Here is a 115,343-nt window from a genome sequence, read left to right as displayed (position 1 = left end):
TAGCTTATCAATTGGTAAAGCTAGTGGCTGGTGGTAAACGAAAGAAAAAGAAGGCCTACGAAAATGTGTCCGATGACCATAAATCCGATCTTTCTGATAAAATAATTATAAGGGAAAGTAAGCATTCTAATAGTTTGTTAGATGAGTTGAAAGCTGAGGTGAGCACCATTCTTATTGATCTTGCGAAAGCCAAAATTTATGAATTACTTAGAAACTTAAGCCAAAACAATCAGCATGAAGAAGAGTCAGATACAGGAGCAGCTTAAGGAAGGACTTAGCGAGCAGACTAAATATTTTGCTTTATTGATTGACCCTGATAAGGTTGACGAAATCCCGGATCTTAAGAAGCTTATACATGTTGCTATTGAAAACAAAGTCGATTTCTTTTTAGTAGGGGGTAGCCTTATTGTTGGTAATGCCCTTGGCGCTTGTATTTCTTTTATAAAGTCGCAAACAGATATACCTGTTATTCTATTTCCTGGCAATAATCAATACATAGACTTGCAGGCCGATGCTATTCTCTATCTTTCCCTCGTTTCAGGCCGTAACCCGGATTTACTTATAGGCCAACATGTATTGTCGGCTCCTATACTCAAAAGGAGCAATATTGAAGTGCTATCAACGGGTTACATGCTAATTGATGGAGGCAGAAGTACTTCGGTATCTTATATGAGCAATACAACTCCTATACCGCATGATAAGGTAGATATAGCCATGAGTACAGCCATTGCAAGTGAGTTGCTGGGGCAAAAGCTTATTTACATGGATGCCGGAAGTGGGGCAAAACAAGCTATTTCAGAGAAAATGATTGCTTCTGTAAAGCGAGCTATTGATATACCCTTAATAGTTGGTGGAGGAATTGATAATGTACAAAAAGCAAAAAGCGCCTGGAAAGCAGGCGCTGATGTAGTTGTTGTTGGCAATGCAATTGAAAAATCTCCTGATTTGCTTATTGCATTAACGGAAGCAAAAAGTCAGTTGAATAGTCAATTAAACATTCATTAAAGACTCTCTTCTTCTCATTTTACCGGCAGGTATTCCGAACATCATCTTGAATCTTCTACAGAAATAAGCTGTGTCTTTATAACCCACTTCCTGACCAATGTCCCTAATGCTTTTCTTGCTGGTTCTCAATAATGTAACAGCTTCTTCCATACGCTGATACTCAATATAATCCTGAGGATTAATGCCTGTAAGCATCTTAAAATATTGACCAACATAATCTTCAGAAACGTTAGCAACCTCAGCAAGCTTCTTATTAGACAAATCGCCACCAAGGTGCTCATTTATATAATTGAAGATATCTATTAATCGAGGATCTTTAAAATAGGTACTATTAGTAGCAAGCTGTTCAACAAAAAGTTTGTTTCTTACTATGTGTCTGAACAGCTCAATTAATAATAATTCAGTAGAGACCTTAATCATCCTATCGGCACCTGGCTCGTCCATTCTGGTTTCTCTAAAAATACCATCATGTATAGACTTAATAGTACTGTTAGTAAAGTTGAATGGAGGGATGTCTAATGACGAAAAGAAGTTAACAGAATCGAAAACCTTTGCTTCAAAAGAAATATAACTAAAACTATCACCACCTTCACTCAAAAGCTCATCGTAGTTGATAGAGTTGAAATATTCCGATTTGTTGGTGATGAAATTGTCGTTAGTAACCTTTTCAATTTGACTACCTCTTCCGTAAGTAATCTGATGTGATTTTCCACCAGGAATAAAAGCAAATTCACCCTCTTTAACTAAGAGTTTTTCCTCCCCTACTAGTATTTCTCCCTTGTTGACCAGCAATAGCTTATTCTCTACCTCATAAAGGTTAGTGACTGTTACTGGCTTCAATATTTTTATGCTCTTGGCTTTAACAAACTTAACGCCCAGAGACTCAATGATTTTATTATAATCTTCCATTTTCTAAGTTTATGAATGGATTAACTTTAAAAAGTAAAAATTATTTTAATTTGAATTGTACAAATCTAATAAGTTATAGCTTAATTTCAAACAAAATAAAAAACGCACAACCCTACGTTTGATGTAAGGTTATGCGTTTCAACGAACTTTTTAAAGTGATTATTTTAGAATACCTCGGGAGATTACCACTTTCTGTATCTCAGAAGTACCTTCATATATTTGTGTTATTTTGGCATCGCGCATGAGTCTTTCAACATGGTACTCTTTAACGTAACCATAACCGCCATGAACCTGAACAGCTTCAACCGTAACATCCATTGCAACTTGGGAAGCATATAGCTTAGCCATTGCGCTGGCTTGAGAGAAATCTTGACCTTGATCTTTCAACCATGCAGCTTTTAAACAAAGCATTCTTGCCGCTTCAATATTGGTAGCCATATCAGCTAATTTGAATGCAATAGCTTGATGTTTGTTAATTTCTTTACCAAAGGCTTTTCTCTCTTTTGAATATTTTAATGCAAGCTCATATGCTCCAGATGCAATACCCAAAGCTTGCGCTGCGATCCCTATTCTACCTCCGTTTAAAGTAGCCATAGCAAAATTAAAACCGAAACCATCTTCTCCAATTCTGTTTTCTTTAGGTACTTTAACATCAGTAAACATTAAAGAGTGCGTATCAGAACCTCTGATTCCCATTTTCTCCTCTTTCTTACCAACTTCAAAACCTTCCATACCTTTTTCAACAATGAAGGCATTAATACCTTTATGGCCTTTGTCTTTATCAGTATGAGCAATTACTAAGTAAACTGAAGCACTATTTCCGTTTGTGATCCAATTTTTGGTACCATTAATAAGATAGTGATCACCTTTATCTTCAGCAGTAGTTCTTTGCGAAGTAGCATCCGAACCAGCCTCAGGCTCTGAAAGGCAGAAGGCTCCTATTTTTTCTCCTGTTGCTAAAGGCTTAAGATATTTTTCTTTTTGCTCTTCGGAACCATATTTATCAAGTCCCCAGCATACCAAAGAGTTGTTTACCGACATACAAACAGAAGCAGAGGCATCAATTTTAGAAATCTCTTCCATGGCTAAAACATAAGAAACAGTATCCATGCCTCCGCCATTGTATTTAGGATTAACCATCATTCCCATAAAGCCTAACTCGCCCATTTTTTTCACTTGCTCGGCAGGGAATATTTCTTTAGTGTCTCTTTCTATAACGCCAGGCAACAAGTCGTTTTGAGCAAAATCTCTTGCGGCAGCCTGAACAGCTAATTGTTCTTCTGTGAGTTGAAAATTCATTCTTTTTAAAGGTTTTTTATTTTTAAAAGAGCAACAGGATGTTCCTCTTTTGGTTTATAAAATGTTTGCCAAATATAGCAAAAATCCATTAATCATCACCGCCCATAAAGAGCATAACGTAGTAAAGTAATGTTACTAATGAAGCCAAAGCAGCAACAACATATGTCATGGCAGCCCACTTTAAAGCATCTTTGGCCATGTCGTGTTCTTGGTTAGTAGCAATGCCTGATGTTGTCATCCATGCAAGACCTCTTTTGCTAGCGTCAAATTCAACCGGCAATGTGATTAGAGCAAATAAAGTGAAAATGGTATAGCAGCCTATTATTACCATCAACGCCAATTGGAAATTAATTAATTGTGGAAGCAAGAAGGCTCCTGCAAACATAGCAATGAAAACAATATTGATAATTCTTGCACTAACATTTTGCAAGGGAACTAAGGCAGATCTCATTTCGAGCCAGCTATAAGCTTTAGCATGTTGTACAGCGTGGCCAACCTCATGTGCAGCAACGGCAACAGCGGCTGCTGATCTACCTTCATATACATCTCTGCTTAAATTAACAGTTTTGTTTGACGGATTGTAATGATCAGTTAATTGACCCTGAACAGACATTACTTCTACATCATAAATACCGTTATCTTTCAACATTTTTTCTGCGGCCTCTTTTCCTGAAATTTGTGAGTTAAGGGCAACTTTAGAGTACTTCTTAAACTTGCTTTTCAATCTGGACTGTACTGCAAAACTGGCAATAGCGAATCCAATAAAAATGATGATTAACATTTATCTATTTTTTTATTTGATTAATAATTTGAGTGGTTGAATAGCCTTCCACTAAGTCAATAGTTTCAACTTTTCCGCCATTTTGCATTACGATGTCTGCACCAACAATGTTGCTTATATTATAGTCGCTGCCTTTTACTAAAATATCTGGTTGTAAGGCTTTTATTAAATTATAGGGTGTATCATCAGAAAAAAATGTAACTGCATCAACGAATTCCAGAGCGGCCAATAATCTGGCTCGAGCTATCTCATTGTTTACTGGCCTATTTTCGCCCTTTAGCTTTTTAACTGATAGATCGGTGTTAACTGCAATAATAAGCTTATCTCCTTTTTCAGCTGCCTTTTCGAGATAGTCTACATGGCCCAAATGAAGTATGTCGAAACAGCCATTGGTAAATACCACTTTATGGCCAGCATTTTTCCACTCTTTAATGACATTCAGTAGTTGTTCCTGATTTACAATTTTAGTGTGCGTTGGCATATATCTCTCCTGATTTTCTCTTTGGAATAACCATACTAATAAAAAAGGAAATTAACCCTAGAACCATAATTGCCACAGAATTGGTAGTATGAAGAAGCAGTGCGAAAAATATCCCATCATTTTCAGGGATTCCATAGAGTAGCAGGCCTGCACTCATTAAATAATGGAATGCGCCAATACCTCCTTGCACTGGAGTTGCCATACCTATTCCGCCTAAAACTAGCATTGTAAACCCGGCAGTAATACTTAGTCTGGCAGTTTCTTCAAGGCTAAAGATTACTACATAGGTCATCAAATAATAGAGTATCCACATAAATATTGTACTCGCTATAAACTGTGGACCTTTCTTCAATTTTCTGATTGAAAGAACACCTTCAACCAACTGTCTTAAGAAATTAGCTACTTTATTAAATAAGGCATTTTGTTTGAGCTTTGCGCTATTCCTTTTAATAAGGAAATAGGTAGCGCCAATAACAATCATTATAAATAAGAGTACAAACCAAATTGTGTTGTTAGGGCTCAAGCCTTCTGTTTTTTGGCTTATTAAACTCAAGAAAAACTCACTTAGCATGTCAAACTCAAGGCTTAATGTTATGAGTATGACTACTAATAAGCATAACACATCAATTATTCGTTCTGTAACAACGCTTCCTATACCAGTGCTAATAGGCACATTATCTGTTTTTTGTAAGATACCACACCGACTGATTTCGCCCATTCTTGGTACAATAAAATTGGCCAGGTAACCAACCATAACAGCTAAAAATGTTCTGCCGGATTTTAAGTCATATCCAAGTGGTTCAAGCAACAAATTCCATCTGTAAGCACGAACAAAATGACTCAAGAACGATAAACCAATTGATAGATAAACCCATGTTAGATCAACTTGCTTAAATCGCGCAACCATCTCAGCAAAATCGAGATCTTTATATAGGTACCAAAAGAGAAGTACAGCCACAGCTAATGAGATGGTGTACTTCAGAAAGGATTGAATGCTCTTTCTCAAGCTTAGTTAAGTTTATTGTGCTGATCAGGAAATATCAAAGATGGTTTGAATTGCTTCGCCTCTTCAAAATCCATTTGAGCGTAACTAATAATTATAATAACATCACCCACCTGGGCTCTTCTAGCGGCAGGTCCGTTCATACAAATCATACCGCTTCCTCGCTCACCCTTAATAACATAAGTTTCCAGGCGCTCTCCATTATTCACATTTACAACCTGTACTTTTTCATTTTCAATTAGGTTGGCGGCATCCATTAAATCTTCATCTATGGTGATACTTCCCACATAATGAAGCTCTGCCTGTGTGATCTTTACTCTGTGTATTTTAGACTTACAAACCTCAATTAACATAACGTGCTCATCAATTCGGCTGCAAAGTTATGAAATTAAATACATGTTATCTATTAATCTCACATTTCCTATGTAGCCTGCAATACATAGAACTGTATCTTTTGCTTTGTAGTTCGATGATTTGGGCTTTAAATCTGTATCAGAAACAATTTCTAAATATTCTAATTTTGCCGTAGATTTTTCAAAAATTGATTCTGTTTCTTTTAAAATGGTTGAGCTGCTGACGTTATCATTATTTAGAATCAATTCCTTAACCCTGTTGAGGGTGTTATAAAATATGCTCGCTTCTTGCCTATCTTCTTTGCTCAGCCTTTCATTTCTTGATGACATCGCAAGACCATGAGGTTCCCTTTCTATTGGAACGGCAATTATTTCTATAGGAAATAGAAACTCATTAACCATTTTTCGAATAATGGTTAACTGCTGAAAATCCTTCTGGCCAAAAAAGGCGAAATCAGGATTAACTATATTAAAGAGTTTGGTGACGATAATTCCAACACCGCTGAAATGCCCTGGCCTGAATGAGCCTTCCATTACATTTTCTAAATCTCCAAAATTAATATTGATGCTACTTTTAGAAGCATACATGATTTCATCCGATGGAGTAAAGAGTACATCTACATCAAAAGGCGTTATTTTTTCAATATCTTCTTTTAACGTTCTTGGGTAGGCGCTCAAATCATCAGCATTGTTAAACTGGGTTGGATTAACATAAATGCTTACTACTACAATGTCACATTTTTCTTTAGCTGCTTTTATTAAACTTAAATGACCCTGATGTAATGCACCCATTGTAGGTACAAAACCTACTGTTTTGTTGGCTCTTTTGTGTTTAGAAAGAACCTTTTGAATATTTGAAATATTATCGCTTACCAACATGAAAAATGTGCTAATTTATAAATTATCAGAACAAAACTAGCTTTTTACTAGCTTTTTTAATGTAAATAGGATTTTTTTTTGTATTTTTGTGCTTCGTTTGTGAATTAATCAAATCTTAATACTATATGTCTAACCTTCGAATTCTTTACGTAGCCAATGAAATTAACCCTTTTTTAAAGACTTCGGCAGTAGCTGACTTTGTTAGAAAATTGCCTCAAGCTATGCAGGAAAAGGGAATGGAAATCAGAATCTTGGTGCCACGTTTCGGCCTGATAAATGAAAGAAAAAACCGCTTACATGAAGTAGTTAGGTTATCAGGTATTAATATAGCAGTTGGTGAAGAAGAGAAACCATTGATTATTAAAGTGGCTTCTATACCAAATGCTAAACTTCAAGTTTATTTTATCGACAATGAAGATTATTTTCAGCGTAAATCAGTTTTCCATGATAAGGAAAATAATTTTTACCCTGACAATGATGAAAGAGCAATTTTCTTCTGTAAAGGTGCGTTAGAAACGGTGAAAAAATTAGGTTGGGCTCCTGACGTTGTGCATTGTAACGACTGGATGACGAGCTTAATTCCAATGTACCTTAAAACCACTTATAAGAACGATCCAATATTTAAAGATGCAAAATCTGTATTTACTGTGTATAATACAGAATTCTCTCATAAATTTGGGACCGATTTGCTAGACAAGGTAAAAATGCTGGACATTGAAGATAGCATGTTGTCTAACTTAGAATCGGCAGATTATAATGGTTTCATAAAGATTGGAGCCGAATATGCAGATGCAGTAATTAAAGCAGAGGATGAATTTAAAGACAATTTGGATGAACTATTCTCAACAATTGAGAAAGACAAAAAAATCGATACTATTGAAAAGGGAGACGGATTTACTGAATCTTATTTCAACTTATATAACGAGTTGGCTGGATAAGCCATTTAAATTTTCTGGGCTGGCTATTCTGCTGGCCCTATTTTTCGCATCATGTGAGGAGCCCCTTGAAGCACCATCAAGCAAGCTGGTTCCGAATGATAATAATACTAATCTAAAGTATATTGAGCTTCCTTTAGAAGCTAGTCAGGCGGCATTTGATACTTCAATTGTCAGTTCCAATAATATAAACGGTGCTGATGGAATTATATATGTTGGTCACAATTTTGATGATCAAATAGGGGATGCGTCTTTAGAGGCGTATGCGGGACTAAGTTTGCAGGCCGGGTTTTCACGGGACAGCATAACCCCTGATGCGGAATTATTAGACATAAAGTTAATTTTACGCACATCTTATCTCTATGGAACAGAATTTACTGAACTTCAAGAATTCAATGTGTTCAAGCTTAGTGATAATATCTTAGCTGGTGCTCTTCATTATAAATTAAGTGACACAATAGCCTCTTCTGAATTGGTAAGCTTACCTAATAGTAAAGTGATTGATCCTGAATACTTTTTGGCAAATGAAGATCCGGACAGTTTAGCCATACCTCTAAAAAGATCCTATGGCTTGGAGTTGATTAAATATATTTCAGATGAATCTTTTGACAGCGATGAGCTTAGAAATGCTCTGAATGGAATAAAAATTCAATTGGAGAATAGTGTGAATGCAATAGAGGGATTTGATATTTCAACTGCACAAAGTTATATTGAAGTAGCTTTTAAAGACCCGGATGAAGCCCTTAGTGATACTTTAAGGTTAAACATTATTTCTTCAAGTTTTACTAATGCTGATTTTACTCCAAAAGGTATTATGCCTTCTAATTATTCGGCAAATAGGTCTTTTGCTTTGAATGACGATTCTCAGGTTTATTTCAACAGTCTTTTGGGTATATATCCTAAAATTAAAATTGATAGCTATTTAAGTTTTATAGATAGTCTAGATTATATGATTATCGATAAAGCTGAAATAGTTTTGGGTAAGGACTTGTCTGCTGTAGATAATCTATCTGAACAGACCAATCCTCCTGCAATTATTTTTCCGTACTTTCTGAATTCAGATAGAATAGAAAAAGTTGGAGAAGACTTTTGGGGTATACAAAGAAATTTTTCATCAACTGGGGGAGTGTCAAATCAGTCGGCTGCTTCAAATTTATTAGCCCTAAACTACAGAGAAGATGAATCTATAATATCAGGAGATGTGAGTCTTTTTCTTCAAGAAGTATTTGATAACAGAGATTTTTGGGATGAAGAAAGGTCGATTCTTTTAAATGGGCAATTTATAAATAGGAACTCAGAACCTTTTGACCCGAGAGCAACTTTTACAATTGGAAATTATAACAACTTTTTAATCAATTCTGACGATATTAAGTTGAGAATATATTACACCACTTTTGAAAATTAAATTATGTGTGGAATAGTAGCATACATCGGGCATAGACAAGCCTCAGATGTTATTATAAAAGGACTAAAAAGACTTGAATATAGAGGTTACGACAGTGCAGGAATAGCACTTATGAATGGTGATCTTAATATTTATAAGAAGCAGGGCAAGGTTTCAGAGCTTGAAAAGCACCTCGAAGGTGAGAATCTTTCAAGTACTATAGGAATTGGTCATACAAGGTGGGCAACACATGGCGAGCCTAATGATGTTAATGCGCATCCTCATTTCTCAGAAAGCGGTAACCTTGCTATAATTCACAATGGCATTATCGAGAATTATTCTTCTTTAAAGGAAGAGCTCACTAATAAGGGCTATACTTTTAAAAGTGAGACTGATTCAGAGGTTTTTATCAATTTCATTGAGGATATCTATAAAAACAGCAAAGACGTAAGCTTAGAAGAAGCTGTAAGGTTGGCTTTAACAAAAGTTGTAGGAGCTTATGCCATAGTTATCATGTCAAAGGATAACCCTGAACAATTAATAGCTGCCAGAAAGGGCAGTCCTTTAGTAATCGGGGTTGGTAAAGATGAATTCTTTTTAGCTTCAGATGCTACTCCTATAGTAGAATATACCAATGAAGTAATCTATGTTAATGATTACGAAATAGCTTTAATTAAAGACGGGAAAGTGTCGGTACGAGACACAAAGGATGTTAAAATGACTCCTTATATTCAAAAAGTTGATCTTGAATTAGAGGCTATTGAAAAGGGTGGATTTGAGCATTTTATGTTGAAGGAAATTTACGAGCAGCCTAAGTCCATTAAAGATTGCTTCAGAGGACGTTTAAAAGCCAATGATGGTAAATTAGTGCTTGGAGGTATTAGAGAATATTCTAATGCTTTGATAAATGCTGAACGTATTGTCATTGTTGCTTGTGGTACCTCGTGGCATGCAGGGTTAGTAGCTGAGTATATTTTTGAAGAATTCTGCCGAATACCTGTTGAAGTAGAATACGCTTCTGAATTTAGATATCGAAACCCAGTAATTAAGGAGGGGGATATCATGTTTGCAATATCTCAATCCGGTGAAACGGCTGATACATTAGCAGCCATGGAGCTGGCAAAATCCAAAGGAGCAGTTGTGCTTGGTGTTTGTAATGTGGTTGGGTCATCAATTTCGAGAGTATCTCATGAAGGAGTTTATACACACGCTGGACCTGAAATAGGAGTGGCAAGTACTAAAGCTTTCACCGCTCAGTTAACTGTGTTGACTATGATTGCTTTGAGAGTTGCACATCGCAAAGGAACGCTTGCAGAGCAACGCTATAGAGAAATATTAGTTGATCTTGAGAATATTCCAAACAAGGTGGCCAAGGCTCTTGAAACAGATAAGCAGGTTGAAAAAATAGCTGCACTTTTCAAGGATGCTCGAAATTTCCTATATCTAGGGAGAGGGTATAACTTCCCGGTTGCACTTGAGGGTGCATTAAAACTCAAAGAAATTTCTTATATCCATGCGGAGGGTTACCCGGCTGCAGAGATGAAGCATGGGCCAATAGCCTTAATCGATGAGGAAATGCCAGTGGTATTTATAGCAACTAGAGATAGTTCATACGATAAAATCGTTTCTAATATTCAGGAAGTTAAAGCAAGAAAAGGTAAAGTAATTGCAATTGTTTCTGAGGGGGATTCATTAATTCCGGGAATGGTTGACCATACTATTGAGGTACCAGGAACTCATGAGGCGCTTATGCCAATGGTAGCAACAATTCCGCTTCAATTATTATCATATCATATTGCTGTTATGAGGGGAACCAATGTTGATCAGCCGAGGAATCTTGCTAAATCAGTTACAGTAGAATAAAAATTAGCTGTCGGTAATAGTCATGGGGCTTGTTAATAAAGTCTGGACAAAAATAATAAAGTTTGGACAATGTTAATAAAGTTTGGACAAATGTAAACTAATAACATAAAGGATGAGAGATCATCCTTTTTTATTTATAAGGTGTTATTGATTAAATGGTTTAAAAAACTCTTCGAGAGTGATCTCAAGAGCTACTGTTAAAGTAAATATTTTTTTAATTGAGGGGGTGCGCTCTCCTCTTTCTATCTTTCCTATATAATCTTCATGGACCTCTGCCAGAGCAGCTAATTGTTCTTGACTGAGGCCTTTGGATTTCCTCAATTCTATTATTCTTTGACCTATCTTTTTACTTAAATCCACATGGTAAAAGTAGATTCTCAGAAAAGTCCATAACACAGACTATTTGTGCGGAATTATTGAATTATTATTATATTTAATTTGCAAATCGTATTAACTAATGGGGCATTTAAGAAGAGTTATTGTCAAATACACTAGTCGTAAAGACAATTTGGGTTACTTTCATAGGTTTGTCTACATGCAGAACAATTATGAAACAGTCACAAAGGCATTAATCGAAATGGACTCAGGAGACTTAGAACTATATGATTTAAGAAGTGTAAAGTTTATTGATAAGCCCAATAAAAACAGCTCGGAAAAATTACCTTAATAAGAGGCTTTACTATGTAATTCATATTTACTTTAACTCAATAATTGGTAAAGTAAAGAGATATAAATAAGACGATTTATATAAAAATCTTATTCCGCTATATTTTCATTTTCATCGTTTCCAAGTTCTAAAGCCTTAACAGATTGAACAGCACTACCGGCAATACCTTTAATAGATCCATACATATCAATCGTATTTGTAACGACTTTATCAATTTGCTTTTCTCTTTGTTTCCATATTCTCTGCATTGATCTTTTCTCACTTTCTAAATCATTTTTCATCTGAGAAAAACCTTCCACTATTGCTTCAATTTGCATTCGGAATGTATTACTTGTGAGGAAATCATATAACATATGCATTTTATCACCTTTACCCTCTTGACTAGCTAAGGCAGAACTCAGTTGTATTACTGATTCTCTTATTACAGAACAAAGGCCTTTAAACTCCTCATAGTTACAAATCCAAACCCCATCTCGAATTCCCATTCTAGCCATATCAGCAGGCATTGCCTCTGTTACTAAAATACCAACATCAGCTCCTTTGTCTCTCATGTCAGCTTTAAACTTTTCTATCCATCCAGGTTGAAAGTCTTTGGTTCGTTTACTTTCATAATAAATAGAACCACAGTTTTGTCTGGTTCTGGTATTAACTATTTGAATGCAATCTCCACCACGGGCCCCCTTCTTAATTTCTTCGATACTATCTAAGGGAAACTGAGTGATAAGCCATTCTTCTATTGCCAATTCTTGAACCTCTCCTTGTAGCTGCATAGAGCCTTGCTCTTGCTTTCGCTTCATTTCTTCAGTGAGCTTCTTCTGATCTTCAAGCTGTTTTTGAAGTTCTTTGAAGCGTAATTCATTTCTTTCTTCTTCTGCCTTCCTTATTTTATCTTTCTCACTATTTAACTGCTCATTGAGCCGTTTCTGAGCTTCAGCCTCTGCTGCCTCTTTGAGTTCTTCTTTCTCCCTTTTAAGTTTTTCTATTTCAGCTTTTGTGCGGTTGAGTTCCTTTATTTGTTCAGATTTTGCATTCAACTCTTCTTGTAAAGACTTAAACTGTTCTTGATTCTCATCTAATATTTTAAGTTTTAACCTCTCTTCAGCCTCTTTTGTGCGCTCTTTTAGCTGTTTTTCAAGCCTTTCCTGAAATAATTCATTCTCTTTACTTTTCTTCTCTTCAAATTCCTGTCGTTGTTTGGATAGCTCAGCCTCTTTTAGTTGGAATTCTTGCTTGAACTTTTCTTCCACTTGATGTGCCAGAATATCTTGAACATCTATTGAAGTCCCACAATTAGGGCACTTAATTTTTTCAGTTGGGTCACTCATAATCTTTTTATTTTTTCCATAAGGAAATGATTTTATTGAAATCAACGTTTTTCCACTGCTCTTTCCAGATTTCAAAATATTCTATATCAGAAGACTTTGGCTCTGGATCGCATCTGTCAATCTTAACTAAAGAAGGCAGTGTAATTGATTCTCCAATAAGTAAGGCTTCACCTGATTGGAGGGTTGGGAGAGTTTCTGTTAAATTACCAAGAGTATCAGGTAGCAATCGCTTTACATAATTCTGATCTTCTGGGTTAGTTAGCCTCATAGATATGAAATTGTTGCACTGAGAAAAAATTGTTTCAGATATTTCAGATGGTCTTTGACTTACAATACCAAGTGTTACACCATATTTCCGACCTTCTTTGGCTATTCTTTCAATTGCTAATTTTGATGATCTATATTTTAAAAGGTCGCTTTTTGGAACATAAATATGTGCCTCTTCATACAGCAACAAAATAGGAGTTTCAGTTTTTTGACCTTTTGAAAGAAGCTTGCTGTAAAAGAAACCAAAATCGAATAAAATTCTTGAGATAAGCGATACGGTAATACTGAGTACTTCAAAGGGTATTCCACCAAGATTTATAATGGTTATGTTTGACTCTTTTGAGTTTTCGTATCCTATAAACTGCTTGACTGTTTCTTCAAATGAAATATCCCTGGATTTTTCACCAAATAGAAACTCCAATCGAGAATTCTGAAGTTTATTTTCTATCCTTTCGATAAATTTATCTAAAGTTCCATCTGCATAAGTTCCACTAGTAACGCTTTGAGATTTTGAAGAATAGAATTGCAACTTCTGTAAAAAGTATTTCTCAATTCTTTGTTGAGGCATAAGTTCAATGCCATCTTCTGGTTTAGTTGAGTCACCATTTTTATAGGTACCGCACTCGCCAACAATCATATAACGATTTGATGCTTTTGAGTTAACTGTTTCGGTTTGAATGTTGAATAGACAGTTGTAAACTTCTTGGATATCAAAATTTAAAGGTGAATCAAAGTGTATTTTATCAATACCAGAATTATGTTTCTTTTTATTTTCGGTAATTACTTTACGTAAAACAGAGGATTGGTTATAATTATTTCGATCTCCTGTATCTAAAAATAACTGTTCCAATTCATCACCATTTAACATCCAATAGGGTAAAGTTAAGTTTGTAGCATTTAAAATATTTGCTTGTGGAAAGGCTTGTTCATATTCACCATGAATATCAAAAATTATAATATGTGAATTATTTAACCCTTTATAACCACTACTCTTCGATTGAATTGCTTCTTGTAAAACCTTTGCAACTGTATGCGATTTACCTGAACCAGTAGAGCCTACAATAGCAAAGTGCTTATTGAAAAATTTATTTCCATTTACAGGTACTTTCAGATCATTAGTGGTTAGTTTGGAAAAACAAAATTGTTCGTTGGCTTCAATTCTTGTCGCGAAAATACTATCCAATTCCTCATCTGAGAGAAGAGCAATTCCGTTATTAGGTGGTAGTGGAATTCCATGTCCTCCGCGTTCAAATGTGCCTACCGATCCATCAATTTCTAATGTTCCAGTAAGCTTTACTTCTAAAACAAATGATGGCTGGTTAGATTCTGTTTCTTCGTCACCGTTATCCGTATCCTTGATGCGATAATTTTCGATTATTCCAATAACAAACTTTGTATCATTATTTTTGTAAGGAATTTTAATGTAACTGCCTAAATTAAATTGTCCGTCAAAAAGACTTGGATCAACTATCTCAATGCTAATTGAAGTAGACGAAACATTTATTATTTTGAAGTTGTCTGAATCCATTCTAAAAAAGTTTTAAAATCTGTTCTGTATTTAATCTACTGATTACTTGATAATTAGAATCACATAATAAGTGATGTACTTTACTTTCAATAAAAATCCATGAAACTGGTATACCTAATTTACTGAGATTATCAAAAGTTTCATTTGATATAATTCGTGCTTTAAATGATGTTTTCGATAGACTATTTGTTGTTTTCTTACCTAAAATTTTTTTATTAATGATAGCTGAAGATTCAAAGTGTTTTTGATTAAATAAAATAGTTTCATAACCATCATTATATGGACAATTTTGTTGTATCAAATATTTTTTAACATTCTCTACTTTTGAAAAAGGTATTACAAATGTGAGAGGCTTAATATCGTGATTTGCCTTATGATAATGTTTTTCGATTAATTGAAATATAAACGAGGGAAGATTGCAAATATCCGTTTCTTCTATTTTGCCTAAATAAACTATTGTATTTTGATTTTTAACTGGCTTTTTAAACCTTGATTTCAAAAATCTAAAATATTCCTGTTCTCCTCTATACTCTTTGTAGGAATTAAGGAAGATGATTTTTCGACCCTTATTTAGGTAATCTATCAGCTCTTTTTTTGTTACTTGCCTTCCTATTAGATTTTGGGGAGCATTTTTAACAACTTTTTTCCTTAGATAATCAATTAATATCGAATAAAAATAAATAGCATCATCTTTAGAATTTACAAAGCTTAATAATTGAAGTTTATTCAATGACGTCTCAAATTGAGCCTGAAATGTTTCAGAAAATCTTAGCTCAAAAGCACTCAAAAAGTCATTCTTATCATTATTAGTAAATCTTCCTTGTTCTTTCCCTAGAATAGTATTTAGATGTTTTAAATCTATTTTTTCAGAATACTTATTCTTATCGGAAAAATGGCAGTATAAAATGTATCTTTTTGACTTATCCTTTTGATATTCTTCTATTAATTGAATGATTGGGTTTCGTATTACTGAAGGAGTAAACTTCGTAGCTTCTTTGTATTTTATTTGCATTACAAAATCGCTATTATTTATATCCTGTATTTGTTCAAGTGATAAAACTGCATTCTCGTCAGTAGAATCTAACGCTTCAATTAATGTTTTATCAAATTGAAATTCAAATCCTTTAATAGCATAATATCCACCATCCATAATTAGTTTATTAAAGTGCCTTCCACAATTTTTATTTCATCCTCTGTCAACTCATACATCTTATAAACTAGCTGGTCTATTTCCCTCACTAAATCAATAGTGTTGATTTTGGGATCATTTCTTTTTATAGTGAGAATTTCAACAACTCTTTGATCTATCTCTTCAATGGCTTTTTCTATTACTGGAAATGTCTCAACATATGCTTTTGACATAGAGAAATAGCCACCCCTCATTTTTGACACTATTGAATCAAAAAAGAATTTGGCTACACTGGAATTGAGTTGTCCCAAAAGCGATTTGTCACTTAGTGGTATAATAAATGCTGTTTTGTTTAAATAATTACCCTGTTCAACAATGGTAAATTGATTATCCATTGAAGTTTCAGGCCAAGCGATCTTTTCCTTTTCGAACTCTTCATAATAATCACATGCTCTTAATTCCCACCAATATTGACCTTTATCATATCTGGCTATGGCTCTTTCTTTAAATTGATCAAGCCAACTCATAATAGCGGGATATTTACTATTCATTTTTTTAATTGCATCTGCTTCAGAAAGATCTCCAAACCACTTTTTGGTATCGCCATTTTTAAATAGAATTATATAATTTTTAATTTCTGGCTTTCGATACCGCTTTATGTCCCTTCCCGACAAAAAAGGCTTTATCACATCCTTGCTGGAAGGGTCTTCAGAAATAAGTCGATCCTTTATTTCTTTATTGATGACAAAGGCTTCATTAAGACCTGTTAAAACTCCCCGGAATATCTTTCCCTCAACATACTTTCCTAATGGTTTTCCCTTAGTACGGAGTTTTATGAGTAGCTTTTGGACTTTACTATCAGTTAAAGTCCATCCCTGATCTGCTAGCTCTTTGATTAACACGTTTATTTTATTTTGATTGATATAGGATTTCATAGACACATCAAAATCTAAGGAGGTGAAATTGACAGCTTGAAACTCTGAATTTGGTTTGGATTTCTTTAATGAAATAATAAGCGGATAAGTTGTGGCTTCTTCGAAAACAGGCAAATCTCCAAAGTCAAGTAACTCTTCAATTTGAAATGATTTCACAAATGATCTCAGCTTTTGTCCATATCCTGCACGCATCCATTTATTAGGAATGATGTAAGTAAAATCGCCCCCATCCTTTAAAAGATTTAAACCCAATTCTACAAAATACACATACAGATCGGCTGTTCCTGCGAAGGTGAGGAAGTTTGAGCCTAAATATTGCTTGATGTCTGATAATTCTTCTTGCCTTATATAAGGAGGGTTACCAATAATTATATCAAAACCTTTAAAATTGCCATTGTTGTCAAGCACTTCAGGAAACTCAAAACGCCACTCAAATGCATTTTCATAAATTTTGTTGTCCTTGATCTCTGCTATTTCAGTTTCAAGTTTATCTAGCTGTTGTTCAATTTTAGCTATTTCTTTTTTGCGCTTCTTTTCTTCAGCTTTTGAAACTTCGAAAAGTCCTTGTTGCTGGGTTAAATTATATAGCTCTCCACCAAGCTTAGCTTTTCGTTTAATCTTAGGGTCATTTTTACTTATTTCGGACCTGAAGTCACTTTTGATATCCGAAATAAGCCTTTCCATTTCACGCTTCTCTTCTTTGCTTTGAGCGTTTCTATAACTGTCAACGGCAAGTTTATAACTATCAATACTCCATTTGCTACTTTTTAAAGCCTTCTTAATATCAGCATCTAAATCAAATCTACTGATCAAAGAATTCCCGCATTTGATATTGATATCAATATTGGGTAGCGTTTCAAGCTCAGTTTCATTTTTGTAATAGGCGTTTTTTAGGAGCTCAATCCAAAGACGCAGTCGACAGATCTTTACTGAGTTGGGGTTGATATCTACTCCAAATAGACAGTTCTCAATAATATTTTGCTTTTCATGAAATAATGTCTCTTGAACTCTCTGACTTTCTTTGTTATTGATACTGTATTCGAACAAATCTCCATCATCATCGGTGATGACTAATTCGTCATTCTCTATCTCAAATTGATATTCCTTAAGCCTTTTACCATTTCTGTCTTGAAGAATTTTCAAGTCATTTTTAATGGCGATCATCTCATTTAATGCCGAAACCAAGAAGTGTCCGGATCCTACAGCAGGGTCACAAATCTTCAAACTATTGATGATCTCATTTGCTTCGCTTCGGTCTTCTATCTTGTCATAGAGCTCGTCAAATTCCTGGCATTCCCAGCCTTTTACTTCATTAAACTTTTGTACTACGGCTCGCCTAATAGTTTCGCGACACATGTACATAGTAATGAAGCCAGGTGTAAAGAACGATCCATCCTTATAGCCATTTATCTTTTCAAAGATCAAACCGAGTACAGAAGCGTTTATCAAGGTTTTATTTTCCTCCTGAATTTCTTCAGCACCTTCACTGCTAAAATCATAGGCTTCAAGGAATGCGAATAAGTATTGTAATGTATTGAGTTCTCCTTTAAGTTTCTTTCCTTGTTGGTCCTTTAAAACGGTACTTGAAAGGACGGGTAAAGTAAGTTCATCTCTTAGGTTACTAACGAATAGGGCATTGTGTTCCAAATCACTTGCCTCAAATAGTGAACTGTTCAAATAGGGGACTTTACTGAATTTCTCCTGAGTAGACGCTTTTCGGTCTTCGAATTTCTTAGCTAGAACCTGAAAGAATAAACTATCGAGGTCATCATAGTTATTAATCTTCTTGAAGTTAAGAAAGGCATAATCCTGATCTCCTTTATGATAGTTAATCAGTTGTGCTTCCATAAGCTTGAGAAATAGAATTCTATTCACCCAACTAATGACAAGCTCCAGTCCAACATTAAAAAGTCTTTCTTCATTGGTGGCTCCATACCGACTAGGCTTCTCTAATCGATAAATTTTGTCGTGAGCCTCTAATTGTGTAATGGCATTTTCAAGCAAAGACCCTTCATCTCGTTCACCATCTTTTTTACGTTCTATTACTTTTTTACCACCTTGTTTAGCTTCAGATAGACCTATTATATGTAAAAGCTCTGCGTAGAATTTCTTATCCAGTGAATTACTATCATTAGCGAAAGGTAGTTTTAGTAAATGCTCCGGTGAAAGAAGTTTGAAAAGGACAATAAGCTTATTATCATCCTTTTTATTTTCATTTCTTAATGGCTTTTCATATTGGCTGAGGTCAAAATAGGTATAGCTAAATTGATCTAAATTCTTTTCTATGACCGGTTGTGCAATTTCTTTGTAAAAGAAATCAGTCGTTTTGCCACTTAGGCGGCCTGCTTCAAAATCATTGAATTCTTTGAGCAATGATTTATTGTTATAGAATAGCTTTTCAAACAGCTGTGCATCGAAAATAAACCATTCATTGATATTGGTAGCAATCAGGTGTTTGAGTTCTTTATTCTCTTGTTTAACACGCTCACGGAGGTAATAAAGCACGAGCTCTTGTAGAGCCTTGGTATTAAGTTGCTTAGTAGAGAGCATTTCTGCCTTATTAGTAGGCTTTTTAGCCTCTATAATAACCCCCACATTTGTTTTGGCTTGATTACCAGTATGGATCACCAGGTCATTTCTCCCTTTTGTATTGATAAAATGGTCAGGATCATAGTAGGTCTTCTTCAGGAAGTCTATGACCAGGTTTTTATGAAACTCCTCTGATTCAGTGTCATTGGTTCTATCAATGAGCTGAATAAGGTTGGTCTTAAATATTTCTATAGATTCTCGATAGGGCTTAACTTTTAAGAATGCCTTATTGAGTGCTTTTCTAGGTTTTAAGATCTGCTCCAAATTTAACTTGGTTGAATTATTATATAGTTTAATGGTCTAATCTACCAAAAATATTACAAAGTTTAATGAATTTGTACAGAGCTGAATTGAAGATTTATATGAACGTCTTTATATTGCCGATTCAGGCTATAATAAATGAAAGGTCCTTCATATAAATCAAAAATAAAACAAAAAAGAGGCTATGGCCAGGGGGTTGAATATATCCCTTGGATCAAAGTTGGAGAGTTTTCCGGGAGAGGGAATAGTGTTAGATCTTTAGGGTTGAAGCATAAAAGGGAGCATCATTTTCATAGTAATAAAGAGGCCGAGATATTTTATATATTTGACTTAAGCCCTGAGGTAGAAGAGATTCGAGAACAATTTCCATTATTAGACTATGAATTAGCAAGAAATATTGCAGAAGAGATGGGTATTAGTTACCCATCAACAAAAAATAGTGATCCTCATATTTTAACGACTGACTTTTTTGTAATATATAAGTCAGGAACGCAAATAGCCTACACCTTTAAATACCTGAAGGAACTTAGTGATAAACCAAGAAAACTAGAGTTATTTGAGTTAGAAAGAAGGTATTGGAAGCGAAAAGGGATAGAATTTAAAATAATTACTGATAAAAATCTACCAAGTCGGAAGGAAAGATTAGCATACAAGGATTTGCATGCCTCCTGCCAAAATAATAACTATGAACTAACCTATTTTCAGAATGTATATGCTTTTCTCAATCAGAAAGCTGAGCATCAGAATATGGAATGTTTGAATTATCTATTGAGAGAATCAGATAAATTCTTTGCGTATTCTCCTGGGACCTCGCTCAGGTTAATCAAAATTTTAATAGCTAGAAGACTTATTACAACTGATTTGAATATACTCATTACGGATGAAAATAAATTATTGACAAACCTTAAGTTTAATGTAGATTATGCAACCTCTATTAGTGAATCAGATTTGGCAGCATAGTAATTCGCATTATAGAATTCTATATATTTCAAAAGATATTGATCAAGTGTTCTGGATTAATATTAATGATGAAAATAAACTCCCTGAAGCCATCAGTTATGAGTCTCTTCTAGATGAAATTAGTAATTCTCAAATCACTATTATTGAGGATAATCTAATTTACGCTGATCCATCAGACTATAAACCGGCAAGCTTAGAGAAATGGAAGAAATATTGTGAAGTTATAGATTTAATCGAAGGATGTGAGCCATTAATTTTCGTAAATAAGATCTTCAATCAAAAATGCTCTGAAATTTCTAATTCTACGAAATTCTCAAGACAATCGGTAAGACGAATAATATTAAAATACTTCAAAAAGGGGAAAAACAGACTCGGGTTGCTACCAGAATTAATTAACTCAGGAGCAAGAGGTAAAAGAGTTGATAATCCTAAAAACAAATTAGGTAGAAGAAATAAATACTCAGTACAAAATAATTTCACAATCAATGAAGGAAATCGAAGAGTAATTGAGAATGGATACAAAAAATTTTATTTAGATGTTGAACAGGCATCATTGAATACAGCCTACGAAAACTTCTTAGCTGTTATATATCCTGAATCTTTAAAGGGCAATTTTGAAAATGTTCCAAGCCTTATGCAGTTTAGACGTACTGGAGAGCTAAAGTTCAAGATAGAAAACCGGCTTCGAGCGAAAAAAGGTGATAAGATTTTTGACAAGGATATGAGAACAACCTCCGAATCGTCAAAAATAAATACTATTGGTCCAGGCTCATTATGGCAAATTGATTCTACTACAGCAGATATTGAATTAGTAAGTCAAATAGATAGAAGTATTCCAATTGGATCACCTACTTTGTATTTTGTTTCAGATGTATTTAGCCATGCGATTGTAGGTGTTTTAGTTACTTTAGATGAGCCTTCCTTCTACACTGCAGCTCAGGCATTATACAATTCAATTGTTCAAAAGGAATTAGTTATAAAGGAGGCGGGTTTGGAAGATGTAACTAACTTTTTCTTTTATCCGGAAGAATGGAATATGTACGGTTTACCAAATGCTGTGGTAGCAGATAGAGCAGAGTTACTAAAGAATAAGTCTAACAACATAATTAGGGATTTAGGAATAAGTATAGAAAATACACCGTCCTATAGAGCGGATCTAAAAGGTATAGTTGAAAATCATTTTAATGAACTACATGCAAAGTTAAGAGGTGCTGAATCTCATTTCGGTATAAAGTCAACTAACCATAGGCAAAGAGGTGTCAGGGATGCTAGACTTGACGCATGTTTAACATTGAAGGAATACTATGCTATAATAATTAGATCGATAATAGATTATAACAATACAAAACTTCAAGATAAATACCCCAAAGATGCAGACATGATAAAAGCCAAGATACAGGCAGTACCTAAAACTTTATATAATTGGGGTATTGAAAATAGATCAGGAATAATGAGAATGATTAATCTAGATCAGCTAAAGGTTAGATTTCTTCCGATCGAGAAAGGGGCTTTAACAAAGGATGGGTTTAGATTTAAGAATGGTTGGTATAACCTGCCAAGAGGTTGTTCTTTAGAGAACGAAATGATTCGTACCCAAGACAAAAGAATTTATTTTGAAGCTTATTACAATCCTCATATACTAGATGAGGTTTACATTAAATTAGAGAACGAGATTATTACAGCTAGATTAAGCGTCTCAAAAAACCCTTCTTTAGTTTCTTTAAGTTTATGGGAAAGAGAAGCACATATTGAAGATGAAAAATATAGATCTTATGAGCAAAGGGAAACAAATAGAACAGCTAACATCAATACAGCCATATTCACGAAAAATATAATTGAAAATGCCAAAAATCAACAGCCTAAAAAGAAAAGGTCTAAGAATCTAAAATCAAAAAGCATAAGAAAAAACAAGGCTAAAGAAAAAGAGATTTTAAAAACAGAGAAAAGATCACAAATTGAAAATCCTTCATATACGAATGAGTCAAAGCCTAAAAAGGAAACAAAGGTAATTTCCATCAATTCAAGACACGAAGAAAAAATCGATCCAAAGCCAAATAATAGTAAGTCGGATTTTTTTAGAAGATTAATGGAAGATGAATAGACATATTGTAGAAGCTGAGTATGAAGAATTGTTAAACCCTGATTTTAAAGGCAACCCTTTAATTGAAGCTATTGGAGTTGGATATAGTTTTGAAATTTTTAACCAGGCGCTAGTAAAAAATAGACCTCTATCTCGGAAAAATGCTTTGAAGCTTTCAGCACAAGAAAGAGAGACCTTATTAATAGGATTAAGACAAAGGTTTTTTGTTCCTAATGAAAACCATTACGCCCTCTATAGAAGTATAGTAAATAGTTTTCTTGCAGGCTATGTGAAAAGAAATCCTTTTTCAAATAATCCGACACAGCGTATCAAAAAAAGTTACAAGGATTTATTGAATTTTGAAGAAGAGTTAAGCTTAACGACTAATTCATTGGGAAGTCTGTTCATTGGTCCTTCTGGAATTGGAAAATCAACGATTATTAATAAAATTATTGGTTTATACCCTTTTGGAATAAAACATGATCTTAAAGGACTTGAACCCTTCGTACAGATTCCTTTTGTTAAGTTAGAATGTCCCAAAGGCTCCTCTATTAAAGAACTTTGCGTAGATTTTTTAGAGTATCTAGACAAATACCTTCACACGAACTATTTAAAAACTTATTTTAAAGGAAATAGAACGGGTATATATGAACTGGTCAACGCAATGGCTAAGTTAACTATCTCACACCAAATAGGGATAATCTTTGTGGATGAAATTCAAAACTTAATTAATTCACCCAGGGCTAATAAGGATGATCTTTTAACTTTTTTTACTAAGCTCAACAATACCCTAAACATACCTATAATTATTACAGGTACTCCTGAAATTACAACACTTATAGAGTCGAACTACACATTGATGCGAAGATGGTCTGGAGAGGGAGCAACAAAATGGAATCGGTTAGCAAAAGGAGAAGATTGGGAGTTATTTATTTATTCACTTTTCAAATATCAGTATACAGACGAGCTGATGCCCTATGATGAGTCTGCTAGCAATTATTTTTACGCTGTTAGTCAAGGCTTAATTGATATAGCAATTAGGCTGTTTGTAGGCGCGCAACGAGAAGCATTCGAGACTAATAAATCATGTATTTCTTACTCCATTCTTAATAAAGTAAAACGTTCGAAGTTCTGGTTAGAAGATACTGCAATTGAGGAAATTAGGAATCCAAGAAAGTATGGTGCGAATAAATTTACTGATCTAATAGATACTCAATATGGAGGTGTTTCAAATATTTCATTGGATGACAGATGTATAAACATACAAAACGAGTTGCTTAAAATAAATCCCGATCTTACGCATCTAGGAGATACAATTAAATCCTTTTTAGAAATCAATCCAGAAAAATCAGATAGTGAAATCACTGTTTTAATCCTAAAATCTTTTAATGAAACAGAGTCAAAACCTGATAGCCGTGATATACTTGAAAATTCAAAATTAGATGCTAAAGGAAAGCCTGTCTTTACGGAAGGTGATCTAAGATTATGTTATGACTCTGATGAGCTTAAACTAAAACATAATTTAGATCAAATTGGTGTTCTATTTGATCTTAAAAACTCAAACCTATTAATGAAGTAGTGTATAACGTTATTAGGCCATATAAGGACGAAGTTCTTTATAGTATAATTGCTAGATTTATCTCAAGGTATGGCACAACTGGACCAAAACAGTTGTTGTTAAATATTTTCGACACGGACAAAATTTCTTCAACACTTGATTTTCCAAGTGGACTGAATAAACTAATTAATTCAAGGATTATCTACAATGAGAATCTTCCGGGAATTATTAATAATCATACCCTATATCCATTATACCATCCTTTTTTATCTGTGAGAAAGAAAAATCTGGTTCTGGACTCCATGAAAACTAGCTCCGGAGATATACATACAAGGCTTGGTTTAAATGCAGGAAAAATAAAGGCTATCACAGGACCAAGATATTGCGTTAAATGTCTCAGAGAAGATTATGATCTGAAGAGAGAACCCTTTCTCCGAAGGTTTCATCAAATTACAGCAATTGATATATGCATAAAGCATAATATCTATTTAACCTCAAATGATAAATTTGATTATAGATACAATAAGCATAAGTTTATAGAGCCTGACTCTTTATCTATTAATGGTACGATAGTTAGTAACAGTAATAAACGGTTGTTAGCCATTTCAAGAAAAGTTGTCAGCCTATGTGAAGGCGAAAGCAAACTATTAAGAAGCTTCACCAATGACCCTTATTTTTATAATAAAGCAATTAAAGAAGTAGGCTACATCAAAGGGAAAAAGTGTGTTGATTTAGAAAAATTGTATGTTGACTTTACAACCTTTTATGGAGCAAATACTTTAAAGGCACTTCAAAGTGAAGTGAGCAGACATAGTAATTCCTGTTGGCTTAAACAGGTGGTTCGGAAAGTAAGAAAGTCAATTCACCCGATAAGACATGTTTTGTTGCTTGAATTTATACATCATAAGAGGACTATACAGTCACATTATGCTTCAGAATTAAGAAAGCCATGCAGAAACCCGGTATGTCCTGATCATGGAACAAGCAATACGACCAAAATTAATTACGGTATTGACGCTAAGACAGCAAGAGAGATTGCTTACATAAAGTGTGAATGTGGATTTATTTATACAGAAAGCTATAATAAGGAAAAGGCCAAAATAAATAGAAGGGTTAAAGAGTTTGGTCAATTATGGATAGATGAATTGATTATTCTAATGAATAAGAAATTGCCTATTAGAGCTATAGCAAGAAAACTAAATTGCGATTCCAAGACCATATTATGTCAGGCAAAAAACATTCATAATAATACACTTGAGCAAAATGATACACTGAGGCTAAAAAAGGAAAAATGGAGTAAGCTTAAAGGTGACAACCCGACTATGTCAATTTCACAATTAAGGTCTTTGAATCCTGCCCTATTCATTTATTTATATAAGGTAAATAAAGAGTGGATTATAAACCAAAAATATCCTATATCCAAAAGAAATAATAGAAAGCCAATAGATTGGAAGAAACGGGATCAAGAATGGTTATTCAACATCATAAAAGGATTGAGAAAGCTTAATAAAAAGGGGTTTAAAAATAGAATTAGCGATAACGTGCTGATACGACTATCAGGCCATGAATCCACCTTTTTAAAAAATAAAGCACGCTTACCTGCTTGTATGTCTTTTATCAAGAAGAAAGCTGAGTCTCCCCTAGAATATAGAAAAAGAAGACTTTTGCAGGTTTCGGATTCATACTCTAGAGGTTATTATGTGCCACCAAAGTGGCGTTTATACAGGGAAGCTGGAATCAGGAAGGAGTACATTTCAAAAGATATAGAGATACTAGCAGAGGAGATTCTTCAAAGATTAACTTATCAAAAAGTGGCAATATCTGGTTAGAATGGCTTTTCAAATTTATGCAGTATCAGAATGTTTTAATCAATACGGCAACTTCTTTGTAAGGTGTCATATTGTAGACACAAATACAAAAGAGGTTGGAGAAAAGATATTTCCGATAACACAAATACCTAAACTCGCCATTGGTCCTGAATACCAGGAAGATAATACAATAAAGGTGATCACTGACAAGGCGAGTACTGAGGTTCAGATCTTTGAAAATTTTAATGATGGTACATTTTGTTCCTTAGAAGACTTACCTTCCATTAGTCAATTTTTCAGTCCGACTGCTGAGGCGCTACAAAATGCAAAGTATTATTTGTTAACTGAGGCGGGCTCTACTTATGCATTTCCATGCTATGAGCTCTTTAGATCTTTTCTTGGCTTGGATAATAGATCATTGAAATTATTGTTCCAATATGATGCCATAGAGAGCTTTATCGATAATGACTATGGGGGTGTAAGGAAGACTAGAAAAGGTACTGAGCTTACCTTAGATCTAAATAGATCTTTCCCTAAAAGCCTTCTTCCTTTTAAAATGATTGAAAAGATTATTTTAGTACTTTATGAACCGACTATTAGAGGTTTTTGGAAAAGCATTCAAAGTCAATTAATAAGTGGTACTTCAAATTTTGAGAATGGCAATCCCTTTTTTAATACTCTCAATCTAAAATTTACATGCAAAAATTTGAATGAGAGCAACATTAAATTGGTGCATTATATAGGCGCAATTCAAAACAAGATTCCTTTTCCTGCTGAATACGTAACTATTAATCATCCAGATTTAAGAAGTAGAAAAAAGAGAACTAATACTAAAGAGGAAGAAGGAGAAGATGAAAAAGGAAAACAATCCTTTAAGGTGCCCATATCAAAAGATAACAAAGAAAGCGACAGGGAATCAAATGACAAATATGAAGAAGTGCAAGCACTATTTTTAGAATATGAATTCGACAAAGAAGTAAAGATTCAAAAAAACAGGTCTAAAAATGAAGAACAATCAAATGATGATAAATCTAATCCTTTTGCCATTAGGCGATTTGAAAACGGTGAACTTAGCTTAAATCAAGATAATGATAAACAAGGGGATTCCTTCTTAGCATTAAACAGGGATTATGAATCTAATAAGTTTGATCAGGCTGATATAGCACCAGGCCTGGTGTTTTTCACAAAAGTTGTTGAGTTCTTAACTAGTCGTCTTTCACTTAACTTTCAATATAAGGTGCATGAATTTAAAGATGAAAACGCCTTTCAATTTATAGGAAGCCATAAGCGAAAAGGGGTTATGGTGCAACTTCAATTAAAAAATCCAATCTATATTATTGAAGTGGATAGCTCAGATAATCGTTTTATATCTACTTTGTTGATGACTAATCTACGTAGTAAGAAGACGCAAGAGCTATTTGATCTTATCTTCTCAGAACTCGCTCAAGACCATGGAACCTGGCCACAAGATACTTTGGAGTTGTATGCTGATTATAGACTTATTAGACACCCTAGAAGAACTAAGTCCTTAACACAAACCATTGAATTCGATGGAAATTCAGCTCAAAAATATATTGAGAGATTCGCGGATAGGTTAGTGGGAGTTTTGAGTTAAATTATGCTATTTCAGCATTGATAAAGATCACGTGTGCGAAAGGACGGTGACCAATAACAGGTGTAAATATCAGAAGTTGATGCTAAATCTTGTTTAACAACAACCCCAAACCTTGGAGAAAATAAAGAATCATTTAAATGAAATAGAGTGGTTGATTGAGGATTCTTTAATCTCTTTTTCTGAGCAATTAAAGATTGAGAAATAAAAACAATGCTTAGGAGGATTAATAGCTTTTTCATATTGGCTGAAATTATAGTTTAATATATGAACTTTAATATTTCAATGCACGTTTAATTGAATGAACCTAAATTACTGAACATGGGATTAAAAACTGGACCAAAAAGAATTGCGATTTCCACAGGAAAGCCTGATAGGCGTCAAAGAGATAATAAAAATACCCCTGGAAATACTCCATCTCTAAAACCACCTAAACGCAAATAGGGTATTAGAGAATTTAAGATAAACCTCGGAGATCGAGAGTTCGATTCTCTCCTTGCACTCAATGGATTAAATATAGAAGTGCAAGTAGCCAAGTGGCAAGGCACCGAGTTGAATTCAAAGAGCCATTATTTTTAATAATATGGCCTACTAATATAGATAGCCTTCTTGTAGAAGGCTTTTTTTATTTCTATATTTCAACAATCAGAGTCAACGGCAAAACCCATCTGTAATTCTTTATTTAAACCGCATAAAGCCCTCTTTATTAAAAATAAGCAGACTGAACAGTCAGTTGGCAAAATGGTTAGAATCTGATTTTAATTACAAAGGCGGCTATAAACATAATTACATTTACTATGGGGTAACGATATCACTGATCGGATTAAGTTACTACCTGTCCTTTTTTAATTATACAAATTTGTCAGCTGAACGTATCTTCGTCATTCAGGATCCTCCATTCTTAATGTTTATCAAGGGGTTGGAAATAATTCCATTAATCATCGCTGTTTTTATTATGTCGATACCCCTGTTAATGGTTTTTAGAATAAAGCTTTCAAAGCCAGAAACAAAAAGAGATTTACTGAATTTGCTTTTTTTGAAGTCGTTATGGATTGCGCTAATAGGTTCCTTCCTATTAAAAAATATTATGTTCCTACACCCCTATTTTTTTACGGTAATACTTTTTAGCGTTTCATTTACACTATCAATCCTGGTTATTTTTTACAACAAGAATTTAATCTATTTAAATATAGTTTTATTGATGATTTACGCATTCTTCTTAGCATTAGCAGATTTTGAAGGAGCTGTTTCCAATAGAGAAACTTTTGAAATTATGTTTAAGGATAAAGAAGTCTTACTTATGGAGGAAAATGATACAGATAAATTTTACATAGCTAAGACAAGTACCAAAACACTGATTTATGATGAATGCGCCGGAAAGGTTATACCATACGACTCAAATGATTTGATCTTTCCATCGAAAATCAATCTTAAAAGATAAATTGAATCATACTTTTGTATTTTGATTATTGATCATTTATTTTAACAGTCTTATAAAATTTTCAACCAAAAGGCTTATCTCCAGAACCCACTAATAGTTTAATTTATTAGTCAAAATAGATTGATGTTGACTGACAAATATAACTTAAGGATTCTCCTCGGCGCCCTTTCTTAAATATAGTTTTCATGGAAAGAATTTCTGATATCTACCGCGACGTTATAAAAAAAAATAATAAGGGATTGTTTTTTGTCCCAGCCCCAACTGGAATGGGAAAAACTAAAGCGATAACTGAAATAGTAGATAAACTAGGTAGCAAAAAGCTAATCTATACGACATACTTTAACAAGTTAGCTAATCAGTTTTTTGAGGAAGTAAGTGAAAAAGCTGTTCACTTAAAAAGTGAAGCTGATCATTTATTTGATTTAATTAACTCAAATATATTAGAACAATGTAAAGAAAGATACTTTCAAGGTCATCCACGTTTAAACGCTAAAGTAAATAAGGTACTCAGAATCAAGCAACTTAACATCCTAGAAGACTCATCAATCTTATCGGAAGATGCTAATTGGATATTTAGATATATAAGAGATTATGTGAAACTGGACACCGAAGGTCGAAACTACCTATTTCCTCTTAGCCGATTTACTGAGGGAGAGGATAAGGTTCTGGTAGCCTCGATACAAAAGCTTTTGAAAAGTACTTATGATGGTAAGAGTCTGCATTCATTAATGACTCTTAAAGACCATATAATTGTAATTGACGAATTTGATTATACATTCAGAACAGTATTAAAGCATATAACCAATGAAAGAGAGCTGAACAATCTTTTAGTTTTTTTAGAAGATTTTATGAATTGGCACAAAAAGACAGATCATGGAATAGAAAGGCTAAAGAAAGTATATGACACCTTCAAAAAGGATCTTGATTTCAACAAAATCGAATTTCCTAAACGCCATTATTTCATAAAAGCAAAAACTAAAAATAATTTGCAGGCAGCGTTTCATTCAAATAAGGAATTCTTAAAAAAGGGTTTCTTTATTGAACAACCGAAGGATACGGATTATTTTTTGCTCAGTGAAAACAAAGATGGTATTTACTCTAATGTCTTTTTTAGAATATTTATAAGAGTATTAACGAATATACAAAGTGCTTTTAGGGTCATACTGGATAGAGAAGGGGAGAATTATTATAATTTTCTTATTAACGATATCTGGAGCTCTCATAATGACGATACGCCAGGCAGGATTTATCATTTTCTTTCATCAACTACACCTTACCTTTTTAGGGTACAAAAAAGCAGAAAAGATACAGATCTAAATCGATTTTATACTGGAACTCTAAATTTTATAGAGCAGAACAGCACAGATCTCCTTGTATCAAATAAAGTGTCAATCAACCATTCTCAATTAATATCCACTCCTGAAAACATAATTGATCAGTTATCAAGGAAAAACCTTGTTTTTGGTGTAAGTGCTACTATACAGATACCAAGGAATGTGAATCACTATGATGTCGCTGCCCTGATGAAACAGAATTATTTCATCGATTGGAGTCCTGATTACAAATCAGTTATTAAATCAAAAATATTAGAAAAGGCTGAAGAGCGTCAAACACAAATAACATTTAAATCTCTTCTAAATAACAAAACAGATACCCTCCAAAATGAGATGAAAATTATCAAACATGATGGTTTTTTAAATTCAGAAGGTGGATATGATAGCATTAATGCAATTGAAAATAGATTTGATAGGACACTTAGATTCTTAAAATATTTTCAATATGTAGTTAAAGATTCAATTTCAAAGACGCATTTAGTTTATGCTTCAACCTTTTCACAAATAAAAAACCTATTCGCCGAGGAGAATGCAGCCAGGTATACTGAAATTCATAGTAGGTGGAATGTAAAGCATTTTAAAATTCATCAAGAAATTGATGTTGAGGATAAAACGCTAAATCTATTCTTTTTCGATAAAAGTACCTCTCACCTCATGTCTGCTAAAAATAAAGACTATCAGGCAATATTTAATAATGGAAACCACGCTACAATAGTTTTGACGCAATTTGCAAGCGCTTCAAATGGAATCAACCCTGTCTGCTGGAATGGAAATAAGAAAACTGATTTTGAGGCTATTGCGATTTTAGAGAAAGACTATTTTGGATTTAGTGCTATTGAACGTAATAGTAAGGATAGATTTAAAGAACGCTCAATTAAAAAGGAGAATTTTTACTTGTTGGTAAAAATGCTTTTCAATAAAGAAATTGATTACAAAACCTACTTCTCTAACCTCAATCAAGGCTTGAATAGACTTAACTCTATGTATCTGAAATCAGATGAGTATACGCTATACATGGCTTCTCTTATTATTCAAGTACTAGGACGGCAGGATAGACAATGGAAGTACACCCCTCATTGTGAAGTAATTCTATGGGATGATGTAAGAGATGTTTATTCAACATTCCTAACAGACGAAAAGTATCAAAACCACACTTCTCTACGAGAAAGAGCTTCATTTAAGTCAGACTACTTTGAGAAACTTGATAATATTATAGCTAAAAACTCTACAGTTTCAAAAATAAAAAAAGCACTAAGCTCGGAAGATATTGGTAATAGTACGGAAGCCTTAAAACGTGAAATCGGTCTACTATTAAAAAGACTTGCCATATATAGAAATAGTTCCGAGGATGACAAAGGCGCCGAGGAGAACCCTTGGCATGAATGGATTCAATTGAGAGAAGATGCCTTGATACAAAAGCCAGTAAAGCTAGATAATGCTATTATTAAAACAAGGCTGCTAAAGGACGGATTGATCTTTAAGAAGGGTAAAGAGATTCTACCAGAACAAACTGAAGATTGTTTAAGAATAAATTATAAATATCCCTTTGAGTTAATTGTCAAAAACAAGGTAGTTAAAAACTATTTTTATAATCACGGCTATGAGGTTGAACTTAGGACAAGTCAATACGAAGAGCAGAAGATTTGGAACCCTTTGTTCTTTCAAGCAATTGTTTGTGGAGCTATAGGTGAGGAAGCCGTTAAAGCAATAATGTACTCGGAAGGCTTTGAGGTTGAACATATCAAAGATAGACAGCTTGTAGAATTAGCAGATTTTAGAATTGAAGATAATTTTATTGATGCTAAGCTTTATGGGGAAGGTTCATTAAATGAACTGTTTTTTTCAGGTAAAGACCTGCTTACCAGTGCTATTGAGAAGCTTAAAACAATCAGAAAAGTATGTCCAAGCGCTCGTTATTATATCGTTAATTATACCTATGACGAAAATATATTTTCCTATGAAACAACTGGATTCAGTCTAAACGGTAAGAAGGTCAATTTAAATGTTGCCGAGATATTTATTTGTCCAGGAATCACTAATCCTATTACAGGCGACATAATTTCAAAGAAACTTGATGAACTTAAAACCAGCTTTTACAAATGAGTGAGATTGTATTTCAAACATCCATTAAATTCGATTTAAATAAGTCTAACTTTAATTCAATTATCAAAGCTGTAAAAGTACCAAAGTTCAATGGTCCTAATAAATACTTAGATGCTCATAATTGGATTAAGAAGAATATAGAAGGGCCTTATTACTTTAATAGCTATCAAAACTTAGTATATCATACAGGTAAAGAAGGAGAAGAGAAGTCGCTAGAAGAAAATTTTCCAGATTGCATTAAGTTATTATTTAATAAATATTCTTATGATTCGATTGATAATAACTTTTTCAAAAGTAGTTATCGACCATATATCTTGGTTAAATCTTCATCTCAGGATTTTATACAAGCATTAGAATTAGATATAACCCATGATTACAAAAAGGGGAACGTAATTTTAATAGAGGATCATGCCGTTACCTTTAGAAGAGTAAGAGCAAAAGATGCTTATTACAGAGAGGAGATATATATTCCTCGAGACAGAAAAAATTTTTTCCAACTAGAGCAATTGAGATCCAAAAAGTTGATTCACGAAAATGCTTTAGTTTTTCAAAAATATTCCAACAACAAAAATAGAAGTCATATTGATTTCATTGATCCTAGATCATTTCAAAACTATGAGTCAACAAGAAGCAAACCTTTATGGAGTTTTATTCGGAATATGCTTGACTATTTTAATTCAATAGGAATCGAAGCATATCAATACAACGGTATTTTTAATAAAAAAAACACTCAAAATTATAATGTCGACTTATCAACTCTTGAGTTTGAAATTTTAGATAAAAGAATGAATAAAGCTGAAGATTTTCCAGCTAAATTAATTACCAATACCTCCAAAGCTAATTCCAAATTAATTCTATTGGATTACACCAAAGATGGCATAGAGAACATAGGAAAAAAAGACAAATATCCAGAGTATAAAAAAGACTTTAAGATCAGTCATGTACTCAATGTAAATTCAAATAATTCTGACTCTTCAGACTATTTTAACTATAATATTACAGCTGATGATCTTGTCCCAAAAATAGAGATAATTAAAACCCAGCTCTTTTTAAAAGAAATATTATTTGGAAGTAGAAGTACATCATATTTGCCGTTACTTGAAAAAGCCAGGTCTTTCAAATATATATATAAAAACGTCATTTTAGAGTTTAAAAATGATGAAATTGAAATCCAACCTTTATTGGAAAGTGATGAGTTAGATATTCTCCTCGGCGCCTATGTCGATTTTGTTGGTTTTAATGTCAAGTCAATTCCTAAAGACAGAGCTTTCCTAATAAATACGAATACTAATACACTAATTATGATTAGTCCTCTTAAAAAGAAATTTTTATATCCAGACAAAACGAATGATTTTTTGATTAGAGAGGAAGATCGTAATATCAATGAGTGGAAGATTGAAGGAAAAGAAGAATTTAACCAGTATTTAGATAATAATCTAGGGGAAAGTTTCTCCTTCGAAGATCTTTTAAAACATAAGACTCAGATTTATGAAATACTCAATATCAAAAAGAGTACATCCCTTCAAAAGATTTATAATATTCCAGGAAAGAAAAAGGGCCTTGGACTTCATCAAGGTATTTGGTTTGACAAAGAGAACATGGAATACTTTAGTGGTCTTAAGCATGCCATGAATATCAAACAGTCTAAATCTCATAAGCTAAGAAGAATAGATGTACTTTCAGGCGTATTCGACGAGGAGAAATTCTTTTCATTGATGAATGTAGATTTCATTAGATCAAGTGGTAGTCCAATACTGCCATATCCTTTCGGATTAATAAACATATTCTTAAGTGAAAGAGAGATATAATAAAATCAATTCATTCTAGGGTCAAAGCTCCTGTCAATAATGTTGCCTTACGCTAGAATTCTCCTCGACGAACCTATCTAAAATCTTTAGTGAATGAGTTATAAGCTCAGCATTTCTTTTAAAACTATTTCCTGCAATTTGTTTATTGCCGTGAAAGAAATTATTTCGTATCGTTCTCATACTATCTTTAATGGACTCTAGAGGGTTATCTGGGTAAAGAGTTATAGGTCTAAATTCTAGTTCGCCTCTTATTATTTGCAACTCCATTGGAGGGTTTTCTAAAATATATTTTACCGACTTTTTTATCTCCTCTCCATCTAAATCAATTGATTGTAATGAATGAAAAAACCCATCAATATCTGCCATTGCGATCTTATAGTTCCCTTTTTTCCTAAACCCTGACATCTTAAGGGCATATTCAAACCTAGAGTAGCAAACAATATACATAGTTGTTAAATGGAGGTAGGTATCATATGACAATACAGAATTGTAGAATTTTTCGAGAATCTTCATAGAATATTAATAGAGTCAATGGTTGAATAGTATTATTTAGAATCTTTTAAGAATAATTACTTTAATTTATATAACTTAAATAGTCGGTTAAACCGATTAATAATTTCAACCAAAATAAACAAAAAAATGAATATTCTTCCCCAAAGTCTATCAATCCATGGATTACTTCACAATCCAACCGAACAACTTATAATCCCTTCATACCAAAGAAGGTATGCTTGGGGTTACAATCAAACATGGGCTCTATTCGAAGATATTGATATGCTCCAGAACAATGATAGTCATTTATTTGGAATGCTTATTCTACATACTGGACTACATCATGGTGGAATCAATACCATTGATGTTGTAGACGGACAACAAAGAATCACGACAATAACTTTATTGCTTAATGCCCTTAGAAAACAATTTTCACATATTAACAAACCACATATATCCAATCAAATTCAAAACTTGATTTATTGTGGTAATGATTCCTCAATACCAAAACTTATTCTTGGTGAATTAGATAATAAGGACTTCAAAAATTTACTAAGGGATGAACTAGATGAAGTAAAAAATCATAATCTTCTAAATGCATATAATAATTTTGATGTTTTTATAAATGAAAGACTTGAAGAGGAAGGTGAAAGTTGGCTAGAAGATTTTTATAATAAATTAGTACACACGGCAAAAATTATTAGGCTTGATGTTCAGCAAGCACGAGATGCCTACAAGTTATTTGAAACAATTAATAATCGGGGGCTCAAACTATCTGCTACTGATATTCTTAAAAACTTTATTTTAGGCCACGCGGCGAAAATTAGTGATCACAAACTTAATGATGTAAAAGAAATTTGGAGCAACATTATAACGACACTAGACGGTATTCCGACTGATGATTTCTTTAGGCAGTATATATGCGGAGTATATACAACTAGAATAACTCAGTCTAGACTAATAGAATATTTTAAAAAAGATTATCTGTCAAAAGTAGATAAAGTTGAGCTTATTGGAGAATACGCCTATTATGCTGATTACTATTCGAATGAAGAAATTACGGATGATGATGATGAAGATGTTGACTTAGATGACAATATCAAATCCAAAGAGCTGTCGAATGATTCCAGGGTTGATATTACAATATATCTAAAAGAAATTTTAAACTGTGCAAAAACATATGCTGGGGTTTGGAACCTGTCATTTTCCGAGGATAAATTAAATAGTAAGCTCAAGGATTTGCGTGACATTAAATCCTTTCCAACCTACATTTTTCTGATGCGCTTTTTACAAACAGATAAACCTATTCAAGAAAAACTCTTAGTGCTAAATTTGATTCTCATATTAATGTTAAGAAGACATATCTGTAGAAGAAGAACAAGTGAGAATGATATAATTTTTGCTAGAATATTAAGGATTAAAGATGATAGTAACTTTATAGAAACCTTAAAAACTGAGTTTTTAAGGTATTTGCCTAATGATGATGAATTTGAGAACAATTTTCCTAAGCACGAATTTAAAAATAGCTTGAGGGACAGAGCAAAATATATCCTTAGAGAGATCAATTATAAAAAAACCGGTCAGACAGGTGAGGTGACCATTAACTCTGGTAGAGATGTTCAACTAGAACATATCATACCACAGAACATCTCAACAAAAAAATCTAAAACAGAGTTTGGAAATTGGGAGGAGTATTTAGGAGAAAAGTCTTTAGCCAAGCATAGTGACTATGTAAATAAGATTGGCAATATGACATTGATTGCCGGAGGACTGAATATTATTGCCTCAAACAATCCCTTTGAAAAGAAGAAGGTTCCTTATTCCAATTCTAACATAGAATTGACAAAGGAGATATCTTCATATCAAGACTTTAAATTTGAAACTATTGAAAATCGCGGGAAACAACTTGCAGAAATAGCAGCATCCTTGTGGACAATCGAATAGCATTAGGTTTTTATTATGGCACTAAAAGATAGAGGAAAAGTTGATTTGAATGCGGTGTATTCCCAAAAGTCTATAAACGCTTTTAACTCATTTTTTAGTTTAGAAAACAGTTTTATTGCACACCATACCGATGATAAAAATGACTATGGGATAGACTGTCAAGTTCAAATAATAAAGAATTATGAAGCAACCGGATTTGTTTTTCCAGTTCAAATAAAAAGCTCCAAATCCTTTAAGGAGCGTAATAATTGCAAAATTCTTCAGTTTAAGACTAATCGTCTACAAGTGCTCATAGAAGGGTCCTGTGGTAGTGGAATGATTATTCTTTATGACGTAAAAGAAGAAACTTTATATTTTGATTATGCTCTCGAAATAATAAAACGATTAAGAATCGAAAATGAGAAACCCTGGGAGGAACAAAAAACCGTTACGATTAAAATATCTAAGGAAAATATTTTAGACGATAAAACAATAAAAGCAATACATTCTAGACAATTAAAATTATGGACTAACCAAAGTTTATTATTTGCAAAAGACGGTTATAAAAACATAGACAAACTCTTTAGGATGGAATCTTCAAATGCAGATTCACTTAGCATTATTGAGAACACTGGTCTTGATCTGTTTAAGAAGGGTGAAATTAATATCCTTAAATATCATCTGGAGAATCTTGAGAAAAAAGACCTAAAGAAACCTAGAGTTTCCTTTGTTGCGGCAATAACTTATGTTGAACTAGGCGAAATAATAGAAGCCAACTATTTTTTCCATTACGCAGAAAAGGATAAGACAACCCTTTCCGATGAAGAAAAAGATATTTATAACCTTCAATACTATAAGTGTAAATTCTTTGAGGGCAAATATTCATTAAAAGAACTAAAAGGCGTTTTGGAAAGCTTTAGAAGTGAAGCGAGCTTAAGTTCCATAAAGGATATTATAGAAATAAATTTACTGTCAATCAAGGTGATTGAGGCAGTAGGCTCTCCAGTATTTAGTGATGATTTACTTGTTGAAATAAACGATCAAATTGACAAAGTACTTTCTAAAAATTTACTCATAGCAGATTATATTAAATTGCTATATCTAACGGAAATATTAAGTACTTTATACACCAGGAAATTGATGGAGGCTTTAGTAGATGCTAAAATAGGTGAAGAAACCGGGATTAAACTCCCATTTGATCTTAGGAGTAAATTAAATAAGGAATTAACCAACACCAATGGAAGAATTATAAAATTGATTGAGTTCATAGCTAATAGAGATACAGTCAGGGACAACAGTTATGCAATCATCTTGTTAAAATTCTTTAGAGCTAAGCATTATTTTGGAACATGTTATTCCTATTTCAATGCTCGTATAAATTGGGATAATAAGAAGGGCGCCGAGGAGATAATTAATCATGCCATTAATGATTTAATATCCTGTTATAATTATTTTATAGGAAACAGTCATGCTCCAATGGCTTATAGATCGATAGTATACATTAATGAATTATACATATTAGCTGAAAATTGGCTCAAAAAGGCACCTGTAAGTACAATAGATAAGAATAAAATAAATGTCATATTAGAACAGTTTCAAGAACAAGACTTTCATACTGAGAACCTTTCAATGGTGAGAAACTCACTAGACATGCAAAGAAAGCTATTTGAAGAAAAAATATCTCCTTTTGAGTTAATGGAAGAGTCTGATATTCAAAACATAGCTTTAGGACAATTGAAAAGACTTAATCTTCCAGAAGATCGTTTAGTGAACGTTGAAAATGAAATAAGAGATTTATATTTATTTCATAAAACCTTTAAAGGGGAATACACTATTTATTCTGATCAATATGATTTAACGCCTACTTCCTTTGTAAAACAATCTCATTTTACTGTAACTGAAAAAGGAAAATCGACCGTAATAATTGAAGGTCATGATATAAATGAAATAATTTCATTCCTGAAAATAAGGAAGGGTTAATCCGATTTTTGTTGTTTCTTATTTTCTTTTGTGAAGTTTTAATATAATCTCATTTATAATTTCATCCTCTTAACCATCTTTCCATTCAGTCAATATATTATGTGGGTGATGCCAGAAAAAGTTTTGTAAAAAAGCCTAGAATTATAACGCTGTTAAATCTTTATATAAATCCAGTAAAGTTCAATTTATCATTTAAGGAGTTATATGGCGAAGCTAATCCCTAAAAGCATTATGAATGAGAGCAATATATCATGGGATTATGGAATAATATTATTAAGCCTCAACTCATATAAATAAAATATTCAAAAAAAATTAGTGTTTATTATAATTTTGACTTATTCCTTTGTCCAAACTTTATTAACATATCGAAGACGGTTTTGTCCAGACTTTATTAACAAATCTGTCCAAACTTTATTAACATGCCCCAGTCAAAAAAAGGAACTCTATTTTTAGAGTTCCTTTTTTTATTCCTTCAAAAAGTCAACAATATAAATTCTGTATGTACCATTAAAGGATTTAGCTCTGATGAGGACTCTAAAGGAGCCTCCTGAAAATGAATAATTGCCTATTGCATATTTCTGTCCCTCGCTGGAACTTCCCTGATGCGCATATTCGAAATCCACTGGTTCATATTTCTTAAAGAAGTCCTTTAGGTAAATTTCAGCATGAACACTGGAGTAATTAGCAGATTCGCCATTGATGTTTAACTCGATGGTTTCATTAAAATATTTAGCCAATTCCCTCGAACTACCCACCTTTAGTGCAGAACGCACGTTTTTGAAAAGGGCATCATCTTGCGAAAATCCTAGGGATATAGTAAAAAGAAGTCCTAAAGTAAATATTACCCTCTTTAATGTTTTTTTCATAGTATAGAGATATTGGCAATAAGCTGCTAAAACTATGCCATTTACAAAAAGTAAACTGTTTCAGTAATCAAATTAACATAAAGAGCAGTTACTTACAAAGCCAACATTAATTATTATCTTTACTACTTATCTGTAACATCTTTACGATAACTTGATTTACTACTAACAGCAGCGTTTTAATTTAAAACAAAGACTTCAACTTAACATGCAAAAGAAAGTAATCTTAATGATATTAGATGGCTGGGGCTTGGCTACCAATAAAGAAGTTTCAGCAATTGATAAGGCAAACACACCATTTATTGATAGCCTCTACACAAAATACAAGCATAGCAAGTTAGAAGCTTCCGGGATGGCTGTGGGACTGCCAGATGGTCAAATGGGTAATTCCGAAGTAGGTCATATGAATTTAGGAGCTGGTAGGGTTGTTTATCAGGATTTAGTTAAAATTAATTTGGCAATTGAAGATGGCTCAATTAAAGAAAATGATGTACTGCAAGGAGCTTTTGAAAAAGCTAAGAAAGAAAATAAGAAACTTCATTTTATTGGTTTAGTATCCGATGGTGGTGTTCATTCTCACATCAACCATCTAAAGGGACTCATCTCTGCAGCTAATGATGAAGGTTTGAAGGATGTTTACATTCATGCCTTTACTGATGGAAGAGATACCGACCCAAATGGTGGAATAAATTATCTTAAAGATTTACAAAGTCATTGTGATGCTACTACAGGAAAAATTGCCTCAATTACAGGTCGTTATTATGCAATGGATCGAGACAACAGATGGGAAAGAGTAAAGCTCGCTTACGATGCACTTGTAAAGGGAAAAGGTAAACTAACTCAAAACTTACAAGAGGCCATTCAGCAGTCTTATTCTGAAGGAGTAACCGATGAGTTTATCAAGCCAATAATTCATACTGATGCTGAAGGCAATCCTATTGCCAAAATAGCAGATGACGATATAGTTGTTTGTTTTAACTTCCGTACAGATAGAGGAAGAGAAATTACGCAGGCTTTAACGCAAAAAGAGTTTCCTGAGCAGGATATGAAGCCGCTAAATCTTACCTATATAACCATGACAAAGTATGATGATACCTTTAAGGGAGTCGAGGTATTATTTGAAAAAGACAATTTAAAAAACACCATTGGTGAGGTACTAGAGGCTAATGGCAAGAAACAAATTAGAATAGCTGAAACTGAGAAATATCCTCATGTAACATTCTTCTTCTCAGGCGGACAGGAGAAAGAGTTTGATGGAGAAAAGAGATTGTTGTGTCCTTCTCCTAAAGTGGCAACCTACGACTTGCAGCCTGAAATGAGCGCGAAGGATATTCAGGATAAAATTATTCCTGAGCTACAAAATAAATGGCCTGATTTTGTTTGTTTAAACTTTGCTAATCCAGATATGGTAGGCCATACTGGTGTTTTTGAGGCGGCAGTAAAAGCCTGTGAAACAGTTGATAAATGTGCAGAAAATGTAATTAAAGCTGCTCTTGAAAACGATTATACAACTATTGTAATAGCAGATCACGGAAATTCTGATTTTATGATTAATGAAGATGGATCTCCAAATACTGCTCACACAACCAACTTAGTACCATGTATAATGGTTGATAAAGACTTTAGTGGATCAATAAAAGATGGTAAATTAGGAAATATAGCGCCTACGATTCTTCAATTAATGGGAATTAGCCAGCCTGATGAAATGACTTGTGAATCTTTAATTAGTTAATAAATGTCAAGATTTTTTCTGATTATCCTTGCAGCCTTTATGGTTTATGGCTGCTCAAATAATTTAAAAGAACAACCTATCAACACTTATTATAGTGTAGATAGCTTACTTAATGCTCAGTTAAAGCTGTTGACCAAAAGCGATATCAATGTAGAAAAGAAAATTGCTATTGATGGTGAACATGAGCTTGACACGGTAAGCTTTGATTCATTAGGTTGGAGTAATGAATTAGCAGTTTTCAGGATAGCGGATATCAATAAACCTAATCTGAAAGGCAGATACGAAGCAACCGAAGAAAGTGGGGAAGATCAGCGTATTTGGCACTACGTGGCTAAAAAGGAAAGCTTAGGAATAGAGTATTTACATGTTTATTTCAATGCTAATAATCAGCTTGAAAAGCTTGAAGCAAAATACAATGAAGATAATGCCCTTTATACTTCTGAACGTAATTTAACTTTGGCCTTTAACACTGATAAGCAGTTGATCCAAAGCTATGTTATTGAAGGTTCGCAAAAAATGATCATGAAAGATCCTGTTAACTTCTCAATTTCATCTAAGCTAATCGACTAGTGTTTATTTAGTGCCTGGCAAGGTTATTCCAGTAAGCTTTCTGTAAAGGTTGATAGCAAACCTATCTGTCATCCCACTTATGTAATCAATACAAATTCGTGAAATCTCATAGTAGCTTCCAGTGGCAACTATTTGCTCTTGATAAGTGTTAGGGAGCAACCTGAAAACGGTCAAATTCTTTTTGCTGCTTTCTTCAGCACCTTTTTGACCGATAGCAGCTTTAATAAAAGCTTGCATTAAACCTTCCAGTACTGTATGGCCAACCGCTTCAGTTTCCAACACTAAGTTCGATCTGTAAATTTTATCAATTGAAACATCAATAATTTCCCTGAGTACCTTTTTACAAGGAACAAGATCCATCAAAGCCTTATCGAATTCTCCCTTTAATATTTCATCTTCATTTTCAAGAAAAACATCAACACATTGTGTGATAAGCGTATTAATAGCAAGTGCTCTTAAATAAGATATTTTATCATTTTCATCCTTAGTATTTTCAAGCTTTTCAGGCATGTAGGCATCACCTAAAATAGCAGCCATTAAGTCACGTGCCTGCTCAAATGGAACCCAACCTAATCGGCAGCCATCTTCTAAATCAATAATATGATAGCAGATGTCATCGGCCGCTTCTACCAAAAATGCCAGAGGATGTCTAACCCAACTTTTCTCATCTTGGGCAAGCTGATTGAGTCCTAATGCTTTGGCTAATTCATCAAAATAATAGGCTTCGCTTTGAAAGAAACCATACTTCTTTTGACTTTTTCGCCCTTCAATTCTATGCTTCAGGCTTGACTCATGCGGATACTTACTGAATGCGGCAAGGGTGCTGTAGGTAAGTTGGATCCCTTTATTATTAGGCATGTTAAATAAGCGAAACCCTTGGGCATTACCCTCGAATGAAATCAGATCAGCCCATTCACCTTCCGTTACAGAATCCTTAATTTGATTGCCTAATTTGTTGTAGAGGAAAAATTCTGAAATGGCATCTTCACCTGAATGGCCAAAAGGGGGATTGCCTATATCATGCGCTAGGGAAGCTGCTGCCACTATGGCTCCGAAATCACTTGGTGTAAAACCATTTTCTTTTAACTCAGGATACTTTTCAATTACTGTTTCTCCCACTCTTTTACCTAATGAACGGCCAACGCTACTTACTTCTAAACTGTGCGTAAGTCTGGTATGAACAAAGTCATCTTCAGGTAAAGGAACTACCTGCGTTTTATCTTGCAACCTTCTAAATGGATGTGAAAATATGATCCTGTCATAATCTTGCTCGAAAAGCGAGCGTGAGTTACTTTGCTTTGCTGGTGATTGTTGACCTAGTCTGTTAGGGTTGAGTAGTTGAAGCCAGTTCATTTTTTCCATAAACCAAAATTAGTAGATATATGAAAGAATCTGCTAACAGACCAGTAAAATTCCTGTAAAGCCTTTGCTAAATTATTTAAGTGGTATCGTGTGGAGCCAATAAAGCCTTTATATTTGTACAGAACTAAAATTAATTGAAGATGAGAAAACTCAAGTTAATAATTGGTTTTGTGGTGGCAGCTTCATTGGCTTATGCCCAGGACTTACATTATACAGTCGATTTAAATGACAGATCAGAAGACACTTTCAAGGTAACACTAATGCTTGAAACTAAGCTTTCTGAAGAAAATGAAATATTCCAGTTTGCTGCTACAGCTCCAGGCACTTACCAAATTATGGATATGGGAAGATTTGTTAGTGATTTTAAAGCTTTCGATAAGAAGGATCGTGAAATTGCAACAGAGCAGATAGGCACCAATCAGTATAAAATCAGTGATAGCAAAAAGATAAAGAAAGTAAAAAAGATTACTTATAACATTGCTGAAACCTGGGATACGGAGGTTGAGGAGAATGTAATTTATAAAATGTGTGGTTCTTCTATTGAAGACGATAATGTTTTAATTAATGGGCAAACAGTTTTTGGTTACTTCTCAGGCATGCAGGCAGCACCAATGACCATTAAACTACAATATCCTGACGAGTGGGAAGTTGGAACAGCCCTTAAGCTTAATGAAGAAGGTGCTTATGTTGCTGAAAGCTATGACCACATTGTTGATTCTCCTATTTTATTAGGTCGTTTGACTAAGGCATCTACAGATTTGGGTGGAGCGGCAATTGATATTTACACCTACTCAAAAACCGATATGATTGCCTCTAGCGATTTGTTAGATGCAATGGAAGAAATGCTTGATGCAGCAAGAGCTTTTGTGGTTAATTTTCCTGTTGACAGATACACATTCTTATTCCATTTTGAGGACGAATCATGGGGTGCATGGGAGCACTCTTACAGCTCAGAATATATTTATGCTGAGCAGCCTTGGACACCAGATTTTGCCGCCAGTATTACTTCTACAGCGGCTCATGAGTTTTTTCACATCATAACTCCTCTAAATATTCATAGTGAAATTATAGAGCAGTTCAACTTTGTTGAGCCTACTCCATCGGAGCATTTATGGTTATATGAGGGTGTAACTGAATGGGCTTCTGATTTGATGCAGCTGAGATACGGGATGATCGATCTTGATGAAATGTTCTCCAGATTACAGGAGAAGCTTTATATCAATGCCAGATATGATTCAGCTTATAGCTTAAGTAAATTAAGTTTAACATCTTATACTGAAGAAGGTCAGAAGCAATATGGCAATATTTATATGAGAGGTGCTTTGGTAGCTGGTTTACTTGATATTAGACTTCTTGAATTATCAAATGGAGAAAGAGGCTTACGCGAAGTTGTTAATCAGTTGTCAGAAAAATATGGTGCTGATCAGGCATTTCCAGAAGATAAATTCTTTGAGGTTTTTGTAGAGATGACTTATCCTGAAATTGCTGATTTCTTTGATAAATATGTTAAGAATGCCAATCCTTTACCTATGAAGGAGTATTATGCTAAGCTTGGTATTAATTATACTGAGAAGATCGTTACCAAGAATTTGGTTCCTTCATTAGGTTATGGTTTAGCAGTGCCGAATGGTCAAATCGTTATTACCAACCCAACTGATTCATTAGCCACTTTAGGTGCAGTTGAAAATGATGTGCTATATAAAATCAATGGCACAGAAGTATCACTTCAAAATGCAAGGATGGTAATTGGCACCTTAAGCCAGCAACCAATAGGCTATGAATATTCACTTACTGTAAAACGAGGTGAAGAAGAGGTTGAAATTGCAAGCCGTATAGTAGGTAAACAAGAAACCAAAGAGCATATTTTTGAACTTGATGAAGATGCTAGCGAAGAAGCAGTTGCATTAAGAGAGAAATGGTTAACTAATCTAGATTAGTTCGTAGTAAAGAAAGTTCGAGAAGGCTATTCATTTAATGAATAGCCTTTTTTATTGATACATATCCAAAAATTAGCTTTGAATTTTTTAATACTTTCACGAGCTTATATAGGATTTTTCAAATTAAAGCATGCGCCTCCCCCCAATTTGTTATTTGCTTCTATTATGGTTAAGCTTTACACAGTTTGCCAGCGCCCAACAGACAGATAAACCTATCTTATCTATTCAACCAAATGAAAATTATCACTCTATTGGAAAGTTCATACAGTTCTATGAGGATGAGTCTAATAACTTGAAATTGGCGGATGTGCTGAAAAAGGAAGTACAGCAACAGTTTAAAAGATCAAAAGCTCAGGTTCCTGGGTTTGGTATTGAAGATGTAACCATTTGGGTAAAAATTGACCTTGAGAATACAGGCCGGGAGCAAATCAATGACTATCTAGAAATATCTTTTCCTACCCTCGATTCCGTATTTTATTTCTATAAGGATTACGAACGCAACAGGTGGAATAAACTCTTTGCTAGTGACAGAGTACCATTTAATCAGAGAGTAGTTAACCATAAAAATATTGTTTTCCCTTTAGCCATTGACGCCACTCAAAAAACCACTATTTATCTAAGAGTAAGGAATAAGGGGTCTATCATTCTGCCTATCAATGTTATGCCTCAAAGTGAGCTATTCTCGTCAGATATAGCTACAGAAATGGCATTCGGTATTTTTTATGGAATCATGCTCGTTATGTTTCTTTATAATTTGCTATTAGCCTTTACTGCCAGAAGCATTACATACATTTTTTATGTGGGTATTATAGCAGGAAATTTATTTACACTTTCTGCATTAAACGGACACGCCTTTCAATACCTGTGGTATGATAATCCGTGGTGGGCCAATCATGTAATCATTTTTGGAATAGGTCTATGGATTTTGTCTGGTAATTTGTTTGCCTCGAGCTTTCTGGATGCTAAACATGGTCGGAATTGGAATTTCAGGGCTTTTCAGATTATGCAGTTTTTTGGTATTGCCGTAATTGTGGCTGCCTTTACTTTAGATTATAAAATCAGTCTCATATATGCCAATTATGGATTGATCTTCAATTGCATTTTCCTTTTTGCTAGCGGAATAATTTTTTGGGTAAGAGGGATAAAAGTGGCTAGCTTTTTTACACTTGCCTGGGCATTGTACCTAATAGGTGTATTATTATATACTTTAAGAAATTTAGGTATTTTACCAGTTAACATTGTTACTTCTCACGTGCTGGAAATAGGAGCAGTAAGTGAGGTCGTATTACTTTCAGTTTCACTGGGTTTTAAATATAGGTTACTCGAATTAGACAAAAAAAGAGCCCAGCAAAACTCGCTTGACTTAATGACCAGAAGTCAGGAGATAATACAGCAACAAAATGAGCAGCTTGAGAAACGAATTCAGGAGCGCACGGCAGAACTCAGCCAAAAACAGGAGGAAGTAATCACGCAAAATGAGAAATTAAATGAGCAAAATGCTAAACTGAGAGAAGCACAGGAGTTAATTCAGCAGCAAAACAAACAGTTACAGGCTTATAATGATGATCTTGAGAATAAGGTAGCAAAACGAACCGAAGACTTAAAGTCTACCAATCAAGAGTTAGCTCAGAATGTACAAAAGCTTGAGCAATATGCTTATATGACAGCACATAATTTGCGTGCTCCGGTTGCTCGTCTATTAGGATTAACTCAACTAATTGAGATGGATCCTACTGCTGACTTGGAAGAGGAGTGGCTACACATCATTTCCAAGATTAAGGAAGAAGGACACAGTCTAGATGCTGTTATCAATGATTTGAATGCAATACTTGAATTAAGACAAGCCTCTGATGATGATCTTGAGAAAGTTGATTTAAATAAGAAAACCCAGCAGGTTTTTAGGATTCTTAAGAATACAATTGAGAAAAATAATGTTCAAATCGTCTGTGATTTTCAAGAATTTGTAGAGTTGAAAAGTAACCCTACTTTTATTGAAAGCATGTTATATAATTTAATATCAAATGCCATAAAATATAAGCGCCCAGAAGTTAAACCTATCATTACGCTTAAAACATCTTATAAAGCAGGACATAAGGTTATTTCTGTTTCTGATAATGGCATAGGCATTGATTTATCTAAGTTTAAATCAGACCTATTTGGAATGTATAAAAGATTTCACACCCATGTTGATGGTAAGGGATTGGGCCTTTTTCTGGTAAAAAGTCAGTTAGAAATTTTAGGGGGAAAAATAAAAGTCCAGAGTGAGTTGAATAAAGGAACTAACTTTCACCTAATCTTTCCTGCTGGTGTTTAAGACCATATCAAAGCTAAAGATACCTGAACTGATACTTATTTTAGAGCAAATACCTTCTTCATTATAATAATAGATGCTCTTATCCCCATTTGGAATATAGAAAATAAACTTCCCCTTTTCTTCTGTTGCCCCAATTTTAACAAAATCATGAAATCTCTCTGAAAATATTTCATCTCTATGTTTAGGTTGATTGAAATACATGGTGAGCATACTATTAACTAATGGGCTTTTATATTTTTGGTGCTTTTCCGGAATTGTACTTTGATAGGAGTTATTGGCCCAAAATAATTTAGCTTCTTCTTCAACCTCATCATTCTTCTTATAAATAAAATAGGCTTTATCTAAGGTGTCGTTCTTAAATATAGCCTCATAAAAATAGACAAGTTCGGTAGTTCTAAAAAGCGTATACTTTACATCGGTTACTGCCGAATAGTAAGTTTCTTTCTCGTTGACAACCTTCTTAGTTACAAGCATACTTCCTACTTGTTTGCCACTTACCAAAATGTCATACATTAATTCCTGAGCAATAGGAGAAATAAGGAGGAAAAAGTAGAGAAAGATTGTAAATGAGTATTTCAAGCTTAAATAGTTTTGATACTAAACTAATCAACTTAAAATTTATTATCGAATGTATCGGGAATTTATCCTGCCCAGCCTTCTCGGTCTAAGCTTCTGTATTGAATGGCTTCTGCCAAATGCTCAATCTTGATTTCTTCCGATCCGGCAAGATCTGCAATAGTTCTGGCAACCTTAAGTATACGATCATAAGCTCTCGCTGAAAGGCCAAGTTTTTCCATTGCATTTTTCAACAAAGCTTTACCTGCTGTGTTAATCTGACAAATTTCTTTTACCATTTGAGAAGGCATTAAGGCATTAGAGTGTATTTCTGGAGTTTGCTCAAATCTTTTCTTTTGCATTTCTCTTGCCTCAATTACTCTAGCTCTAATTTCTTCACTGCTCTCGGCCTTTCTATCGGCAGTCATCTGATCAAAAGAAACAGGAGTAACTTCAACGTGTAAGTCAATTCGGTCTAACAGAGGGCCGCTTACCTTATTAAGGTAACGCTGCACTGCCCCTGGTGGACAAACACATTCTTTCTCTGGATGATTGTAGTAACCACAAGGGCATGGATTCATGCTGGCAATGAGCATAAAATTAGCTGGGAAATCCACAGATACTTTTGCGCGTGATATGGTTACTCTGCGTTCTTCCAAAGGTTGCCTCATTACCTCCAAAACGGTACGCTTAAACTCGGGAAGTTCATCTAAAAACAATACGCCATTATGTGCCAACGAAATTTCACCAGGCTGTGGAATACCACCACCTCCAACTAATGCAACATCAGAAATTGTATGATGAGGCGCCCTATAAGGACGAGTAGCAATTAGTGAAGCGTTAGCACCAAGCCTACCTGCAACAGAATGAATCTTAGTGGTGTCTAGTGCTTCTACTAAACTAAGAGGAGGTAGAATTGAGGGAAGTCTTTTTGCCAGCATGGTTTTGCCGGCTCCCGGAGGACCAACCATTATAACGTTATGACCACCTGCTGCTGCTATCTCTAAAGCTCTTTTGATGTTTTCCTGGCCTTGCACATCTGCGAAATCGGCATCATAAGTGTTAAGGTTATAAAAGAAAACATCTCGTGTGTCTATTTCAACAGGCTTAATTGTGGAGGTACCTTCCAGATAATCGATAGCGTCTCTCAAACTTTTTACTCCAACAACTTCAAGGTTATTGACAATTGCCGCCTCTGAAGCATTTTCTTCAGGAAGAATAAACCCTTTAAAGCCTTGCTTTCGTGCCTCAATGGCTATGGGAAGCACACCTTTTATAGGCCTTAACATACCATCAAGCGCCAGCTCACCCATAATTAAATACTGCTCTAGTTCAGGTGCTTCAATCTGTTCGGATCCTTTTAAAATGCCTAAGGCAATAGGCAGATCATAGGCAGAACCTTCTTTTTTAACATCAGCCGGAGCTAAATTCACCACAACCTTTTGCCTGGGCATCCGATAGTTAGTGTGTTTTATGGCTGCATCAATTCTATGCTCACTTTCTTTTACAGCATTATCAGGTAAACCAACCATATGAAACTTGGTACCCATGCTTACATTTACCTCAATGGTAATGATACTTGCATTTACGCCATAAACAGAACTTCCATAAGATTTAGCCAGCATAGCCTAGTTGCTTTTCTATCTGAAGGATTAAAATATGAATAATTTTAATATGAATTTCCTGAATTCTATCAGCGTAGCCGTGATGTGCCACCCTGATTTCATGATCAGCTAATTCTGCCAGAGCACCACCATTTTTACCAGTTAAGGCTATGGTTTTAAGCCCTTTTTTCCTGGCAGCATGTACTGCTTCAACAACATTCTTTGAATTACCGCTGGTGCTAATGGCAAGAAGGATGTCATCTTTATTTCCTAAAGCCTCAACCCCACGGCTGAATATGTAATCAAAGCCATAATCATTACCAACACAGCTTATATGGCTTGCATCGGAAATGCAGAATGCGGCTAGTGCAGGCCTGTCTTCTCTAAATCGTCCACTTAACTCTTCAGCAAAATGCATGGCATCACAATGTGAGCCGCCATTACCACAGCTGATAATTTTGTTTCCTGTCTGAAGAGAAGCAGTTATAATTTCAGCAGCTTGAGAAATGGCTATTAAGTTTTTCTCATTATTTAAGAAGTTATCAAGCACTTGTTGTGCTTCGAGTAATTCATCCTTAATGCTGTTAATCATACTTTATCTTCTTCCTCTTTATTTGAAGATGAATCATCAGTAGAGCTTTCTGCCTTTTGCTCAGTTTCAGGAGATATATGCTCATTTTCCTTTTTATCGTAGAGCTTAGCCTTTAGCTCGTTAATCTCTTCTTGATGTTTTTTATTCAGTGTGTTAACCTTCTTCTGTCCTAGCCAATCAAAAACCATGACTGTCGCAAAAAGAAATAAACCCAAGTAAGAACCATAAAGCATAAGATCAAGCTTGTTGAACAGGTTCAATAAAAAATCGAAATTATTTCTTCCAATCGATATGACAATGATAGTTGTAAGATGGAAGATTGTTAAAGCGGCAAATACTACTATTTTAAAGGTGCGCATAGTGAGCTTGTCTGGTTTTGATTTTGGGTATTAACAAATATAGAAATTATTTGATTATTAACTCACCGACTGAATTTTAATCAGTTTTTGGTAAACACCATCTTTTTCCATCAACCTTTGATGAGTTCCTTGTTCTACGATTTCACCATCCTGTAATACATAAATTCTATCTGCTTCCTGTATAGTACTTAGCCTATGTGCAATTACGATTGAAGTTCTATTTTTCATAAGATTACCTAAAGCCTCTTGCACTAATTTTTCTGATTCAGAATCAAGGGCTGAAGTAGCCTCATCCAAGATTAGAATTTCCGGATTCTTTAAAATAGCACGGGCAATGCTTATTCGCTGTCTTTGTCCACCTGATAATTTTCCACCGCGGTCACCCACCGTTGAATCATATCCATTTTCCATTTGATCAATGAACTCATGAGCATTGGCAATTTTAGCGGCAGTCATCACTTCTTCATAGGTAGTTTCAGGTTTGCCAAATGCTATGTTATTAAATATTGTGTCATTGAATAGCAATGATTCTTGACTAACAATACCCATTTTAGAACGGAGAGAAGTTATTTCATAATTTTTGATCGATTGGCCATCTATAAAAATATCACCACTGTTAGCATCGTAAAAGCGAGGTATTAAATCAGCCAGAGTAGATTTTCCTCCACCCGAGGGACCTACTAGAGCAACCATTTCACCTTTTTTAATGGTCATATTTATATCTTTTAAAACAGGCGTTTGCTGATACCCAAAACGGAGATTCTTAACTTCAATTTTATCATTGAAACTTTTAAATTCTAAGGCATTAGGAATGTTTACTATTGCTGGTTTGGTGTCGATAATAGAGAAAATTCTTTCCGCTGAGGCTAAGCCTTTTTGCACATTGCTCAGTGCACCAGAAAGTGATTTTGCAGGAACCAGAACTTGAGAAAAGATTGCAATAAATGTGATGAAGCTTTCTGGTTCTAAGCTAGAATTTCCATCGAAAATTTCTGAACCACCAATCAATAAAATTAATGCAACTACGCCAACCCCGATAAACTCAGAAATAGGACTTGCAAGTGCAAATCTTTTTGTCATGCTGATGTTTAGACGAGCATAATTGTTTACTTGAGTTCCAAAACGACTCTTGGAGAAATCAATAGCATTAAATGCTTTAACAATACGCATACCTCCTAAAGTCTCTTCAAGTATATCAGAAATCCTACCTAAAGTTTCTTGGCTTTGATGGGCTTTTCTTTTAAGCTTTTTGGCAATAAAGGAGATGATAAAACCAGAAACAGGGATTATTAAAATTGTAATTAAGGTAAGCTTAACTGAAATGAAAAAAAGCATTGCAAAATAGCCTATTATCATAATTGGTTCTTTTATCACCGCTTTCAGACTGCTTACAACACTGGCTTCTACTTCCTGAACATCACTTGTCACTTTTGACATGATGTTACCTTTTCTTTCTTCTGTGTAATACCCAATGTGTAAAGTCATTAATCGACCAAAAAGAGTATTCCTAAGGTTTGAGATAACTTGAGCTTTTACAATTGCTGCAATTACTTCCACCAAATATTTAAATAAGTTGGAAAGAAAGATGCTGATGATCAGAACAATACATACAAATGTTAAGGCCCGCATTGGGTCATCTTGCATCATGTTAAGAAAGTAATAATCGAAGACTTCTTTTACGTAAGAAAGCTTCCATTCAAATGCAGGCATATCAACTGGTGCTACAGCCTTTTCCTTTGTCTGGAACAATACAGTTAATACAGGCTGCAGAATGGCTAAAGTAAATACGCTAAATACTGATTGTAAAATAACATACAATATGTATTGAGGGGCAAGTAGTCCTAAAGGACGAGCATATGAAAGTACGCGAAGGTATGTCTTCATTCAATTTGAAAATTCAATTAATGCAAAGGAAAAATAATAGTCTACGCCAAAGCGTGAGCAAAGATACAATTAATTGATGGCTCCTTAAAAGAGGTTGTTACTAGTAGGTAAGTTCCATCTTAAATTGAGGGAAAACCAGCTGTTGTCAGAATTATTATTCCCGAACTCACTGTTTTGCTTTCTAATGGTATAAGAAGCTGATACAAAAAGATTATAGTAAGGCTGATAAGTAATAGAGCCTTGTACCAATTTTGTTTCGTTCTTCTCACCTTGTAAGGTGGTATGCCCAAAAGCATAGGTATTTCCGGTAGCAGGATTTGTATGCCTGAAATAAGTGCCATTAGGTTTAAAAATGTCAGCACCAAAGTTAACTCCTGTTGTATCAGTACCTTGTTCACTAAGTATGGCAATTCCCTTTAGGGTGATTTTTGGACTTATTTGATACCTGAGTATACCTATTAACTCCTTAAAATTGGCACCCAAAGGATGAGCAAGTGATTGTTTGTAATTGGCGAAATTGGTAAAGTTGCTATCATGTGCATAGGTATAAGGTCGTGCCATATTAAATTCTCCTTGCAGGTCAAGATTATCTAAACCAAAAGCATCAATGTACTTTAAACCTGCTTGTACCGCATATTTATTGGCCCACCAGCCACCTTGTCGGATGTTGTCAATTAGGAATTCGTCTAATACTAGTTGTCCATAAAGTGAGAAGTGCTTGAGAAAAACAGCTCTAAAATCTGCCCCAACAATGGCATTACCAGAACTGCCATCTTGTTGCTCTAACGATCGGTAGAAGATTATAGGATTCAAATAGTTTAAATCTACGGGGTTAGAAGCACTTGCTGAGTCGCCTAGCATAACAGCCTCAAATAGCCCAATATTTATATGCTTAGTAATGTTATAGCTGAGGTGATGAAGTGCCATAAACTTTCTTGGGTATTGTCTTCTTATTCCGGAAAGTGCATTGCCCGATGCAATAACATCAGCGGTTTGCACGCCAAATAGGTTCATATAATTCAGCTTCCAGATTTTAGTCTCAGCCTTTAAATGTAAATAAGCTGGGGAGAAGTCACTCAACATCATTGACCTATAGCCATTTCCTATAAAGAACCTATCATGCCCAAACTGCAAATTGATGTTTTTAGTGGCCTGAAATGAAATATAACCCCTCGCTGTAAAGAAATCACGTGCTGTTTGGTTATCGCCATATTCTTTCCAGAAACCCACATTCGGTACAGATCGGAATTGTTGGGTATAGTCATTGATGTAGCTGGGGAAGTATATCTGATTCTCAGTGAGGTAAGTATAAAACCCTAATTTCTCATTTATAAGTCCTCTTACTTCTACTCCTCTTGTGTTGGTATATAAATTATTTTCATTGATTGACTGCTGTCCGTAAGAAAGGCCCAGAACAGGGTTAATGTGTAAATCAAATTCTGCTTGGTTTACATTTAAGAAATCAGTTTTGGTTTTATAAATGTGTTTGAGAAAAGGTTTATTCCTTTTATAGTCTACAGAATCAAGCCATTCCCAGTTATCATATTTTAGGTAGTCGTAATTAAAACTATTTCTGGGGTTGAAACCACTGGCATCAATGCTGTCTAAGAAAGCGGCTATTTCCTTTCTATTATAAGGTTTATGGCTTGCATGAAAGGCATCCGAAAACTTGCCACTTTTCACTTCGAGTCTTTCTAATAAATGGTAGTAATCATCATCAAGTGGAGCGTTTATAGCTTGTGAAAGTGCTAAAGAGGAGTATAGAACTAAAAATGTGCTTAATATGTACTTCATTCTGTGAGTTTCAAATACGAAGATAATAAGTTTGCGCTAATGGTTAGCAGATGATTTACATCGTATGATGTAAGTATTTGAAATTGTGAGGCTTAAACCTTTTGCTTAATTAAGCTTTATATTTGGAAAGATTGATCTCATCTGCTATTTTTGCAATCCCTTTGCGGAAAATGCATTTGGGCCTTTGGTTGGAAATCAAAAAAACGCTAAGAAATAATTATGAAAAAAGGAATTCACCCTGAGTACAGAGAGATTGTTTTCTGGGATACTCAAGCAGACACAAAGTTTTTAACGAAGTCAACAATGACTTCTGACGAAACTATTAAAATGGAAGATGGAAAAGAATATCCTGTTGTTAAGATAGAAGTTAGTTCTGCTTCTCACCCATTTTATACTGGAAAGAAAATATTTTTGGATACAGCTGGTCGAGTGGAGAAATTCAACCAGAAGTACAAAAAGAAGAAATAAGAATTCTTCAACTCAATATTTTAAAAGTCTCTCCGATAGTCATATCCGAGAGACTTTTTTATTTTTACGCCTATGAACTATCTATTAATTGAGCAAGCCGATTTTAGAGAAAGACTGAAGCCATTTACTTTCACCAGACCCATAGCTGAAGTTAGGGTTGGTATATTAACTATCAGAGAAAAGTGGGAGAAGCTATTGGAAGAAAGTACTTCTTATATAACATCACCATATTTATCTGCTAAGTTTCCTAAAAAATTAGCAGACCAGAATATGTTAATTAATAGCTCTGTATGCCCTACGCCTGAATTAGTTGCGGCCATCAAGATGGGGGCTTCATTAAAAAAAGGAGATATTCTTATTTGCTTTTCAGCATCTGAAAATGAAATAGATGCTTTTTCACCTTCGCAAAAATTAGAGGAAGCTGCCGAGTATGATGGTGAACTAACTTTTATCACAGATACATGGCACATATTTCAGTACAATGCCAAAGAAATAAAAGCTGATTTTGAATTGCTTACAAAAGGTAGAAAAAGTAAGACGATTGATGATCATGCTACTGTAGTTTATGGTAAAGACAATTTATTTGTGGAAGAAGGGGCCTCTATAAAAGCAGCGATTATTAATGCAGAAGATGGGCCCGTATACATAGGTAAAAATGCTCACGTGCATGAGGGAGCTATCATAAAAGGAGCTTTTGCTTTGTGTGAGGGAGCTCATGTTAATATGGGCGCAAAGGTTAAAGGCGATAGCACAGTAGGCCCTTACTGTAAAGTGGGTGGTGAAATAAGTAATACGGTTTTCTTTGGCTATTCCAACAAAGGCCATGATGGCTTTATAGGGAATTCAGTAGTTGGTGAGTGGTGTAACTTAGGAGCCGACACTAACACATCAAATCTGAAAAATAATTATGCGAATGTAAAGCTCTGGAGCTATGCTGATAAGCGTTTTAAAGATACAGGTCTTCAGTTTTGTGGATTAATGATGGGCGACCATTCAAAATGTGGTATTAACACCATGTTTAATACAGGTACCGTAGTAGGTATAAGCGCTAATATTTACGGAAGTGGTTTTCCAAGAAATTATATCCCTTCCTTCGCATGGGGCGGTGCAGCAGGCTTTACAACTTTCCAATTAAGAAAGGCTTTTGAAGTAGCTGAAAAGGTGATGGAAAGAAGAAAAGTAGACTTTGATCAAAACGAAAAAGATATTTTAACGCATCTCTTTGAAAATGATCAGGAAGAGCGTTTTTGGGAAAAGAAATAACTTAATACTTACAAAATGAAAATAGCAATAGGCGGAGATCACGCAGGTTTTGAGTACAAAGCAAAACTGATTAACTTTTTAAAGGCGGATCATCAGGTAAAAGATTTCGGTCCTTCAACTGACGATTCTGTGGATTACCCTGATCATGTTCACCCATTAGCCACAGCAGTTGGTAATGAAGAACAAGATTTAGGCATATTAATCTGCGGAAGTGCAAATGGGGTTGCGATAACAGCAAACAAACATCAAAAAATTAGAGCCGCAATAGCCTGGGAAGAAGAGTTAGCATCTTTGGCACGTGAACATAACAATGCTAATGTAATATGCCTACCAGCACGTTTTGTGAGTTATGAGAAAGCGGAGTCCATCATTAAAGCCTTCTTAGAAGCTAAATTTGAAGGAGGAAGACATGAGCGAAGAGTGAACAAAATTCCTTGTTAATTCTCATTCACTTTTAGCCTGTAATAGCGGGCCGATACTCTTTGATATTGGCTTGCTATTGTGGGCATTTTACTAAAAACATGCTCTAGCACTTCATTTTCGTCAATAATAACCTCTGGCATTTCTTTTTTGAAGGAACTGTATATTGCCGCTATATTTCGGGGGTTTTCAAAGTTTAACCAGGTCTCTTTGGCTAGCGGCCAATAATAATAAGGCGTACCCACTTTACTATCCTTATAAAGTGATTTTGAATCACCCAAAACCAATAAGCTTTTCCCTACCACTTCATTCTTAAAAATACTTTCTTCTACATTTAGCTTGTAGTAATTGTTTAAACCATTAATCACACTACCATTTAAGTAAATGTAATAATTGATGCCTATCACCAATGTGGCAAATACAAGGGCAAAGATTTCTGCCTTCATTTTATGTTTAAAAAGCAAAACGTAATGCGTTATAAAAAAAGCTACAAAGGGAACAAACAAAACTAATTGATATGGTGCCTTGTCGTTGCTCAATAGCCAACTACCCCATGCGGCCAAAAACATAATAAACATAACTTGCTGTACGCGTACCTGATAGTTTGTGAAACGAGAAGTGGAGAAAGTTCTGTAAAGTGCTAAAAGATAAAAGATAGCCGGCACAGCAATTATCATTAAAAAGGACCAAATGCTAATTAAGCTCTCATTGGTATAAGTTATTGTAAATACCAGCCAATTGTTGAGCATTTCGCTAAAGCCATCGAACCAGATAAAATAGATGGATACCGCGGCAATTGGGAGCAAAAAGCCATACACAAACAACATATACCTTCTGAAAATCAAACTGGTTAATAAGGCAAAAGAAATCAAAGTAGCTATAAAGAATATAATACTTGGCAGATAAAAAAGTACTGCCAATCCCATAAAGAACCCTGTTTTTAGAATGGTAGCATCATCAAGCTTATTTTCAATTCTTAAATAAATATTATCAAGAACTAATAAGATGAAGGTTAAACTGATGAGCACTGGCGATAGCGTGAAAAAATCAAAGAAAACCTGCATCAATAAGGCATAGATAAATGCTGGTATGTAGCTGTTTTCATTGTAAGCCTTGTTTTTATACATGATGTTGTTAAACAATGAAAACTGATAGGCAACTAATAAAACTGCTGCTAGCTGATAAGCTATTCGAGCGCCACCAAAAAGAAAGTCAAAAAAAGTATAAGTTAAAGCGGCTAAAGGAGCCATTGGTGTGAGTAAGTCTTTATAAAGTGTAACATCACTCTGGTTGAGGGTGTCTCCAATAATCATCCAATCCAGCTCGTAAATCAATGGAGTAGAGCTAATGAAGTAAGGAAGCCTCACTATTAAAATAGCAAGCAATAATATGAGTAAGCGATAAGGGTCGTTTATCCTAAAGAAACTAAGCAATAGCTTAAGAATTTTAAATTATAAATCACCAGGCATTCAGTATCTCCTGAGTGGCCAGTAATTAGTTAGCGAGTCATCTGGCAGCTGACTATTATTTGCTAAATTAGCGTATAAAGCGAAATAAGTATAAAACATCATGCATATTTGCATGCTAAAATAAAATATTATGGCTGCAGGCTCCAGACAGAAGAAATTTGCAAAACTAATTCAAAAGGATTTGGGGGAAATTTTCCAAAAACAAATGCAAAATACATTTGGAAAAACCTTCATCACGGTGGTTGATGTTGAGATGTCACCAGATTTAGGCTTAGCCAAAATTTACCTTAGCCTCATCCTTAGTGAGGATAAAGATGCAACATTAGAGAAAATTAAAGACCACAAAAGTGAGATCAGGAAACATCTGGGAAACAGAATTGGAAAGCAAGTGCGAATAGTACCTGAGTTGGCTTTTTATTTGGATAACACTTTAGAGCAGGCAAGTCGAATTGAAAACTTGCTTTCCGGCCTTGACATTCCACCTGCTGATGAGGATGATCAAGAGAAGGATGATTAATAACAAGCTTTGAGAAATTTACCATTTTTCATAGCGCGCAGATACTTTCTTTCTAAAAAGAAAAAGAGCTTTATTAATGTACTCTCCATCATTTCCATGCTTGGAGTTGCTGTGGGCACTATGGCTTTGGTTATAGTTCTTTCCGTTTTTAATGGCCTTGAAGATTTAATCCGATCTCTATATAACTCCTTTGATGCTGACCTTCAAATCACTTTAAATGAAGGGAAGTTTTTCGAAGCCGATGAAGCACTATTGTCTCAAATTAACGAAATCGATGGAGTAACCGAACTCATGCAGGTGGTGGAGGACAATGTTCTTGTAAAATATAACAATGGTGAAACGGTAGTGCGAATGAAAGGGGTTGATAATGCCTCCACATACCAAAGCCGCTTAGCTCAAAATATTACTGAAGGGAGTTTCAAACTTACTGATCAGGAACAAAATTTCGCGGTACTGGGTAGAGGTATCAGATACGAGTTGGCTGTGAATCCAAGAAATGAATTTTTAGCACTTCAAATCTATTATCCAAAAGACATAAAACCGGGTATTACTGATCCATCCCGCATGTATAACTCAGGCATTCTAAAACCTGCCGGTGTTTTTGCAATAGAAAAGCAGTATGACGAGAAATACATTTTTGTCCCTTTACGCTTTGCCAAACAATTACTAAGTAGGCAGAATGAGCTTACAGCCATAGAGTTGATGGTAGCTGATAATTCACAAATACAGCAAGTTCAACAGCAGCTTAAAAACAAATTGGGAGAGCGCTTTAAAATACTCAATTCTGAAGAGCAACATGCGAGTCTTTTACGTGCCATTAAAATAGAAAAACTCTTCGTGTATCTCACCTTCAGCTTTATTTTGGCGGTAGCTTCATTTAATATTTTCTTCTCCCTTACTATGCTGGCATTAGATAAGAAAAGAGACATAAGTATTATGCATGCCATGGGCATACATGATAAAATGATTCGAAATATCTTTTTGTTTGAGGGGGGGATTATTTCGTTAAGTGGAGCCTTGTTTGGAGCTTTAATTGGTTTAGGGATTTGTCTATTGCAACAACAATTTGGAATAGTTTCCATGGGGATGGCCTCCGCAGTAACCGATGCTTATCCTGTTAAAATACAGGCCACGGATTTTATCTACACCATGGCAACAATTATTACGATCACCTTTCTGGCCTCACTTCAGCCGGCTATTAAAGCCATGAAATTTAGCAAAGTAGAGCGTTTATAGGCTTTTTCAACGCTTAATGCTTATTATATCAAGCTATTTTATTAAATTTCAATCTTCGTTAAATTTTAATGAAGCTATTTTTAGAAGTTTGCTTGCATAAAAACACATGAAGGTTTTTACCACACAGCCTTTTCAACTGATCTATTCTCTTTTTGAGCACGAATATCTTGGTTACATATTCGAGTCATTCGTAGTACAAAAAAATAGCAGAGGAGAACTAACTTTTTCACATCAGAATATTTCTTCAAAAAATGCCAAAGAGTTTTCAAAAGGCTTAGACGAAACGGATTACGAGCTTATTGAATTAATGGACAATATGCAGCAAGATGCAGTGGTCCGTAAATTCTATAAAACCAAAATAAAGCCTGCCGATTTCTTTGATAAGGTTTATGATAAGGAAAAAGGCAATAAGCTGCTTCAAGATGAAATAGCACGTTATTTAGAACGGATCAGGGCAAAAATTTTATCACTCATTACCGATAAAATGCTTTTTGAGATGGGAAATGATGGTGAACCGGCCTGGCGCCAAATTCATATTCAAAAAGAGAAAGCCACCATACTTTTCCATTTTGTTAAAAACGAAGACAATACTCATTACTTTCCTACCATTAAACATGCAGGGGAAAAGCTTGAATTTAAATACAAAGGAGCTTACTTAATTTGTGATAAGCCTGCCTGGCTGGTAGTAGAAGATAAACTCTATTCTTTTGAGAAAAATCCTGAAGGTAAAAAGTTAAAGCCCTTTTTAAATAAACACTTCATTGCCATCCCTAAAAAGGTTGAAGAGGATTATTATAGAAAATTTGTAGCACCCTTAGTTGCTTCCTTTGATGTTTATGCCAGAGGTTTTGATATCAGAACTTTTAAAGAAGAACCTTCCGCTTTCTTGAAGCTATCAGAACTAGCATCTGGCACTAACGGAAGCATGGATCTTTTTGAGCAGCAGAAAAAAGAAGTCTCTGATGGCAAAATGCTTATTGAATTAAAGTTTCAGTACGGCAACTATGCTTTTGCCACAGCAGCAGACACGAAAGTTTCTGTGAAAATGGAAAAGCAAGGTGATACCTATCTCTTTAAAAGATTAGTAAGACAGACGGAAACAGAAAAAAGCATTAAAAATAAGCTGGTTGAGCAAGGGCTTGAGATAACAAAAGGTAAGCTCAGCATACCTAAAACAGAGGCTTTTAGCTGGATCAGTAAAAATAAGGAATGGCTGGCCGAGGAGGGCATTGATCTGAGGCAGTCTGAAAATCAGGCACAGAAGAAGTACTTCCTCGGAAACTCGTCTATTTCTATCGATATCTCAGAAGGGATAGATTGGTTTGACATTAATGCAAAAGTTGTTTTTGGTGAATACGAAATACCTTTTGTACAACTCAGGAAATATATCTTAAAAAAGCAGGCAGAGTTTAAATTGCCTAATGGAGAATATGCTGTAATACCGCAGCACTGGTTTGTAGATTATTCAGAGCTCTTTGGTTTTATGGAAGAGCAGGATGAACAGCTTAAAATCAAGAAACATCACTTATCATTAGTGCAAGAAATGGAAACCAATGATTTGGCTTCCGTTCAAATGGATAGGAAACTTGCCAAGCTCAAGGATTTTAAAGAGATAGATGATCACCCAATGCCTGAAAACTTCAAAGGTGAATTAAGGCCATACCAGCGAGCAGGTTTCAACTGGCTTCAATTCTTGAATACCTATAATTTTGGTGGATGTTTGGCAGATGACATGGGTCTTGGAAAAACGGTACAGACGCTTGCCATGCTTCAATCGGAGAAAGAGAGTGGCCGCACAAATGCTAATCTCTTAATTATGCCAACCTCACTGATTTACAACTGGCAAAATGAAGCAAAGAAATTCACACCTAAGCTGAAGATATTTAATTACACAGGTACCAGTCGTTTAAAGGATGCCAAACAGTTTGAAGGCTATGATTTGGTGTTAACATCTTATGGCATTACCAGGCTCGATATTGATATACTGTCTGATTACTATTTCAATTACATAATACTTGACGAATCGCAAGCTATTAAAAACCCCGATTCTAATATTGCAAAATCTGTTAGAAAGCTAAAATCGCGCAGAAGATTGGTGCTTACAGGTACGCCTGTCGAAAACAGTACAATGGATTTATGGTCGCAGATGTCGTTCGTAAATCCTGGTTTATTAGGCAATAAATCTTTTTTCAGAGATGAGTTTGTAACGCCAATTGAGAAGAAGCAAGATGAGCAAAAGTCGCAGAAGCTGGCAACCTTGATCAAGCCGTTTATTCTGAGAAGGCATAAATCTCAGGTAGCTACTGAGCTTCCTGATAAAGTGGAGAACATACATTACTCTAGCATGACTACTATGCAAGAGGATAAGTATGAAGAGGTTAAAGCTTATTACCGAGATAAAATTCTTGAGCACATCGAGAAGAATGGTATAAGGAAATCGCAGATGTTGCTTTTACAAGGTCTTACACAGTTGCGCCAAATTGCTAACCACCCTAAAATGGTGGATGAAGAATATAAAGGTGATTCCGGCAAGATGGAAGACTTTACCCACATGCTGGTATCTGCTATTTCTAAGGGCCACAAAATATTGGTATTTAGCCAGTTTGTTAAGCACCTGGCATTGATTAAAGATTACTTGAAACTTAATCATATCAATTTCTCTTATCTGGATGGTAGTACTAAGAATAGGCAGAAGGAAGTCGACTGTTTCCAAAACTCTGAAGAGGTAAAAGTATTTCTTATTTCACTAAAAGCTGGTGGTTTGGGGCTTAACCTTACAGCGGCTGATTATGTCTTTTTACTCGATCCGTGGTGGAATCCGGCTATTGAACAGCAAGCTGTGGATAGAGCCTACCGAATTGGTCAAACACAACGGGTATTCACCTATAAATTCATTACCAAGAATACTGTTGAAGAAAAGATTCTGGCACTTCAGGAAAAGAAGGTTAACCTGGCAAAGGACTTAATAAGTACAGAAGAGAGTTTTATAAAAAGCTTAAGTCAGGAAGATATTCAATCTATTTTGATGTAGAACTCATCACCCTTTAAAGTTTTTTTCAAGTTCATTTTGCCGTAACTTTCGAAAATACCATCAATCGAAAATGGCCAAAACAAAAACCGTTTATTTCTGTCAAAACTGCGGCACTGAATCTCCTAAGTGGATAGGTAAATGTCCCTCTTGCGGACAGTGGAATACTTATGTAGAAGAAACTATTCAAAAAGAGAAAAATCCTTCTGGCTACACATCGTCCAGAAGAGAGCAAAATAAACCTGTTGCTATAAAGGAAGTAGTTTCTTCAAAGGAAGAACGCATCATCGTGCCCGATCAAGAGCTGAACAGAGTGTTAGGTGGCGGCATTGTGCCTGGCTCGTTAGTACTTATTGGCGGTGAGCCTGGAATAGGCAAGTCAACTCTCATGCTTCAAATTGCTCTGAAGCTTCAAAAAGTGAAAGTGCTTTATGTAAGTGGCGAGGAAAGTGCACAGCAAATAAAAATGCGGGCAGATCGTATGGAGAACCAATCTGATAACTGCTATATACTCACTGAAACCATCACCTCAGAGATATTTAAACAAATTGAAGAGCTCGCGCCTGAACTCTTAGTTATTGATTCTATTCAAACACTTACAAGCCCTAAATTAGAATCTGCTGCAGGTAGCGTGGGTCAGGTAAAAGAATGTACTGCCGAGCTGATGCGTTTCGCCAAAGAAAACAAAACACCTGTATTGCTAATTGGCCACATTACAAAAGATGGTGCTATTGCAGGGCCAAAGGTTTTGGAACACATGGTTGATGCCGTACTTCAATTTGAAGGGGACAGGCATTTGACCTACCGGATTTTGAGAACAACAAAGAACCGCTTTGGCTCCACCAATGAATTAGGTATTTATGAAATGCAGCACTATGGCTTGCGCGAAGTAACTAATCCATCAGAAATATTGATCTCTCAAAAAGAGGCCGATGTTTCCGGAACAGCTATTGGCGCTACTTTAGAAGGGAATAGACCTTTACTAATTGAAATTCAAGCCTTGGTAAGTACTGCCAATTATGGTACACCACAGAGAAGCGCTACAGGTTTCGATAATAAAAGGATGAACATGTTATTGGCCGTCCTTGAAAAAAGAGGAGGCTTTCGTTTGGGTGTTCAAGATGTATTTTTAAATATGGCTGGAGGAATCAGAGTGGAAGATCCTGCAGTTGATTTGGCAGTTTGTATGGCCGTAGTTTCTTCACTGGAAGAAATTCCTGTTTCTGCAAAAACCTGTATGGCGGCAGAAGTTGGCTTAGGTGGTGAAATAAGAGCAGTTAACAGGGTTGAAAATAGAATTGCCGAAGCTGAGAAACTGGGCTTCGATGAAATTTTAGTTTCACAGTATAGCATGAAAGGAGTTGATAAAAATAAGTATAAAATAACAATTAAAACGTTCACGAAGCTGACCGAAGTAGTTGGCTATTTATTTGGTTAAAGTATGATGGAATTTTTTGAGCAGTTGGGGATCAGTAATGAGACTTTTGCATTTATTGTCCTACCTATTTTGATATTTCTTTCTCGAATTGGTGATGTCTCCATAGCCACCATAAGAGTGATTTTTGTATTGCAAGGCAAGAAGTTCATGGCTCCTTTTTTGGGCTTTTTTGAATCTATAATTTGGTTACTTGCTATAGGACAAATTTTCAAACACATTGATAATCCTGTAAGCTATTTTGCCTATGCGGGTGGTTATGCTGCAGGTACTTATGTGGGCATGTGGATTGAAGAAAAACTTGCGCTAGGAAGTGTTGTGGTAAGAACAATAACCGCTAAACCAGCTGTGGAACTGATTGATTATTTTAAATCTAAAAACCTAAGGTTTTCAAATATTGAAGCAGAAGGTAATAATGGCAAAGTGAATATCATTTTCACCGTGGTGAAAAGAGAGCTTTTAAAAGAATTAATTCCTACTATTAAGAAATACAACCCTAAAGCCTTTTTCACGATTGAAGGAGTAAAAAAGGTGAGTGATGAAGAAATAAGTTATAAGGAAAATAAGGGGATAGTTTTAGGTAAGATGCTTAATTTCAAGAGGAGATAATAACAGAAATAAGCCAACTTTAAATGCTTCAGAAACTAATTATATTTTCAGGAATTGCTGGCATTACTGTCTTTATTGGTGGAGTGTTAGCCCATTTATTCAACCATCATGTAAAGGAAAGTCCTGTAAAGTATGAGATAACTCATACCATGATGTCTTTCGGGGCCGGTATTATTCTTTCGGCTCTGGCTTTGGTGTTAATTCCTAAATCAATGGAGGAATTAAGTTTATTGCCAATGGCTTTGTCTTTTCTTATTGGAGCAGGTTTATTTTTAGTGCTCGATCAGTATTTAGCAAAAAAAGGTGGACAAACGGCTACTTTGTTGGCTATGCTGATGGATTTTATACCAGAGTCTATTGCACTGGGAGCTGTATTTGCCATTGAGCCAAAAATGGCCACGCTACTGGCGGTTTTTATCGGATTGCAAAACTTGCCTGAGGCCTTCAACTCATACCGGGACATTGTACAAAGTGGCTTCTCGAGTAAAAAGACATTAATTATTTTCTTCTTCTTAAGCTTTTCTGGAATTGTTGGTGCCTTAATAGGTCATTTTGTTTTGAGCGATTACCCTGATTTAACAGCTCTGCTTATGGGTTTTGCAAGCGGAGGCATTCTATATCTACTTATTCAAGACATTATTCCTCAAAGTAAATTGGAGCATAAATATCTTCCCTCATTAGGAGCATGCCTTGGCTTCTTAGTGGGTATAATTGGTGAGAAGCTGATTTAAAAAAACATCATCCTTTAACAGCTGTTAGCTATTAATGGAAATAGCAGAAAACACAGTTGTAACATTATCATACCACGTAAGAAAAGATGATGAGCAAGGTGAACTTGTTGATTATTCCGGACAAGACTATCCACTAAGATTTTTGATTGGCGCTGGTAAAATGCTTCCTTATTTCGAAAATCAGCTGATGGGCCGCACCAATAACGAGAACTTCTCATTTAAGCTACCTGCCGAATATGCTTATGGTAAAAGAGATGAGTCGTTAATTAAAGACTTACCTCTGGAAGATTTTAAAGAGCATGAAGGGTATACTGATGAAACGTTACAGCCGGGTGAGTTTATCAGGTATGAAAATACGGAAGAGTCGCAAAGTGGTAAAATTATTCAGCGCGATAAAAAATCAATAAAGGTAGATTTTAACCATCCTTTAGCTGGGAAAGACTTATTTTTTAAAGGTCATATTATCTCTGTACGGAAGGCGAGTTTTGAGGAAATAGAGAGGCAGCACCACATTGAACCAGACGGCATCAGGTTTCAATAATATTGCCAAAGCGCTGGTTAAAGCCTTCAATACCTTGCAATCCACCGCTATGAATAATCATTAAATAATTAGGATTGAGTTTATCTTTTCTAATTAAGTCAACTACACCATACACCATTTTTCCGTTATAGACTGGATCTAAAGGGATGTTTGTTTCTTGTCTGAAATCGTTGATAAAATCAATCAACGGTTGTTTCCATTTGGCATAACCACCAAAATGATAGTCAATATTTATATCCCAGTTTTCTTTTTCAGTCCACTGCTTTACCTCATCACGTATCCAGTCTCCCTTAAGCACAGAAAACCCTAAAATTTTTTGATCATTGCTGCTTCCTTCAATTAAACCAGCCATAGTTCCACCAGTACCTACACAGCAAGAAATTGTCTTATAGTTACCGGGAATTAATTGAATAATTTCTTTGGTCCCTTTAATGGCTAGCGCATTAGTACCACCTTCAGGTATCAAATAAAAGTCTTCAAATTCATTTTTGAGTGAATCTAAATAGCCGGGTTCATTTTTATTTCGATAAGTTGCTCTGTCAATAAAAGCTAGTTGCATGCCTTCGGATTTTGCAAAAGCTAATGTGGGGTTGCCTATTTCTTCACCTCTAATAATTCCTGTTGAATTCAGCCCAACTAAACTAGCCGCATGAGCAGTAGCCGCAATGTGGTTGGAAAATGCTCCGCCAAAGGTTAGTACTTGTTTATAACCACTTTCTACTGCTTCTATTAAGTTATGTTTTAACTTAAAATATTTGTTGCCGGAAACTATGGAATGGATTTTGTCTAGCCTTAAAAAAGTTAAGGGTATGCCTTGGTAGGTCACTACTTCAATAGGCACAGGCTTAATAGAAAGTAAATTATCATACATCATAGTGCTGATAACAAAGCTAATTTTTTAAATTTATAATCTATTACCAATTACTAAAGTTGGTAGCAAACACATTGTTATGAAAAAATCTTACCTGTTTTTACTTATCGGCATCATCTTATCAAGCTGTATGAAAACAGTTTCTATTAGTACCATGAGGCCAGCGGCTATCAATATTCCATCGGAAGTACAAACTCTTGTGTTAGTAGATAGAACAAAATATGAAAGAGATGCAATAGGCATTTTGGAAGGCGTTTTAACAGGTGAGGGAATAAATGAAGATAAAGATGGTGTAACGGCTATGTTCTCAGCTCTTCAGAATAACTTAAGAAACTCTCCTCGCTTTGTTGTAAAGCAAGAGCCACAGCGTTTAATAGGGAATACTGTAACGGGAGCCTTTCCAGATCCATTGAGCTGGAGAATAGTGAATGACTTGTGCAGAAGACATAATGCTGATGCAGTTTTAGCTGTTGAGGTATTCGATAGCGATTTTATAATAACAGATGGAAAAAGAGAAAAAACCAAGACAATTAAGGATGATGATGGCAATGAAAGAAAAGTAAAATATACTGAGTTTTTTGCCGAAGGCGTAGGCAGTGTTAGAATTGGTGTAAGGCTTTATAATGCAGTGAGTAATAGCATTGAAGATCAGGATATTTACACGCAAAATAGGACCTGGGAAGCTTCAGCTACAAGCATTAAGGAAGCCATGGCTCAGATGGTTCAAAAATCTCAAGCTACAAAAAGTTTGGGAGGGGCTGTCGGTGCAACTTATGCAGGCAAAATTGCTCCCATGCCGGTATACCTTTCCAGAAGCTATTATGCTAAGCCAAAGAAAAATGAGTTTATGAGCCGAGGTGCTCGACAGGCTTCCGTTAACCAATGGGAAGAGGCTATTTCCACCTGGAAAACGGGTATTAGAAATAGCAATGACAGTGATCTAAAAGGTAAGTTAGCCTATAACGTAGCGCTGGGCTATGAGGTAATGGGAGATTTCAGAATGGCCAAAGACTGGGCAGCTCGTTCTTATGTGGAGTATGGAGAAAAGAAAGGACAGAATTATGCCGCTCAATTAGAAAACCGCATGCGACAGGAAGAAATATTGAACCAGCAACTAAGCCAGCCTGAAGCTGCAGATGAAGGCAATAAAATTGAGAAGCAAGGAAACAGTAATGTTATTAAACTGAAGGTTAAGGATTGATTTATAATATATTAATCCTTTTTCACTTGCAAGCAACAGTCATATTCTGACAGTCTATTTCTTTTAGGTATTTGCTGATTGAATTTCTACTGTTTAGGGAAGACCTTTTCAAACTCCAATAGTTCTTCCGATGATATTACAAGTCCAAGATTAGTCGGAATGCGTAATGTTACCTTTGGGTCGTTAGTAGTAGGTACATTTTGTATTTTGATTTCACCTTTTGCATTATACATAGGGCCACCATATAGAACTCCTATAAAGAAGAATTTATCATCTCTGCCTGCTAACTTATTTCCAACAGAGTTTACGACATTTAAACCTTCTTTATATAAAAAAATGGGACTTCCGCTTGAACCTGGTAGAGCTGCAATGTCTACTAGGAATTCTTTTTTCCCATTGTAAGGTAGGCCTGGTTGTGTAGCTGTTATTCCCTTTCGAAAAATTGGCCTGTTATTATGAGTGTCCCATAAACCAATTGGATAGCCTACCATAACCACATCCTCAACAGGGTTGAGTGAATTAAGCTGCTCTCGGTTAGGAATATTACGTGGCGTAATTCGAGACCATCTAATATCAGTGTTTAGATTTTTATTGAACTCATTAATTATATTCCCGAATGTTGTGGCACAAAGATCTATGTTTTCATCTGGGTGAGATTTCCAATTACTAACACCTTTTAAAGTCACAGTTTGATAGTCAGAAAATATTGGATTTCCATTTTCGTCTCTTTTGGTAAGCAAAAACTTAACTTCTTTGGCATTAGCAATTACGTGCTTATTAGTAACTAGCAGTGGTAGGTGTGTCTCTTCATCTTCATGTATTGCAAAAATAAATCCTGTTCCCACAGACGTACCTCCATTGGTATTTAGACATTCAAGTCTTATTACGCAATAAGCTATATTTTCAGTATCTAACATTTTCTAACTAAGTCTTTTTAGAATGAACATTTGTAAAATGCACTGAGGTTATCATTTATGGAACCAAATACTTTTTTATATATAAATTGTATGGGCCTATTTATTAAGCTTTAATTCTAATCCGACTTAGCCTCTCTGCCTAACAGCCTCAAAAATTACCAAAGCAGAAGCCACAGAAACGTTTAATGAGCTGATCTTTCCCTTTAACGGTATCTTACCAAGAAAATCTGCTTTGCGAATCAATCCATTGCTGATGCCGTCTTCTTCCGAACCCATAATTATGGCAAGGGGCTGGTTCATAGGGGTATCATAAATCAGATCTTTACCTTTTTCGGTGCATGCTACCACTTGAAGTCCATTTTTCTGTAAGTAATCAACCGTGTGTTCAAGGTTATTTTCACGACAAACAGCAATGTGATGTAAAGCACCGGCAGAGGTTTTCACAGCATCGGAGTTAACCTGGGCACTTCCTTTGAATGGGATAACAATAGCATCAACTCCGGCACATTCTGCTGATCGGGCAATGGCACCAAAATTTCTTACATCGGTAATTCTATCAAGCACTAAAATGAAAGGATCTTTTCCTTTGCTGTAGCATTCACTAATTACATTATCTAAAGAAGCATAGCTAATGGCAGAAACCATGGCGATAACACCCTGATGGTTTTTACGAGTAATGCGATTGAGTTTTTCAACAGGTACTTTGGTGAAAGGTATTTTGAGTTGCTGACAAAGGCTGATAAGTTCTTTTACCAGATCATTGCTTATATCTTTTTGGATATAAATGGTGTCCATTTCTTTATCAGAGTTGATAGCCTCCATTACAGCCCTGGTGCCAAAAATAAAATCTTTGTCTGATGGTTTGTTAGAGCTACTAAATACTTTTTTCTTATAATCTGCCATAAAATATGCCTTATCTGGGTCAGCTGCAAAGATATGAAATACATGCAAGGCATCTTAAAAGCCGCCAATTTTATATTGGTCGAAAAATCTCATTTTAACTGAATTTTTTTAGTTACTTGTTGTTTTGATGCATCGATTTAATGGACACCTTTGTAGGAATATTTTGGTAGATGTACCTATTTATCTAAAATTCATCTATTTAAACAAGGAAGTCCAAGAATAGAAAGTTTATATTTGCGCGTTAAAAATTTAATTTCCTATATGGAATTGATTCAAAGTAAGCATTTTAGTACTGAACAGATAAAGGTTTACAAAGAAGAGTATGAACAGGCCAAGCCTTATCATCATGTGATGATAGACAACTTTCTGGAGGAGGATGTGGCCAAAAAACTGAGCCAGTCCTTTCCTGCTGATGAGCTTTTCAATCATCCTAAAAAGGATAAGCATGAGAATAAGCTAGAAGGCGATCGGTTCGATTTATATCCTGATATTTTTTCTGTGTTAAAAGAGGAGATTGCCAAACCGCAATTCTCAGCATTTATTGAGCAGATTACAGGTGTTAAAGGGGCTTTTGTAACTGATGATACTTACGGTGTAGGTATCCAGAAAGGCAAAAAAGGTTCTTTTGAGGATGTTCATATCGATTTTAATATCCATCCTGAAAAGGATATTCAGCATAAATTAAACCTACAAATATTTCTTTCTCCTACTTGGAAGGCTGAATGGAATGGTGCTATTGAAATGTGGAACGATTGTGTGTCAAAATGCAAGAAAGCCGTTTCTTGTCGCTTTAACAGAGCACTCATTTTTGAGGTAAAGGATACCGCATTTTATGGTTATACCAAACCACTTGAGTGCCCGGATCATACAGAAAGAAAGGTTTTTTCAGCCAATTTTTACACCAAGAAGGAGGAGCATGATATTGCTTTCCATGATACCATTTTCACTTCATGTAAAGGAACTGAAACTAAACCATCATTTATTTCATCTCTTAAGAAAGCCTTCAAAGTAGGCTAATTCAGATTTTTATGGCAAAGCATACAACTACTGAAATTACTTCAGACTCTATTCCTTCGGACAACCCAATTCACCAAAGGCTGCTATCGGCATACGTTTATGCACAGCCTTTATTAGCTGGAAATTTACTTGAAGTAGGTTGTGGTACAGGTAGAGGCTTAGAAATATTAGTAAATGCTGCCGACCATTATACGGGTATCGATAAGTATGAGAGCCTAACCTCTGAATTGCAAAAGAAATATCCGCAGGCTGATTTTAAAGCTATGGTTATTCCACCTTTTGAAGGGATAGCCGATAACAGCTTCGATTTTGTGGTGTCATTTCAGGTGATTGAGCATATCAAAAACGATAGAAAATTCTTAGAAGAGATTCATAGAGTATTGAAACCGGGGGGTAAAGCAATCATCTCTACGCCAAACAAGAAGATGACGCTCACAAGAAACCCGTGGCATGTAAGAGAATACTTTGCCCATGAATTGACAGATTTATGTAAAAGTATTTTCAGTGAGGTGGAATCAAACGGCATAGCAGGCAATGATAAAATCATGAATTACCATGATCAAAATAGAGAGTCTGTAAGAAAGATTACCCGTTTTGATATTTTCAACTTACAATACCGATTACCAGCAGCATTGCTCAGAATGCCCTATGAGTTTCTTAACAGAAGAAACCGCAACACGCTCGATAAGCAGGATAATAGCCTGGTAAAATCGATTACTGTAGCGGATTTCTACCTAAGTGACAAACCAGCAGAAAGCCTGGATTTGTTTTATACACTTACTAAATAACACGCCTCAAAGTATTCCTTTGAACAAATTGTTGTCAGAGTTATTCTTATGACTTGACTACACCATTAATGGAATGAGGTTTTCACTACTATTACTATTTATTCTTTTTTGCTCTTTTAACTCTTTTTCTCAGGAATATAGTGCTGCCGATTCCATCCTTCAGGAAGTAACCGTAAGAGGCTTTTCAAAAGGAGAAAGTGTTTTAAATCAATCTGCTGCTATTACCTATTTGCAGCCCAAGGACTATCAATTGTTTTCACCAGCTAATCCAGTAATGGCCTGGAATACTTTACCGGGTGTTAATTTGGAGCAAAGAGCTATTGGCAGTTACCGCATCAACATCAGAGGTAGCTCCTTAAGATCACCTTTTGGTGTTAGAGATGTGAAAGTGTATTGGAATGGCATTCCTTTTACGGAAGCCAATGGCTCCACTGCCTTGAACTTGTTGAGCACAGATCAAATGAGCAGGCTCGAGGTAATAAAAGGGCCTGCAGGATGTTTGTATGGCGCGGGTTTAGGTGGTGTGATGCATCTCAGTAATTTCCCACTGGATAAACCTTCTCCTATAGCAATTCAACTTCTGGAAGGAAGTTTTCATAGAGTTCAAATAGGAGTAAAAGGTCAGTTTGAATCAAGCAAGTCAAAGACTTTTTATAGTTTCAACCATAATCAAACAGCAGGTTACAGAGCCCATAATGCCTTAGATAGAAAAGTGTACCAGTTGTCACATCAAATTCAGTTAAATCAAGAGAACCAGCTTCAGTTGCATGCTTTATTTAGCGATTTGGATTATGAAATACCGGGAGGATTAACACAAGAGCAATTTGACGAAGACCCTACACAGGCCAGAGCAGGAAGTGCAGAACAGAATGCCTCAATCGATCAAAAAACTGCTTTATTAGGAGTAAACTATTTAGGATTCATTAATGAGTCATTAAGTCATGAGACTAATATGGGCTTGACTTATACAGATTTCGCCAATCCATTTATTTTAGATTATAAGGAAGATATTAACAGGGAAGTAGCTATCAGGCACCAATGGACTTACAGTTATGAAACAGCTCAATTAAATTGGCAATGGGATGCAGGTTTTGAGTATCAATATGCTAACAATAAGGCTGATAACTTTGGAAATGTAGATGGTGAAAAGGATACTGTCCGATTCAAAGACCGGCTGATGATTGATCGTAAGACTTTCTTTGCTCAGCTTCAACTATCTAAAAATAAATGGAAGGCCACGCTTGGTTTGAGTAGCAACCTACTTACCTACAATGTTGATCGCAAAGAAAATGCATTTGCTCAACCTTTTACTTTTCAAAGAAAGTTTGACAATGAATTCATTCCTCGCCTCGCCTTGCAGTATAGTTGGACTTCCTTCCAAACTACATTTGCCTCAGTGAGTGAAGGCTTTTCTTCTCCTACTTTAGATGAAATAAGAACCAATGAAGGAAGCATCAACCGTGACCTACAAGCGGAGAAAGGTATTACATATGAGCTAGGTCATAAAATCTATAAGCAAAATTTGCAGCTCGATTTTTCCGTTTTTTACAGCCAATTATCAGAATCCATCACTACCTACACCAATTCAAATGGCGTGGTATTATTCAGAAATTCTGGTGGAACCAATCAATTAGGGTTAGAAGTAGGGTTTAAAACCTCTCTATACAGTGCTGCTTCCGGACTAATTCGAAACATCAATAGTAGGTCAGCTTACCAGTATTATCAATTTCAGTTTGATAATTATCAGAAACGAGAAACAGATTATTCTGGAAATTATTTACCCGGTGTGCCGCAGCATAGCTTGAACCAGATTGTCACATTTGATTTTTGTGGGGATATCAACTTAAACGCTCATTATCGATATGTGAGCAAAACACCATTAACGGATGCCAATGACGTATATGCTCAGGATTACCACTTAATAAATCTTAAACTCAGTAAAGATTTCGTCTTAAACCAAATTGAGTTGAATGCTTTTACCGGAATAGAGAATCTGCTAAATACCAAATACAGCTTAGGCAATGACCTAAATGCTTTTGGAGGAAGATACTTTCAGCCAGCCCCAGGTTTTAATTTTTATGTGGGTCTGGAATTAAAATTATGAGGCGGTTTTTAATTTAGGCTTCAAATATTCCCAAACAGTTTCGGCTACTATTTTATGTCCTGCAGGAGTAGGGTGAATGCCATCTGGTAAGTTCAATTCTTTTATACCGCCCACATCTTTCAGCAGAAAAGGAATAAGGGTTACCTCTTTATCTTCGGTAATCGCAGGATATAACTTCTGAAATTCATTCGCATAATCGGGTCCCATATTCGGAGGCACCATCATGCCGGCTAATATAATTTCCACATCCGGATGAATAGTTCTTACTTTATCTATGATGGCTCTTAGATTTTTGTTGGTTTCTGTTGGTGAAATACCACGTAAACCATCATTACCACCAAGCTCTAAAATAAATACTTCAACAGGCTGTCTTTTTACTACCCATTCAACTCTTGAGAGTCCCGATGCTGTGGTTTCTCCGCTTACTCCCGCATTGATCACATTGTATTTCCAGCCGAGTGAATCAATTTTTTCTTGTATTAAACCTGCAAAAGCTTCGGAAGGATCAACACCATAACCAGCCGTTAAGCTGTTACCAAAGAAAATGATGTTTTTAGTATCAGCTTTTTTTGCACTCTGCTCGCTTTCTACTTTTGCTGTATTTTTATCTTCAACTTTTTCTTCCTTTTTGGAGCCACAACCAATAAGCAGCCCAAGTAAAATTGTGTATATAGCGATTTGTAACTTCATTATCTTCATCATTAAAACTGAACTGTTTTTGCTGTAAACCGTTTGCTCTCCAAGTATTTTCATTTTAAAGGTAACAATGAGTTCCATTTTATTAGTCAATCACCTCAGTAAAATTTATCAAACAGGGCCTAAGTCGTTCACGGTATTAGATGATATTAGTTTCGAGATAGAACCGGGCAGTAGCTGTGCCATTGTTGGTCCTTCGGGAAGTGGCAAAACCACCCTTTTAGGCTTATGCGCAGGGCTGGATACAGCAAGTTCTGGAAATGTCATTTTAGACGGACAGGCAATCGATAGTTTGAATGAAGATGAACGCGCTTCTGTAAGAAACCATTCAGTAGGCTTCATTTTTCAAAGTTTTAATTTACTGCCAACACTTACAGCCCTGGAAAATGTAATGGTTCCACTTGAACTTTTAGGAAGGAAAAATATCAAACAAACTGCTAAAGATTTACTAGAAAAGGTAGGCTTAGGCGATAGAATGAATCATTATGCTACCCAATTATCAGGTGGTGAACAGCAGCGTGTTTCCATTGCGAGAGCTTTTGCCAACAATCCGAAAATACTTTTTGCCGATGAGCCAACAGGAAATCTGGATGAGGAAACCGGAGCAACCATCGAAAAATTACTCTTCGACCTAAATGCTGAACAAGGCACCACATTGGTTTTGGTAACGCATGATAATGAGCTGGCCCAGAAAACGGATAGAATTATCAAGCTCAAAGGAGGCAAACTCCATGAAGATACTCAACTGAAAACCATTGCCTAAAAAACTGAATTACATGCAGCAATTTTTTTGGCTTTTTAAAATGGCCTGGCGCGATAGCCGCAGAAACAGATCACGTTTGTTGCTCTTTATGAGCAGTATAGTATTAGGTATTGCGGCACTAGTGGCTATCAATTCTTTTGGTGAAAACTTAACCAATGAAATTAATAATGAGGCCAGAAATTTACTAGGTGCTGATGTCGAAATAGAAAGCAGAAGTCCTATTTCTGATACACTAAAACAGTTTCTGGAAAAGAAAGGCCTTGAACTGTCTGAAGAGAAAAGCTTTGCCAGCATGGTTTTCTTTCCTAAAAATGATGGCACAAGACTGATTAATGTAAGAGCTGTTGAAGAAGGTTATCCCTTTTACGGAGAGATTGAAACCACGCCTATAGATGCTGCAAAGACCTTTGTGAGAAATACTGAAGCGGTGGTTGATAAATCATTGATGCTTCAGTTTGATGCACAAGCGGGCGATAGTGTGAGGTTAGGAACATCCACATTTAAGATTGCTGCTGAGGTGACTAAAACGCCCGGCCAATCTGCCATTTCTACTACCGTGGCTCCTCCTGTTTTCATCCCTTTGAATGAATTAGAGAAGACAGGCTTGATGAAAACAGGAAGTAGAATCAACTATAAACTGTATGGAAAATTTCCTGAAGGAGTCGACAATAAGAAGTTTTTTGATGAAGAGCTTAAACCAACTTTGGAAAAGTATGAAGTTCGGTTCGATGATGTAGAAGAGCGCAAGCAGGAATTAGGAGATGCCTATTCTGATTTAACCGGATTCCTGAATTTAACAGCCTTTATCGCCTTACTGCTAGGTTGTTTGGGTGTGGCTAGTTCTGTTCAGGTTTACATTAAGAGCAAAGTTCAAACAGTAGCTATATTGCGCTGTATGGGAGCTTCTTCCTATCAAACTATCTGGATTTATTTGATCCAAATCGTTTTCATGGGGCTTGTTGGTTCAGTACTTGGTGTAGCTTTAGGTGTTAGCTTGCAATATTTGCTCCCCCAGGTTTTTGCCGACTTCTTACCATTCCAGCTTGAGATGAGCATAAGCTTCATTTCAATCATTGAAGGCCTGGCATTAGGATTAATTACAGCATTACTTTTTGCGCTTATTCCGCTATTATCCATCAGAATGGTTTCGCCATTAAAAGTATTAAGGTCATCATATGAAACTGACAGACCTGATAGATGGCGTTATTTGGTTTATCTGCTAATCTTACTATTTATAGGAACTTTCACCTATTTACAGTTAGAAGACTTACAAGATGCAGTAATATTTACCTTGGGGATTTTTGTTTCGCTTGGAATACTTGCCGCTATTGGGAAATTGATCATCTGGGCTGTTAAGCGCTTCTTTCCTTCAAATAGCGCATTTACAGTTCGTCAGGGCTTATCCAACCTTTACAGACCAAATAATCAGACATTACTTTTAGTAATAACGATCGGTCTGGGAACTGCCTTGATTACTACCTTATTGCTCACTCAGGATTTACTTTTAAATAAAGTGAAATTAAGCAGTAGTGAGAATCAGCCTAATATGGTGCTTTTTGATATTCAGTCTGATCAGGTCGATGAATTGATTGATATCACTAAAAAGGATAGCCTTCCGGTAATACAGGAAGTGCCAATTGTGACCATGCGACTTGCCTCCATCAAAGGGGTAAATACAAATACTTTAAAAGAAGATACGAGTTATCATGTACGTGACTGGGTTGTAAATAGAGAATATCGCGTAACATACAGAGCGGAGTTGATCGATTCAGAAGAATTGTTGAAAGGTGAATTTACAGGAAAAACGACCAATCAAGACTCAATTTTTATTTCACTGGATGATGGACTAGCCGAAGACATGAATGTTGAGCTAGGGGATAAAATCACATGGAATGTACAGGGAGCAATGATTCCTACTTATGTGAGTAGTCTCAGAAAAATTGATTGGCAAAGAGTACAAACCAATTTTTTGGTGGTTTTCCCAACAGGAGTTTTGGAGGAGGCTCCGAAATTTCATGTGTTACTCACCAAGTATGATGATGTGGAACAGTCGGTTGCTTATCAGCAGAAAGTGGTGAAAAACTATCCAAACATCTCCATCATTGATCTTGATCTCATTTTAAAGACTTTAGATGAGGTGCTGAGTAAAATATCATTCGTCATTCAGTTTATGGCCTTTTTTAGCATCATCACAGGAATTATTGTTTTGATCAGTTCTGTAAATATCAGTAAATATCAGCGTATGAAGGAAGCTGTTTTGCTCAGAACAATCGGGGCCAGTAAAAAGCAGATTTTCAGAATCAGTCTGATGGAGTATTTCTTTTTAGGAAGTATTTCAACCCTTACGGGAATATTTATTTCAATAGCGGCAGCCTGGTTACTGGCATACTTTAGTTTTGAAACAGTATTTGCACCGAATTTCTGGTCTATTATTCCAATATATCTTTTCATTACTGCTTTAACAGTTGTGATTGGTCTGTTGAACAGCCGATCAGTTGTTGGGAAACCACCAATGGTAATTTTGAGGCAAGAGGTTTGATTACTCGACAGTTAAAATTTTAATTTCCTTTTGTTGCCATGTGGTTGAATCGCCAGCCTTCAATCCTTTCAGTTGCTGAGCAATAGGAGATGTCATAGAAATCACGAAAATAACTTCTCCTTCATAAGTGATTTTACCAAAAGGAGTGGCCATGAGGTAAGTAGCTTGATTAGTATTTACCAGCGCACCAAACTGAACCGAATTGATTTTACTTGCTTGGTTGATCTTTTTAAGCGCATCGCTCTGTTTTCGTAATTGCCCTATTTGATCCAGCAATTTATTTTTCTCCTGATTCATCATTTCTCGCCCGGTTTCATACTTATCACCGGCAGAGCTTTTGGTTTCAGATGCTATGCTTTCCGTAAGCTTCTGATAGTCTTGGTTTAGCTGATCCAGTTTATTTTTGATTTGATCAGAGCAATGCGATACAATTTTTGACTTGGAGAACATTCTGTAAATTAGAAAAAAGATGAGTTTTATTTTTAAAGTTACATATTCTTCTATTCTCTGAATAATTGCCTAATTTTACGACTTATTTGGATTTTGAATGAAATCAATATTAAAAATTCAAGCTATAAAGCCGATGAAATCAATATAATTGAATTTTTAACTAAGATTCCATGTGGCCATTTAAAACAGATTTATATACATGAAGAAAATAGCAATAATTGGTCTTGGTTATGTTGGTTTACCCCTTGCTGTAGAGTTTGGTAAAAAAAGACCAGTAATTGGCTTCGATATAAATGAGGCCAGAATAAGAGAACTTCAAAATGGTCATGACAGGACTTTAGAAGTTGAAGATGATGAACTAAAAACGGCCTCTCAACTTTCTTATTCATCTGATTTATCTGTGCTTAAAGAAGCCTCTATATTTATTGTGACGGTGCCAACGCCCGTTAATGAATATAAACAACCGGATTTAACACCTCTAAAAAAAGCATCAGAAACTGTAGGAAAAGCTCTATCTGATGGAGACATTGTAATATATGAATCAACTGTTTATCCAGGATGTACAGAAGAGGATTGTGTTCCGATTCTTGAAAAGGTCAGTGGCTTAAAATTTAATAGGGATTTCTTCTGTGGCTATTCCCCTGAGCGAATCAATCCAGGAGATAAACAGCACAGATTGCCAACTATCAAAAAAGTAACTTCAGGGAGTACACCTGAAATTGCTGAAGAAGTTGATCAATTGTATAAAGAAATAATCACGGCTGGCACTCATAAAGCTACTTCAATGAAAGTGGCTGAAGCTGCAAAAGTGATTGAGAATTCTCAGCGTGATCTGAATATTGCATTTGTGAATGAACTGGCACTCATTTTTGATAAAATGGGAATCGACACCGAAGATGTACTTCAAGCTGCAGGAACCAAATGGAATTTCTTACCATTTAAACCAGGCTTGGTTGGTGGTCACTGCATAGGTGTAGACCCCTACTATTTAACTCATAAGGCCGAAGCTATAGGGTATCATCCTCAGGTAATATTGGCAGGGAGAAGGATTAACGATAATATGGGAGCTCACGTAGCTAGTTCTGTAGTTAAATTAATGGCGCAAAAAGGGTCAGTTATTAAAGGTTCTAAAGCCTTAGTGCTTGGAATTACCTTTAAAGAGAACTGCCCTGACATCAGGAATAGCAAAGTGATTGATGTAGTCAAAGAGCTTCACTCTTACGGTATTGAAGTGGATACTTATGATCCTCAGGCAGATAAAGAAGAAGTAAAGCATGAATATGGTATTGATTTGATAAATGAATTAAATATTAAGTACAATGCTATTGTGCTAGCTGTATCACATAAAGAGTTTGCAAATCTTTCATTCGATGCCATAAGAAATAAAAGTACTGTGGTTTATGACATCAAGGGTTTCCTTGATAAAAAGATGGTTGATAAAAGACTATAAATCTTAAATTAGTAATATGAAAAAAATCCTTATCACTGGTGGTGCTGGTTTCATTGGCTCTCATGTTGTCAGATTATTTGTTAATAGCTATCCTGATTATCAAATAGTAAATCTGGATGCGCTTACCTATGCTGGTAATCTTGAGAACCTGAGAGATATTGAGGATAATGACAATTACGTATTTGAAAAAGGAGATATAACCGATCAGGAATTTATAAATGGTCTTTTTCATAAATACGAGTTTGACGGTGTAATACATTTAGCTGCGGAATCTCATGTTGATCGGTCAATCACGCATCCATTAGATTTCTTAAAGACTAATATACTTGGGACAGTTATTCTCATGAATGCTGCAAAGGAGTTGTGGAAGGATAACTTTGATAATAAATTGTTTTATCATGTTTCTACAGATGAGGTTTATGGTTCTTTACATGACGGAGGATTTTTCACAGAAGATACGCCATACGATCCACAGTCACCTTATTCGGCCTCAAAGGCAAGTTCAGATCATTTTGTAAGAGCTTATGCGAATACCTATGGGCTACCGATTGTGATAAGTAACTGTTCTAATAATTACGGTCCCAATCAATTCCCTGAAAAACTCATCCCACTTTTTATTAACAATATTAGAAACAATAAGCCGCTACCGGTATATGGTAAAGGGGAGAATGTAAGAGACTGGCTATATGTGGTGGATCATGCCAGAGCTATTGATATGGTATATCATAAAGGAAAATTAGGGGAGACATACAACATTGGTGGTTTCAATGAATGGAAAAATATTGATCTTATAAAAGTAGTTTGTAAGGTGATGGATGAGAAGTTAGGAAGAGAAGAGGGAACATCTGAAAAGCTAATTACTTATGTGAAAGATAGAGCTGGTCATGATTTGCGTTACGCAATCGATGCTCAAAAGATAATGAAAGAGCTAGGTTGGGAACCAAGCCTGCAATTCGAGGAAGGAATTGGTAAAACCATTGACTGGTACTTAGAGAATGAAGATTGGCTGAATCATGTCACATCTGGAGATTATCAGGATTATTATAATAAAACCTATCAATCATAAAACTAGCTAAACTATGAAAGGAATTATTCTTGCTGGAGGCTCTGGTACACGACTTCATCCTTTAACTATTGCATTAAGCAAGCAACTTATGCCAGTGTATGATAAGCCAATGATTTATTATCCGCTATCGACTTTAATGTTAGCCGGTATTAATGAGATTCTGATTATATCTACTCCTGAACATACCGACTTATTTAAAAAACTACTTGGAGACGGTTCTCAACTAGGTTGTAAGTTTGAATACGCTGTGCAGGAAAAACCAGAAGGATTAGCTCAGGCATTTATTATTGGAGAAGAGTTTGTAGGTACTGATGATGTTGCTTTAATTCTTGGAGATAATATATTTTATGGATCAGGGATGTCGAAATTGTTACAGTCCAATACCAATCCTGATGGAGGTATAGTATATGCCTATCATGTGCATGACCCTGAAAGGTATGGTGTGGTTGAATTTGATAAAGAAGGCAGGGCTATTTCAATTGAGGAGAAGCCAGAAAACCCAAAGTCCTCATACGCAGTCCCAGGAATTTATTTTTACAACAACTCGGTTATCGATATTGCAAAGAATATAAAGCCAAGCCCTCGAGGAGAATTAGAAATTACCGATGTAAACAAAGAATATTTAAAACAAGGTACACTTGAAGTAAGCGTGTTAAATAGAGGAACTGCATGGCTGGATACAGGAACTTTTCAGTCGTTAATGCAGGCATCTGAATTTGTAAGGGTAATCGAGGAGCGGCAAGGTTTAAAAGTGGGTTGCATAGAAGAAGTAGCCTACAGGATGGGCTTTATTGATAAAAAGCAAGTAGAAGTCCTAGCAAACCCTTTGGTAAAAAGCGGTTATGGTAAATACCTGTTAAACTTGATTAAATAACTTATGAAGTTTACAGAAACAGAATTAAAAGATTGTTATATCATCGAGCCCAATGTGTTTGAGGATGATAGAGGTTATTTTTTTGAGAGCTTCAGTCAACGTATCTTTGAGGATCAAACTGGTTTAAAAGTGAATTTTGTTCAAGATAATCAGTCCAGATCTTCCTATGGTGTACTTAGAGGATTGCATTTTCAAAAAGGAGAGTATGCTCAGGCTAAACTGGTAAGGGTTTTAGAAGGAGAAGTGCTAGATGTGGCTGTTGATATAAGACCTGAAAGTGGAACTTATCTTCAACATGTTGCTATTAAGCTAAGTGCTGAAAATAAAAGACAGCTCTTCGTTCCTCGTGGTTTTGCGCATGGCATGGTGGTTCTTAGTGAAAAGGTAGAGTTCTTTTATAAATGTGACAACTATTATAATAAAGCCTCTGAAGGGGGAATTATATATAATGATCCAAAATTAAATATTGATTGGATTTTGAAAGAGAAGGAATTAGTTCTTTCTGATAAAGACAATAAATTGACTACAATTTAATTTATGAAGCACTTATTTGTATTTGGTACAAGACCTGAAGCTATTAAAATGGCTCCTTTGATCAGAACTTTTCAAGAAGATTTGTCTCAGGAAGTTGTCGTTTGTGTTACAGGTCAGCATAGAGAAATGCTTGATCAGGTACTTTCATTTTTTGAAATTCAGCCTGATTATGATTTGGAATTGATGGCTCCAAATCAAACACTTTATGATATTACTGCCAAAGCGTTATTAGGATTAAAACCCATTTTGCAAAAGGAAAAGCCTGATAATATTTTTGTGCAAGGAGATACAACTACCGCCTTTATTGGTGCATTAGCAGGTTTCTATGAAAAAATTAAGGTGTCTCATATTGAAGCTGGTTTAAGAAGTGGAGATATCTATTCTCCCTTTCCTGAAGAAGGAAATAGAAAATTGGCAGGCCATTTAGCATCCTACCATTTTGCTCCGACAGACAGAGCAGTCAATAACTTAAGAAATGAAGGCATAGCTAATGAAGTTCATAACGTAGGAAATACAGTTATTGACGCGCTATTATTGGGCTTGGATATCATCAAAAATAGTGGTGAATCAGAATATGAAGCGTATTTTGAAAATTTGGATTTCAATAAACGAATTGTCTTAGTTACGGGTCATCGAAGAGAAAGCTTTGGTGAACCTTTTGAAAACATGTGTAAGGCCATGAAAGATATTGCAATGGCATATCCAGATGTTGAATTAGTTTATCCAGTTCATTTAAATCCTAATGTTAGGAAGACTGTCAATGAGATTTTAACGGGGGTTGAAAATGTTAAATTAATTGAACCCTTAGCTTACCCCTATTTGATTTGGTTAATGAATAAATCATTTTTTGTGTTAACAGATTCAGGCGGTATCCAAGAAGAGGCTCCTTCATTAGGTAAACCAGTATTGGTGATGCGTGACGTAACAGAAAGACAAGAAGGTGTAGAAGCAGGCACTGCCAAACTGGTAGGAACTAATTACGATGTCATCATGAAAGAAGCCAAGTTGCTTTTAGATGATGAAAAACATTATAAAGGCATGGCCAACGCAGTAAACCCTTATGGTGATGGCACAACAAGTAAACAGGTCTTAGATATTTTGAAAAGATAATAATGAAAGATAAGAACATAAAAGCCGTAATGGTAGGTTTGGGCTATATAGGTCTTCCTACGGCAGCTTTGATGGCAAGTAGAGGGATCAAAGTCCATGGAGTAGATGTTAATCAACATGCTGTGGATACAATCAATCAAGGTAAAATACACATTGTTGAGCCGGACTTAGATGGATTAGTTAGACATGTTGTAGATGAAAAATACTTGATAGCTGATACTAATGCTGCTCCTGCTGATGTTTTTTTAATTGCAGTGCCAACCCCATTCAAAGGAGAGCACGTCCCAGATATTTCATACGTAGAAGATGCAACCAAAAACTTATGCCCTTTTCTTGAAATTGATAATTTGGTAATCCTTGAATCAACCAGTCCGGTTGGTACTACTGAGCGTGTTAAAGAAATTATTGATGAAGAAAGACCTGAATTAAAGGGTAAGGTTCATATCGCATATTGTCCAGAAAGAGTATTACCTGGAAATGTGATCTATGAACTAGAACATAATGATCGATCAATAGGAGGTATAAATCAAAAATCGACTGAAAGGGCGATTGAGTTTTATAGACATTTTGTAAAAGGAGAATTAGTGGCAACTAATGCGCGTACAGCCGAGATGTGTAAATTGGTTGAAAACTCCTCGAGAGATGTAAATATTGCTTTTGCCAATGAACTTTCAATGATTTGCGATGAAGCAGGAATAGATGTATGGGAATTAATTAGTTTGGCCAATAGACATCCTAGAGTAAATATTCTACAGCCTGGCACAGGTGTTGGTGGACATTGCATTGCTGTAGATCCTTGGTTTATAGTTTCAGAATTTCCTAAGCAGGCTAAAATTATTAGGGCTGCAAGAGAAATTAATAATTATAAAACCGAATGGGTTATTGAAAGAGTGAAGAATAGTGCGCTAAAATTTGAACTGAAGTACAATAAAAAGCCAAAAATTGCGTGCATGGGATTAGCTTTTAAGCCAGACATAGATGATTTGAGAGAAAGCCCTGCATTACATGTAACACAAGCTCTGATCAAAGAAGGCTTAGATATTATGCCTGTTGAGCCTAATATTGAGCGGCATAAGGATTTTGAGGTTTTTTCTACTCAATCAGCAAGAGAAAAAGCAGACATACTAGTTTTCTTAGTGGCACACAGAGAATTTAGAAAGCTACTAGAAAAAGGAATTGATAAGGAGTACTTAAGCTTTGTGAATTAGATTTCAGGGATCAATCAAGGTAATTTCTAAGGGATGTATAATAAAATAGTAAAATTAGAGTGGGATTCAGAATTCTTTAATTTGGAAGTTGGTAAACTAATAATTCAAAACTCAATACCAAGTAATTTTTTAAAGGAACTTTCAAAATTCCAACTTGTTTACATCTTCTCAGAAAATAAAATATCAGAAATTGATGATCTTTTAGTAGACAAAAAAACCATTCTGACTCTTAAGCTGGATGATTCTAAAGAGTTTAAAGTAAAAGAAACAAATGGTATTATTGAACCATTTGATATTAAAAAGCATGATACATCAACCTTAATTGATTTAGCAATTCAAAGCGGTATATATTCAAGATTTAATCTAGACCCTAATATAGATGATTTATTATTTAAAAAATTATATCGGAAATGGATATTGAATTCGATTGACAAAGTTAACGCATTACAAACGCTAGTCTTTAGTTTTGAAAATAAGGTTGTGGCTTTATTAACTATTTCGATAGAAAATGAGAGTACTGCCAGCATAGGCCTTTTTGCTGTAGATTCAAATTATAGAGGCTTAGGAATTGGAATAAATATGATCAACCAAGCAATTAATTATGTTAAAGAGCAAGGTTACGACAGGTTGAATGTAGTAACCCAACTTGATAACAATTCTGCAATTAATATTTATAAAAAGGCTGGATTTAATATCATTAATCTAACATATATCTATCATTATTGGAATTTATGATACCATTTAATAAACCACATTTAACTGGAAAAGAGACGCATTATATTTATGATGCTGTAAATACAGGAAAAATATCAGGTAACGGAAAATACACTAAGTTGTGTCACGATTTCTTTTTAAAAAGATTTCATTTTAAACATTCTTTGCTAACAACTTCCTGTACTGATGGCTTAGAAATGGCAAGTATTCTAATTAATATTAAGCCGGGAGATGAGATTATAATGCCCTCTTATACATTTGTTTCAACGGCAAACGCTTTTGTGTTGAGAGGAGCAACCATCAGATTTGTTGATAGCAGGGATGACCATCCAGGCATGGATGAAGATAAAATAGAGGAGCTGATTAATGAAAAAACAAAGGCCATTGTCCCAGTTCATTATGCCGGTATAGCTTGTAATATGGACAAAATAATGTTTCTTTCAGAAAAGTATAACTTGTTTGTGATTGAAGATGCTGCACAAGCAATAGATAGTTATTACTTAAATAAGGATGGAATTAAAATACCCTTAGGTTCAATCGGTCATTTGGGAGTTTTTTCTTTTCATGAAACTAAAAATATAATATCTGGAGAAGGCGGATTATTGGTAGTAAATGACCAGCAATTTAAGAACCGTTCGGAAATCATATGGGAAAAAGGCACCAATCGATCATCATTCTTTAGAGGAGAGGTAGATAAATATGGCTGGGTGGATGTAGGCTCTTCTTTTTTACCATCTGATATTATCTCAGCATTTCTTTATGCGCAACTTGAGGAGCTAGATCAAATCCAAAAAAGAAGAATAGAGATTTGGAATCTATACTATAAGGAATTGTCAGAATGTTGTAAAGCTAATGGAATTCGCTTACCAATGGTACCTGAATATGCTACTAATAATGCCCATATGTTTTATCTGGTTTTTGACAGTAGCAATTTAAGATCAAAAGTTATAGAGAAATTAAAAGAGGTAGGTATATTATCAGTTTTTCATTATTTAAGCTTACATAAAAGTCCATTTTACATTGAAAAGCATGATGGTAGAACACTGATTAATTCAGACCGATATACTGAAAACCTTCTAAGATTACCATTGTATGTTGATTTACAGGATCAAGAAGTTCTTCAGATTACACATACAGTTAGGGAGATATTGAATGGATAATAGAATAATTCATATTGCGAGTGACGAGAAATTTATTGAAGCGGCTTATTGGTTATTTGAAAAGTCATTTCCTCAGAGAAATAGTTACTTTATAATTCTACCTAATAGAGATCATCAACTAAAATATATTAAAGATCGAGAGGATTTTTTTTTTCTTTATGAGAATGAGAAACCTGTTGAAAAAATTATAACCTTAATAGATTACAGTAATCTCATAGTATTACATAACCTTGATATCATCAAGGCAAAACTTGTATTGAACCAATCATATAAAGAGAAAAAATTTCTTTGGCTGTTTTGGGGCTCCGAGGTATATGATAACCCAATTTTATTTGGAGGAAAATTAATTGGTAGTTTAACAAAAAAAAGTTTTTTAATCAATACTATTACCACCCAGTTAAAAAATATTTTCAGACCTATTTATTATCGTATTATCAATAATTCTTCTGACCGATTTTCTCTTATCTTGAAAGCATCAAAGAAAGTAGATTATTTTGGAGTGCCATTTAAAGAAGAGTTTGAATTAATGTCAAACTTGAACGTTTTGAGTAAGAATTGTCAGTTTGTGAAATTCGCTTATTATCCTTTAGAATTTATTTTTGAAGGTTCTGCTGAGCTTAAAGTAAAAGGTAATAATATTTTGATAGGTAATTCATCCTCTATCACAAATAATCACATTGAGGTTTTTAATATACTGCGAAAAGCAAATATAGGAACGAGTAACTTAATTGTTCCTTTAAGTTATGGAGATAAAACCTACAGAGATAAAATAATTCGGAGTGGTAATAAATTTTTTAAGGATGCTTTTAATCCTCTTACTAGTTTTATGAGACTGCAAGATTACAATAAAATTTTACAGTCTTGTGGAATTGTTATCATGAATCATTATAGACAACAAGCATTCGGTACAATCATTGGCATGGTTTGGATGGGAGCTAAAGTTTTTCTTAGTAATAAGAATACTATTTATCATTATTTTATCAGGATAGGACTTGTTGTTTATAATATTGAACAGGACCTTTTAAATCAGAAGGATAGTTTAACTTGCTTAAGTGAAAATGAGATAAATCAGAATAGAAGAATATTGAAAAGTGAGATTTCGTCTGAGGAGTTAATATACAGTTTACAAGAAGCCTTTAATAAGCATTTATAGTATGAATGATTACTCTAAGGAAGCTACTTCTGGTGTAAAGTGGACAACTTTATCCACTTTGGTCAATGCAATTTCGTCATTATTAAGGTTATCTATCTTAGCAAGATTCCTAGATAAAGAGGACTTTGGCCTGATGGCTTTAGTAATGTTTGTCCTTGGTTTTATGATGCTATTTATGGACATGGGTTTAACTGCTGCAATACTTTCACGGAAAGAAATAAGCAAAAAGGAATTTTCAAGTCTATATTGGTTGAATTTAATCTTTAGTATTTTTCTTTACCTTCTGGTATTTTTATTGGCTCCAATAACATCTGTTTTTTATAAAGAACCAGAATTAAATCAGTTAATTCCTCTTGCAGGTTCAACTCTCATTATATCCTCAATGGGAAGACAATATAAGACGTTAGAGTATAAAAACCTTTGTTTCAAATACGTTTCAATATTTGAAATAATTGCTGCGACTATTTCTTTAGTTGCTGGAATAATTTTAGCTATAAATGATTTTGGTGTGTACGCTTTAGTCTATGCTACAATAATTCAATTCTTTATTCTTAATATTTTTTTATTGGTTAGGGGACTTAATTCTTATGGATTGAGTTTTCATTTTTTTTTGAGAGAAACAAAGCCTTTTGTTAAAATTGGAGCCTATCAGGCAGGAGGTCAGGTAGTTAATTATTTTAATAGAGATATTGATATATTATTAATTGGCAAGTTCTTTGGTGCTGATATTCTGGGTGGTTATAGCTTAGCAAAGCAGTTGATATTGAGACCTGCGCAAATAATTAATCCTATTTTAACTAAGGTGGCAAGCCCTTTTCTAGCTAAATATCAAGAAAAAACCAAGCTCTTAAAGGAGCAATATTTAAAATTAGTCAATATAGTTGCAACTGTAAATATTCCAATTTACCTATTGATTTTGCTATTTTCACCTTTTTTTATCACCATACTTTATGGCGATGAGTATACAAATATTTCTGGGATTGTTAGGATATTATCTTTGTACATGATTTTTAGAGCAATAGGAAATCCTATAGGAAGTTTAGTAGTAGCAACAGGAAGAACAGATAAAGAATTTGTATGGAATTTATTTACCTTGATAATTATACCTATGGCCATTTTTATTGGTTCGCAGTTTACCATAGAAATAGTGGCTCTGTCATTAGTACTAACAATGATTTTATTATTCGTTCCAAGTTGGTGGTTTTTAGTTAGACCTTTGGTCAAAGCCTCTTTAAGGGAATATATTGAAGCTATTATGCCTAACCCTTTTAGACTTATGAGTTTTATTAGAGGAAAATAATACTTTCAATCATCTATAAGTAAAAGCACATGATAATTTTCATAATTTTATGTATTTATTTTATTTTTCTCGGATTATTGTTTATCGAGCCAAAATATAGATCATTTGCTTCCATTACTTTTATTACTACTCTCTTTATCTTCCCTTCCTCTTCCTTTTTTGTTCAATATTATTTTAAATATCAGTTTTTCGCATGGTATTTTTTTATGATTGGGCCAACCCTAATTTATTTTCATAAAAAATTTATTCGGGGGAAGCTGAAGTGGTTCTCTGTAAAGAATATTTTTTACCTATCTTCTTTTACCTTAATTTTTTTAATCTATGGATTATTAATTGAGTCAAAGAGTATTATTCATGTGCTTATTGATTTAAAGGTTGTATCATTGTTTTTTTTTGGAATTATATTCTATTATACGTGCAAAGAGTATTTGAGTGGGTTCTTTGAAAGCAAACTATGGAAAAGGCTTCTCATTATTAATCTAGTAATTGACTCATTCTTGTTTTTTTTAAATTATCAATATGGTCTTTCTTATTTAATTAGTAATGATAAGTTTTACTTAGTTAATGATGTAGCTAGATATAGTGATTTAAGCCTCCCATTTTTGATAGTTTTTATGATTTATAAAATTTCTTTTAAAAGAAACATCTCGTGGGTTGAGTTTTTAAGTGTTGTTTTGCCGATTTTTTATAGCGGTAATCGAACTACGTTAATTATATTATTTGTAATAGCTATTCTTTATTTGTGGCGTCTAGGTTTAATGAAGTTTCTAAAATATGGGATGGTGTTTTCTATTATAATTCTTTTCACTTCGCTCTTGTTTGTCTTTTCTACAGATCAAAATATTATAGGTAGATTTAAAACTTTATTTGACAAGGAGGTTGTTGTTAAAAAGTTAAGCTCGCGTTTTGAGCCAGTGTTTCTTGAATTCAATGACTGGGATAAGAGTTACTATTGGGTTTTTGGTAAGGGTTTTGGTAAGTCCATTTATATACCATGGTTTAGTTATAGAGATAATATCAACGATTACAATGCCTATGTGGACAACTTATATTTTACATTATTTATAAAATTCGGTTTATCGAGCATTTTAATCTATTTTTATTTAATAAACTATTACAAATTTCTTTTTCAAAGAAGGTCACTATGTAATCTTTTACTATTGTATTTTTCAATTATAGGTTTGACCACGGCATTCATTTATCAATCATCTTTTTTGGTCTTTTTATTGAGTCCTGCATTAGTCTATAGGAAATACATTTAAAATTATTTATTGCGAGACTATCTTTAAAGTATAGACTTTCAGTTTTGCATTAAAAAACTCTGTAATATGAAGAGATTGTCAACTAAAATTAAATTTTATGCTAATATTAGCGTATCCAATCTTTTGGTTTACGCCATCGTTTTTACATTACCGTTAAATGTTCGGGCAAATGGTTTATTTATTATTTTATTCACCCTTGTTAGTCTTTATGAATACTTTAATGGAAAAAAAGACTTTAATTTTAGACAAAATAGAAAATGGATCTTAGTTTTCTCTTCTTTATTCTTGGTGCAGCTTATAGGACTTTTCTATTCTGATGAAAAAGAATCTGCTCTGGCCGTTTTAGAAAGAAGTCTAACACTAATTATATTTCCACTGGCAATAATTCCAGATAAAAAGAAATCAAACTTAAGATTTCTAACAAGAATTATTTTGGTACTTATTGTTTCTTGTTTGGTAGTAATTATTTCTTCTTGGAGTTATGTTATTATTGATAACTTCCAATCAGGAAGGAGGTTTTCCTACATTTTTCATTGGGCTTATTCCCACAATCAACTCATTCAATTCTTCGATGTAAGTGGTAATTACTTTGTTATGTATTTAATTTTCTCAATGAGTACGATTATTTATCTTATTGATCGCAAAATTCTAAGTGGAGCTTTAATATATTATCTTTTATTCATTGTGGTTATATTTTTTGGATTTATTCTTCATTTAAATTCTAAGATTGGAGTCATTATTATTCTAATATTTTCATTTTTTTATTTCGTTAATAAGGCTGTTATTCAAAAATCAATTAGACCGATTTTTGGAGTTATTTTGGTTTTTTCTCTTATAATTATTGCAATTAATAATATGTCTTATTTCAAGAAAAGAGTGTTTGAGTATGCTGTGAATATTGAGAAAGGTGAGGTTAGGATCAAAGAAGGCCGATTAAATCAATGGAAGGCAATAATAAATAATTTTGACGGGAATGTAATTTTGGGGTATGGAACCGGAGCAACAAAAAAACATGTTTTAAGATTTTATGAAAAGGAGGGTTTAAGTAAGGCTATTAAATATAAATATAATGCGCATAATCAATTTATTCAATTTTTCATTGCCAACGGATTACTTGGGGTGTTTTGTTTTTTATTATGCATAGTTTTACCGCTGAAACTAGCATTAAGTAGTAAAGATTGGATTTTTGTCTCTTTCATATTTGTTTTTTTCTTTACTTCTTTGGTGGAATCGACACTGTTAAGACAGAAGGGTATAGTATTCTTTGCACTTTTTAACTCTCTTTTAATTGCAAATTTCTCGAAAAGAACGTTTTTCAGTAATAAGTCTCAAAGTAAAGTTTTAAATATTTAAGTAATTATTCACTTATAAATCTTAGCAATTGTGTCTAAAGTAAGAGTATTGCATGTGCTATACGAATCCTTGCCTATAATTTCGGGATCTACTATTAGATCTAGAGATATATTAGATAGTCAACTAAACAGTGTAAATATTCACCCGGTGGTGCTTACTTCTCCGTTTCAAAGCGGAGAGAGTAAATTAGATATTATTAACGGAGTAAAAACTTATCGGTATCTTGGAAATAAAAATGAAACTGCCTCAGAAAACATTAGAAAAAACCCCATTGTTCTTCTAAAAAAATTCTTGAGGATATTCTTATTTACCTTCAGGATTATTAAAGTATCAAAGCTTGAAGAAATTGATGTCATCCATGCACATGCTATGTTTTTCTGTGCTATATCATCAAAGATGGCTGGCCTATACCTAGGAAAGCCTGTTGTTTATGAGGTAAGATCTTTGTGGGAAGAAAGAGGAAGGCTATCTCGACCATTCTTAACTCGGATTTTTGTTTGGTTAGAAAACATAAGTCTTAAAGTCTCAAATAGTGTAATTTGTATTAATGAAAATCTGAGAAGGGAACTGATAGATCGAAGCAATCTGAAAAAAGAAATTTATATCGTACCTAATGCTGTTAATTTTAATCAGATAAAACAGGCAAGTTTAAATATCTCAGGAGAATTAACTTTTGGATACATAGGGACCTTGAGTCCAATCGAAGGACTTGATTTACTTCTTCAAGCAGCGTACGACCTGAAAAAAATCGGTATAGAAATCAAAATTAAACTTTTTGGTACAGGGGTATATGAAGATAGTTTAAAGAAGATGTTAATAAAGTTAAATTTGAATAATGTTTCTCTAATGGGTTCAATAAGTCCAGTTGATATTCATCTAGCATATAGACAGGTTGATGTTATTGTTAACCCTAGGAAAAAGTCAAAATTAAGCGATATGGTTACTCCATTAAAACCCTTAGAAGCACTAGCTTATAGGAAGTTACTTTTGGTGAGTGACGTGGGTGGCATGAAACAGCTTATATCTCAAGATGATATAGTTTATAATTTTTCAGCTGATGATAAGGAAAGCTTAAAAAACACTTTGGTGAAAGTTCTAAATAGTTCAGCTAAAGAAAGAATGAAACGAATTGATAATGGCTATAATTTTGTACTAAAAAATAAAAATTGGACTAGTAATGCTGAAAAATATTATTCAATTTATAAAAACCTTTAAATGAAAAAGGATGCAATTATACTCGCGTATGGTGGCGGGGGGCATAATGAACAAATGATAAGGTTGAATTATCAGTTAGATGATTTAATTCCTGATTCATTGAAGCCAACTATGATTTCTGTATGTAATGTAGATGTTAGAAAGCCAATTACAAAAGAAGTCTATTTTATAAGTACACCATTGTTTAAGAAAAGTTTTAAGGAAATCTATAAACTACCTATTTCGATAATTAAAGCAGTATTAACTGCGATCAGAATTAATCATAAGTATAAAGTCAAATTGGTAATTTCGACAGGACCTTTAATAGGTGTTATAATTTCACTTATTTCTAAATTAATGGGTGTCAGAATTATTTATATTGAAACTTGGTCACGTTTTTATAGTAAATCTTTATCTGGAAAACTAGCATATCTATTTTCAGATTATTTTTATATTCAAAACGAGAGTTTAAAATCTGTCTATCCAAAGGCTATTTATAAATCAAGATTATGAGATTTTTTATTACTGTAGGAACAACTCCTTTTGATGACTTAATTAAGACATGTGATAAATTAACCCGAAATTTCGTTGATACTGAGTTTATCGCTCAAATTTCAAATGGATCTTATGAGCCATCAAATATGAACTACTTCTCTTTTACTGATGACATTAATAGTTTTTATAGTAATTCAGACCTTATCATTTGCCACTCTGGAGCTGGTACAGTTTATAGACTTTTAGAACTAGGAAAAAAAGTTCTGATAGTTCCCAATTTAGATAGAAGAGAAGATCATCAGTTAGAATTGTGTAAATTTGTTGAAACTAATAACTTTGGACTAGTTGCGTATAATTTAAATGATTTGGAGAAGCTCATTAAAAGAGCCCTCTTTTTCAAAACTAGAGTATACTCAAAAGATGAGGAGTTATTATTAGCAAAAGATATCAATAGATTAATAATGAAATATTATAATAGATGAAAGTTGTGATAATAACACAGGATGATCCATTCTATTTGGCAAAAAATATAGATTATTTACTTGATCAATTACCTAAAGATATAGAGGTTCCTGCCTGTGTACTTTTCGATGTTTCTCCATTTGGTAAAAAAGAATCGTTTTTCCAGAAATTAAAAAAAACCTGGAAAATTTTCGGTATAGCTTTCGTAATAAATTATGGATTTTCGTTTATTAAAAATAGATTTAGTCCTGAGACAAAAATTAGGAAAGTCCTAAATAAACGTAATATACCCATCATTGAGCTTGAAAAGGCAATTAACAACCCTGAATCCTTAAAAATTATTAATAGTTTTGAACCAGATGTATTAGTTTCAATTGCTGGGAATCAAATATTTAAGAAACCACTCATTGAATTAGCACCTAAAGGTTGTATAAATCTGCATACCGCTTTATTACCTAAATATCGAGGATTAATGCCATCTTTTTGGGTTCTGAAAAATGAAGAGGAAAAAACAGGAGTGTCGGTTTTCTTCGTAGATGAAGGTATAGATAGTGGTCCAATAATTGTTCAGAAGGAAGTTGTAATTGGTGATATGACACAGAAGGAGTTAATAAATTATACAAAAAGGTTGGGAATGGATGCAATTAAGGAGGCTCTTGTTGCTATTAAAGAAGATGCTGTAAAAGTAATTCCTAATCCTCAGGAAAGGATGACATATTTTTCATTTCCCACTAAAAATGATGTGAAAGAATTTAAAAAAGCAGGAAAGAAATTCTATTGATGAACATTCTTACATTCGATATAGAAGAATGGTTTCACATCTTAGACAATGAATCCACCAGAACAGAATCCGATTGGAGCAAGTACCCGTCTAGAATTTATGAAAACATGAACAAGTTGTTTCAGCTTTTGGAAGAGAATAATGTAAAAGCAACTTTCTTTTGTTTAGGGTGGATCGCAAAAAAATATCCGAAAATAATACAACAAATTGTAGAAAGAGGATATCATATTGGTTCACATTCAAATTTGCACCCTCTTGTATACGAAATGACTCCTGAGAAATTTGAAGAAGATTTACGTATTTCTTTAGATAAACTTGAACAGGCTGCAGGACGAAAAGTTGACTCTTATAGAGCCCCTGGTTTTTCAATTACAAAGGATGCTTTGTGGTCATTTGAAATATTACATAAGTATGGTATAAAGTATGATGCATCAATATTTCCTGCTGAGAGGTCTCATGGTGGTATTCCAGTTTTGAAAACACCTGAACCATTTATTTTAAGATATAATAACATTGAGTTAAAGGAGTTTCCAATTAATTACTATGCCTCATTAGGCCAAAAACTAATATTCTCTGGTGGAGGCTATTTTAGAATTCTACCTTATCCCGTAATTAAGAAGTTTTTTACAAAAGGAAATTATAATATGACCTATTTTCACCCAAGAGACTTTGACCCTAACCAACCTATTATTCCAGGATTGAATGGAGTAAGAAAATTTAAGTCATATGTTGGACTAAAGGGCGCATATAAAAAGTTAGATAAGTTAATAAAAGACTTTAAATTTGTTGATCTTAATGAGGCAAACTCACAAATTGATTGGGTTAATGCCAAAATTGTTGATTTATCTAATTTAAATTAATGCCACGAACGCTAGCCAGCCTTATAACTTCCTTTATTCTATGCTTCCTTTTAACCCCTCTCGTTATAGGGTTTTTTAAGAGAAGAAACATAATGGATAAGCCAGGAGGAAGAAAAATCCATACGGGAGATACACCCAGTATGGGTGGAATAGCCATATTCTCTGGAGTAATGTTGGCAATCGCTATTTGGATGCCATTTCCGCATATTCAGAAATTCAAGTTCCTTTTTGGAGCAATGGGTGTTATGTTTTTGGTCGGACTTCGAGATGATCTGGTTCCTGTTCGTCCTTTAGTAAAGCTCGCTGCTCAGTTGCTTGCATCTACAATGATAATATTTCTGCTAGATATTAGATTGAGTTCTCTTTATAACCTTTTCACTATAGATCAGCTACCCTATATCATCAGCGTCACGTTAACACTCTTTACTTTTATCGTTATTACTAATTCTTATAATTTAATCGATGGGTTAGATGGTTTAGCGAGTAGTATTGGTATAATAGCCTTTTTCTTTTTTGGGATCTATTTCTTTTTGGTTGGTATAGTGCAATACTCTATCATATGTTTTTCTTTTATAGGTGCACTAATTGCATTTCTAAACTTCAATTGGCAACCTTCAAGAATCTTCATGGGAGATACCGGAGCTCTATTGATAGGCTCGGTACTTTCTGTAATCACCATAAAGTTTATAGATTATAATTTCCACCTACCTTTGGATAATCAATTTAGGATTGAGTCGTCCGTTGGTGTGGGAATAGCAGTTATTATTATTCCTCTATTTGATACTTTGCGAGTATTTATTTCCAGAGCATTGAAAAAGAAGTCTCCTTTTTCACCCGATAAAACTCATATTCATCATTTGTTAATGCGATTAGGCTTTAGCCATTCTGGAACAACCCTTATCATAATTGCTGTAAATATTGGTATTATATTATTAGCACTAGCACTAGATTTTCTTGGAGATAATCTTCTAGTTCCCATTGTTATAGCTACCTGTGTAATTCTGAGTGTTTCTCTCGATCAGTTAGTAAAAGAATCAGTTGCCAGGAAAAAGCAGAAAATCTCCAAGAGGTTTAGAAGAGACTAGAAACCTAAACAAAGGAAACTACCATTTAGGAGGTTCTCTTTATTGTAATCAAACCTTTCTTTTTCGGTATTCCCTTTAAACACTTTTCCACCAGCAGCTTCAAGTATAGCCTGACCAGCTCCAGTATCCCATTCCATTGTTGGCCCATGTCTATAATAAATGTCTGCTTGTCCTTCAGCTACCATACAAAATTTTAAAGAACTTCCGACTGAGATACTATCTTTTACCTGGTAGGTTTTTAATAATTCATCTTCTTCTGGCGAAGCATGTGAAGCACTTCTTACGGCAATTCTTTCTTGGGACTTATTGTTGACCTTAATTGCAATTTCTTCACCGTCAATAACTTTCATTGCTCCCGTATTGTCTCCAATATAAAATACACCAGTAGCTGGAACGTAAATTACGCCCATAACCGGATAGCTTTCATCAATAAGTGCGATGTTAACAGTAAACTGGCCGTTTCTTTTGATGAACTCCTTTGTTCCATCTAGAGGATCAACTAACCAAAATTTAGTCCAGCCTTCTCTTTCTTCGTAAGCAATATTTCTACCTTCTTCGGAGAGAATAGGATATTTTGTGACTAATCTTTCTAGTTCTGGCTTTATTACATTTTCAGATGCTTTATCTGCCAGGGTAAGGGGGCTGTCATCTGCTTTGTAGTCAACTACATTACTTAAATCAGCATTATTATAAATGTCCATTATGGCTTCACCTGCTTTCTTTGCAATAGCCATTATTTCTCTGGTAAGTTCTCTTTGATCCATTAATTTTTATTTTAAATCGAAATTACATATCTGAGCTCTATTATAATAGTTTGATAGTGTTAACTTTGTCAAAAAAATAATACTTTGGAGAATATTTATCCTATTTTTGACACCATTCTTTCTAGAGAAGACAAGCAAAAACTGCTTAAACAGCGAGCCATAGTGGTTTGGATGGTTGGTCTATCAGGTTCCGGTAAGAGTACTCTAGCTAGAGCGCTAGAGAATACCTTGCATGAAGAAGGATATTTAACACAGCTATTAGACGGGGATAACCTAAGAGTTGGTTTAAATAATAACCTAACTTTTAGTGAGGAAGATAGAAAAGAAAATATCAGAAGAGCTGCTGAAACTGCCAAATTATTTATGAATGCAGGTTTAGTAACAATTTGCTCTTTCATAAGCCCGGTTGAAAAAGTACGTCAAAGGGCTCGAGAAATAATAGGTGAAGGCTATACGGAAGTATTTATTGAATGTCCTTTGGAAGTTTGCGAGCAACGAGATGTAAAAGGGTTATATGCCAAAGCAAGAAAAGGGGAGATACCAGATTTTACTGGTATATCTGCACCTTTTGAAGCTCCAACAAGTGCAGATATTACTGTTAATACGGCAGAACAAACATTAGAAGAAAGCCATCAAATATTGGTACAACAAATTTTAGACAGAATAAAATATTAATATGTCATCTTACAATTTATCACACCTTGATCAACTTGAAGCAGAGGCAATCTACATTTTTAGAGAAGTAGCAGCTCAATTTGAGAAGCCAGTCATACTTTTTTCTGGAGGTAAGGATTCTATCACAATGGTGCACTTAGCCCAGAAGGCTTTTTGGCCTGCAAAAATCCCTTTTCCTTTATTACATATCGATACAGGTCATAACTTCCCGGAAGCACTAGAGTTTAGAGATAATTTAGCCAAAAGATATAATGTAAACCTCGATGTTGGTCTAGTTCAGGACTCAATAGATAGGGGAACGGCCAAGGAGGAAAAGGGAATTAATCCTAGCCGTAATACCTTACAATCAATCACCTTATTAGAAAAACTTGAAGAAGGAGCCTATGATGCTGCTTTCGGTGGTGGTAGAAGAGATGAAGAGAAAGCCAGAGCTAAAGAAAGATTCTTTTCACATAGAGATGACTTCGGGCAGTGGGATCCTAAAAACCAGCGTCCTGAACTTTGGAATTTATACAATGGTATGAAGGCACCCGGTGAATCCTTTAGAATCTTCCCAATCAGTAACTGGACCGAGATGGACGTATGGCAATATATTAAAAAAGAGAAAATCGCTCTTCCAAGTATTTATTTTTCTCATCAACGTAATGTGGTAAATAGAGGCGGTGTACTTATTGCCGAATCTCCTTATAATACATTGTTGGAAGGAGAAAAGTACGAGGAAAAAACAATCAGATACAGAACTTTAGGCTGTATGACCATTACAGGTGCTGTTGAATCTGACGCAGATGATTTAGATAAAATTATTGAAGAAGTAGCAGCAGCTAGACAAACTGAAAGAGGTAATCGTGCAGACGATAAACGTTCAGAAGCTGCTATGGAAGAGAGAAAGAAACAAGGTTACTTTTAGAATTACTCCCACAATATTAAAGGACTTGCAACAAGCTAATAAGCTTTTCAAAATATTAACTAATGGAACAACAAACTGAAAATCAATCAGCTGCTAAAGGATATTTAGACATGGATTTGCTACGCTTTTCTACTGCAGGAAGTGTAGATGATGGTAAAAGTACTTTGATTGGTCGATTGATGTATGATACCAAATCAATCTTTGAAGATCAGATTGATGCCATTGAAACCTCTAGCAAAAATCGGGGCGATGAGCATGTGAATCTTGCTTTACTAACGGATGGTTTAAAAGCTGAAAGAGAGCAAGGGATCACCATAGATGTAGCCTATAGATATTTCGCTACTCCAAAGAGAAAATTCATCATAGCGGATACTCCTGGTCACATTCAGTATACACGAAATATGGTTACAGGTGCCTCGACTGCTAATTTGGCCATTATACTGATTGATGCACGAAAGGGCGTAATTGAACAAACAAAAAGACATTCATTTATAGCTTCATTACTTCAGATAAAGCACGTTGTGGTATGTATCAATAAGATGGACCTTGTTGATTATTCTGAAGAGGTTTTCGAAGATATCAAGAAACAATATATGAGCTTTGAGTCGAAGCTTGAGATTCCGGATATCAGATTTATTCCAATTTCAGCACTGAACGGTGATAATGTTGTGGATAAGTCTAAAAACATGGATTGGTATGAGGGGCCATCACTATTGTGGACATTGGAAAATGTGCAGGTTGCTTCAGATAGAAATTTAATTGATGGAAGATTTCCGGTTCAATGGGTGATTAGGCCACAGTCTGATAAGTATCATGACTACAGAGGCTATGCCGGTCAGGTATGTGGAGGTATTTTCAGAAAAGGAGAAGAAGTAACTGTATTACCTTCAGGATTCACTTCCAAAATTAAAGCCATTAATACAATGAATGGTGAATTGGAAGAGGCTTTCCCACCAATGGGCACCACTATCACCTTAGAAGATGAGATTGATATCAGTCGGGGTGATATGTTAGCTAAGCCAAACAATCAGCCAACTGTAGGCCAGGATATTGAAATGATGATTTGCTGGTTAAATATTAATCCTCTTAAAATGGGGGGTAAATATTTGGTAAAGCATACTACCAATGAAGCAAAGTGTATCATTAAAGATGTTAAGTATAAAGTTAACGTCAATACACTTGAGAAGAACGAGGAGGATAAAGATATAGGAGCAAATGATATAGGGCGCATTACAATAAAAACTGCGAAGCCTCTTCTTTATGATTCTTACCGAAAAAATAGATATACTGGCTCAGTTATCATTATAGACCAATTCTCACATGAAACGGTCGGGGCAGGAATGATCATTTAGTTATACTAAGAAATTAAATATGGCCTTAATAGTGTAAACTATTGAGGCTTTTTTATGCCAAATACACTCAGTTTTTCAATTTCAAGCTTAAAAATTCTAACTTTACGACCTTATAAAAAATCAATAGTGCATGTCAGATAAGATTGCAGCATTTAAGGAAGAAATAAAGAATGCTTCGGCCTCAAATCAGGAAGAGCTTGAAGCATACAGAATGCGTTTCATTAGTAGGAAAAGTGTTTTGGGAGATCTGTTCAACGAAATTAAGAATATAGCTCCCGAGGATAGAAAGGCTTATGGTCAATCAGTGAACGAAGTTAAGCAATTGGCCGAAGATAAATTTAAGGAGTTGATAAGCTCTTTAGAATCTTCATCTGGTTCGGAGTCATCTAAAGCCCCAATTGACTTGACTCTGCCTCCCTTAGAGAACTTAGGTACATTACACCCTCTTACTATTATACATAATAGAATAGTAGAGATTTTCCAGAAAATAGGATTCAATGTAGCTGAAGGACCTGAGATTGAGGATGACTTCCATAATTTTACGGCATTAAACTTTCCTGAAAATCATCCTGCAAGGGAAATGCAAGATACTTTCTTTATTGAGAGTAATCCTGATATAGCCTTAAGAACGCATACCTCTTCCATACAAATTAGGGTAATGGAGAATCAAAAGCCTCCGTTTAGGACCTTAGCCCCAGGAAGAGTGTACAGAAATGAAGCCATTTCAGCTCGGGCACATTGTTTCTTCCATCAAGTGGAAGGTTTTTTTGTGGATGAGAACGTAGGCCTCGTTGATTTGAAGCAAACGCTTTACTATTTCGCGAAGGAGTTATTCGGAGAAGATACAAAAGTTAGGTTTCGTCCGTCTTATTTCCCATTTACAGAGCCAAGTGCGGAAATGGATATTTCATGTAATATATGCCATGGTGAGGGCTGTAATGTTTGTAAGTATTCAGGTTGGGTTGAAATTCTAGGTTCAGGAATGATTGACCCTAATGTGCTAGAGAATTGCGGAATTGATTCTGAAAAATATACAGGTTTTGCCTTTGGAATGGGTATAGAAAGAATTGCGATGCTGAAGTTTCAGGTAAATGATTTAAGACTTTACTCTGAAAATGATGTGAGATTTTTGAATCAGTTTAAAAGTCTGAGTTAATGGATTTATCTTCAATCAAAACAATCGGAGTTGTTGGTGCGGGAACTATGGGATCAGGTATTGCCCAAATTGCAGCAATGGCAGGTTATACTACTAAACTCTTTGATATTAATGCTGATGCAGTAAAAAAGGCTGAGCAAGTTATCATCAAAAATCTTGAAAAAGGCATAGAAAAGGGAAAGGTATCAGCAGAGCAAAAAGAGGAAGCACTGAGTAATCTTTCATTTAGCAATGAGCTTACTGATTTAGAGGCTGATTTCATTATTGAAGCAGTAATTGAGAAGCTAGAAGTTAAGCACGATATATTTTCTCAGCTTGAAGATGTAAATAGCAAACAGACCATTTTAGCTACCAATACTTCATCCATTCCTATTACGCAAATTGCTGCAAAATTGAAAAGGCCTCAAAACCTTGTTGGCATGCACTTCTTCAATCCTGCCCATATCATGAAGTTAGTTGAGGTGATTTCCGGAGCCTCGACAAATAGTGAAGTAGCTGCTGTTACTAAAGAACTAGCTGAGAAGCTTGGTAAAAAAGCTGTGATGGCAAAAGATTCTCCTGGTTTTATCGTTAATCGAGTGGCCAGACATTTTTATGTTGAAGGTCTTAAAATAGCAGAAGAAGGTGTGGCTGATTTTGAGCAGATAGATAGATTGATAGAAAGTTCAGGTTTCAAAATGGGGCCATTCAGACTAATGGATTTAATTGGAGTGGATACGAACTTTTCTGTTACCACTTCCATGTTTGAATCTTTTTACTACGATGCTAAATTTAGACCAAGTAGAATTCAACAACAAAAAGTGGATGCGGGTCACCACGGAAGAAAAAGCGGACGAGGTTTTTATGAATATTAAATCATTAGTTAAGGTAGCATTAGGAACAATATTATTTTTCATGTTTTCGGCATGTGATGATGAAACCAATAATCTGCTACCTGATGAAATGCCTTTTCCTCAACCATTTAATAGAACTATAAACCTCACTCTTCCGGCTTATCAACAAGTTCAGTTTGATAATCATTTATACTTAAATGATATAGGTTTGAAAGGAGTTGTGGTAGTTCGCTTGGGTGAAAACCAATATGCTGCTTATGAAAGGACATGCCCAGTAGAACCAGATAGCACTTGTGCTATTGTAACTTATACTAATTCAGGTGCTGGCTCTTCATATTTAAGTTGTGAATGTGGTGAGGCGGTTTATCGCGATTACAGCGGAGAGCCATCTAAAAGCCCTGAACCAAGAAAGTTACGTGAGTATGCTTCTTTCCTATCAGGTTCATCCCTTACTATTGAGAGCACTATAGTGAATTAAGCGTCAAGCCAATCTTTAAGCTTTGCTACCTTCTCTCGGCTAACCAAAATGTCCTGATCATCACAATTTTTTAACTTCACTTTTAACCTGCTGTTGCTGTAAGCAAAGACTTCTGAAATAGCCTCCAGACTTGTTATGTATTTCCTGTTTAATCTAAAAAAAGTTGATGGATCAATTAGTTCCTGCAACTGATCCAGGGTATAGTCGATTAGATATTTTTTCTGCTCGGTAGTTTGAAAGAAAGTAGCTTTCTGTTCACTATAGAAGAAACTAATTGATTTAGTCTCAACTGACTTTATCTTATCACCTATTTTCACCATAAAGCGCTTTTTATAGTTTTGAGTAGGAGAGGAAAGCATTTGCTGAAGTGCCTTCATATCAATAGATGGAGTTTTATCAGCATGAAGCTTCTTAAACTTATCAAGGGCACTCTCCAAGTCTTCTTGTGCAATCGGTTTTAATAAATAGTCTACACTATTGAGTTTGAAGGCCTGGATAGCATATTCATCATAAGCTGTACAGAATATGATTGGCTTGTCTGTTGAAATGCTGTCGAAAATGGAAAAGCTGAGCCCATCAGCTAACTGAATATCAAGAAATAACAGATCGGGATGTGAATTATCATTTAACCACTGGATAGCTTTTTTAACACTATCAAGGCACGCCACTATCTCAACTTCATCATCTATTGTTAAGAGCTGTTTTTTTAGTCGTTCCTGAGCTGGGATCTCATCTTCAATGATCAGTACGGTCATGCGCTTTTCATTATGGGTAATTCAACAATAAACTCTTTTTCGTTTTGAGTTACTTTCAATGATTCATCAGAAAAGTAGCTCAGTCTGGAGCGGATGTTTTCTAAACCTATACCAGTACTATTTTCTTTGATGTCTTTTATTTGAAGATTGTTACGAACAATAATGCTGTCTTCCTTTCCAATAATTTCAATGTGTAATGGGTCATCGCTTGAGATGATGTTGTGCTTAATAGCATTTTCTAATAACAACTGAAGTGATAGAGGCGGGATTAGAGCCTCTTGGTTTTCTACATTAATTTCAACTTGAAGGTTGTCACCAAAACGAAGCTTTTGAAGGCCAAGGTAGTTTTCAAGGAATGATAATTCTTGCCTCACAGTAACCAACTCTTCCTGCTGCACTTCTATTACATATCTGTAAATTTTTGATAACTTCTGAATGAAGACAATAGCTTTCTCCTGATCATCGTAAACTAAGTTACTCAGGGTGTTGAGCGAATTAAATAAGAAGTGAGGGTTTAGCTGGTTCTTTAAAGATTGGTATTGTCCTTGAAATCTATCAGCTCTTAATTTTTCAGAAGCAATTGCCGCTGTTCGCCATTCAAAAAGAAATGCTCGGGTAGTAAATGCTATTGTAACAATTAGTGAAATGATAATGGGCCAGCGGGTATTTCTTAGAATGTTGTCCCATGGAAGTGTGTCAAAAGTGAAGTCATAAAAACCCCACAAGAGTATTGTTGCGAACAGAAAGCCTACGATAAAGGCGTAAGCCGTGACTGACAGCAATTCGACTATCAATCTTTTTAGAGGCTCATGTATCCAGCTAATTCTCGTATCAGTAAATTCAACTATAACCGAGATTCCATAGCTCAAAGCAAGGGAGATTATAAAAGAATAAAGGAACTCTCGCCATTCATTAAAAATAGCGAGAGATGTGGCTTTATCAGGATGAAAAGATATAGTGATAATCGCAGCAATTATAGAATTAACAATTAATAAAGATTTAAGCGTTTTTACTGATCGCCAATTCTTTGGTGCGTCTCTATTGTCTTTACTCATATTCATGAATCCCTAAATTAAGTTATTTAATTTTATTGACATCTTGAAAGCATAGCTTTTGCTCCACCAAGCCCCCAAGAAGGCATAATACCTTCCGAAGGATTTTTCTCGAATAAACTGATGCTTTGTTGAGTCATAGCACAAGCTTTCTCTGTTCCGCTTCCGAAAAACTGAGCCATTCCATACTCCATTTGTGCCATTAGGTAAAGAGCTCTTGGGTTTTCAGGATTCTGCTGTATGGCTTTTCCAAAGGTTTGCATCACCTGAGGTGATAATGTTTGACCTCTGCTAGCAGCATCAGCAGTTAATTTTCCCATTAAGGCATAACCTTTTAAAGCTGTTAGTTCAGAGTTGTTAGGTGAAATTTCTTCAGCATTTTCCACAAGCACAATTGCCTTGTTTAAATAAATGTCTTTTTCATCTAATGAAAGCGTTTCGTTGAAACCCATTTTAACATAACCGAATGCAGCGTAATAAAGTGGCAACCATTCTGTGGCCTCCTTTTGTGCAATTCTTTCAAAAGCATTAGCAGAAGCTTGTAATTCCTCTAAAGACTGACTTTTGTTGAACTGCTCAATTTTAGCTTTCATTGCTTTGATGTAGGCTGAGCTATCATTTGCTTTGACAATTACTACAGCGAAAACTAATGCGATTGATAAAATTAACTTTTTCATGATTTTAAGATTTAGTGATTTAAAAATTTGATTGTGGTTTTATTAAAGGTTGTTAAGTTGATTAGCATTTTTGTCTTTTGATAGGGTGAGAAAAACCCCTAAGAATATAAACCTGTCTGCCACCTGGCTTATTGGTCGCCCATTCATTATACCTGAAGTATTTGGTTGATTGGCATATTCATATCCGAAGATATTTTGAGACCCAAGTACATTACTACATTCAAAATGGATGATGAGGTTAGGCTTTGGCAGGTAACTCCAGCTAAAACTAAGGTTGTTATAATCCTTTGTCATAGATTGCATTTCACCTGCTTTGTTTGGGTTGTGAAACGGGTAGCCGCTATTCCAACTGTATGAAAAGCCTAGTTGAGAATGTAATGGCTGAAAGAATCTTTTCATCACCACTGAAGCATTGTGCTTAGGCGCATAATTTGGTGTTACCTGGCTGCTGAAGTCTTTAAAGTTTCTTTTACTGTCAACAAATGAATAGGTGATCCAAAAGTCAGTTTCCTTCAGAGATCTATTATCTCTATAGAAAAGATCAAACCCTCTTGCGTAACCTTCTCCTGAATTTCTTAAGCCCTCATAGTCAAATCCATCAGTATTTGAATATTGAACTAATTGGTTGTAATTCTTATTAAAAAGCTCTCCTCTAAATGTTCTGCCCTTTTTGCTGTATAAGTAGTTTAAGATATAGTGAGAGGCGGTGGCATTCTCCAAGTTGTTTTGCTGAACTCTTAATTCTTCTTTTGGAAGCTGCTTGAATTGACCATATGCTAAAGAGAATTGTCCGTTTTCATTTACTTGATAAGCTAAAGAAGCTCTTGGAGTGGCCCAAAATTTATTAATTAAGTCATTATAAGAACTTCTTAATCCAGCTCTTAGCACTAACTTTTTACTGAAATAATAGTCAGCCTCCACAAAGTGATTAGCGGTTAACTCATTGTATGCTCTTACTGCTTCGTTGTTAATAACTTCTTCCGAATAATGCTTTTGGTAGGTTTCAAAACCATTTTTATAGGAGAACCTGTCTGAAACATCGTGGACTAAAACTCCTTTTACATGAGCTAACTTATTTACTTTTTTGAGGGCAATGTTTTCTAATGATATCTCATCAGTATTGTAGGATAATGAAGCACCTCCATAGTAAGACCAGCTCTCATTGATCGTGTTTTTGAAGCTTACATTCCCAAAATGATAGGTGTTATCAACAGTAGTATGAATTTTTTCTGTTTCATTAATATCATCTCTATTGATGGCGAGACTGGCTGATTCCGTATGTACAAATGCTTTAAGTAAGCCAGATTTACCTATTTTTTGTCTTCCGAGTGCTTCTACGTTCCAATTACTTGGTGCATTAGTGAACTCCATATTTTGGTTGATAATTGACATATAAGGTGCCAAATCCATAAAATTGGCTGAAGCGGTAAATGCGTTTCTTTCACCTACTAAAGTTTGAGTTATGCCACCACCTATAGACATCACGCTAATATCAGTTTGGTTTCTAAGTGGCATATCTATAGTGTTAAGAACTAGTGCGGAAGAAAGTGCCTGACCATACTCTGCAGAGTAGCCTCCGGTACTGAAGAAGCTTCCTTTAAATAGGTTAGGGTTAAATCTTGAACGAGTAGGTACATTTTGTGCGGTACTGCCATAGGCATTCCCTACCTGAAGGCCATCGAAATAAATATTGGTTTCTGAGGCATCTCCACCACGAACAAATAATCTACCATCGTTGCCAACTGTAGCAGTTCCTGGTAGTTTGTTAAAGGCACCCACTATATCTCCTAAAGCTCCTGAAGTAGTTACAATATCCAGAGGCTTCATAACAACGGCCTTCTTCATATCGCTGGCCTCCATAGCTCCGGCTGATATAGTTACTGCATTAAGCTGATCTATTTTTTCTTTTAAGGTGATGTTAATGGTGATAGTGGTACCATTACAGTTAATCTGTTTTTGGTAAGGGTGAAAGCCAATCATTGAAACAATTAGTGTTTGCTGACCTGATTCAGTGGTAGCAAATTTAAAATTGCCTTCTATGTCTGAAGAGGCGCCATCATAGGTGTTTTCAATAAAGATGTTAGCACCAATAAGGGCTTCACCTTTCTGTGATTTAACAACACCACTGATTTGGGTCTGACTTAGTACCTTTAATGAGGTAAGTAATAAAATTGATGTGATAAATAGGTTGAGCTTTTTCATCTTCTTTGCGTTTTTGATGATGCTAAGGTGGATGAAAGCTCATTTAAATAGAATTAAAGCTTACTGAACTGTAGAATTAATGGGATGAAGTGTATTTATTACTGATCAACTTTAGTGATGATTAGATGAAATGAGAGAAAATAGAATAAGACAAGAGTGACTGTTCAGACGACTTACAAAGGATGACTAGTTTAAATGCTTCTTAAAATTTCCATTTTCATCAAAAAGAGATTTGAGATGATATTCAGTTATTGGGATTACAAGAATGCTCTTCAAAGCAAAAAGTGATAGATATGTAGGAAGATAGTTATATTTGAACACTAGGTATAATAACAAATGCTCGATAGTCATTTCTATACTAATGACCCACATAATTTTTGACGAGAACGAGTTGGCCTCATTTTGAGTATGCTCATTGAGTTTTGAAAGTCTGGTTTTAAACCCAATCCACTGTGATTTTCTTAAACCATTAACTTTTTCTGAAAAAAGTGCAATTATCAAATAAAAGAGAATAGCAATTAAATGATAATACCAGTAAAAAGTCATTTTGTTAAATGTATAAGTTTCCCATCTACCTCAACAATGTAATACTTCCAGACTTTACCAGGCCTGCATCGTCACACCTGATTACGAAATAGTACACACCATCAGGTATTGGTTGACCATTTGAAGTGCCTTGCCAATCATTATTATATGGTTTGGCTTCATAAATCTTATTTCCTGTTTGATCATATATTTCTATGCCACACTGGGGATAGTTACTTATTTCTTCAATTTTCCATGAATCTGCAATGCCATCATTGTTGGGAGAAAAGAACTTTTCTGGCACTATGACATCACCTATATTGCTTTCTTCCACCCTTATTTGAATGCTGGCACTGCCAAAACAACCACTTGAATTCGTTCCTTCAACTGTAACAGTTGTTGAATTGGATATAACCATTTGTACCTCATCTGAAGAGTTTCTGATTATAGCTGAATCTGGTGACCATATATAATTGGCTAAGCCAGTAGCATTTAAAGTAATGGTGTCATTTGGTGAAATGACCGTATTTGAGGCATTTAATTCAACAGTAGGAGAAGGAGCGGAAGTAACGGTAATTTCACTTGTTCCTTCACAGCCATTAGCATCAGTTACGGTTACTGAATAATCACCAGCCTCTCTAACAATTATCGAAGAAGAAGTTTCTCCCGTACTCCAGTTGTAGGTATTAAATGGATTGTCTACAGAAAGCACACTACTATCACCTTCACATATTGCAGTGCTTGATGAGTTAATTGAGAAATTTAATTCTCCGTTAATGGTTATTGATTGACTTAGCTCTGAGGTACAAGTTGTAAATCCATCATAAGTAATCTCCAAAGAAACATCGAAAGTACCTGAAGAATTATATATGTGGGTTGGGTTTCTTTCTGTGGAAACATTTCCATCTCCGAAACTCCAGGAATAATTAACGATGGCATTATCATCAACTACGGATTCATCAGTAAATGAAAGTGAGTTGCCAGTGCACGCCTCAGAAGGAAAGGTGAAACTAATTTGCGGTTGTGCCAAAATATTGACGACTGCCGTATCAGTGTTTATTGGAGAACAACTTGTATTGTATGCTACTTTTGCAAAGTAATTACCTGTTTCTGTTGGAGTATAGCTGTTATTTGTTTCTCCAGTGAGAAGAGTGTTTCCATTAAACCACTGATATCCTATTGCACCTGTTGATGGCGAAACTGATAATTCAATAGTGGCTCCTTTACAATAAGTACCCGAACCATTTAAAGCAAAATTAGGTGCATTTGTTATTTCGACTATTGTGCTAACTGTCTCTACTATACATGAACCTGAGTAAACATCAACAGAGTAACGTCCGGCCTTTGAGATATTAAAATCTACTACTTCAACCTGATCTCCAGCCTCAGTAAAACCTTGAGGGCCATGCCAAACTAATGAATCAGCATTTACCTCTACAGCATTCGCTAATTGGAGAAATAATGATTCGCCCGTGCAAATAGAGCCTACATCATCTATTATTGCAGAAGTCAAAGTATTAGAGTCTGTAATTGTTACACTTACAGGTTCAGGATTACCCGCACATACTTCAATATTTGCGTCAATCTCTACCGAATACTCACCTGACTGTGCGCTGCTTGCAAGCTCAATAAAGTTATCAGTACTGGATTTAACTGTATCGCCATCCTGTAGCCAATGGTAAGTAACACCCTCCATAGCTTGTGTTTCTAAAGTAATTGAATTTCCAGTGCACACATTTATGGGGCCGGACGGTGTTATTGTTTGTATAATGCATTTTTGGTTTCTTAAAACAGACAGTTTATTAATACCATTGCCCCCAGATTCTACACTTGCGAAGACAATATCTGGCTTGCTATCACCATCCATATCTGCTGCTCTTATATTTCTATTGATGAATGTTACTGGTAATGTTCTGCGTACAAAGTCGAAACTATTTTCTCCCTGATTTTCAAATAAGTTGATAGCTGTGCTACCTATAGTAGCTATTAATATGTCTAAGTCACCATCTCCATCCATATCTCCAACATCTAAACCCCAAGGAAACAGGTTTGAACTAATGATGATTGGAGTCTCAAAGCTTGGGCTGCTTGCAACACCTGCTGTGCTATTAGGGAAAATGGCAATGGCATCATCGTCAAAAAATGTTACAATAATATCTGGTTTGTTATCATTGTTCAAGTCTGCCACTTTTACATTCACTAAGTCTTCACCGAAAGTAATTTGTTCAAAGCTTTCAAAAGAGAAATTACCAGGAGTACTTTGATTTGAGGCAATAAAGAAATTTTCATTTTGAGTTGGATTAGTGATTATCTCAGCTTTACCGTCTCCATTAAGGTCTTCAACCTCTAGCCCTGATGTTCTTTGAGCACCGTCAACCGTAAGTTCAATAATAGTGGGAGTTGGTGGGTTTGGTCCAAAAGTGGTTAAGGCCGTATTATTAACAAGTATATAAATTTTGTTATTATTCTCGCTAGAAACAATAATCTCAGGTTTACCATCTAAGTCTAAATCCTTTATAATTACACGTTTAGTAGAAACACCTTCAAGCGCAATAACTTTCTGTTGACGGCTAAAATTGCCAGGTCCTGATGAGTTATTGCCAATAATAAACAACCTAGTCCCTATAGTAGCATCAGTTGCTTCGGTAAAAACAAGATCAGGTTTTCCATTTCCTGTAATATCTCCAGAAGTAACATGATATGACAGTGAACTTATGCTGCTTGCTGAATAAGGGTCTAAATCAACATTTGAAGCAATAGGAGTCCAATCTATATTTCCAGGAGTACTATTGTTAAAGTAAATCGAGGGGAAATTACTTTCTTGGTTTGCGGAAATGATGTCATTTTTTTGATCTCCGTCTAAATCTGCAATAGTTATATCATATAGACCTGCAAAGGCATCTACATCTACCTGAGCATCAAAGTTAGAAGGTGCTATACCTGATTCTCCCTTAAAAGTCAAATAGAAATCTTTTTCTGAGTAATAATAAAGACCTGTAGAGGTGTTTAAAAGTGAAATATTATCGAACGGAGTTCCTGCAGGAGGCTTCACTTCAACCAGCTGATCCGCAACACTAATAATTTCACCTTCAATATTGCCAAAAAATACTCTGTCAAAACCAGCAAGTCCTTCACCTTTTAAACTTATTAACTGACCAGAATACCCATTATCAGGATCTAGTATGCTAATATTTGAGGACTGTCCACTCGCCTCGCGGATTGCGCAAACGATTAAGAATAGAAAGAGATATTTAAGTAGTAATTTCATCTGCTATTAAAACAATGCTTCGTGCAGTTATTTATAAATCTACAATAATCACCTTAATGTTTTTGAACTTGGTTAACTCTTCTGCTGCCTTTTTATCTTTGTAGGCGTCTCTTTTTGAATAAGTTTCATAAATATAAACATAATAGACCCCATTGTTTTTGTTGTAGAAGATATCGGATGAAATGTCTTGATCTTTTTTCAACTGCTTAACGAGCTTATCAGCAGAATTAAAATCTTTATACTCTTTTACCACAACATAATACTTTCTTTTGGCAGTTTGCTCCTCATCGCCACCTAACTGAACATCTTCACTTGAAAACCTAGGGTTATGAGTTTCTGATCTTGATAGAGTTCTAAGCTTAGGTTTATTTTGTTCAAGCTTTTTCTTTTCACCAATTCTTAATTTAAGTTGTACCTCATGAGCACCATTTGCAAAACCCTGCACCAATTTGCTGGAAGGCTCATAAGCATAGCTAAAGGCAACATTTTTTATGTTGAAGCCAAACATCCCTGAAGCACCATAATTGAGCCGGTAGGATGCACCTAGCCAAAAATTCTCGTTAAGATTTAAAGTTGTTAATAATTCAATCCTTTCATCTACTAACGCTGAATACTGGTACAGTGCATAAATCTGTAAAGGTGAAAAAGTATCTTCAATTTTGACTCTTCTTTTATAGCGACCGCTTCGTTTGGTTACAATCTTGGAATCAATGCGCTTTTTAAAATAGGCCATTACTGTTACCTCATCAAATGGAGAAAAATCATAAGCCTCAAAATTCTTTGTATTTACATAACTAGGCTCAAATAATTGAGGTAGAGAAACTCCGAAATTTAGACCTATGGGTGACTCGAATTTCATCCCAAAGTTTGAAATTGGTTGGATGTTATTATCGAGGAAATTAGCCAAGGCAGGATCACTTGGATCATTGATTTGGCGTACATCTATGCTATTAGCTGTTAAACCTGCAGACAAGCCAAAGCGTAAACTGGCGCTTGATCTGAAATAAACGGTATAAGCATAAGTAGCCAAAAAATCGGTGGTGGATAGCAATCCTCTATTGAAGTTCCTTAGATTTACGCCTAACGCCCAATTTTTATAGTCAAAAGGTGATTCAAAAGTGATGGTAGTTACAACTGGAGCTCCTTCAACTCCTCGCCATTGTTGTCGATGGTTTATTGAAGCATTCATAAAAGGATAGGCGCCAGCTTCAGCAGGGTTTAGTAAGTATGGGGTTGTATAAAAATGATTGTATACAGGAATTTCTTGTGCTTGTGATGAGAGCACATTAAATAGGAAGAATATATATAGTACACAAAAAAAATTATTCATACTACTGATAACACTTTCACACTTATTCCCTGATCACTTATTTCATCAAGTAATGTAGAATTAAACAGCAATGTATTAATTAACAACTCAATTTTTAGCATATTTCGACCGAAAGTTTACACATTTCATCGTCTAATTCTATAAGTTCGTCTTTAGATTTAGTCAAATTTAACACTAAATTGCCGCAATCTTTTGTTTGTAATGAAGACACCACTAAACCGTAACATGCGCTGCATAAAAAGAATATTAACGTTACACTTAATAATCACATGCTTAACTGTATTAGGGATAGAGCCATTATACGCGCAATTTTATATAGGGCCTAAAGCTGGAGCTCGATTATCGTGGTTTGAATATGAGGATTTTGATACAGAAGCATACAAAAAAGAGCCATCATTTGGATACAATGTGGGGGTAAGTACGGCTTTCAAAGTTAGAAAAAGAATTTTTCTTGAGTGTGATGTACTTTATTCTAATCAGAAAAAGATTGTTAAGGGTGTTATTGACCAAAGGCTTAAGAATAAGGCAACCTATCACTACCTAAACCTACCTATTTTGTATAAGGTAGACTTTAGCCAATCTTTATGGGATAGAAATTTTAAATGGTATATGGGAGCTGGCCCTAATATCAATTTGTGGCTAGGTGGGAAAGGTTCTCTGAAAGCTGTTGAATTATTTGAAGAAAGCATTGATAAGCTCAATTATGAAATAAGCTTTGAGGAGTATCCTGAGGACCCAGTTTTGGGTTTGCTTTATGTCCCTGAAGCCAACAGGGTACAGTTAGGATTGATTTTTTCTTCAGGTTTGAAATTTGAACCCGCACCTGGTCAAACACTCAATGTTGAACTGCAATTTCAATGGGGTCATTCTGTAATGGCAAATCAAGAAGCTTTATTTGGGGGTGTTTTTGCTTATCAGGATGACTTCCGCACCAAAGCTCATAGCGTACAATTATCAGTAAGTTATATGTTTGATATTATCACTAAAGGTAAAAAGGAGAAAAGACTATATTACGAAAAGCTGGATTAAGTAGTTAATGGCGCTCAGCTGGATAAGCCACAATCAATTTTTGGGTTGGTTAAATTGTTTAATTAATTCTTCAATATCCTTTTTCAATCCACATACTGTTAAACTGTCGTAATTTCTACAAGTAACTACTTAAGCCAGATGAACAATCAGTCTATTTAGATTTGCTTTTTGTAAATTAAGCGATTCCTTAGTTTTTCTTACATGAGTGGGCTTTCGCTTTATTTACACCTGTAATGACTAAGCGGATTGAGGAGCATTCAATATATTTGTAAAGTGGGAAAAGCTCTCAACTAATAACCACCAAAAACCTATAATTATGAAGAAGATACTTTTCACCTTTGCAGCCTTAGTGTTTACGCTTATTACATTAAAAGCCCAACAAGCTGAAATTTGTAATAACGGTATTGATGATGATGGAGATGGTTTCGTTGACTGTTTTGATTCTGATTGTACTGAAACAGCTGAATGTGAAGGCTTTTATTTAGGAAATGATGCTTCATGTGAAGCAGAGCCCTCTGAGTTGCCAGCATTTAAATTGAAGTTTGCCTATTCATCTGATGATGACGTAGTTAATAACCTTAGTAGAATATCTATTGGTGATTTAGACAGTGATGGTATTCCTGAAATAATTACTCAAAACAGATATACCAAAAGAATTTTCTTGTTAAATGGTATCGATGGTAGTGTAAAAAAATCCGTTGTGGGTAATTCTGGCACAGTATTGTGGAGGTCTGCAATTGCCAATGTAAAGGGTGATAACTGTGCTTGGGTTTATACTGTAGAGGGCAACAAAGTCGTGGCCTATGATTGTGAATTAGTAAAACAATGGGCATCGGAAAATACTGGTGATGAGCGTTTTAATATTGGTTTTGCAGATTTTGATGGCGATGGTCAAGCGGAATTGTACTACAAAGATGAAATCAGAGATCCTATTACAGGAGTTCGTTTGGCCAGAGGGGATAGAGCAAATTGGGATAAAACGGGTGACGGTTCAGTTGCAGTGGATATTAAAGGAGATGAAGACCTTGAGTTAGTTTTAAATGATAAGATTTACCGCGTTAATACAAGTGCTTCCCGAACGCAAGATAGTTGGTCACTCACAAAAATAGATGATGCTAATATAGGTTATAAATTGAAAGGTGGTAATAGTGAAAGTGCTACTACTAGTGTAGCAGATTATAATTTAGATGGTTTCTTAGATGTAATTTTCACTGGCGCTGATGAAAATAATTATACAACGGTTTTTTTCTGGGATGTAGAAAATGAAACTACGAAGGAATATACTTATACTGAATCTATTGCCAACTATGGAAAAGGATGGCACAATGGCACAGGTCGTATAAACATTGGTGATTTAGATGGTGATGGCCAATTAAATGCGGTTTTTGTTTCAGGTAAATATGTGCATGCGCTCGATGAAAATTGGGAATTGTTATGGTCAAAAGAAGTTTTTGAAGAAACCTCAGGTATTACGGGTTGTACATTATTCGATTTTAATGGAGACGGTAAAACAGAGATTGTGTACCGAGATGAGGATTATTTATATATCTTAAATGGAGACGGAACAGTTGGAGACGAAATAAAGTGTAGGTCTAGAACCAATATTGAATACCCAATAGTGGCCGATGTAGATGCAGATGGTTCTACTGAGATATGTGTGGTATGTACGCCAGACTCTTACGAGCCAACTTGGCCTGGTAGGTGGTTAGATTTAGATGATCCAGCTCAAGTTAGAATTTATGAATCGGGTGGTGAACCTTGGGTGCCAGCAAGAAGGGTATGGAACCAACATGGTTATTTTAATGTGAATATTAATGATGATTTAACAGTACCAAGACGACAGCAAAAACATCATTTGGTCTGGTCTAATGGTACTTGTCAGCCAGGCCCGGTAAGGCCATTAAATGGTTTCTTAAATCAATCACCTTTTTTAAGTTCAGAGGGTTGCCCTACCTATGCTTCTCCTGACTTGGCTATTATAGAAAATACTTTTACAATTAATCAACCCACTTGTCCTGATACGGACTTTACTGTAAGCTTTAATTTTGAGAACAT

Annotated in this window: 97 protein-coding genes (2 of these 97 only partly in view); 62 read left to right on the top strand and 35 right to left on the bottom strand. The window is 35.0% G+C overall.

All coding sequences use genetic code 11. From position 1 onward, the window contains the following. Both JKP34_RS01595 and JKP34_RS01590 read left to right on the top strand, forming a co-directional pair. Window positions 1-266 carry the 3' portion of a hypothetical protein gene (locus JKP34_RS01595; protein WP_201917019.1) on the top strand. The gene continues 133 nt to the left of window position 1, outside the view, so the window shows 266 of its 399 coding nt (coding positions 134-399); the start codon falls outside the window, past its left edge; its stop codon occupies window positions 264-266. After that, the gene (locus tag JKP34_RS01590) at window positions 235-1,005 is read left to right on the top strand and encodes a geranylgeranylglyceryl/heptaprenylglyceryl phosphate synthase (RefSeq protein ID WP_201917017.1); all 771 of its coding nucleotides are present in this window, start codon (window positions 235-237) and stop codon (window positions 1,003-1,005) included. Before JKP34_RS01595 ends, JKP34_RS01590 begins: the two co-directional genes overlap by 32 nt. Here the strand turns inward: JKP34_RS01590 and JKP34_RS01585 are convergent. The 7 genes from JKP34_RS01585 to panC form a co-directional block, all read right to left on the bottom strand. Continuing rightward, the gene (locus JKP34_RS01585; protein ID WP_201917015.1) at window positions 991-1,914 is read right to left on the bottom strand and encodes an AraC family transcriptional regulator; all 924 of its coding nucleotides are present in this window, start codon (window positions 1,912-1,914) and stop codon (window positions 991-993) included. The genes JKP34_RS01590 and JKP34_RS01585 overlap by 15 nt on opposite strands. 159 nt (window positions 1,915-2,073) lie before the next feature. Continuing rightward, window positions 2,074-3,213, bottom strand: a complete 1,140-nt coding sequence (locus JKP34_RS01580) for an acyl-CoA dehydrogenase (protein ID WP_201917013.1) — start codon at window positions 3,211-3,213, stop codon at window positions 2,074-2,076. A gap of 88 nt (window positions 3,214-3,301) precedes the next feature. After that, a complete protein-coding gene (locus JKP34_RS01575) occupies window positions 3,302-3,994 on the bottom strand; it encodes a zinc metallopeptidase (RefSeq protein WP_201917011.1) in 693 nt (230 codons plus the stop codon). 4 nt (window positions 3,995-3,998) lie between these two features. Continuing rightward, on the bottom strand, window positions 3,999-4,475 hold the full coding sequence (gene rfaE2, locus JKP34_RS01570; protein WP_201917009.1) for a D-glycero-beta-D-manno-heptose 1-phosphate adenylyltransferase: 477 nt from the start codon (window positions 4,473-4,475) through the stop codon (window positions 3,999-4,001). Continuing rightward, window positions 4,459-5,481, bottom strand: a complete 1,023-nt coding sequence (locus JKP34_RS01565; RefSeq protein ID WP_201917007.1) for a lysylphosphatidylglycerol synthase transmembrane domain-containing protein — start codon at window positions 5,479-5,481, stop codon at window positions 4,459-4,461. Before JKP34_RS01565 ends, rfaE2 begins: the two co-directional genes overlap by 17 nt. Before the next feature lie 2 nt (window positions 5,482-5,483). Further along, window positions 5,484-5,831 (bottom strand): aspartate 1-decarboxylase, encoded by a 348-nt coding sequence (gene panD / locus JKP34_RS01560; RefSeq protein ID WP_201917005.1) that lies wholly within the window; start codon window positions 5,829-5,831, stop codon window positions 5,484-5,486. A gap of 27 nt (window positions 5,832-5,858) precedes the next feature. After that, a complete protein-coding gene (gene panC, locus JKP34_RS01555; protein ID WP_201917003.1) occupies window positions 5,859-6,710 on the bottom strand; it encodes a pantoate--beta-alanine ligase in 852 nt (283 codons plus the stop codon). Between the two features lie 125 nt (window positions 6,711-6,835). Between panC and JKP34_RS01550 the strand changes: the two genes are divergently transcribed. From JKP34_RS01550 to glmS, 3 genes are read left to right on the top strand one after another with little or no spacing between them, the layout of a single operon-like run. Next, window positions 6,836-7,648 carry a glycogen/starch synthase gene (locus JKP34_RS01550; RefSeq protein WP_201917001.1) on the top strand — a complete coding sequence of 271 codons (813 nt, stop codon included), beginning with the start codon at window positions 6,836-6,838 and terminating at the stop codon, window positions 7,646-7,648. Continuing rightward, window positions 7,587-9,050 (top strand): hypothetical protein, encoded by a 1,464-nt coding sequence (locus tag JKP34_RS01545; RefSeq protein WP_201917000.1) that lies wholly within the window; start codon window positions 7,587-7,589, stop codon window positions 9,048-9,050. Before JKP34_RS01550 ends, JKP34_RS01545 begins: the two co-directional genes overlap by 62 nt. 3 nt (window positions 9,051-9,053) lie before the next feature. Beyond that, window positions 9,054-10,892 (top strand): glutamine--fructose-6-phosphate transaminase (isomerizing), encoded by a 1,839-nt coding sequence (glmS, locus tag JKP34_RS01540; RefSeq protein ID WP_201916999.1) that lies wholly within the window; start codon window positions 9,054-9,056, stop codon window positions 10,890-10,892. A 144-nt stretch (window positions 10,893-11,036) separates the two neighbouring features. Here the strand turns inward: glmS and JKP34_RS01535 are convergent, their stop codons facing one another. Continuing rightward, a complete protein-coding gene (locus JKP34_RS01535; RefSeq protein WP_201916998.1) occupies window positions 11,037-11,252 on the bottom strand; it encodes a helix-turn-helix domain-containing protein in 216 nt (71 codons plus the stop codon). Between the two features lie 97 nt (window positions 11,253-11,349). Here JKP34_RS01535 and JKP34_RS01530 point away from each other — a divergent pair, with 97 nt between their 5' ends. Continuing rightward, window positions 11,350-11,559 carry a hypothetical protein gene (locus JKP34_RS01530; protein ID WP_201916997.1) on the top strand — a complete coding sequence of 70 codons (210 nt, stop codon included), beginning with the start codon at window positions 11,350-11,352 and terminating at the stop codon, window positions 11,557-11,559. An 89-nt stretch (window positions 11,560-11,648) separates the two neighbouring features. Here JKP34_RS01530 and JKP34_RS01525 read toward each other — a convergent pair whose 3' ends face one another. The 4 genes from JKP34_RS01525 to JKP34_RS01510 are packed head-to-tail and all read right to left on the bottom strand — an operon-like array spanning window position 11,649 to window position 19,596. Further along, window positions 11,649-12,884 carry a DUF2130 domain-containing protein gene (locus JKP34_RS01525; protein ID WP_201916996.1) on the bottom strand — a complete coding sequence of 412 codons (1,236 nt, stop codon included), beginning with the start codon at window positions 12,882-12,884 and terminating at the stop codon, window positions 11,649-11,651. 7 nt (window positions 12,885-12,891) lie between these two features. Further along, window positions 12,892-14,679 (bottom strand): ATP-binding protein, encoded by a 1,788-nt coding sequence (locus JKP34_RS01520; RefSeq protein ID WP_201916994.1) that lies wholly within the window; start codon window positions 14,677-14,679, stop codon window positions 12,892-12,894. A gap of 1 nt (window position 14,680) precedes the next feature. Continuing rightward, the gene (locus tag JKP34_RS01515; RefSeq protein WP_201916992.1) at window positions 14,681-15,829 is read right to left on the bottom strand and encodes a hypothetical protein; all 1,149 of its coding nucleotides are present in this window, start codon (window positions 15,827-15,829) and stop codon (window positions 14,681-14,683) included. A gap of 2 nt (window positions 15,830-15,831) precedes the next feature. Continuing rightward, the gene (locus JKP34_RS01510) at window positions 15,832-19,596 is read right to left on the bottom strand and encodes a class I SAM-dependent DNA methyltransferase (RefSeq protein WP_201916990.1); all 3,765 of its coding nucleotides are present in this window, start codon (window positions 19,594-19,596) and stop codon (window positions 15,832-15,834) included. Window positions 19,597-19,731: 135 nt separating this feature from the next. Here JKP34_RS01510 and JKP34_RS01505 point away from each other — a divergent pair, with 135 nt between their 5' ends. The 8 genes from JKP34_RS01505 (at window position 19,732) to JKP34_RS01470 (ending at window position 34,297) form a co-directional block, all read left to right on the top strand. Next, the gene (locus JKP34_RS01505; RefSeq protein ID WP_201916988.1) at window positions 19,732-20,553 is read left to right on the top strand and encodes a TnsA endonuclease N-terminal domain-containing protein; all 822 of its coding nucleotides are present in this window, start codon (window positions 19,732-19,734) and stop codon (window positions 20,551-20,553) included. Further along, window positions 20,516-22,654, top strand: coding sequence for a DDE-type integrase/transposase/recombinase (locus JKP34_RS01500; RefSeq protein ID WP_201916986.1), 2,139 nt, complete (start codon window positions 20,516-20,518; stop codon window positions 22,652-22,654). The genes JKP34_RS01505 and JKP34_RS01500 overlap by 38 nt, the downstream gene beginning before the upstream one ends. Further along, window positions 22,647-24,212 (top strand): TniB family NTP-binding protein, encoded by a 1,566-nt coding sequence (locus JKP34_RS01495; protein WP_201916984.1) that lies wholly within the window; start codon window positions 22,647-22,649, stop codon window positions 24,210-24,212. Before JKP34_RS01500 ends, JKP34_RS01495 begins: the two co-directional genes overlap by 8 nt. After that, on the top strand, window positions 24,212-26,020 hold the full coding sequence (locus tag JKP34_RS01490) for a TnsD family Tn7-like transposition protein (RefSeq protein ID WP_201916982.1): 1,809 nt from the start codon (window positions 24,212-24,214) through the stop codon (window positions 26,018-26,020). Before JKP34_RS01495 ends, JKP34_RS01490 begins: the two co-directional genes overlap by 1 nt. 1 nt (window position 26,021) lies before the next feature. After that, window positions 26,022-27,614, top strand: a complete 1,593-nt coding sequence (locus JKP34_RS01485; RefSeq protein ID WP_201916980.1) for a Tn7-like element transposition protein TnsE — start codon at window positions 26,022-26,024, stop codon at window positions 27,612-27,614. 730 nt (window positions 27,615-28,344) lie between these two features. After that, window positions 28,345-29,052, top strand: a complete 708-nt coding sequence (locus JKP34_RS01480; protein ID WP_201916977.1) for a hypothetical protein — start codon at window positions 28,345-28,347, stop codon at window positions 29,050-29,052. 266 nt (window positions 29,053-29,318) lie between these two features. Continuing rightward, on the top strand, window positions 29,319-32,489 hold the full coding sequence (locus JKP34_RS01475; RefSeq protein WP_201916975.1) for a hypothetical protein: 3,171 nt from the start codon (window positions 29,319-29,321) through the stop codon (window positions 32,487-32,489). Further along, on the top strand, window positions 32,486-34,297 hold the full coding sequence (locus JKP34_RS01470) for a hypothetical protein (RefSeq protein ID WP_201916973.1): 1,812 nt from the start codon (window positions 32,486-32,488) through the stop codon (window positions 34,295-34,297). Before JKP34_RS01475 ends, JKP34_RS01470 begins: the two co-directional genes overlap by 4 nt. 33 nt (window positions 34,298-34,330) lie before the next feature. Here the strand turns inward: JKP34_RS01470 and JKP34_RS01465 are convergent, their stop codons facing one another. Further along, window positions 34,331-34,810, bottom strand: a complete 480-nt coding sequence (locus JKP34_RS01465; protein WP_201916971.1) for a hypothetical protein — start codon at window positions 34,808-34,810, stop codon at window positions 34,331-34,333. 126 nt (window positions 34,811-34,936) lie between these two features. Here JKP34_RS01465 and JKP34_RS01460 point away from each other — a divergent pair, with 126 nt between their 5' ends. Both JKP34_RS01460 and JKP34_RS01455 read left to right on the top strand, forming a co-directional pair. Next, window positions 34,937-36,733: a DUF262 domain-containing protein gene (locus tag JKP34_RS01460; protein ID WP_201916969.1), complete on the top strand. Its 1,797-nt coding sequence runs from the start codon at window positions 34,937-34,939 to the stop codon at window positions 36,731-36,733. Window positions 36,734-36,748: 15 nt separating this feature from the next. Then, window positions 36,749-38,692: a DUF4365 domain-containing protein gene (locus JKP34_RS01455; RefSeq protein ID WP_201916967.1), complete on the top strand. Its 1,944-nt coding sequence runs from the start codon at window positions 36,749-36,751 to the stop codon at window positions 38,690-38,692. A 464-nt stretch (window positions 38,693-39,156) separates the two neighbouring features. On the opposite strand, the gene JKP34_RS01450 is transcribed toward JKP34_RS01455, so the two are convergent. Then, the gene (locus tag JKP34_RS01450; protein WP_201916966.1) at window positions 39,157-39,558 is read right to left on the bottom strand and encodes a DUF4783 domain-containing protein; all 402 of its coding nucleotides are present in this window, start codon (window positions 39,556-39,558) and stop codon (window positions 39,157-39,159) included. A gap of 205 nt (window positions 39,559-39,763) precedes the next feature. On the opposite strand from JKP34_RS01450, the gene gpmI reads away from it, so the two are divergent. Both gpmI and JKP34_RS01440 read left to right on the top strand, forming a co-directional pair. Further along, window positions 39,764-41,287, top strand: coding sequence for a 2,3-bisphosphoglycerate-independent phosphoglycerate mutase (gpmI, locus tag JKP34_RS01445; RefSeq protein ID WP_201916963.1), 1,524 nt, complete (start codon window positions 39,764-39,766; stop codon window positions 41,285-41,287). A 3-nt stretch (window positions 41,288-41,290) separates the two neighbouring features. Beyond that, window positions 41,291-41,857 carry a hypothetical protein gene (locus JKP34_RS01440; protein ID WP_201916961.1) on the top strand — a complete coding sequence of 189 codons (567 nt, stop codon included), beginning with the start codon at window positions 41,291-41,293 and terminating at the stop codon, window positions 41,855-41,857. Window positions 41,858-41,860: 3 nt separating this feature from the next. Here JKP34_RS01440 and JKP34_RS01435 read toward each other — a convergent pair whose 3' ends face one another. After that, the gene (locus JKP34_RS01435; protein WP_317193641.1) at window positions 41,861-43,219 is read right to left on the bottom strand and encodes a deoxyguanosinetriphosphate triphosphohydrolase; all 1,359 of its coding nucleotides are present in this window, start codon (window positions 43,217-43,219) and stop codon (window positions 41,861-41,863) included. A gap of 140 nt (window positions 43,220-43,359) precedes the next feature. Here JKP34_RS01435 and JKP34_RS01430 point away from each other — a divergent pair, with 140 nt between their 5' ends. Further along, window positions 43,360-45,156 (top strand): M61 family metallopeptidase, encoded by a 1,797-nt coding sequence (locus JKP34_RS01430; protein ID WP_201916959.1) that lies wholly within the window; start codon window positions 43,360-43,362, stop codon window positions 45,154-45,156. Window positions 45,157-45,286: 130 nt separating this feature from the next. Further along, window positions 45,287-47,470: a 7TM diverse intracellular signaling domain-containing protein gene (locus JKP34_RS01425; RefSeq protein ID WP_201916957.1), complete on the top strand. Its 2,184-nt coding sequence runs from the start codon at window positions 45,287-45,289 to the stop codon at window positions 47,468-47,470. Here the strand turns inward: JKP34_RS01425 and JKP34_RS01420 are convergent. From JKP34_RS01420 to JKP34_RS01395, 6 genes are all read right to left on the bottom strand, one after another. Further along, window positions 47,447-48,049, bottom strand: coding sequence for a DUF6134 family protein (locus JKP34_RS01420; RefSeq protein ID WP_201916955.1), 603 nt, complete (start codon window positions 48,047-48,049; stop codon window positions 47,447-47,449). The genes JKP34_RS01425 and JKP34_RS01420 overlap by 24 nt on opposite strands. A 62-nt stretch (window positions 48,050-48,111) precedes the next feature. Next, window positions 48,112-49,650, bottom strand: coding sequence for a YifB family Mg chelatase-like AAA ATPase (locus tag JKP34_RS01415; protein ID WP_201916953.1), 1,539 nt, complete (start codon window positions 49,648-49,650; stop codon window positions 48,112-48,114). Further along, window positions 49,640-50,221 (bottom strand): D-sedoheptulose 7-phosphate isomerase, encoded by a 582-nt coding sequence (gene lpcA, locus JKP34_RS01410; protein WP_201916951.1) that lies wholly within the window; start codon window positions 50,219-50,221, stop codon window positions 49,640-49,642. The genes JKP34_RS01415 and lpcA overlap by 11 nt, the downstream gene beginning before the upstream one ends. Continuing rightward, complete coding sequence (locus JKP34_RS01405) at window positions 50,218-50,580, bottom strand: hypothetical protein (RefSeq protein ID WP_201916949.1); 363 nt, start codon at window positions 50,578-50,580, stop codon at window positions 50,218-50,220. The genes lpcA and JKP34_RS01405 overlap by 4 nt, the downstream gene beginning before the upstream one ends. 57 nt (window positions 50,581-50,637) lie before the next feature. Next, window positions 50,638-52,464, bottom strand: a complete 1,827-nt coding sequence (locus tag JKP34_RS01400) for an ABC transporter ATP-binding protein (RefSeq protein WP_201916946.1) — start codon at window positions 52,462-52,464, stop codon at window positions 50,638-50,640. Window positions 52,465-52,548: 84 nt separating this feature from the next. Beyond that, window positions 52,549-54,258, bottom strand: coding sequence for a hypothetical protein (locus JKP34_RS01395; protein WP_201916944.1), 1,710 nt, complete (start codon window positions 54,256-54,258; stop codon window positions 52,549-52,551). Window positions 54,259-54,477: 219 nt separating this feature from the next. Between JKP34_RS01395 and JKP34_RS01390 the strand changes: the two genes are divergently transcribed. The 3 genes from JKP34_RS01390 (at window position 54,478) to rpiB (ending at window position 56,430) form a co-directional block, all read left to right on the top strand. Then, window positions 54,478-54,726, top strand: coding sequence for a type B 50S ribosomal protein L31 (locus JKP34_RS01390; RefSeq protein ID WP_201916942.1), 249 nt, complete (start codon window positions 54,478-54,480; stop codon window positions 54,724-54,726). 72 nt (window positions 54,727-54,798) lie between these two features. Beyond that, entirely contained in the window at window positions 54,799-55,989 is a 1,191-nt protein-coding gene (locus tag JKP34_RS01385; protein WP_201916940.1) for a GlmU family protein, read from the top strand. Window positions 55,990-56,004: 15 nt separating this feature from the next. Next, window positions 56,005-56,430, top strand: a complete 426-nt coding sequence (gene rpiB, locus JKP34_RS01380) for a ribose 5-phosphate isomerase B (protein WP_201916938.1) — start codon at window positions 56,005-56,007, stop codon at window positions 56,428-56,430. Here rpiB and JKP34_RS01375 read toward each other — a convergent pair. Next, window positions 56,427-57,842, bottom strand: coding sequence for a hypothetical protein (locus JKP34_RS01375; RefSeq protein ID WP_201916936.1), 1,416 nt, complete (start codon window positions 57,840-57,842; stop codon window positions 56,427-56,429). The two genes, rpiB and JKP34_RS01375, sit on opposite strands and share 4 nt — an antisense overlap. 166 nt (window positions 57,843-58,008) lie before the next feature. Here JKP34_RS01375 and rbfA point away from each other — a divergent pair, with 166 nt between their 5' ends. The 7 genes from rbfA to JKP34_RS01340 all read left to right on the top strand — a co-directional run bounded on the left by rbfA (window position 58,009) and on the right by JKP34_RS01340 (window position 65,975). Continuing rightward, the gene (gene rbfA / locus JKP34_RS01370) at window positions 58,009-58,395 is read left to right on the top strand and encodes a 30S ribosome-binding factor RbfA (RefSeq protein WP_201916934.1); all 387 of its coding nucleotides are present in this window, start codon (window positions 58,009-58,011) and stop codon (window positions 58,393-58,395) included. Window positions 58,396-58,404: 9 nt separating this feature from the next. Next, complete coding sequence (locus JKP34_RS01365; protein WP_236664860.1) at window positions 58,405-59,631, top strand: ABC transporter permease; 1,227 nt, start codon at window positions 58,405-58,407, stop codon at window positions 59,629-59,631. Between the two features lie 106 nt (window positions 59,632-59,737). Beyond that, window positions 59,738-62,662 carry a DEAD/DEAH box helicase gene (locus JKP34_RS01360; protein WP_201916932.1) on the top strand — a complete coding sequence of 975 codons (2,925 nt, stop codon included), beginning with the start codon at window positions 59,738-59,740 and terminating at the stop codon, window positions 62,660-62,662. Window positions 62,663-62,732: 70 nt separating this feature from the next. Next, window positions 62,733-64,097: a DNA repair protein RadA gene (gene radA / locus JKP34_RS01355; protein WP_201916930.1), complete on the top strand. Its 1,365-nt coding sequence runs from the start codon at window positions 62,733-62,735 to the stop codon at window positions 64,095-64,097. A 3-nt stretch (window positions 64,098-64,100) separates the two neighbouring features. Next, window positions 64,101-64,703, top strand: coding sequence for a DUF2179 domain-containing protein (locus JKP34_RS01350; protein ID WP_201916928.1), 603 nt, complete (start codon window positions 64,101-64,103; stop codon window positions 64,701-64,703). A gap of 23 nt (window positions 64,704-64,726) precedes the next feature. Next, the gene (locus JKP34_RS01345) at window positions 64,727-65,434 is read left to right on the top strand and encodes a ZIP family metal transporter (RefSeq protein WP_201916926.1); all 708 of its coding nucleotides are present in this window, start codon (window positions 64,727-64,729) and stop codon (window positions 65,432-65,434) included. Window positions 65,435-65,468: 34 nt separating this feature from the next. Continuing rightward, the gene (locus tag JKP34_RS01340; protein ID WP_201916924.1) at window positions 65,469-65,975 is read left to right on the top strand and encodes an FKBP-type peptidyl-prolyl cis-trans isomerase; all 507 of its coding nucleotides are present in this window, start codon (window positions 65,469-65,471) and stop codon (window positions 65,973-65,975) included. Here JKP34_RS01340 and JKP34_RS01335 read toward each other — a convergent pair. Further along, window positions 65,962-66,849 carry a 1-aminocyclopropane-1-carboxylate deaminase/D-cysteine desulfhydrase gene (locus JKP34_RS01335; protein WP_201916922.1) on the bottom strand — a complete coding sequence of 296 codons (888 nt, stop codon included), beginning with the start codon at window positions 66,847-66,849 and terminating at the stop codon, window positions 65,962-65,964. The two genes, JKP34_RS01340 and JKP34_RS01335, sit on opposite strands and share 14 nt — an antisense overlap. Window positions 66,850-66,925: 76 nt before the next feature. Here JKP34_RS01335 and JKP34_RS01330 point away from each other — a divergent pair, with 76 nt between their 5' ends. Next, window positions 66,926-68,047, top strand: a complete 1,122-nt coding sequence (locus tag JKP34_RS01330) for a DUF6340 family protein (protein ID WP_201916920.1) — start codon at window positions 66,926-66,928, stop codon at window positions 68,045-68,047. An 86-nt stretch (window positions 68,048-68,133) separates the two neighbouring features. Here JKP34_RS01330 and JKP34_RS01325 read toward each other — a convergent pair whose 3' ends face one another. Further along, window positions 68,134-68,964, bottom strand: a complete 831-nt coding sequence (locus JKP34_RS01325; protein ID WP_201916918.1) for a S1 family peptidase — start codon at window positions 68,962-68,964, stop codon at window positions 68,134-68,136. 126 nt (window positions 68,965-69,090) lie between these two features. Further along, on the bottom strand, window positions 69,091-69,867 hold the full coding sequence (gene rlmB, locus JKP34_RS01320; protein ID WP_201916916.1) for a 23S rRNA (guanosine(2251)-2'-O)-methyltransferase RlmB: 777 nt from the start codon (window positions 69,865-69,867) through the stop codon (window positions 69,091-69,093). A gap of 261 nt (window positions 69,868-70,128) precedes the next feature. Between rlmB and JKP34_RS01315 the strand changes: the two genes are divergently transcribed. The 3 genes from JKP34_RS01315 (at window position 70,129) to JKP34_RS01305 (ending at window position 73,776) form a co-directional block, all read left to right on the top strand. Continuing rightward, window positions 70,129-70,884: a 2OG-Fe(II) oxygenase gene (locus tag JKP34_RS01315; protein ID WP_201916913.1), complete on the top strand. Its 756-nt coding sequence runs from the start codon at window positions 70,129-70,131 to the stop codon at window positions 70,882-70,884. Between the two features lie 11 nt (window positions 70,885-70,895). Next, on the top strand, window positions 70,896-71,672 hold the full coding sequence (locus JKP34_RS01310) for a class I SAM-dependent methyltransferase (RefSeq protein WP_201916912.1): 777 nt from the start codon (window positions 70,896-70,898) through the stop codon (window positions 71,670-71,672). Between the two features lie 73 nt (window positions 71,673-71,745). Continuing rightward, window positions 71,746-73,776, top strand: coding sequence for a TonB-dependent receptor (locus JKP34_RS01305; protein ID WP_201916910.1), 2,031 nt, complete (start codon window positions 71,746-71,748; stop codon window positions 73,774-73,776). Here the strand turns inward: JKP34_RS01305 and JKP34_RS01300 are convergent. Continuing rightward, a complete protein-coding gene (locus JKP34_RS01300) occupies window positions 73,771-74,553 on the bottom strand; it encodes an arylesterase (protein ID WP_236664859.1) in 783 nt (260 codons plus the stop codon). The two genes, JKP34_RS01305 and JKP34_RS01300, sit on opposite strands and share 6 nt — an antisense overlap. Between JKP34_RS01300 and JKP34_RS01295 the strand changes: the two genes are divergently transcribed. Together JKP34_RS01295 and JKP34_RS01290 are read left to right on the top strand one after the other, a co-directional pair. After that, complete coding sequence (locus tag JKP34_RS01295) at window positions 74,543-75,235, top strand: ABC transporter ATP-binding protein (RefSeq protein WP_201916908.1); 693 nt, start codon at window positions 74,543-74,545, stop codon at window positions 75,233-75,235. The genes JKP34_RS01300 and JKP34_RS01295 overlap by 11 nt on opposite strands. Before the next feature lie 13 nt (window positions 75,236-75,248). Next, window positions 75,249-77,774 carry an ABC transporter permease gene (locus JKP34_RS01290; RefSeq protein WP_201916906.1) on the top strand — a complete coding sequence of 842 codons (2,526 nt, stop codon included), beginning with the start codon at window positions 75,249-75,251 and terminating at the stop codon, window positions 77,772-77,774. On the opposite strand, the gene JKP34_RS01285 is transcribed toward JKP34_RS01290, so the two are convergent. Next, window positions 77,775-78,224 carry a GreA/GreB family elongation factor gene (locus JKP34_RS01285; protein ID WP_201916904.1) on the bottom strand — a complete coding sequence of 150 codons (450 nt, stop codon included), beginning with the start codon at window positions 78,222-78,224 and terminating at the stop codon, window positions 77,775-77,777. It lies immediately after the preceding gene. 199 nt (window positions 78,225-78,423) lie between these two features. Here JKP34_RS01285 and tviB point away from each other — a divergent pair, with 199 nt between their 5' ends. The 18 genes from tviB to JKP34_RS01200 all read left to right on the top strand — a co-directional run bounded on the left by tviB (window position 78,424) and on the right by JKP34_RS01200 (window position 96,285). After that, window positions 78,424-79,674, top strand: coding sequence for a Vi polysaccharide biosynthesis UDP-N-acetylglucosamine C-6 dehydrogenase TviB (gene tviB / locus JKP34_RS01280; RefSeq protein WP_201916902.1), 1,251 nt, complete (start codon window positions 78,424-78,426; stop codon window positions 79,672-79,674). 16 nt (window positions 79,675-79,690) lie between these two features. Further along, a complete protein-coding gene (gene rfbB, locus JKP34_RS01275) occupies window positions 79,691-80,740 on the top strand; it encodes a dTDP-glucose 4,6-dehydratase (RefSeq protein ID WP_201916900.1) in 1,050 nt (349 codons plus the stop codon). Between the two features lie 13 nt (window positions 80,741-80,753). Then, window positions 80,754-81,614: a glucose-1-phosphate thymidylyltransferase RfbA gene (rfbA, locus tag JKP34_RS01270; protein WP_201916898.1), complete on the top strand. Its 861-nt coding sequence runs from the start codon at window positions 80,754-80,756 to the stop codon at window positions 81,612-81,614. Window positions 81,615-81,617: 3 nt separating this feature from the next. Further along, window positions 81,618-82,148: a dTDP-4-dehydrorhamnose 3,5-epimerase gene (rfbC, locus tag JKP34_RS01265; RefSeq protein ID WP_201916896.1), complete on the top strand. Its 531-nt coding sequence runs from the start codon at window positions 81,618-81,620 to the stop codon at window positions 82,146-82,148. A gap of 3 nt (window positions 82,149-82,151) precedes the next feature. Beyond that, window positions 82,152-83,258: a non-hydrolyzing UDP-N-acetylglucosamine 2-epimerase gene (gene wecB / locus JKP34_RS01260; protein WP_201916894.1), complete on the top strand. Its 1,107-nt coding sequence runs from the start codon at window positions 82,152-82,154 to the stop codon at window positions 83,256-83,258. A gap of 2 nt (window positions 83,259-83,260) precedes the next feature. Then, the gene (gene wecC, locus JKP34_RS01255) at window positions 83,261-84,466 is read left to right on the top strand and encodes a UDP-N-acetyl-D-mannosamine dehydrogenase (protein WP_201916892.1); all 1,206 of its coding nucleotides are present in this window, start codon (window positions 83,261-83,263) and stop codon (window positions 84,464-84,466) included. 33 nt (window positions 84,467-84,499) lie between these two features. After that, on the top strand, window positions 84,500-85,201 hold the full coding sequence (locus JKP34_RS01250) for a GNAT family N-acetyltransferase (RefSeq protein WP_201916890.1): 702 nt from the start codon (window positions 84,500-84,502) through the stop codon (window positions 85,199-85,201). After that, the gene (gene rffA, locus JKP34_RS01245) at window positions 85,198-86,340 is read left to right on the top strand and encodes a dTDP-4-amino-4,6-dideoxygalactose transaminase (protein ID WP_201916888.1); all 1,143 of its coding nucleotides are present in this window, start codon (window positions 85,198-85,200) and stop codon (window positions 86,338-86,340) included. Before JKP34_RS01250 ends, rffA begins: the two co-directional genes overlap by 4 nt. Then, entirely contained in the window at window positions 86,333-87,493 is a 1,161-nt protein-coding gene (locus tag JKP34_RS01240; protein WP_201916886.1) for a TDP-N-acetylfucosamine:lipid II N-acetylfucosaminyltransferase, read from the top strand. The genes rffA and JKP34_RS01240 overlap by 8 nt, the downstream gene beginning before the upstream one ends. 1 nt (window position 87,494) lies before the next feature. Continuing rightward, window positions 87,495-88,793, top strand: coding sequence for an MOP flippase family protein (locus JKP34_RS01235; protein WP_201916884.1), 1,299 nt, complete (start codon window positions 87,495-87,497; stop codon window positions 88,791-88,793). A 29-nt stretch (window positions 88,794-88,822) separates the two neighbouring features. Next, window positions 88,823-90,055 carry a DUF6369 family protein gene (locus JKP34_RS18415; protein ID WP_394368649.1) on the top strand — a complete coding sequence of 411 codons (1,233 nt, stop codon included), beginning with the start codon at window positions 88,823-88,825 and terminating at the stop codon, window positions 90,053-90,055. Window positions 90,056-90,121: 66 nt separating this feature from the next. Continuing rightward, a complete protein-coding gene (locus JKP34_RS01230; protein ID WP_201916882.1) occupies window positions 90,122-91,408 on the top strand; it encodes an O-antigen ligase family protein in 1,287 nt (428 codons plus the stop codon). Window positions 91,409-91,438: 30 nt separating this feature from the next. Then, complete coding sequence (locus JKP34_RS01225; RefSeq protein WP_201916880.1) at window positions 91,439-92,623, top strand: glycosyltransferase family 4 protein; 1,185 nt, start codon at window positions 91,439-91,441, stop codon at window positions 92,621-92,623. Beyond that, window positions 92,624-93,115 (top strand): PssD/Cps14F family polysaccharide biosynthesis glycosyltransferase, encoded by a 492-nt coding sequence (gene pssD, locus JKP34_RS01220; RefSeq protein WP_201916878.1) that lies wholly within the window; start codon window positions 92,624-92,626, stop codon window positions 93,113-93,115. Continuing rightward, window positions 93,112-93,579, top strand: a complete 468-nt coding sequence (gene pssE, locus JKP34_RS01215) for a PssE/Cps14G family polysaccharide biosynthesis glycosyltransferase (RefSeq protein ID WP_201916875.1) — start codon at window positions 93,112-93,114, stop codon at window positions 93,577-93,579. Before pssD ends, pssE begins: the two co-directional genes overlap by 4 nt. Next, a complete protein-coding gene (locus JKP34_RS01210; protein WP_201916873.1) occupies window positions 93,576-94,340 on the top strand; it encodes a methionyl-tRNA formyltransferase in 765 nt (254 codons plus the stop codon). Before pssE ends, JKP34_RS01210 begins: the two co-directional genes overlap by 4 nt. Next, window positions 94,340-95,200 carry a polysaccharide deacetylase family protein gene (locus JKP34_RS01205; protein ID WP_201916872.1) on the top strand — a complete coding sequence of 287 codons (861 nt, stop codon included), beginning with the start codon at window positions 94,340-94,342 and terminating at the stop codon, window positions 95,198-95,200. Before JKP34_RS01210 ends, JKP34_RS01205 begins: the two co-directional genes overlap by 1 nt. A 92-nt stretch (window positions 95,201-95,292) precedes the next feature. Further along, a complete protein-coding gene (locus JKP34_RS01200) occupies window positions 95,293-96,285 on the top strand; it encodes an MraY family glycosyltransferase (protein ID WP_236664858.1) in 993 nt (330 codons plus the stop codon). Here the strand turns inward: JKP34_RS01200 and cysQ are convergent. Continuing rightward, window positions 96,282-97,049, bottom strand: a complete 768-nt coding sequence (gene cysQ / locus JKP34_RS01195; protein ID WP_201916868.1) for a 3'(2'),5'-bisphosphate nucleotidase CysQ — start codon at window positions 97,047-97,049, stop codon at window positions 96,282-96,284. The genes JKP34_RS01200 and cysQ overlap by 4 nt on opposite strands. Before the next feature lie 84 nt (window positions 97,050-97,133). Between cysQ and cysC the strand changes: the two genes are divergently transcribed. The 6 genes from cysC to JKP34_RS01165 all read left to right on the top strand — a co-directional run bounded on the left by cysC (window position 97,134) and on the right by JKP34_RS01165 (window position 102,450). Then, the gene (gene cysC, locus JKP34_RS01190; RefSeq protein ID WP_201916866.1) at window positions 97,134-97,724 is read left to right on the top strand and encodes an adenylyl-sulfate kinase; all 591 of its coding nucleotides are present in this window, start codon (window positions 97,134-97,136) and stop codon (window positions 97,722-97,724) included. A 1-nt stretch (window position 97,725) separates the two neighbouring features. Beyond that, on the top strand, window positions 97,726-98,631 hold the full coding sequence (gene cysD / locus JKP34_RS01185) for a sulfate adenylyltransferase subunit CysD (RefSeq protein WP_201916864.1): 906 nt from the start codon (window positions 97,726-97,728) through the stop codon (window positions 98,629-98,631). A gap of 62 nt (window positions 98,632-98,693) precedes the next feature. Then, window positions 98,694-99,983: a sulfate adenylyltransferase subunit CysN gene (cysN, locus tag JKP34_RS01180; protein ID WP_201916862.1), complete on the top strand. Its 1,290-nt coding sequence runs from the start codon at window positions 98,694-98,696 to the stop codon at window positions 99,981-99,983. Between the two features lie 130 nt (window positions 99,984-100,113). Next, on the top strand, window positions 100,114-101,139 hold the full coding sequence (gene pheS / locus JKP34_RS01175) for a phenylalanine--tRNA ligase subunit alpha (RefSeq protein ID WP_201916860.1): 1,026 nt from the start codon (window positions 100,114-100,116) through the stop codon (window positions 101,137-101,139). Further along, window positions 101,139-101,993, top strand: coding sequence for a 3-hydroxyacyl-CoA dehydrogenase NAD-binding domain-containing protein (locus tag JKP34_RS01170; RefSeq protein ID WP_201916858.1), 855 nt, complete (start codon window positions 101,139-101,141; stop codon window positions 101,991-101,993). Before pheS ends, JKP34_RS01170 begins: the two co-directional genes overlap by 1 nt. Next, entirely contained in the window at window positions 101,983-102,450 is a 468-nt protein-coding gene (locus tag JKP34_RS01165) for a hypothetical protein (protein WP_201916856.1), read from the top strand. Before JKP34_RS01170 ends, JKP34_RS01165 begins: the two co-directional genes overlap by 11 nt. Here JKP34_RS01165 and JKP34_RS01160 read toward each other — a convergent pair. The 7 genes from JKP34_RS01160 to JKP34_RS01130 form a co-directional block, all read right to left on the bottom strand. After that, the gene (locus JKP34_RS01160) at window positions 102,447-103,205 is read right to left on the bottom strand and encodes a LytR/AlgR family response regulator transcription factor (protein ID WP_201916854.1); all 759 of its coding nucleotides are present in this window, start codon (window positions 103,203-103,205) and stop codon (window positions 102,447-102,449) included. The two genes, JKP34_RS01165 and JKP34_RS01160, sit on opposite strands and share 4 nt — an antisense overlap. Then, complete coding sequence (locus JKP34_RS01155; RefSeq protein ID WP_201916852.1) at window positions 103,202-104,260, bottom strand: sensor histidine kinase; 1,059 nt, start codon at window positions 104,258-104,260, stop codon at window positions 103,202-103,204. Before JKP34_RS01155 ends, JKP34_RS01160 begins: the two co-directional genes overlap by 4 nt. A gap of 32 nt (window positions 104,261-104,292) precedes the next feature. After that, entirely contained in the window at window positions 104,293-104,934 is a 642-nt protein-coding gene (locus JKP34_RS01150; RefSeq protein ID WP_201916850.1) for a tetratricopeptide repeat protein, read from the bottom strand. 42 nt (window positions 104,935-104,976) lie between these two features. Beyond that, the gene (locus JKP34_RS01145) at window positions 104,977-107,136 is read right to left on the bottom strand and encodes a TonB-dependent receptor (RefSeq protein WP_201916848.1); all 2,160 of its coding nucleotides are present in this window, start codon (window positions 107,134-107,136) and stop codon (window positions 104,977-104,979) included. Between the two features lie 186 nt (window positions 107,137-107,322). Then, window positions 107,323-107,682 (bottom strand): hypothetical protein, encoded by a 360-nt coding sequence (locus JKP34_RS01140; protein WP_201916846.1) that lies wholly within the window; start codon window positions 107,680-107,682, stop codon window positions 107,323-107,325. A gap of 25 nt (window positions 107,683-107,707) precedes the next feature. Continuing rightward, window positions 107,708-110,929: an FG-GAP-like repeat-containing protein gene (locus JKP34_RS01135; protein WP_201916844.1), complete on the bottom strand. Its 3,222-nt coding sequence runs from the start codon at window positions 110,927-110,929 to the stop codon at window positions 107,708-107,710. Between the two features lie 31 nt (window positions 110,930-110,960). Continuing rightward, a complete protein-coding gene (locus JKP34_RS01130) occupies window positions 110,961-112,259 on the bottom strand; it encodes a PorP/SprF family type IX secretion system membrane protein (RefSeq protein WP_201916842.1) in 1,299 nt (432 codons plus the stop codon). 225 nt (window positions 112,260-112,484) lie between these two features. On the opposite strand from JKP34_RS01130, the gene JKP34_RS01125 reads away from it, so the two are divergent. Continuing rightward, a complete protein-coding gene (locus JKP34_RS01125; protein ID WP_201916840.1) occupies window positions 112,485-113,288 on the top strand; it encodes an outer membrane beta-barrel protein in 804 nt (267 codons plus the stop codon). Between the two features lie 316 nt (window positions 113,289-113,604). After that, window positions 113,605-115,343, top strand: the 5' end (the start) of a protein-coding gene (locus JKP34_RS01120; RefSeq protein WP_201916838.1) for a T9SS type B sorting domain-containing protein. The gene runs 4,363 nt beyond the window's last position; the window shows 1,739 of its 6,102 coding nt (coding positions 1-1,739); it begins with the start codon at window positions 113,605-113,607; its stop codon lies beyond the right edge, outside the window.

It is taken from the genome of Marivirga atlantica (genome assembly GCF_016734805.1).
In the GTDB taxonomy this organism is placed as follows: Bacteria; Bacteroidota; Bacteroidia; order Cytophagales; family Cyclobacteriaceae; genus Marivirga; species Marivirga atlantica.
This window is presented reverse-complemented; position numbering and strand designations above follow the sequence as displayed.

Excerpts from the sequence above, each read along its gene's own strand:
- JKP34_RS01430 (WP_201916959.1), top strand. The coding sequence starts at position 43,360 with ATGAGAAAACTCAAGTTAATAATTGGTTTTGTGGTGGCAGCTTCATTG.
- rbfA (WP_201916934.1), top strand. The coding sequence starts at position 58,009 with ATGGCTGCAGGCTCCAGACAGAAGAAATTTGCAAAACTAATTCAAAAG.
- cysD (WP_201916864.1), top strand. The coding sequence starts at position 97,726 with ATGTCATCTTACAATTTATCACACCTTGATCAACTTGAAGCAGAGGCA.
- rfaE2 (WP_201917009.1), bottom strand. The coding sequence starts at position 4,475 with ATGCCAACGCACACTAAAATTGTAAATCAGGAACAACTACTGAATGTC.
- JKP34_RS01500 (WP_201916986.1), top strand. The coding sequence starts at position 20,516 with ATGCAACCTCTATTAGTGAATCAGATTTGGCAGCATAGTAATTCGCAT.
- JKP34_RS01140 (WP_201916846.1), bottom strand. The coding sequence starts at position 107,682 with ATGACTTTTTACTGGTATTATCATTTAATTGCTATTCTCTTTTATTTG.
- cysQ (WP_201916868.1), bottom strand. The coding sequence starts at position 97,049 with ATGGATCAAAGAGAACTTACCAGAGAAATAATGGCTATTGCAAAGAAA.
- JKP34_RS01530 (WP_201916997.1), top strand. The coding sequence starts at position 11,350 with ATGGGGCATTTAAGAAGAGTTATTGTCAAATACACTAGTCGTAAAGAC.
- JKP34_RS01590 (WP_201917017.1), top strand. The coding sequence starts at position 235 with ATGAAGAAGAGTCAGATACAGGAGCAGCTTAAGGAAGGACTTAGCGAG.
- JKP34_RS01440 (WP_201916961.1), top strand. The coding sequence starts at position 41,291 with ATGTCAAGATTTTTTCTGATTATCCTTGCAGCCTTTATGGTTTATGGC.
- rffA (WP_201916888.1), top strand. The coding sequence starts at position 85,198 with ATGATACCATTTAATAAACCACATTTAACTGGAAAAGAGACGCATTAT.
- JKP34_RS01315 (WP_201916913.1), top strand. The coding sequence starts at position 70,129 with ATGGAATTGATTCAAAGTAAGCATTTTAGTACTGAACAGATAAAGGTT.
- JKP34_RS01455 (WP_201916967.1), top strand. The coding sequence starts at position 36,749 with ATGGCACTAAAAGATAGAGGAAAAGTTGATTTGAATGCGGTGTATTCC.
- JKP34_RS01305 (WP_201916910.1), top strand. The coding sequence starts at position 71,746 with ATGAGGTTTTCACTACTATTACTATTTATTCTTTTTTGCTCTTTTAAC.
- JKP34_RS01150 (WP_201916850.1), bottom strand. The coding sequence starts at position 104,934 with ATGAAAAAGTTAATTTTATCAATCGCATTAGTTTTCGCTGTAGTAATT.
- JKP34_RS01450 (WP_201916966.1), bottom strand. The coding sequence starts at position 39,558 with ATGAAAAAAACATTAAAGAGGGTAATATTTACTTTAGGACTTCTTTTT.
- lpcA (WP_201916951.1), bottom strand. The coding sequence starts at position 50,221 with ATGATTAACAGCATTAAGGATGAATTACTCGAAGCACAACAAGTGCTT.
- JKP34_RS01290 (WP_201916906.1), top strand. The coding sequence starts at position 75,249 with ATGCAGCAATTTTTTTGGCTTTTTAAAATGGCCTGGCGCGATAGCCGC.
- wecB (WP_201916894.1), top strand. The coding sequence starts at position 82,152 with ATGAAGCACTTATTTGTATTTGGTACAAGACCTGAAGCTATTAAAATG.
- JKP34_RS01475 (WP_201916975.1), top strand. The coding sequence starts at position 29,319 with ATGGGAAAAACTAAAGCGATAACTGAAATAGTAGATAAACTAGGTAGC.
- JKP34_RS01385 (WP_201916940.1), top strand. The coding sequence starts at position 54,799 with ATGAACTATCTATTAATTGAGCAAGCCGATTTTAGAGAAAGACTGAAG.
- wecC (WP_201916892.1), top strand. The coding sequence starts at position 83,261 with ATGAAAGATAAGAACATAAAAGCCGTAATGGTAGGTTTGGGCTATATA.
- JKP34_RS01575 (WP_201917011.1), bottom strand. The coding sequence starts at position 3,994 with ATGTTAATCATCATTTTTATTGGATTCGCTATTGCCAGTTTTGCAGTA.
- JKP34_RS01170 (WP_201916858.1), top strand. The coding sequence starts at position 101,139 with ATGGATTTATCTTCAATCAAAACAATCGGAGTTGTTGGTGCGGGAACT.
- JKP34_RS01230 (WP_201916882.1), top strand. The coding sequence starts at position 90,122 with ATGAAGAGATTGTCAACTAAAATTAAATTTTATGCTAATATTAGCGTA.
- JKP34_RS01200 (WP_236664858.1), top strand. The coding sequence starts at position 95,293 with ATGGATAAGCCAGGAGGAAGAAAAATCCATACGGGAGATACACCCAGT.
- JKP34_RS01395 (WP_201916944.1), bottom strand. The coding sequence starts at position 54,258 with ATGAAGTACATATTAAGCACATTTTTAGTTCTATACTCCTCTTTAGCA.
- rfbB (WP_201916900.1), top strand. The coding sequence starts at position 79,691 with ATGAAAAAAATCCTTATCACTGGTGGTGCTGGTTTCATTGGCTCTCAT.
- JKP34_RS01485 (WP_201916980.1), top strand. The coding sequence starts at position 26,022 with ATGGCTTTTCAAATTTATGCAGTATCAGAATGTTTTAATCAATACGGC.
- JKP34_RS01470 (WP_201916973.1), top strand. The coding sequence starts at position 32,486 with ATGAGTGAGATTGTATTTCAAACATCCATTAAATTCGATTTAAATAAG.
- rfbC (WP_201916896.1), top strand. The coding sequence starts at position 81,618 with ATGAAGTTTACAGAAACAGAATTAAAAGATTGTTATATCATCGAGCCC.
- JKP34_RS01125 (WP_201916840.1), top strand. The coding sequence starts at position 112,485 with ATGCGCTGCATAAAAAGAATATTAACGTTACACTTAATAATCACATGC.
- JKP34_RS01205 (WP_201916872.1), top strand. The coding sequence starts at position 94,340 with ATGAACATTCTTACATTCGATATAGAAGAATGGTTTCACATCTTAGAC.
- JKP34_RS01240 (WP_201916886.1), top strand. The coding sequence starts at position 86,333 with ATGGATAATAGAATAATTCATATTGCGAGTGACGAGAAATTTATTGAA.
- rfbA (WP_201916898.1), top strand. The coding sequence starts at position 80,754 with ATGAAAGGAATTATTCTTGCTGGAGGCTCTGGTACACGACTTCATCCT.
- JKP34_RS01155 (WP_201916852.1), bottom strand. The coding sequence starts at position 104,260 with ATGAGTAAAGACAATAGAGACGCACCAAAGAATTGGCGATCAGTAAAA.
- cysN (WP_201916862.1), top strand. The coding sequence starts at position 98,694 with ATGGAACAACAAACTGAAAATCAATCAGCTGCTAAAGGATATTTAGAC.
- glmS (WP_201916999.1), top strand. The coding sequence starts at position 9,054 with ATGTGTGGAATAGTAGCATACATCGGGCATAGACAAGCCTCAGATGTT.
- JKP34_RS01405 (WP_201916949.1), bottom strand. The coding sequence starts at position 50,580 with ATGCGCACCTTTAAAATAGTAGTATTTGCCGCTTTAACAATCTTCCAT.
- pssD (WP_201916878.1), top strand. The coding sequence starts at position 92,624 with ATGAAAAAGGATGCAATTATACTCGCGTATGGTGGCGGGGGGCATAAT.
- gpmI (WP_201916963.1), top strand. The coding sequence starts at position 39,764 with ATGCAAAAGAAAGTAATCTTAATGATATTAGATGGCTGGGGCTTGGCT.
- JKP34_RS01550 (WP_201917001.1), top strand. The coding sequence starts at position 6,836 with ATGTCTAACCTTCGAATTCTTTACGTAGCCAATGAAATTAACCCTTTT.
- JKP34_RS01300 (WP_236664859.1), bottom strand. The coding sequence starts at position 74,553 with ATGGAACTCATTGTTACCTTTAAAATGAAAATACTTGGAGAGCAAACG.
- JKP34_RS01525 (WP_201916996.1), bottom strand. The coding sequence starts at position 12,884 with ATGAGTGACCCAACTGAAAAAATTAAGTGCCCTAATTGTGGGACTTCA.
- JKP34_RS18415 (WP_394368649.1), top strand. The coding sequence starts at position 88,823 with ATGATAATTTTCATAATTTTATGTATTTATTTTATTTTTCTCGGATTA.
- JKP34_RS01345 (WP_201916926.1), top strand. The coding sequence starts at position 64,727 with ATGCTTCAGAAACTAATTATATTTTCAGGAATTGCTGGCATTACTGTC.
- rpiB (WP_201916938.1), top strand. The coding sequence starts at position 56,005 with ATGAAAATAGCAATAGGCGGAGATCACGCAGGTTTTGAGTACAAAGCA.
- JKP34_RS01285 (WP_201916904.1), bottom strand. The coding sequence starts at position 78,224 with ATGTTCTCCAAGTCAAAAATTGTATCGCATTGCTCTGATCAAATCAAA.
- JKP34_RS01435 (WP_317193641.1), bottom strand. The coding sequence starts at position 43,219 with ATGGAAAAAATGAACTGGCTTCAACTACTCAACCCTAACAGACTAGGT.
- JKP34_RS01340 (WP_201916924.1), top strand. The coding sequence starts at position 65,469 with ATGGAAATAGCAGAAAACACAGTTGTAACATTATCATACCACGTAAGA.
- JKP34_RS01330 (WP_201916920.1), top strand. The coding sequence starts at position 66,926 with ATGAAAAAATCTTACCTGTTTTTACTTATCGGCATCATCTTATCAAGC.
- JKP34_RS01350 (WP_201916928.1), top strand. The coding sequence starts at position 64,101 with ATGATGGAATTTTTTGAGCAGTTGGGGATCAGTAATGAGACTTTTGCA.
- JKP34_RS01145 (WP_201916848.1), bottom strand. The coding sequence starts at position 107,136 with ATGAAAAAGCTCAACCTATTTATCACATCAATTTTATTACTTACCTCA.
- panC (WP_201917003.1), bottom strand. The coding sequence starts at position 6,710 with ATGTTGGTAAGCGATAATATTTCAAATATTCAAAAGGTTCTTTCTAAA.
- JKP34_RS01160 (WP_201916854.1), bottom strand. The coding sequence starts at position 103,205 with ATGACCGTACTGATCATTGAAGATGAGATCCCAGCTCAGGAACGACTA.
- JKP34_RS01585 (WP_201917015.1), bottom strand. The coding sequence starts at position 1,914 with ATGGAAGATTATAATAAAATCATTGAGTCTCTGGGCGTTAAGTTTGTT.
- JKP34_RS01460 (WP_201916969.1), top strand. The coding sequence starts at position 34,937 with ATGAATATTCTTCCCCAAAGTCTATCAATCCATGGATTACTTCACAAT.
- JKP34_RS01325 (WP_201916918.1), bottom strand. The coding sequence starts at position 68,964 with ATGTTAGATACTGAAAATATAGCTTATTGCGTAATAAGACTTGAATGT.
- JKP34_RS01415 (WP_201916953.1), bottom strand. The coding sequence starts at position 49,650 with ATGCTGGCTAAATCTTATGGAAGTTCTGTTTATGGCGTAAATGCAAGT.
- radA (WP_201916930.1), top strand. The coding sequence starts at position 62,733 with ATGGCCAAAACAAAAACCGTTTATTTCTGTCAAAACTGCGGCACTGAA.
- JKP34_RS01135 (WP_201916844.1), bottom strand. The coding sequence starts at position 110,929 with ATGAAATTACTACTTAAATATCTCTTTCTATTCTTAATCGTTTGCGCA.
- JKP34_RS01580 (WP_201917013.1), bottom strand. The coding sequence starts at position 3,213 with ATGAATTTTCAACTCACAGAAGAACAATTAGCTGTTCAGGCTGCCGCA.
- JKP34_RS01465 (WP_201916971.1), bottom strand. The coding sequence starts at position 34,810 with ATGAAGATTCTCGAAAAATTCTACAATTCTGTATTGTCATATGATACC.
- JKP34_RS01495 (WP_201916984.1), top strand. The coding sequence starts at position 22,647 with ATGAATAGACATATTGTAGAAGCTGAGTATGAAGAATTGTTAAACCCT.
- panD (WP_201917005.1), bottom strand. The coding sequence starts at position 5,831 with ATGTTAATTGAGGTTTGTAAGTCTAAAATACACAGAGTAAAGATCACA.
- pheS (WP_201916860.1), top strand. The coding sequence starts at position 100,114 with ATGTCAGATAAGATTGCAGCATTTAAGGAAGAAATAAAGAATGCTTCG.
- JKP34_RS01515 (WP_201916992.1), bottom strand. The coding sequence starts at position 15,829 with ATGGATGGTGGATATTATGCTATTAAAGGATTTGAATTTCAATTTGAT.
- JKP34_RS01425 (WP_201916957.1), top strand. The coding sequence starts at position 45,287 with ATGCGCCTCCCCCCAATTTGTTATTTGCTTCTATTATGGTTAAGCTTT.
- JKP34_RS01400 (WP_201916946.1), bottom strand. The coding sequence starts at position 52,464 with ATGAAGACATACCTTCGCGTACTTTCATATGCTCGTCCTTTAGGACTA.
- JKP34_RS01390 (WP_201916942.1), top strand. The coding sequence starts at position 54,478 with ATGAAAAAAGGAATTCACCCTGAGTACAGAGAGATTGTTTTCTGGGAT.
- JKP34_RS01130 (WP_201916842.1), bottom strand. The coding sequence starts at position 112,259 with ATGAATAATTTTTTTTGTGTACTATATATATTCTTCCTATTTAATGTG.
- JKP34_RS01310 (WP_201916912.1), top strand. The coding sequence starts at position 70,896 with ATGGCAAAGCATACAACTACTGAAATTACTTCAGACTCTATTCCTTCG.
- JKP34_RS01250 (WP_201916890.1), top strand. The coding sequence starts at position 84,500 with ATGTATAATAAAATAGTAAAATTAGAGTGGGATTCAGAATTCTTTAAT.
- JKP34_RS01210 (WP_201916873.1), top strand. The coding sequence starts at position 93,576 with ATGAAAGTTGTGATAATAACACAGGATGATCCATTCTATTTGGCAAAA.
- rlmB (WP_201916916.1), bottom strand. The coding sequence starts at position 69,867 with ATGGCAGATTATAAGAAAAAAGTATTTAGTAGCTCTAACAAACCATCA.
- JKP34_RS01335 (WP_201916922.1), bottom strand. The coding sequence starts at position 66,849 with ATGATGTATGATAATTTACTTTCTATTAAGCCTGTGCCTATTGAAGTA.
- tviB (WP_201916902.1), top strand. The coding sequence starts at position 78,424 with ATGAAGAAAATAGCAATAATTGGTCTTGGTTATGTTGGTTTACCCCTT.
- JKP34_RS01295 (WP_201916908.1), top strand. The coding sequence starts at position 74,543 with ATGAGTTCCATTTTATTAGTCAATCACCTCAGTAAAATTTATCAAACA.
- JKP34_RS01165 (WP_201916856.1), top strand. The coding sequence starts at position 101,983 with ATGAATATTAAATCATTAGTTAAGGTAGCATTAGGAACAATATTATTT.
- pssE (WP_201916875.1), top strand. The coding sequence starts at position 93,112 with ATGAGATTTTTTATTACTGTAGGAACAACTCCTTTTGATGACTTAATT.
- JKP34_RS01360 (WP_201916932.1), top strand. The coding sequence starts at position 59,738 with ATGAAGGTTTTTACCACACAGCCTTTTCAACTGATCTATTCTCTTTTT.
- JKP34_RS01235 (WP_201916884.1), top strand. The coding sequence starts at position 87,495 with ATGAATGATTACTCTAAGGAAGCTACTTCTGGTGTAAAGTGGACAACT.
- JKP34_RS01505 (WP_201916988.1), top strand. The coding sequence starts at position 19,732 with ATGAAAGGTCCTTCATATAAATCAAAAATAAAACAAAAAAGAGGCTAT.
- JKP34_RS01520 (WP_201916994.1), bottom strand. The coding sequence starts at position 14,679 with ATGGATTCAGACAACTTCAAAATAATAAATGTTTCGTCTACTTCAATT.